The sequence below is a fragment of the Pseudomonas sp. PDM04 genome, assembly GCF_014851765.1.
Classification (GTDB): domain Bacteria; phylum Pseudomonadota; class Gammaproteobacteria; order Pseudomonadales; family Pseudomonadaceae; genus Aquipseudomonas.
On the sequence record NZ_JACVAI010000002.1, the window covers coordinates 796,396 to 909,259 of the forward strand.

Annotated in this window: 114 protein-coding genes and 2 pseudogenes (2 of these 116 running past the window's edge); 69 read left to right on the forward strand and 47 right to left on the reverse strand. The window is 62.2% G+C overall.

Annotated elements, in window-relative coordinates; all coding sequences use genetic code 11:
* Positions 1-413, reverse strand: partial view of a chorismate synthase gene (gene aroC / locus IB249_RS10545; protein ID WP_192304280.1) — the start only. It extends 679 nt beyond the left edge of the window; the window shows 413 of its 1,092 coding nt (coding positions 1-413); it begins with the start codon at positions 411-413; the stop codon falls past the left edge of the window.
* Between the two features lie 130 nt (positions 414-543).
* Here aroC and IB249_RS10550 point away from each other — a divergent pair, with 130 nt between their 5' ends.
* Together IB249_RS10550 and IB249_RS10555 are read left to right on the forward strand one after the other, a co-directional pair.
* Positions 544-1,497, forward strand: a complete 954-nt coding sequence (locus IB249_RS10550; protein WP_192304282.1) for an alpha/beta hydrolase — start codon at positions 544-546, stop codon at positions 1,495-1,497.
* 100 nt (positions 1,498-1,597) lie between these two features.
* Positions 1,598-2,389, forward strand: coding sequence for a hypothetical protein (locus IB249_RS10555; protein WP_192304284.1), 792 nt, complete (start codon positions 1,598-1,600; stop codon positions 2,387-2,389).
* Between the two features lie 98 nt (positions 2,390-2,487).
* Here IB249_RS10555 and prmB read toward each other — a convergent pair whose 3' ends face one another.
* Entirely contained in the window at positions 2,488-3,396 is a 909-nt protein-coding gene (gene prmB / locus IB249_RS10560) for a 50S ribosomal protein L3 N(5)-glutamine methyltransferase (RefSeq protein ID WP_192304286.1), read from the reverse strand.
* A gap of 239 nt (positions 3,397-3,635) precedes the next feature.
* Here prmB and IB249_RS10565 point away from each other — a divergent pair, with 239 nt between their 5' ends.
* The 5 genes from IB249_RS10565 to IB249_RS10585 all read left to right on the forward strand — a co-directional run bounded on the left by IB249_RS10565 (position 3,636) and on the right by IB249_RS10585 (position 6,412).
* Positions 3,636-4,226, forward strand: a complete 591-nt coding sequence (locus tag IB249_RS10565) for a cysteine hydrolase family protein (RefSeq protein ID WP_192304288.1) — start codon at positions 3,636-3,638, stop codon at positions 4,224-4,226.
* Positions 4,227-4,357: 131 nt separating this feature from the next.
* On the forward strand, positions 4,358-4,678 hold the full coding sequence (locus tag IB249_RS10570; RefSeq protein ID WP_192304290.1) for a hypothetical protein: 321 nt from the start codon (positions 4,358-4,360) through the stop codon (positions 4,676-4,678).
* Between the two features lie 78 nt (positions 4,679-4,756).
* The gene (locus tag IB249_RS10575) at positions 4,757-5,314 is read left to right on the forward strand and encodes a Smr/MutS family protein (RefSeq protein ID WP_192304292.1); all 558 of its coding nucleotides are present in this window, start codon (positions 4,757-4,759) and stop codon (positions 5,312-5,314) included.
* Between the two features lie 77 nt (positions 5,315-5,391).
* Positions 5,392-5,937: a GTP cyclohydrolase I FolE gene (gene folE, locus IB249_RS10580; RefSeq protein WP_192304294.1), complete on the forward strand. Its 546-nt coding sequence runs from the start codon at positions 5,392-5,394 to the stop codon at positions 5,935-5,937.
* Positions 5,938-6,040: 103 nt separating this feature from the next.
* Positions 6,041-6,412 (forward strand): glutathione S-transferase N-terminal domain-containing protein, encoded by a 372-nt coding sequence (locus tag IB249_RS10585; RefSeq protein WP_192304296.1) that lies wholly within the window; start codon positions 6,041-6,043, stop codon positions 6,410-6,412.
* A gap of 158 nt (positions 6,413-6,570) precedes the next feature.
* Here IB249_RS10585 and IB249_RS10590 read toward each other — a convergent pair whose 3' ends face one another.
* Positions 6,571-7,737 carry a PLP-dependent aminotransferase family protein gene (locus IB249_RS10590; protein ID WP_192304298.1) on the reverse strand — a complete coding sequence of 389 codons (1,167 nt, stop codon included), beginning with the start codon at positions 7,735-7,737 and terminating at the stop codon, positions 6,571-6,573.
* 82 nt (positions 7,738-7,819) lie between these two features.
* On the opposite strand from IB249_RS10590, the gene IB249_RS10595 reads away from it, so the two are divergent.
* The 6 genes from IB249_RS10595 (at position 7,820) to IB249_RS10620 (ending at position 17,237) form a co-directional block, all read left to right on the forward strand.
* Entirely contained in the window at positions 7,820-8,266 is a 447-nt protein-coding gene (locus IB249_RS10595) for a MarR family winged helix-turn-helix transcriptional regulator (RefSeq protein WP_192304300.1), read from the forward strand.
* A gap of 226 nt (positions 8,267-8,492) precedes the next feature.
* Positions 8,493-9,842 (forward strand): NCS2 family permease, encoded by a 1,350-nt coding sequence (locus tag IB249_RS10600; protein WP_192304302.1) that lies wholly within the window; start codon positions 8,493-8,495, stop codon positions 9,840-9,842.
* A gap of 65 nt (positions 9,843-9,907) precedes the next feature.
* Positions 9,908-10,537: a LysE family translocator gene (locus tag IB249_RS10605; protein ID WP_192304304.1), complete on the forward strand. Its 630-nt coding sequence runs from the start codon at positions 9,908-9,910 to the stop codon at positions 10,535-10,537.
* A 159-nt stretch (positions 10,538-10,696) separates the two neighbouring features.
* Positions 10,697-13,942 carry a calcium-binding protein gene (locus tag IB249_RS10610; RefSeq protein ID WP_192304306.1) on the forward strand — a complete coding sequence of 1,082 codons (3,246 nt, stop codon included), beginning with the start codon at positions 10,697-10,699 and terminating at the stop codon, positions 13,940-13,942.
* A 172-nt stretch (positions 13,943-14,114) separates the two neighbouring features.
* Positions 14,115-15,656 carry a hypothetical protein gene (locus tag IB249_RS10615; RefSeq protein ID WP_192304308.1) on the forward strand — a complete coding sequence of 514 codons (1,542 nt, stop codon included), beginning with the start codon at positions 14,115-14,117 and terminating at the stop codon, positions 15,654-15,656.
* 117 nt (positions 15,657-15,773) lie between these two features.
* Positions 15,774-17,237: a hypothetical protein gene (locus IB249_RS10620; RefSeq protein WP_192304310.1), complete on the forward strand. Its 1,464-nt coding sequence runs from the start codon at positions 15,774-15,776 to the stop codon at positions 17,235-17,237.
* A 213-nt stretch (positions 17,238-17,450) separates the two neighbouring features.
* On the opposite strand, the gene uraH is transcribed toward IB249_RS10620, so the two are convergent.
* Positions 17,451-17,804, reverse strand: a complete 354-nt coding sequence (gene uraH / locus IB249_RS10625) for a hydroxyisourate hydrolase (RefSeq protein ID WP_192304312.1) — start codon at positions 17,802-17,804, stop codon at positions 17,451-17,453.
* A 105-nt stretch (positions 17,805-17,909) separates the two neighbouring features.
* Between uraH and IB249_RS10630 the strand changes: the two genes are divergently transcribed.
* The 8 genes from IB249_RS10630 to IB249_RS10665 all read left to right on the forward strand — a co-directional run bounded on the left by IB249_RS10630 (position 17,910) and on the right by IB249_RS10665 (position 25,302).
* Positions 17,910-18,167, forward strand: coding sequence for a hypothetical protein (locus tag IB249_RS10630; RefSeq protein WP_192304314.1), 258 nt, complete (start codon positions 17,910-17,912; stop codon positions 18,165-18,167).
* Between the two features lie 51 nt (positions 18,168-18,218).
* Positions 18,219-19,145 carry an allantoinase PuuE gene (gene puuE, locus IB249_RS10635; protein ID WP_192304316.1) on the forward strand — a complete coding sequence of 309 codons (927 nt, stop codon included), beginning with the start codon at positions 18,219-18,221 and terminating at the stop codon, positions 19,143-19,145.
* Positions 19,142-19,657, forward strand: coding sequence for a 2-oxo-4-hydroxy-4-carboxy-5-ureidoimidazoline decarboxylase (gene uraD / locus IB249_RS10640; RefSeq protein WP_192304318.1), 516 nt, complete (start codon positions 19,142-19,144; stop codon positions 19,655-19,657). The genes puuE and uraD overlap by 4 nt, the downstream gene beginning before the upstream one ends.
* An 89-nt stretch (positions 19,658-19,746) precedes the next feature.
* Positions 19,747-20,742 carry an allantoicase gene (gene alc / locus IB249_RS10645; protein ID WP_192304320.1) on the forward strand — a complete coding sequence of 332 codons (996 nt, stop codon included), beginning with the start codon at positions 19,747-19,749 and terminating at the stop codon, positions 20,740-20,742.
* Between the two features lie 120 nt (positions 20,743-20,862).
* Entirely contained in the window at positions 20,863-21,366 is a 504-nt protein-coding gene (locus tag IB249_RS10650; RefSeq protein ID WP_077044671.1) for an ureidoglycolate lyase, read from the forward strand.
* A 51-nt stretch (positions 21,367-21,417) separates the two neighbouring features.
* Positions 21,418-22,719: a urate hydroxylase PuuD gene (locus tag IB249_RS10655; RefSeq protein WP_192304322.1), complete on the forward strand. Its 1,302-nt coding sequence runs from the start codon at positions 21,418-21,420 to the stop codon at positions 22,717-22,719.
* 136 nt (positions 22,720-22,855) lie between these two features.
* Complete coding sequence (locus IB249_RS10660; protein WP_192304324.1) at positions 22,856-24,208, forward strand: nucleobase:cation symporter-2 family protein; 1,353 nt, start codon at positions 22,856-22,858, stop codon at positions 24,206-24,208.
* 308 nt (positions 24,209-24,516) lie between these two features.
* Positions 24,517-25,302, forward strand: a complete 786-nt coding sequence (locus IB249_RS10665; protein ID WP_192304326.1) for an outer membrane protein OmpK — start codon at positions 24,517-24,519, stop codon at positions 25,300-25,302.
* A 57-nt stretch (positions 25,303-25,359) separates the two neighbouring features.
* Here IB249_RS10665 and IB249_RS10670 read toward each other — a convergent pair whose 3' ends face one another.
* Both IB249_RS10670 and IB249_RS10675 read right to left on the reverse strand, forming a co-directional pair.
* Positions 25,360-26,532 carry a patatin-like phospholipase family protein gene (locus tag IB249_RS10670; protein ID WP_192304328.1) on the reverse strand — a complete coding sequence of 391 codons (1,173 nt, stop codon included), beginning with the start codon at positions 26,530-26,532 and terminating at the stop codon, positions 25,360-25,362.
* A gap of 101 nt (positions 26,533-26,633) precedes the next feature.
* Entirely contained in the window at positions 26,634-27,566 is a 933-nt protein-coding gene (locus tag IB249_RS10675) for a lipid A biosynthesis lauroyl acyltransferase (RefSeq protein ID WP_192304330.1), read from the reverse strand.
* A 118-nt stretch (positions 27,567-27,684) separates the two neighbouring features.
* Here IB249_RS10675 and minC point away from each other — a divergent pair, with 118 nt between their 5' ends.
* From minC to IB249_RS10710, 7 genes are all read left to right on the forward strand, one after another.
* On the forward strand, positions 27,685-28,422 hold the full coding sequence (gene minC, locus IB249_RS10680) for a septum site-determining protein MinC (protein ID WP_192304332.1): 738 nt from the start codon (positions 27,685-27,687) through the stop codon (positions 28,420-28,422).
* A gap of 203 nt (positions 28,423-28,625) precedes the next feature.
* Positions 28,626-29,438 carry a septum site-determining protein MinD gene (minD, locus tag IB249_RS10685; protein ID WP_192304334.1) on the forward strand — a complete coding sequence of 271 codons (813 nt, stop codon included), beginning with the start codon at positions 28,626-28,628 and terminating at the stop codon, positions 29,436-29,438.
* Positions 29,438-29,692: a cell division topological specificity factor MinE gene (minE, locus tag IB249_RS10690; RefSeq protein WP_007944431.1), complete on the forward strand. Its 255-nt coding sequence runs from the start codon at positions 29,438-29,440 to the stop codon at positions 29,690-29,692. Before minD ends, minE begins: the two co-directional genes overlap by 1 nt.
* A gap of 96 nt (positions 29,693-29,788) precedes the next feature.
* Complete coding sequence (locus tag IB249_RS10695; protein ID WP_192304336.1) at positions 29,789-30,424, forward strand: RluA family pseudouridine synthase; 636 nt, start codon at positions 29,789-29,791, stop codon at positions 30,422-30,424.
* A gap of 194 nt (positions 30,425-30,618) precedes the next feature.
* The gene (locus tag IB249_RS10700) at positions 30,619-31,908 is read left to right on the forward strand and encodes a M18 family aminopeptidase (RefSeq protein WP_192304338.1); all 1,290 of its coding nucleotides are present in this window, start codon (positions 30,619-30,621) and stop codon (positions 31,906-31,908) included.
* A gap of 262 nt (positions 31,909-32,170) precedes the next feature.
* Positions 32,171-32,338 carry a hypothetical protein gene (locus IB249_RS10705; RefSeq protein WP_192304894.1) on the forward strand — a complete coding sequence of 56 codons (168 nt, stop codon included), beginning with the start codon at positions 32,171-32,173 and terminating at the stop codon, positions 32,336-32,338.
* Positions 32,339-32,417: 79 nt separating this feature from the next.
* Positions 32,418-34,574, forward strand: a complete 2,157-nt coding sequence (locus IB249_RS10710) for a mechanosensitive ion channel family protein (protein WP_192304340.1) — start codon at positions 32,418-32,420, stop codon at positions 34,572-34,574.
* 137 nt (positions 34,575-34,711) lie between these two features.
* On the opposite strand, the pseudogene IB249_RS10715 reads toward IB249_RS10710, so the two are convergent.
* Positions 34,712-36,419: pseudogene (locus IB249_RS10715) on the reverse strand (DEAD/DEAH box helicase).
* Positions 36,420-36,799: 380 nt separating this feature from the next.
* Here IB249_RS10715 and IB249_RS10720 point away from each other — a divergent pair.
* Positions 36,800-37,591 (forward strand): crotonase/enoyl-CoA hydratase family protein, encoded by a 792-nt coding sequence (locus IB249_RS10720; RefSeq protein WP_192304344.1) that lies wholly within the window; start codon positions 36,800-36,802, stop codon positions 37,589-37,591.
* Between the two features lie 105 nt (positions 37,592-37,696).
* On the opposite strand, the gene IB249_RS10725 is transcribed toward IB249_RS10720, so the two are convergent.
* Positions 37,697-38,452 (reverse strand): spermidine synthase, encoded by a 756-nt coding sequence (locus IB249_RS10725; protein WP_192304346.1) that lies wholly within the window; start codon positions 38,450-38,452, stop codon positions 37,697-37,699.
* Positions 38,453-38,601: 149 nt separating this feature from the next.
* On the opposite strand from IB249_RS10725, the gene IB249_RS10730 reads away from it, so the two are divergent.
* Positions 38,602-39,948 carry a class II 3-deoxy-7-phosphoheptulonate synthase gene (locus IB249_RS10730; RefSeq protein ID WP_192304348.1) on the forward strand — a complete coding sequence of 449 codons (1,347 nt, stop codon included), beginning with the start codon at positions 38,602-38,604 and terminating at the stop codon, positions 39,946-39,948.
* 82 nt (positions 39,949-40,030) lie between these two features.
* On the opposite strand, the gene IB249_RS10735 is transcribed toward IB249_RS10730, so the two are convergent.
* Together IB249_RS10735 and IB249_RS10740 are read right to left on the reverse strand one after the other, a co-directional pair.
* Positions 40,031-41,260: a winged helix-turn-helix domain-containing protein gene (locus IB249_RS10735; protein ID WP_192304350.1), complete on the reverse strand. Its 1,230-nt coding sequence runs from the start codon at positions 41,258-41,260 to the stop codon at positions 40,031-40,033.
* Between the two features lie 64 nt (positions 41,261-41,324).
* Positions 41,325-41,540, reverse strand: a complete 216-nt coding sequence (locus IB249_RS10740; RefSeq protein WP_192304351.1) for a DUF1127 domain-containing protein — start codon at positions 41,538-41,540, stop codon at positions 41,325-41,327.
* Between the two features lie 96 nt (positions 41,541-41,636).
* Between IB249_RS10740 and IB249_RS10745 the strand changes: the two genes are divergently transcribed.
* Positions 41,637-42,491, forward strand: a complete 855-nt coding sequence (locus tag IB249_RS10745) for a LysR substrate-binding domain-containing protein (RefSeq protein WP_192304353.1) — start codon at positions 41,637-41,639, stop codon at positions 42,489-42,491.
* On the opposite strand, the gene IB249_RS10750 is transcribed toward IB249_RS10745, so the two are convergent.
* On the reverse strand, positions 42,481-43,230 hold the full coding sequence (locus IB249_RS10750; protein WP_192304355.1) for a sulfite exporter TauE/SafE family protein: 750 nt from the start codon (positions 43,228-43,230) through the stop codon (positions 42,481-42,483). The genes IB249_RS10745 and IB249_RS10750 overlap by 11 nt on opposite strands.
* A 111-nt stretch (positions 43,231-43,341) precedes the next feature.
* Here IB249_RS10750 and IB249_RS10755 point away from each other — a divergent pair, with 111 nt between their 5' ends.
* The 4 genes from IB249_RS10755 (at position 43,342) to IB249_RS10770 (ending at position 46,643) form a co-directional block, all read left to right on the forward strand.
* Positions 43,342-44,298 (forward strand): LysR family transcriptional regulator, encoded by a 957-nt coding sequence (locus IB249_RS10755; protein ID WP_192304357.1) that lies wholly within the window; start codon positions 43,342-43,344, stop codon positions 44,296-44,298.
* Between the two features lie 68 nt (positions 44,299-44,366).
* Positions 44,367-44,822: a MarR family winged helix-turn-helix transcriptional regulator gene (locus IB249_RS10760; RefSeq protein WP_192304359.1), complete on the forward strand. Its 456-nt coding sequence runs from the start codon at positions 44,367-44,369 to the stop codon at positions 44,820-44,822.
* Between the two features lie 354 nt (positions 44,823-45,176).
* A complete protein-coding gene (locus IB249_RS10765; protein ID WP_192304361.1) occupies positions 45,177-45,596 on the forward strand; it encodes an organic hydroperoxide resistance protein in 420 nt (139 codons plus the stop codon).
* Positions 45,597-45,629: 33 nt separating this feature from the next.
* Positions 45,630-46,643 carry an alpha/beta hydrolase gene (locus tag IB249_RS10770; RefSeq protein WP_192304363.1) on the forward strand — a complete coding sequence of 338 codons (1,014 nt, stop codon included), beginning with the start codon at positions 45,630-45,632 and terminating at the stop codon, positions 46,641-46,643.
* 112 nt (positions 46,644-46,755) lie between these two features.
* Here the strand turns inward: IB249_RS10770 and IB249_RS10775 are convergent, their stop codons facing one another.
* Positions 46,756-47,325, reverse strand: coding sequence for an elongation factor P (locus IB249_RS10775; protein ID WP_003226785.1), 570 nt, complete (start codon positions 47,323-47,325; stop codon positions 46,756-46,758).
* 48 nt (positions 47,326-47,373) lie between these two features.
* The gene (gene earP, locus IB249_RS10780) at positions 47,374-48,516 is read right to left on the reverse strand and encodes an elongation factor P maturation arginine rhamnosyltransferase EarP (RefSeq protein ID WP_192304365.1); all 1,143 of its coding nucleotides are present in this window, start codon (positions 48,514-48,516) and stop codon (positions 47,374-47,376) included.
* Between the two features lie 124 nt (positions 48,517-48,640).
* Here earP and IB249_RS10785 point away from each other — a divergent pair, with 124 nt between their 5' ends.
* Positions 48,641-49,048, forward strand: coding sequence for a hypothetical protein (locus IB249_RS10785; RefSeq protein WP_192304367.1), 408 nt, complete (start codon positions 48,641-48,643; stop codon positions 49,046-49,048).
* 2 nt (positions 49,049-49,050) lie between these two features.
* Positions 49,051-49,533: a transcription elongation factor GreAB gene (locus tag IB249_RS10790; protein WP_192304369.1), complete on the forward strand. Its 483-nt coding sequence runs from the start codon at positions 49,051-49,053 to the stop codon at positions 49,531-49,533.
* A gap of 5 nt (positions 49,534-49,538) precedes the next feature.
* Here the strand turns inward: IB249_RS10790 and cysB are convergent, their stop codons facing one another.
* From cysB to IB249_RS10815, 5 genes are all read right to left on the reverse strand, one after another.
* Positions 49,539-50,513, reverse strand: a complete 975-nt coding sequence (gene cysB, locus IB249_RS10795) for an HTH-type transcriptional regulator CysB (protein ID WP_192304371.1) — start codon at positions 50,511-50,513, stop codon at positions 49,539-49,541.
* A gap of 113 nt (positions 50,514-50,626) precedes the next feature.
* Positions 50,627-51,130: a universal stress protein gene (locus tag IB249_RS10800; protein WP_192304373.1), complete on the reverse strand. Its 504-nt coding sequence runs from the start codon at positions 51,128-51,130 to the stop codon at positions 50,627-50,629.
* A gap of 95 nt (positions 51,131-51,225) precedes the next feature.
* Positions 51,226-52,131, reverse strand: a complete 906-nt coding sequence (locus IB249_RS10805; protein ID WP_192304375.1) for a 5'-nucleotidase — start codon at positions 52,129-52,131, stop codon at positions 51,226-51,228.
* Positions 52,132-52,156: 25 nt separating this feature from the next.
* Positions 52,157-53,113, reverse strand: coding sequence for a putative 2-dehydropantoate 2-reductase (locus IB249_RS10810; protein WP_192304377.1), 957 nt, complete (start codon positions 53,111-53,113; stop codon positions 52,157-52,159).
* Positions 53,110-53,496, reverse strand: a complete 387-nt coding sequence (locus IB249_RS10815) for a thioredoxin family protein (RefSeq protein WP_192304379.1) — start codon at positions 53,494-53,496, stop codon at positions 53,110-53,112. Before IB249_RS10815 ends, IB249_RS10810 begins: the two co-directional genes overlap by 4 nt.
* Here IB249_RS10815 and IB249_RS10820 point away from each other — a divergent pair.
* Entirely contained in the window at positions 53,495-53,938 is a 444-nt protein-coding gene (locus tag IB249_RS10820; RefSeq protein ID WP_192304381.1) for a PilZ domain-containing protein, read from the forward strand. The genes IB249_RS10815 and IB249_RS10820 overlap by 2 nt on opposite strands.
* A 160-nt stretch (positions 53,939-54,098) precedes the next feature.
* Positions 54,099-55,175 carry a 3-deoxy-7-phosphoheptulonate synthase gene (locus tag IB249_RS10825; protein ID WP_192304383.1) on the forward strand — a complete coding sequence of 359 codons (1,077 nt, stop codon included), beginning with the start codon at positions 54,099-54,101 and terminating at the stop codon, positions 55,173-55,175.
* Between the two features lie 60 nt (positions 55,176-55,235).
* On the opposite strand, the gene IB249_RS10830 is transcribed toward IB249_RS10825, so the two are convergent.
* Positions 55,236-55,523 carry a GNAT family N-acetyltransferase gene (locus IB249_RS10830; RefSeq protein WP_008057026.1) on the reverse strand — a complete coding sequence of 96 codons (288 nt, stop codon included), beginning with the start codon at positions 55,521-55,523 and terminating at the stop codon, positions 55,236-55,238.
* A gap of 616 nt (positions 55,524-56,139) precedes the next feature.
* Between IB249_RS10830 and oprI the strand changes: the two genes are divergently transcribed.
* Positions 56,140-56,391: an outer membrane lipoprotei OprI gene (gene oprI / locus IB249_RS10835; protein ID WP_003448337.1), complete on the forward strand. Its 252-nt coding sequence runs from the start codon at positions 56,140-56,142 to the stop codon at positions 56,389-56,391.
* Positions 56,392-56,514: 123 nt separating this feature from the next.
* On the opposite strand, the gene IB249_RS10840 is transcribed toward oprI, so the two are convergent.
* From IB249_RS10840 to IB249_RS10850, 3 genes are all read right to left on the reverse strand, one after another.
* Positions 56,515-57,486, reverse strand: coding sequence for a L,D-transpeptidase family protein (locus IB249_RS10840; RefSeq protein ID WP_192304385.1), 972 nt, complete (start codon positions 57,484-57,486; stop codon positions 56,515-56,517).
* 101 nt (positions 57,487-57,587) lie between these two features.
* Complete coding sequence (locus IB249_RS10845) at positions 57,588-57,881, reverse strand: hypothetical protein (RefSeq protein ID WP_039759936.1); 294 nt, start codon at positions 57,879-57,881, stop codon at positions 57,588-57,590.
* A 56-nt stretch (positions 57,882-57,937) separates the two neighbouring features.
* Complete coding sequence (locus tag IB249_RS10850) at positions 57,938-58,543, reverse strand: arylesterase (RefSeq protein ID WP_192304387.1); 606 nt, start codon at positions 58,541-58,543, stop codon at positions 57,938-57,940.
* 10 nt (positions 58,544-58,553) lie between these two features.
* Between IB249_RS10850 and IB249_RS10855 the strand changes: the two genes are divergently transcribed.
* From IB249_RS10855 to greB, 3 genes are read left to right on the forward strand one after another with little or no spacing between them, the layout of a single operon-like run.
* Positions 58,554-59,237 carry an ABC transporter ATP-binding protein gene (locus tag IB249_RS10855; RefSeq protein WP_192304389.1) on the forward strand — a complete coding sequence of 228 codons (684 nt, stop codon included), beginning with the start codon at positions 58,554-58,556 and terminating at the stop codon, positions 59,235-59,237.
* The gene (locus IB249_RS10860) at positions 59,237-61,741 is read left to right on the forward strand and encodes an ABC transporter permease (protein ID WP_192304391.1); all 2,505 of its coding nucleotides are present in this window, start codon (positions 59,237-59,239) and stop codon (positions 61,739-61,741) included. Before IB249_RS10855 ends, IB249_RS10860 begins: the two co-directional genes overlap by 1 nt.
* A gap of 41 nt (positions 61,742-61,782) precedes the next feature.
* On the forward strand, positions 61,783-62,280 hold the full coding sequence (gene greB, locus IB249_RS10865) for a transcription elongation factor GreB (protein WP_008031876.1): 498 nt from the start codon (positions 61,783-61,785) through the stop codon (positions 62,278-62,280).
* A 3-nt stretch (positions 62,281-62,283) separates the two neighbouring features.
* Here the strand turns inward: greB and IB249_RS10870 are convergent, their stop codons facing one another.
* From IB249_RS10870 to IB249_RS10880, 3 genes are all read right to left on the reverse strand, one after another.
* Positions 62,284-62,592, reverse strand: coding sequence for a class I SAM-dependent methyltransferase (locus IB249_RS10870; protein WP_192304392.1), 309 nt, complete (start codon positions 62,590-62,592; stop codon positions 62,284-62,286).
* 248 nt (positions 62,593-62,840) lie between these two features.
* Complete coding sequence (locus IB249_RS10875; RefSeq protein WP_192304394.1) at positions 62,841-63,275, reverse strand: DoxX family protein; 435 nt, start codon at positions 63,273-63,275, stop codon at positions 62,841-62,843.
* A 101-nt stretch (positions 63,276-63,376) separates the two neighbouring features.
* Positions 63,377-64,798, reverse strand: a complete 1,422-nt coding sequence (locus IB249_RS10880) for a transglycosylase SLT domain-containing protein (RefSeq protein WP_192304397.1) — start codon at positions 64,796-64,798, stop codon at positions 63,377-63,379.
* Positions 64,799-65,032: 234 nt separating this feature from the next.
* Between IB249_RS10880 and IB249_RS10885 the strand changes: the two genes are divergently transcribed.
* Positions 65,033-65,839 (forward strand): TatD family hydrolase, encoded by an 807-nt coding sequence (locus tag IB249_RS10885; protein WP_192304399.1) that lies wholly within the window; start codon positions 65,033-65,035, stop codon positions 65,837-65,839.
* Positions 65,840-65,880: 41 nt separating this feature from the next.
* On the opposite strand, the gene IB249_RS10890 is transcribed toward IB249_RS10885, so the two are convergent.
* On the reverse strand, positions 65,881-67,110 hold the full coding sequence (locus IB249_RS10890; RefSeq protein WP_192304401.1) for an acyl-CoA dehydrogenase: 1,230 nt from the start codon (positions 67,108-67,110) through the stop codon (positions 65,881-65,883).
* A 178-nt stretch (positions 67,111-67,288) separates the two neighbouring features.
* On the opposite strand from IB249_RS10890, the gene IB249_RS10895 reads away from it, so the two are divergent.
* From IB249_RS10895 to IB249_RS10905, 3 genes are all read left to right on the forward strand, one after another.
* Entirely contained in the window at positions 67,289-68,218 is a 930-nt protein-coding gene (locus IB249_RS10895) for a LysR family transcriptional regulator (protein WP_192304402.1), read from the forward strand.
* A 105-nt stretch (positions 68,219-68,323) separates the two neighbouring features.
* A complete protein-coding gene (locus IB249_RS10900) occupies positions 68,324-68,725 on the forward strand; it encodes a MerR family transcriptional regulator (protein WP_102700654.1) in 402 nt (133 codons plus the stop codon).
* Positions 68,726-68,864: 139 nt separating this feature from the next.
* Positions 68,865-69,764, forward strand: coding sequence for a hydroxymethylglutaryl-CoA lyase (locus IB249_RS10905; protein ID WP_192304404.1), 900 nt, complete (start codon positions 68,865-68,867; stop codon positions 69,762-69,764).
* Positions 69,765-70,422: 658 nt separating this feature from the next.
* Here IB249_RS10905 and IB249_RS10910 read toward each other — a convergent pair.
* A complete protein-coding gene (locus tag IB249_RS10910) occupies positions 70,423-72,120 on the reverse strand; it encodes an AMP-binding protein (protein WP_192304407.1) in 1,698 nt (565 codons plus the stop codon).
* Positions 72,121-72,299: 179 nt separating this feature from the next.
* On the opposite strand from IB249_RS10910, the gene IB249_RS10915 reads away from it, so the two are divergent.
* From IB249_RS10915 to IB249_RS10930, 4 genes are all read left to right on the forward strand, one after another.
* Positions 72,300-73,463 carry an isovaleryl-CoA dehydrogenase gene (locus IB249_RS10915; protein ID WP_192304409.1) on the forward strand — a complete coding sequence of 388 codons (1,164 nt, stop codon included), beginning with the start codon at positions 72,300-72,302 and terminating at the stop codon, positions 73,461-73,463.
* Between the two features lie 13 nt (positions 73,464-73,476).
* Positions 73,477-75,084, forward strand: a complete 1,608-nt coding sequence (locus tag IB249_RS10920; RefSeq protein WP_192304411.1) for a carboxyl transferase domain-containing protein — start codon at positions 73,477-73,479, stop codon at positions 75,082-75,084.
* Positions 75,085-75,201: 117 nt separating this feature from the next.
* Positions 75,202-76,017, forward strand: coding sequence for a gamma-carboxygeranoyl-CoA hydratase (locus IB249_RS10925; RefSeq protein WP_192304413.1), 816 nt, complete (start codon positions 75,202-75,204; stop codon positions 76,015-76,017).
* On the forward strand, positions 76,017-77,966 hold the full coding sequence (locus tag IB249_RS10930; RefSeq protein WP_192304415.1) for an acetyl/propionyl/methylcrotonyl-CoA carboxylase subunit alpha: 1,950 nt from the start codon (positions 76,017-76,019) through the stop codon (positions 77,964-77,966). The genes IB249_RS10925 and IB249_RS10930 overlap by 1 nt, the downstream gene beginning before the upstream one ends.
* A gap of 33 nt (positions 77,967-77,999) precedes the next feature.
* On the opposite strand, the gene IB249_RS10935 is transcribed toward IB249_RS10930, so the two are convergent.
* The gene (locus IB249_RS10935) at positions 78,000-78,647 is read right to left on the reverse strand and encodes a LexA family protein (RefSeq protein WP_192304417.1); all 648 of its coding nucleotides are present in this window, start codon (positions 78,645-78,647) and stop codon (positions 78,000-78,002) included.
* A gap of 129 nt (positions 78,648-78,776) precedes the next feature.
* Between IB249_RS10935 and IB249_RS10940 the strand changes: the two genes are divergently transcribed.
* On the forward strand, positions 78,777-79,118 hold the full coding sequence (locus IB249_RS10940) for a DUF6124 family protein (protein WP_192304419.1): 342 nt from the start codon (positions 78,777-78,779) through the stop codon (positions 79,116-79,118).
* Between the two features lie 214 nt (positions 79,119-79,332).
* Here the strand turns inward: IB249_RS10940 and IB249_RS10945 are convergent, their stop codons facing one another.
* Positions 79,333-79,506, reverse strand: a complete 174-nt coding sequence (locus IB249_RS10945) for a hypothetical protein (RefSeq protein ID WP_225606897.1) — start codon at positions 79,504-79,506, stop codon at positions 79,333-79,335.
* 96 nt (positions 79,507-79,602) lie between these two features.
* Here IB249_RS10945 and IB249_RS10950 point away from each other — a divergent pair, with 96 nt between their 5' ends.
* Positions 79,603-80,754, forward strand: coding sequence for a M14-type cytosolic carboxypeptidase (locus IB249_RS10950; protein ID WP_192304421.1), 1,152 nt, complete (start codon positions 79,603-79,605; stop codon positions 80,752-80,754).
* A 63-nt stretch (positions 80,755-80,817) separates the two neighbouring features.
* On the opposite strand, the gene IB249_RS10955 is transcribed toward IB249_RS10950, so the two are convergent.
* A complete protein-coding gene (locus IB249_RS10955; RefSeq protein ID WP_192304423.1) occupies positions 80,818-81,363 on the reverse strand; it encodes a cytochrome b in 546 nt (181 codons plus the stop codon).
* The gene (locus IB249_RS10960; RefSeq protein WP_192304425.1) at positions 81,360-82,445 is read right to left on the reverse strand and encodes a catalase family peroxidase; all 1,086 of its coding nucleotides are present in this window, start codon (positions 82,443-82,445) and stop codon (positions 81,360-81,362) included. Before IB249_RS10960 ends, IB249_RS10955 begins: the two co-directional genes overlap by 4 nt.
* 158 nt (positions 82,446-82,603) lie before the next feature.
* Between IB249_RS10960 and IB249_RS10965 the strand changes: the two genes are divergently transcribed.
* Both IB249_RS10965 and IB249_RS10970 read left to right on the forward strand, forming a co-directional pair.
* Positions 82,604-83,110: an RNA polymerase sigma factor gene (locus tag IB249_RS10965; RefSeq protein WP_192304427.1), complete on the forward strand. Its 507-nt coding sequence runs from the start codon at positions 82,604-82,606 to the stop codon at positions 83,108-83,110.
* Complete coding sequence (locus IB249_RS10970) at positions 83,107-83,859, forward strand: anti-sigma factor family protein (protein ID WP_192304429.1); 753 nt, start codon at positions 83,107-83,109, stop codon at positions 83,857-83,859. The genes IB249_RS10965 and IB249_RS10970 overlap by 4 nt, the downstream gene beginning before the upstream one ends.
* A 46-nt stretch (positions 83,860-83,905) precedes the next feature.
* Here IB249_RS10970 and IB249_RS10975 read toward each other — a convergent pair whose 3' ends face one another.
* Positions 83,906-84,742 carry an IclR family transcriptional regulator gene (locus IB249_RS10975; protein WP_192304431.1) on the reverse strand — a complete coding sequence of 279 codons (837 nt, stop codon included), beginning with the start codon at positions 84,740-84,742 and terminating at the stop codon, positions 83,906-83,908.
* A gap of 243 nt (positions 84,743-84,985) precedes the next feature.
* On the opposite strand from IB249_RS10975, the gene IB249_RS10980 reads away from it, so the two are divergent.
* The 7 genes from IB249_RS10980 (at position 84,986) to IB249_RS11010 (ending at position 91,564) form a co-directional block, all read left to right on the forward strand.
* Positions 84,986-86,005 carry an ABC transporter ATP-binding protein gene (locus IB249_RS10980; RefSeq protein WP_192304434.1) on the forward strand — a complete coding sequence of 340 codons (1,020 nt, stop codon included), beginning with the start codon at positions 84,986-84,988 and terminating at the stop codon, positions 86,003-86,005.
* Complete coding sequence (locus IB249_RS10985) at positions 86,002-86,871, forward strand: ABC transporter permease (RefSeq protein ID WP_192304435.1); 870 nt, start codon at positions 86,002-86,004, stop codon at positions 86,869-86,871. The genes IB249_RS10980 and IB249_RS10985 overlap by 4 nt, the downstream gene beginning before the upstream one ends.
* 6 nt (positions 86,872-86,877) lie before the next feature.
* Positions 86,878-87,672, forward strand: a complete 795-nt coding sequence (locus IB249_RS10990; protein WP_192304437.1) for an ABC transporter permease — start codon at positions 86,878-86,880, stop codon at positions 87,670-87,672.
* Positions 87,673-87,679: 7 nt separating this feature from the next.
* Positions 87,680-87,970, forward strand: a complete 291-nt coding sequence (locus IB249_RS10995; RefSeq protein ID WP_192304439.1) for a (2Fe-2S)-binding protein — start codon at positions 87,680-87,682, stop codon at positions 87,968-87,970.
* A gap of 61 nt (positions 87,971-88,031) precedes the next feature.
* Positions 88,032-89,387 (forward strand): NAD(P)/FAD-dependent oxidoreductase, encoded by a 1,356-nt coding sequence (locus IB249_RS11000; RefSeq protein WP_192304441.1) that lies wholly within the window; start codon positions 88,032-88,034, stop codon positions 89,385-89,387.
* Complete coding sequence (locus IB249_RS11005) at positions 89,384-90,499, forward strand: NAD(P)/FAD-dependent oxidoreductase (protein WP_192304443.1); 1,116 nt, start codon at positions 89,384-89,386, stop codon at positions 90,497-90,499. Before IB249_RS11000 ends, IB249_RS11005 begins: the two co-directional genes overlap by 4 nt.
* An 18-nt stretch (positions 90,500-90,517) precedes the next feature.
* Complete coding sequence (locus IB249_RS11010) at positions 90,518-91,564, forward strand: ABC transporter substrate-binding protein (RefSeq protein ID WP_192304445.1); 1,047 nt, start codon at positions 90,518-90,520, stop codon at positions 91,562-91,564.
* 15 nt (positions 91,565-91,579) lie between these two features.
* Here the strand turns inward: IB249_RS11010 and IB249_RS11015 are convergent, their stop codons facing one another.
* From IB249_RS11015 to IB249_RS11045, 7 genes are all read right to left on the reverse strand, one after another.
* On the reverse strand, positions 91,580-92,551 hold the full coding sequence (locus tag IB249_RS11015) for a spore coat protein U domain-containing protein (protein WP_192304448.1): 972 nt from the start codon (positions 92,549-92,551) through the stop codon (positions 91,580-91,582).
* Entirely contained in the window at positions 92,548-94,905 is a 2,358-nt protein-coding gene (locus IB249_RS11020) for a fimbria/pilus outer membrane usher protein (protein ID WP_192304450.1), read from the reverse strand. Before IB249_RS11020 ends, IB249_RS11015 begins: the two co-directional genes overlap by 4 nt.
* Before the next feature lie 54 nt (positions 94,906-94,959).
* On the reverse strand, positions 94,960-95,748 hold the full coding sequence (locus IB249_RS11025) for a molecular chaperone (RefSeq protein ID WP_192304452.1): 789 nt from the start codon (positions 95,746-95,748) through the stop codon (positions 94,960-94,962).
* A 41-nt stretch (positions 95,749-95,789) separates the two neighbouring features.
* A complete protein-coding gene (locus IB249_RS11030) occupies positions 95,790-96,290 on the reverse strand; it encodes a spore coat U domain-containing protein (protein WP_192304454.1) in 501 nt (166 codons plus the stop codon).
* A 4-nt stretch (positions 96,291-96,294) separates the two neighbouring features.
* Positions 96,295-96,831 carry a spore coat U domain-containing protein gene (locus tag IB249_RS11035; protein ID WP_192304456.1) on the reverse strand — a complete coding sequence of 179 codons (537 nt, stop codon included), beginning with the start codon at positions 96,829-96,831 and terminating at the stop codon, positions 96,295-96,297.
* A gap of 20 nt (positions 96,832-96,851) precedes the next feature.
* A complete protein-coding gene (locus tag IB249_RS11040) occupies positions 96,852-97,382 on the reverse strand; it encodes a spore coat U domain-containing protein (protein ID WP_192304877.1) in 531 nt (176 codons plus the stop codon).
* A 94-nt stretch (positions 97,383-97,476) separates the two neighbouring features.
* The gene (locus tag IB249_RS11045; protein WP_192304458.1) at positions 97,477-98,001 is read right to left on the reverse strand and encodes a spore coat U domain-containing protein; all 525 of its coding nucleotides are present in this window, start codon (positions 97,999-98,001) and stop codon (positions 97,477-97,479) included.
* A 258-nt stretch (positions 98,002-98,259) separates the two neighbouring features.
* Here IB249_RS11045 and zapE point away from each other — a divergent pair, with 258 nt between their 5' ends.
* On the forward strand, positions 98,260-99,390 hold the full coding sequence (gene zapE / locus IB249_RS11050) for a cell division protein ZapE (protein ID WP_192304460.1): 1,131 nt from the start codon (positions 98,260-98,262) through the stop codon (positions 99,388-99,390).
* A gap of 92 nt (positions 99,391-99,482) precedes the next feature.
* Positions 99,483-100,784, forward strand: coding sequence for a leucine-rich repeat-containing protein kinase family protein (locus tag IB249_RS11055; protein ID WP_192304462.1), 1,302 nt, complete (start codon positions 99,483-99,485; stop codon positions 100,782-100,784).
* A 115-nt stretch (positions 100,785-100,899) separates the two neighbouring features.
* Here the strand turns inward: IB249_RS11055 and IB249_RS11060 are convergent, their stop codons facing one another.
* Positions 100,900-101,604: a YebC/PmpR family DNA-binding transcriptional regulator gene (locus IB249_RS11060; protein WP_192304463.1), complete on the reverse strand. Its 705-nt coding sequence runs from the start codon at positions 101,602-101,604 to the stop codon at positions 100,900-100,902.
* A 218-nt stretch (positions 101,605-101,822) separates the two neighbouring features.
* On the opposite strand from IB249_RS11060, the gene IB249_RS11065 reads away from it, so the two are divergent.
* Positions 101,823-103,151: a type VI secretion system Vgr family protein gene (locus IB249_RS11065; RefSeq protein WP_192304465.1), complete on the forward strand. Its 1,329-nt coding sequence runs from the start codon at positions 101,823-101,825 to the stop codon at positions 103,149-103,151.
* 149 nt (positions 103,152-103,300) lie between these two features.
* Here the strand turns inward: IB249_RS11065 and IB249_RS11070 are convergent, their stop codons facing one another.
* From IB249_RS11070 to IB249_RS11080, 4 genes and pseudogenes are all read right to left on the reverse strand, one after another.
* Positions 103,301-103,600 (reverse strand): hypothetical protein, encoded by a 300-nt coding sequence (locus tag IB249_RS11070; protein ID WP_192304467.1) that lies wholly within the window; start codon positions 103,598-103,600, stop codon positions 103,301-103,303.
* A gap of 378 nt (positions 103,601-103,978) precedes the next feature.
* Positions 103,979-104,098: pseudogene (locus IB249_RS29750) on the reverse strand (LysR family transcriptional regulator); the annotation flags it as partial.
* Positions 104,099-104,106: 8 nt separating this feature from the next.
* Complete coding sequence (locus tag IB249_RS11075; protein ID WP_192304469.1) at positions 104,107-105,498, reverse strand: FAD-dependent oxidoreductase; 1,392 nt, start codon at positions 105,496-105,498, stop codon at positions 104,107-104,109.
* Between the two features lie 10 nt (positions 105,499-105,508).
* Entirely contained in the window at positions 105,509-106,834 is a 1,326-nt protein-coding gene (locus IB249_RS11080; protein WP_192304471.1) for an MFS transporter, read from the reverse strand.
* A gap of 267 nt (positions 106,835-107,101) precedes the next feature.
* Between IB249_RS11080 and IB249_RS11085 the strand changes: the two genes are divergently transcribed.
* On the forward strand, positions 107,102-107,974 hold the full coding sequence (locus IB249_RS11085) for a LysR family transcriptional regulator (RefSeq protein WP_192304473.1): 873 nt from the start codon (positions 107,102-107,104) through the stop codon (positions 107,972-107,974).
* A 69-nt stretch (positions 107,975-108,043) separates the two neighbouring features.
* Here the strand turns inward: IB249_RS11085 and IB249_RS11090 are convergent, their stop codons facing one another.
* Positions 108,044-108,907: a LysR substrate-binding domain-containing protein gene (locus IB249_RS11090; protein WP_192304475.1), complete on the reverse strand. Its 864-nt coding sequence runs from the start codon at positions 108,905-108,907 to the stop codon at positions 108,044-108,046.
* A 109-nt stretch (positions 108,908-109,016) separates the two neighbouring features.
* Here IB249_RS11090 and IB249_RS11095 point away from each other — a divergent pair, with 109 nt between their 5' ends.
* The 3 genes from IB249_RS11095 (at position 109,017) to IB249_RS11105 (ending at position 111,771) form a co-directional block, all read left to right on the forward strand.
* On the forward strand, positions 109,017-110,126 hold the full coding sequence (locus IB249_RS11095; protein ID WP_192304477.1) for a 2-aminoethylphosphonate--pyruvate transaminase: 1,110 nt from the start codon (positions 109,017-109,019) through the stop codon (positions 110,124-110,126).
* A gap of 60 nt (positions 110,127-110,186) precedes the next feature.
* Positions 110,187-111,014, forward strand: a complete 828-nt coding sequence (gene phnX / locus IB249_RS11100; RefSeq protein ID WP_192304479.1) for a phosphonoacetaldehyde hydrolase — start codon at positions 110,187-110,189, stop codon at positions 111,012-111,014.
* 208 nt (positions 111,015-111,222) lie between these two features.
* Positions 111,223-111,771, forward strand: a complete 549-nt coding sequence (locus IB249_RS11105) for a cytochrome b (RefSeq protein ID WP_192304481.1) — start codon at positions 111,223-111,225, stop codon at positions 111,769-111,771.
* A gap of 7 nt (positions 111,772-111,778) precedes the next feature.
* Here the strand turns inward: IB249_RS11105 and IB249_RS11110 are convergent, their stop codons facing one another.
* Together IB249_RS11110 and IB249_RS11115 are read right to left on the reverse strand one after the other, a co-directional pair.
* Positions 111,779-112,696 (reverse strand): 1-aminocyclopropane-1-carboxylate deaminase/D-cysteine desulfhydrase, encoded by a 918-nt coding sequence (locus IB249_RS11110; RefSeq protein WP_192304483.1) that lies wholly within the window; start codon positions 112,694-112,696, stop codon positions 111,779-111,781.
* 73 nt (positions 112,697-112,769) lie between these two features.
* Positions 112,770-112,864: the end of an NADPH-dependent 2,4-dienoyl-CoA reductase gene (locus IB249_RS11115; RefSeq protein WP_192304485.1), read on the reverse strand. It continues 1,945 nt past the right edge of the window; only the last 95 of its 2,040 coding nucleotides appear in the window; its start codon lies off the right edge, out of view; the stop codon is at positions 112,770-112,772.

A 112,864-nucleotide genomic window follows, 5' to 3' on the forward strand; every position in this document is an offset into this window, starting at 1 on the left:
CCCGCCGCCACGCGCATCGCGGTTTCCCGCGCCGAACTGCGACCGCCGCCGCGGTAATCGCGCTCGCCGTACTTGTGGTGGTAGGTGTAGTCGGCGTGGGCCGGGCGGAACAGATCCTTGATCGCCGAGTAGTCCTTGGACTTCTGGTCGGTATTGCGGATCAACAGGCCGATGGCGCAACCGGTGGTGCGACCCTCGAACACGCCCGACAGGATCTCGACTTCGTCGGCTTCCTGGCGCTGGGTGGTGTGACGGCTGGTGCCGGGTTTGCGGCGGTCCAGGTCGCGCTGCAGATCCTCGAGGGAAATCTCCAGCCCCGGCGGGCAGCCGTCGACAATGGCGACCAACGCCGGACCATGGCTCTCGCCTGCGGTGGTGACAGTGAACAGCTTGCCGTAGGTATTGCCGGACATGCAGGACGCTCCGTGAAATCGAACCCAAATACGTAATGCGCGCCAGTATACGCAGGCTCCCCAAGTAGTTCATCCTCGAACCTTATGGAGGCCTGTGAGTCCAACCGGCACCCTTGTGAATGATGGCGTGATGATGCTGCGAGTTCTAGCCTTGAGTCTGACCCTGTTTACCGGCTTTGTGCAGGCCACCGTCCTGCAACGGCCGATCTCGCTGGATACCGGCACCGGAGAGCTGTTCGGCTCCCTGCTGCTGCCCAAATCCGACCAGCCGGTGCCGGTGGTCCTGATCATTTCCGGCTCAGGGCCCACGGATCGCGACGGCAACAACCCCGACGGCGGGCGCAACGACAGCCTCAAGCGCCTGGCCTGGGTGCTGGCCAAACACAACGTCGCCAGCGTGCGCTATGACAAGCGCGGCGTGGCGGCGAGCCTGGCGGCTACCCCGGATGAACGCAACCTGTCGGTGGAGGCCTATGTGGCCGATGCCCAGGCCTGGGGCCGCAAACTCAAGAGCGATCCGCGCTTCGGCCCGTTGATCCTGCTGGGGCACAGCGAAGGCGCGCTGATCGCCAGCCTCGCCGCGCCGAGCGTCGATGCCGCAGCGGTGATTTCCATGTCCGGCAGCGCCCGCCCCATCGACCAGGTGTTGCGCGAGCAACTGGCCCGCAGCCTGCCACCGCCGCTGATGTTGCGCAGCAATGAACTGATCGACAGCCTCAAGGCCGGAAAAACCGACGACAACGTGCCGCCACCACTCCAGGTGATTTTCCGCCCGAGCGTGCAGCCCTACCTGATCTCGTTGTTCCGCCAGGACCCGGCGGCGGCGTTTGCCCGGCTGAAAATGCCGGCGCTGATCATTCAGGGCAGCCACGACATTCAAGTCGGGGTCGATGATGCGCGGCAACTGAAGGCAGCCAAGCCGGACGCCGAGCTGGCGCTGATCGACGGCATGAACCACGTCTTGCGCATCGTGCCCAACGACGTCAAGCGGCAACTGGCGTCCTACAAGGACCCGCAATTGCCCCTGGCTGCCGAACTGGGCACGCGCATTCTCGGGTTTATTGACGGACTTCGCACCCGTTAAACGCCTATTGACCCTCCAGTCCTGGAAAAAACGGCCGATAAGCCTTTGTCGTCAGCGCACGTGCTGGCGACAAGCTGAGCTTGGACAGGATCTCGCCGTTATGACCGATACCCAGACTTCACCCGACACCACCGCTGAAAAAGACGCACCGCCAGCGGTCGAGCTGCCATGGGCGGACGTCCACGTCGAGCACCACAAGATGCTCCGCCTGGCGCCGCTGACCACCGACCGCAACACCGGCGGGCGCCCCCTGCGCTTTGTCGAGTTCGGCTATGCCGAGCGCAATGACAAGAAACACAGCCTGTTGCGCATGACCATCTCCCTGCCCGGCCAACGCGTGCGCAAGGAACAGAATCACCTCGACGTGTGGGTCGACCACACCGAAAAACGGGTGCGTTTCGCACCGGACAGCGGATTGCAGATCGAGCCGATGAATCGCGGCATCGGGCGCTACCTGGCGGCCCAGGGCATCAGTTGGGCGAAAAAGCGCTGGCCCGCCTACACCGTCGACGGCACCGACCTGAACAACAAGGACGCGCTGAACGAAGACACGCGCCTGCGCCGCGATCATTTCCTGCGCGTCCACGGTTTCGACGTAATCTATGCCGACGCCCAGCACCTCAAGGGCAGCGTCAAGGAAGTGCGGGTCGGCGACCTGCTGTCCGACTGGAACACGGAAAAGCTGCAACAGGTGGAAATTCTCGAGGCGGCGCAAATGCTCCAGCAGGCCGAACAGAACCTGGCCGAGCAGGAAGTGAAGCTCAAGAAGCATGAGGAAAAGGTCAGCAAGTACAAGCGTGAAGACGCGGGGCTGCGTTTCACCATTACCTGCCTGGTGGCCTTTGCGGTGTTCCAGGCCGGCTTGCTGATCTGGATCGCCACGCACCGTTGAGGGCTTGAGAGCGTGTCGCGGTCTTCGCTGGCAAGCCAGCTCCCACAAGGCTCAGTGCAGCCTGTGGGAGCGAGCCTGCTGGCGAAGGCGTCCTGAAGTCAGACGCGAGACGCGAACAACGCCTGATGTTCCCGGCACTGCTGCGCCGTCAACATGAACACACCGTGCCCGCCGCGCTCGAAGTCGAGCCAGGCGAAGTCGACTTCAGGGTACAACGCCTCGACGTGCACCTGGCTGTTGCCCACCTCGACGATCAACAACCCCTTCTCGGTCAGGTGCTCGCCCGCTTCGGCGAGCATGCGCCGCACCAGGTTCAAGCCATCGTCACCGCAGGCCAGGCCCAACTCGGGTTCGTGGTGATACTCCTGGGGCATGTCGGCGAAATCTTCCGCATCGACGTAGGGCGGGTTCGACACGATCAGGTCGAAACGCTGCCCCGGCAAACCGTCGAACCCATCACCCTGAACCGTGTACACGCGCTCATCGACGCCGTGACGCTCGATGTTCCGGTTAGCCACTTCCAGCGCTTCGAACGACAGGTCGGCCAGCACCACCTCGGCATTGCGAAACTCGTAGGCACAGGCGATACCGATGCAACCGGAGCCGGTGCACAGGTCGAGAATCCGTGCCGGTTCGGCACCAAGCCAAGGGCTGAACTGCTTTTCGATCAACTCGCCAATCGGTGAACGCGGAATCAGCACGCGCTCGTCGACAATGAACGGCAGGCCGCAGAACCAGGCCTCACCCAGCAGGTAGGCGGTGGGGATGCGCTCTTCGATGCGACGCTTGAGCAGGCGTTGCAGGCGCACCAGCTCATCGTCTTCCAGGTTGCAGTCGAGGTAGCTGTCGGCGATTTCCCACGGCAGGTGCAAGGCACCCAACACCAATTGACGGGCTTCGTCCCAGGCATTGTCGGTCCCATGGCCGAAAAACAGATCCTCCCCATGGAAGCGGCTGACGGCCCAACGGATATGGTCACGCAGGGTACGAAGGCGGGAAGTGATCACAGCGGCAAACTCCAGAAAAAACGACAGGCGATTCTAACAGCCAAAACGCGGGACGACGATGCAGGAAAAACTTGGGTGCCGACGTAGGACTCCTCCATTTTTTGCGTTGGCTATTGAACAAAATGAGGATCTTGACAACGCTGTAAGCCAGCAACGACGGCCCCTGCGTTGGTAGCGATTCACAGAAGCGCTCAGCCAGAGGACAATGTCGCAAAAGCCCCACCCGAAGGAGCCCCAGAATGTCCGTTCCAAAAACGATGTTTCAACTCAGCGGCCGCGGTTATGCAGCAGCCAATCTGAGTCATGCAACGCTTGTGATCATCGATGCCCAGAAAGAATACCTCAGCGGTCCCCTGGCCCTGAGCGGCATGGATGCTGCCGTTGCGAACATCAAGCAACTGGTGGCCGCTGCCCGTGCCGCCGGCCGCCCCGTCGTGCATGTACGCCACCTTGGCACCGTCGGCGGGTTGTTCGACCCGCAAGCCGAGCGCGGGGAATTCATCCCGGGCCTGGAGCCGCTGAGCGACGAAACCATCATCGGCAAGTTGCTGCCGAGTGCGTTCCACGGCACCGAACTGCTCGAGCGCCTGCAGAATCTCGGTTCACTGGACCTGATCGTGTGTGGGTTCATGAGCCACTCCAGCGTCAGCACCACGGTACGCGCCGCGAAAAACCTGGGCTTTCGCTGCACCCTCGTGGAAGACGCCTGTGCCACCCGCGATTTGCCCTACAAGGACGGGGTGTTGAGCGCCGAGCACGTTCAACAGACCGAAATGGCGATCATGGCGGATAACTTCGCCACCCTCGCCCTGACCCGCGATCTGATCTGATCGACGCAAGATGAGCGGTTTTTGCCGCCGCTCATCCGCAAAAGCCGCTCGTTTGCCGTATTTGTCATAGCCTCAGGAACATCCCGGTCAACTTCCGGTCGAAGGGCCGATACCCATTGAGGAAGGTCGGAATGAAGTTATCCGATGGTTTTGACGCACGCCGCTTGCGGCCCAAGGGCCAACGCAACTGGCGATTCAGATTTGGCGCAGCATTCGCCGCCCTGCTGGCCACCTGCGGCGTTTTGCTGGCAATGGCCGGCGCCGCCAGCCTGTTCGGCCGCCCGCCGGCACTCGGCGAACTGAACGCCAGCCCGTTGGGCTCGGCGATTATCCTGGCGGTTGGTTTGTTCCTGCTCTACCTGGGCGTGTGGTTCTGGCGCCGTTGCCGTCGCCGTGCGCGCCAGTCGCGTGAGCTGAACATGTCCCCGCACCTGATGAAAAAACACGACTGAATTGAAGGTCGGAACGCCGCAATTGTTATCGAACATGTCTCGACTTGGGTAAACTGGCCGACCTTCGCGGAGGCTGACATGCAAGACGACGATTTTTCCCTGTTCAAAAGCGCCATCCAAGGCGTCAAGCCGATCAAGCACGACCGCGCCGAAACCGGTAAACCCAAGGCTGATCGAGCCCAGATCGCCAAGCTGCGCCAGGCCGCCACCGTGCGCACCAATGCCACCACCGTCGATGGCCTGTCCGATCAGTTCGTGATCGATGTCGGCCCGGAAGACGAATTGATGTGGGCGCGCGATGGCGTACAGGAAAGCCAGATGCGCAAGCTCAAGGTCGGGCAGATTCCGTTCGAGGGCAGCCTCGACCTGCACGGCATGAGCGTGGAGAAAGCCCGGGAAACCCTCTGGGCGTTCCTGGCCGAAGCGACCCAGCTGGAGGTGCGCTGCGTGCGCGTCACCCACGGCAAGGCCGTGCGCCTGGACGGCAAACGGCCGATGATCAAAAGTCACGTCAACACCTGGCTGCGCCAACACCCCAAGGTGCTGGGCTTCACTTCCTGCCAGGCCAGACACGGCGGCGCCGGAGCGGTTTACGTGATGCTCAAACGCACCATGATGGAAGGTCGGGACGAATAAAGCCGTTGCGACAAGCTTGCAGCGCCGTGCTTGCCACCGTACCCTTGCCCTTTGCGTAAAATCCCACAGGTAGTTTCATGTCCCTGGAACAGAATTACACCGAGATCCTCGGCCAATTGGGCGAAGACGTCTCCCGCGAAGGCCTGCTCGACACGCCCAAACGTGCCGCCAAAGCCATGAAGTACCTCTGCCGCGGTTACGAGCAGACCCTCGAAGAAGTCACCAACGGTGCCTTGTTCAGCTCCGACAACAGCGAAATGGTGCTGGTCAAGGACATCGAGCTCTACTCATTGTGCGAACACCACCTGCTGCCCTTCATCGGCAAGGCCCACGTCGCCTATATCCCGAGCGGCAAGGTGTTGGGCCTGTCGAAAGTCGCGCGGATCGTCGATATGTACGCCCGTCGCCTGCAGATCCAGGAGAACCTCAGCCGCCAGATCGCCGACGCGGTCCAGCAGGTCACCGGCGCCCTGGGCGTCGCCGTGGTGATCGAGGCCAAGCACATGTGCATGATGATGCGCGGTGTCGAGAAGCAGAATTCGTCGATGATCACCTCGGTGATGCTCGGTGAGTTCCGCGAAAACGCGGCCACGCGCAGCGAATTCCTCAGCCTGATCAAGTAATTCGCGCTCGAAGAAAATCGGCGTTTATCGCCGGTTTTTTTTCGCCCGTGAAAAATCAGGTAAGCTGCGCGCCTTTCTTCATTCGCCCCGTGAGGCTTGTAGCGTGTTCGTCAAAGCACTTCGTGTCGGCCTCGGCCAACTGATCATCTTCATCGACTTCATCACCCGACCTGGCAAAAAGCAGCGCCCCGCCGCCGCCCAGGCCCAGGTTGAAGCCGCCGCCAGGGACCTGACCCTGTACCAGTTCCACGCCTGCCCGTTCTGCGTGAAAACCCGCCGCACCCTGCGCCGCCTGAATGTGCCGGTGGCGTTGCGTGACGCGAAGAACAACGAACAGGATCGCCAGACGCTGCTGGAACAGGGCGGAAAGATCAAGGTGCCGTGCCTGCGCATCGAAGAGAATGGGCAGACGACGTGGATGTATGAGTCCAAGGTGATCATTGATTATCTGGACAAGCGGTTTGCGGCTGTTTGAGGTTTTCGTGGTGGGCTGACTGACGCCTTCGCGAGCAGGCTGGCTCCCACCTCGGAGTGCGATCAATGGTGGGAGCGCCTGCTCATGAAGGGGCCGGCCCGAACAACGCCAACACCAGAAATAAACCGGCCCAGTGGCCGGTTTTTTCATTTCAGCCCTCAGGCCGCCTCCACCGCCTGTGCCTGACGCACCACCGCCGCCAGGCGCTTGAGCCCCTCCCCCAATCGCGCCGGGTCGATGTGGCTGAAGTTCAGCCGCAGATGCCCGTGGTGCTGGTCCGGTTCGGGGAAAAACGGCTCGCCCGGCATGAACGCGACGTCTGCCGCCAGTGCGTCCTTGAGCAAGGTTCGCGTATCCAGCGGTTGCTTGAGCGTGAGCCAGAAAAACAGCCCGCCCTGGGGCACGTTCCAGTCAGCCAGGTCGGAGAAATGCGTTTGCAGCGCTGCCTGGAACGCATCCCGACGCGCCCGGTAAAAGTCGCGCAAGTCCCCCAGGTGCTGCTGATACTTCTCTGAGCCGATCCACTGCAAGGCCTGCCACTGGCCGATGCGGTTGGTGTGCAGGTCGGCCGACTGCTTGAGCTTGAGCAAGTGCGGGAACAGATCCGGGCTGGCGATCAGGTAACCCACGCGCAGCCCCGGCAGCAGGGTTTTCGAGACCGTGCCGGTGTAGATCCAGCTGGCCTTGTTCAAGCGGCTGACAATCGGCGTGGCGCTGCCGCCATCGAATGTCAGCTCGCGATAGGGTTCGTCTTCGATCAGGGTGACAGCGAATTCGTCCAGCAACGCGGCGACCGCATCACGCTTGGCCTCGCTGTAGCGCACCGCCGAAGGGTTCTGGAACGTCGGAATCAGATAGATGAACGCCGGCTTGTGCTGTTCCAGGCGGCTGCGCAGCGCCACCAGGTCCGGACCATCCGCCTCCTGCGGCACGGTGATGCAGTCGGCACCGAACAACTGGAAGATCTGCAACGCAGCCAGGTAAGTCGGCGCCTCGAGCAGAATCTCGGTGCCTTTGTCGATGTACAGCTTGGCCGCCAGGTCCAGCGTCTGCTGCGAACCGCTGACCACCAACACCTGACTCGCCTCGCACGCTACGCCCAGAGACCTGGCCTGCGCCGCCAGGGCTTCGCGCAAGGCAGGCTCGCCCTCGCTCATGCCGTACTGGCCGAGACTCAAAGGCATTTCATCCCATTCGACGTTCGGCAGCATCACCTCGGCCGGCAGGCCGCCAGCGAACGACATGACTTCCGGGCGCTGGGCCGCCGCGAGGATTTCACGGATGAGAGAGCTTTTGAGGCGTGAAACACGTTCGGAAAATGCCATGGGAGTCACCGGTAGCGAGGCCTGAGGTAAATGAGTCAAACTGGTTGACCGAAATTACGACAACCCGAACGGATACGTCAACATGCTTGACCTTAAAAATCCTGCCTCCCAGCAACAGGCCATGGAAGCGTTTTTCTTCGGCTACCAGGCGTTCACCGCCAAGGCCGACGAAATGCTCGAGCGCCGCGGCTTGAGCCGGGTGCATCAGCGCATCGTGTTCTTCATCGCCCGCTACCCGAACCTGAGCGTCAAGGAGCTGCTGACCCTGCTGGGTGTGAGCAAGCAAGCGCTGAACATTCCGCTGCGCCAGTTGCTGGAGATGCACCTGGTGAACAGCGTTGCGTCCGAGACCGACAAGCGAAAGCGCCTGCTGGAGCTGACCGTGGACGGGGCGCGCTTCGAGCAATCGCTGCGGCGTGAGCAGGTGAAGTTGCTGGAGCGAGTGTTTGCCGAGGCCGGGGAGTCGGCGGTGAATGGGTGGTTGGCGGTGAACCTGGCACTCGGCAAGAGCCAGGTGCCGGTCGATTAGGCATTTCGACGAGCAGGCTCCTTGCAGGCGATATATCCCGATTGCCAGACATTTCGTCTACAAAATCAAAAACATTATTTGCTTTATTTGTATACAAAAGCATAATCCACTGCGTGCGAGTTCCTGACCAAGCAGTCAACAAATTCGCGAATGCCTCAAAGGGCCGCTGCCACCCTCATCGGTCCGGCCCTGGAAATAACAATAAAACCCTTGAGGAGTACTCGCTGTGGAAAGCCGCAAATCCGAAGCCCCGACACTGGAACTCTCGCCGCCGTTACGCAATGGCTGGCTGGAGCGCATCTTCAAACTCACCTTGCACGGCACCACGGTGAAGACCGAGCTGATCGCCGGCCTGACCACCTTCATCACCATGGCCTACATCATCTTCGTCAACCCCAACATCATGGCTGACGCCGGGATCGATCATGGCGCGGCCTTCGTCGCCACCTGCATCGCCGCCGCACTCGGCTGCCTGTTGATGGGCCTGTACGCCAACTGGCCGGTGGGCCTGGCCCCGGGCATGGGCCTGAACGCCTTCTTCACCTACACCGTGGTCGGCACCATGGGCTACAACTGGGAAACCGCCCTCGGCGCGGTGTTCGTTTCCGGTGTGTTGTTCATGATCCTGACGTTTTCGAAGATTCGCGAGTGGCTGCTCAACAGCATCCCTGTGAGCCTGCGTTTCGCCATGGGCGCGGGCGTGGGCCTGTTTCTGGGGTTGATCGGCCTGAAAACCGCCGGCATCGTCGTCGATAGCCCGGCGACCCTGATCAAGCTGGGCTCCCTGCGCGAACCCGGCCCGCTGCTGGCTGCCCTCTGCTTCCTGATGATTGCCGTGCTCAGCTATCACAAAGTGTTCGGCGCCATCCTCATCAGCATCATCACCGTGACGCTGGCCGGCTGGGGCCTGGGCGTGGTGCATTACGAAGGGATCATGTCGGCCCCGCCCAGCCTGGCCCCGACCTGGATGGCGATGAACGTCGCCGGCGTGTTCAACGTCAGCATGATCAGCGTGGTGCTGGCCTTCCTCTTCGTGCACATGTTCGACACGGCGGGTACCCTGATGGGGGTCGCCCAGCGCGCCAACCTGGTCAACCCGGACGGACGCATCGAAAACCTGTCCCGGGCGATGAAGGCCGACAGCGCCTCCAGCGTGTTCGGCGCCGTGGTCGGTGTTCCGCCCGTCACCAGCTACGTGGAAAGCGCCGCAGGTGTGGCGGCCGGTGGCCGCACCGGGCTGACGGCGGTGACCGTGGGCGTGCTGTTCATTGCCGCCATGTTTTTCGCGCCGCTGGCCGGCATGATCCCCGCCTATGCCACCGCCGGTGCATTGATTTATGTGGCGATGCTGATGATGGGCGGCATGGCGCACATCGAATGGGATGAAGCGACCGATAGCATTCCGGCGATCGTCACGGCGATCATGATGCCGCTGACCTTTTCGGTCGCCGACGGCATCGCGCTGGGCTTCATCACCTACGTGGCGCTGAAGGCCGGCACTGGCAAATACAAGGAGATTTCCGTCAGCCTGTGGGTGCTCTGCGCGATCTTCATCGCCAAGTTCATCTTCCTGTAAGCCGTACACGATTCAAAACAGCCTCACCCCGTCGGGTGAGGCTTTTGTGCATGAGGAGCAACGTAATGAGTCTGGAAACCTGGCTGCTGTTCAGCGGTGCTGCGCTGATCGTGATCCTGATCCCGGGGCCGCTGTCCCTGCTGATGATCAGCAACAGCCTGAACTACGGCTTGCGCCGTTCCTGGCCGGCCTTTCTCGGTGGCGTCAGTGCTTCGATCTGCCTGCTCAGTGCTTCGGCCCTGGGTCTGGGGGCGTTGCTGCTGGCGTCGGAACAGCTGTTCAGCGCCTTGAAAATCATCGGCGCGCTCTACCTGTTCTACCTGGCCTGGCAGAGCTGGCAGCAATCGCGCCAGCCTTCCCACGGCGCCGAAGTGCCCCAGGCGGTTGCGGTACCGCGCTTTCGCGCGCTGTTCGGGCGAGCCTTCATGCTCGGCGCCAGCAATCCCAAGGACATCCTGTTTTTCGCCGCCTTCCTGCCGCAGTTCCTCAGCGCCGAACAGCCGTTCCTGCCGCAACTGCTGGTGATGATCGCCACGTGGACGCTGCTGGACCTGCTGTGCAAGCTGGCCTATGGGCTCGGCGCCCACGGCGCGGCGCGGTACTTACGCTCGGGCAAGGGCCAGAGCTGGTTCAATCGCATCAGCGCCGGTCTGTTCGGCGGCGCCGGCGCCGCCTCCCTGCTGAGCGGACACTGAGACACGCCCCACCCCGGCCGCTGCGGCGCGCCGTGGTGGGTGCCTGCCCATACCGTCATCCGCCGAAACAGAAGCACTACATAGTTATCGCTTGACCCTCTCCACGCTTCCCTACAGTTCGGGCCGCATGTTGCACCCAAACCCAACAAGGAAGCCCCTATGGCCCAAGCTTTTCCCTCTCCCGACGCGCCCGACGACACCGTGAAGATCTCGGACGTCGAGCCGCCGAACCTGACGACGCTCGACAAGGAAATCGCCGACTTCATCCGCAGCAATGGCGCCAGCGCGGCGCAAGATCCGCCCCCTCGATCGGCGAAAAAACGCGAGCGGGTACTGCGGGCTCTGGATCACTACTACGGCCCCCTCGCGCTGGGCCACTTCACGATCAGCCGCCTGGAACTGCACCTGTTGAATGCCACGGTCCACGGCGCGCCGCTGGACATCGGCAACAGCAATTTCCGCCACACCGCCCAGGATTTCATCGACGGCCTGCAGCTCAATCCGCTCGATGTCGAACAGCGGATGTGGGCCACCGGCCAGGCGGGCGACTCCACCATCCCCACGCTGCTGTTCGAGATTGCCACGCACCGTTCGGTCAGCGCCCCGCCGCTGCTCAGCGAAGCAATGAGCCCCCATGGGGTCAAGCTCGACCGCTTCGTACGAGCGGCGCAGAAGCTGGAAATCCATGACATCCGCCTGCCCGAAAATGTCCCTGGCTGGGTCGACAGGCAGAAGAGCAAGGTGGTGAACAGCATGGGCGTCGGGCTCCAGGCGTTCGGCATCTACAGCGGCTTGATGGGGATCAACGATGCCATCAAGCGCGGCGACAGCACCGAGGCGGCGATCAATGCCGGCGCAATCGTGACGGAAGTCGGCTCGCTGATCATCGAGCGCGGCCTGGTTAAAACCGCGCAGTCGCTGATTGAACAGAGCGCGCATATCTACCAGGGCTTCGCCAGGACCCAGTATGGCCTGTATCTGTCGCGCTCAGCCGGCTTGATCGCAGGCGCGCTGACCTTGCCCTTCGATGTCTACTTCGCGGTCAAAGCACTGAACGACGCTTCCCGCACCACCGGCAAGCAGGCGCTGGATCATTACGTCGCCGCCGGCATGAACCTGACCAGCGCCGCGTTGACCCTGATTCTCGGCACTGCCGCCCTGGCCGGTTTCGCCCACGCCGGTCCGGTGGGCATTGCCGCGGCGGCGATTCTGATCGTCGGCTCGCAGATCTACAGCGCCGTTCGCCAGGTGGACGACATCGACGACTACATCGAGCTGAGCCTGGATGAACGCCTGGTCACCGGCTTTCTCGCGTTCATCAACCAAAAACCCCCACAGCGCATCAATGACCGCTACACCCTCGCCGTCACCACCGACCAGCACTCGAAGGCGCTGACCAGCAGGGCCCGCAAGTGGCTCAAGGGTGACTTGAAAGACAGCATCGAGGCCATCGTCAACGGCAAATTCGAGGTGGGCCTGAAAGCCACGCAGGTGTTCTGGTTCGAGCACGATGCCCAGGGTCGCGAGTCGACACCGTCCAAGGACATCCCATTACCGGCGGTGGTGGACGCGAACGATACGATTGATGCCCGTGCAGGTGTGCCGCCGGATCTTGCCGGAGTGGTGAAAGGCACCGGGGGCGATTCGAAGGCCACGTTGTGGCTGCTGGGGGGCGGCAAGGACACCATCATCGGCGTCGAAAAGAAACCCAACCATTTCAATTTCGGCAGCGGCTCCAAACACCTGACCGGCGGGGAAAAGGACGACCGGTTCCTGTTTGAAGGCGCTGCGCAGGCCCTCAAGGAGGCTGCGCCCATGCCCGTTCAGAACTTTCTGGTGGGCGAACAGGGCAACGACACCCTGGTGCTCCAGGGCTCGCTGGACAGCCGTGAAACCACGAGCCACACGGGCTTCGAGATCGACCTGGAGAACGGCCGGATCGACTTGCTGGACCAGAATGGCGCGCCCTCCTCCACCCCCCACACCACCCTGGAAAGCATCGAAAACGTCGAAACGCTGGCCGGGGCGAAGAGCGTGGTCAAAGGCTCGACCAGCGCCAACCGCATCGTCGCCAGGGGCCATGACCGCATCGAGGCCAAAGCCGGCGATGACACGATCTACCTGATGGGCGGTTATGGCCAAGCCGCCGGCGGTGCCGGCAAGGATCAGTATTACATTGCCCACAAAAGCGGCACCGTCATCATCAAGGAAGACCCGCAGGAAGACAGCGTGATCATCATGGACTGGGCGTTCGAGAACATTCAGCAGTGGTCGATCAACGACACCTCGCTGGTGGTCTCGTCACTCTGCGGCAAGGATGGCGAGTGGCCCGAGCAGACGCTGATCATCAAGGACGTCTACAAGACCGTTGCGGACAAGCGCCTGTTCCAGGAACAGAAACTGCGCTTGGTGACCGTGGACGGCTTTCAACTGACACCGGACTTTCCCGCTGAACTCAGCGGCAGCGACAACCCGAGCGTAAACGTATTGATTCTGGCAAAAGGCACACGCCCGTCGCCGACCATCGTTACCGCCGCTGAACAGACCATCGGGTCAGGGAACGCGTCGCACTACTTCATTGATCGCGACATCAGCCGGACCGTCTTAAACCTGACGAATACCGATAACAAGGCACTCAGTACCTTGCATATCGATTGTGATCACGCAGAGATGACCCGCGCCCAGGGTACTTACACCGTGACCGTCGAGTCCCGCAACGGTTACCACTATTTAAACTACAGCGACTTCCAACTGACCCTGCACTTCCCTGATAAAACCGTCGAACTGATCAACCTTGTGAGCACGGTATCCCGCGCTTATACGAACGTGCGCGACACGGCGTACCAGGTCAGGGGCCTGGCCTTGAATCAAGCCATCAACCTGACGTTGCGAGACGGGGTGTCCTGTCGGATCAAACTGCCGCCGCCCAGCTATGGCAATGATCTCCAGAGCCCTGGCGTCAAACACTTCGACGGTCAACTGATGCTGGAAAAGCGCACCGGCCACTACCTGCTGCTCACGCCAGAAGACAGCCGGGCCATCGTGCTGCAAGCACGTCGCCAGCGGGTGGAGCTTCCTGTCCAGGCGCAAAACACCGTGACCTCGCTCGAAGGAAAGGGATCGTTCTACGAGGTCCATCTGCACGCCGACGCCATTCTGCGGATTGCCACGCCGGACGCACTGAAAAAGACTTCCGACGCGTCCACCTGGCGCTTCCATGGCAACACCCGGGACCCGGCCGAGATCAGGTTGAAAGGGAACAAACTGCTGATTGGCCGCACGATTGTCCATCTCCCGGACTATGAGAGCGACGATATACCGGTTGAACAGATATACGTCATCACACCCTCAGGCACGACCTATGCCGTGGACCTTGTTTTCGAACAGGTCTATCGATACGACTAGTTGCAAGGCCTGGCTTCGTAACATTTACCGGCAATGAAAAAGACCGCGCGATACATAGTTACCGCGCGGCGCATTTGAACCCAAGGGATATTGAAAAACGTTCTGGCCGAGTGTTCTGCACGGGCCAGGCGCCCCCGTTTGCGTGTTCGCTACTTATGAATGGAATCACTACATGAAGTTGCCCAAGAAAATCATCAAGAACCCAACCCCGGATGACGGCACAACGCCCCGTCGCGACCTGCCGGATACCAGCCTGCCCGGGCGTTTTCCCGACAGCCCCGCCACGGACGGCACGCCAGGGATCCGGCGTCCCGAAGGCGAGTCCGACCACACACCACGACAACCGCACGTCGAGGTGGCGGATGTTTCTGCGGCCGACAACGCCGTCAGCAGCTCGACGGGCTCATCGTCCGACATCAGTTTCCTGCCGCCCTTCCTGGTCAACGGCTTATCCGCCCCCCTGGCCGATGGACTACGCCACGGCAACCGGCGCACGGTCTATGCAGAGATCAAGGATGAAGGCATTACCCTGGTCCGGCTGGGTGCGGACGGTGAATACCGGGCGGCCTCGATCAATGAATTGAACGCTTCCGGCCCTCGGCTCGAACGGGTGGCTGGAACCGCCTTCTGGCGCAGGAAAGCCGCTCCTGAACACGCGGGCCCGAGCCGCCGCAAGCGACCACGCCTGGACAGCGATTCGTCCGACGCCGACGCGCTGGCCGCCGATCTGCGGGTGGGCAACCCTTTCCCCCTGGACCTGTCGCCAGCACTGTGGCGCAACTGGGGAAGTTCGACGAAACCCTTGACCGGGGAATCCGTGGAAATCGATGGGCTTCACTATCCGATCGTGCCCCATGGCGCGCCGGAGCGCACCCACATCGCTTATCTGAAGCACCCCCGGTTTTCGCCGGCACGCTATGACGAATTCGAACAGATGCTGCGTGAAAACCCTGCGCAGCAACCGCTTTGGGCAATCAAGCGGGACGGTCGCTGGGAAGTGCTGGAAAGCCACCTGCCCTTCGAGAAAAGCCTCAAGGCGTACGTCGCCGATTCATTCTGGGACTTGTCGGATGCCTCGTTGACCGCCGTCGCCAGGGCGGTCTTCAACCGCGCCAATCATTCCGAGGTGATCGACGCCAGGGGGCTGTCGACGATGAAACAGACCTATCGCCACTGGGCCAACGCCACCCATGCGCTGCTGCCTCGAATGGAGCTCGCCGACCCGCTGCTGATGCTGCCCACCATCCCCCGAGGATTCAACAACGGCTGGACTACCCTGTTGCCCGCCGAATCCGGCGGAGCGTTGCGACGGCTGGATTTCGATCCCGTCCACTTCCCGGAACTCTGGAGCACGTTCGTCAACGACCCTTCCAACTTGAACCTCAAGCAATTGGTCAGGGCAGTGTTGATACGCAATGGCTATGAGGTGTTCCCACTGACCGACGAACACCAGGGGCCGACGCTGGTGTTTACCCGCCCCAACCACGACTCGGTCTTTTTCCTCAAGCTGGGGCGCGTCAATGGCGAGGCCATCCGTCAGGTCACCCCGTCCGGCGCCGAGCTTTCCGACCCGCATCTGGCCCGTCGCGTCGGCGACGCTGCCCAGGCCAGGCTGCACTCAGCCTACGACCAGAACAAATTGGTCTGGCTGCTGGGCGGTACCCAGATCACGGCGGCCGGTTTCGAATCGGTCTTCCTGATCAGGGAAAGCTGATTTCGCTTCGCCCTCTCGCCGGCGCTTTGCCGGCGAAAACCGCCTGGGCGCCGCAACGCCCAGGCACTGCAGTCGATCCGCTCGACTTTCACAGGATTGCAAAGAGCACGGATGTCCATGAGACCCAAAAACCCCATTCGCCCCAAAATCCCCGGTCCTTCGATCGAAGGCGGCCCCACCACCCGAGACCTGGTCCCGGATTACCTGCCCACGCGCCCCGGCCACCTGCCCGGCCAGGGGACCGAGCCGATACCGGGGACCCGATTGCCCGCCCCTGAATTTCCGGGGCAGCAGGACGCAGCGATTGCAATCAGCAATCTTCCCGCCGAAACCCAGGTCACCCGAATCACCCTCGAACCCCCCATCAGCAACTACTACCTGCCACCCAGGCTAATCGAACGGCTGCCTGCGCCGAACCCGCAGACCGGGCTCAGGTCGATCCTGTCCGGCCGCCAGTACGTCGATCTCGCCGACGGCGGGACGGTGCTGCTGGGCACGGATGCGCAGGGTCATCCGCGCGCCGGGCTACCCTCGGAACGCATGCCATCGGGGCCACGGCTCGAGCGCGTGCCAGGTACGCACGTATGGCGCCAGCTGTCGGCCACCTCCGTTCCCTGGAAACACTGGGGGATCTCCCTGCAACAGGCGTCTCCCCAGGACATCGTCATCGACGGCACGTGCTACAGGACGCTGCCGCGCGGCAACGTGCCTGACCACCCCATTGCCTACATCAGAAACCCTGATCATCGGGTCTACGATTTCGACCGGTTGCACAACGTCCTTCGGCACTTCCCGGACCAGCAACCCCGCGGCGCCATCCAGATTCCGCCGACGCGGCAATGGGAGATCGACCCGACACTGCCTTTCGACCGCACGCTGACCGACTATGTCGAACACTACTTTCCGGGGCTCGCAGACGCGTCCATCGAAAACATCGCCAGAACCCAGTTCATCCTTGCCAACGGTTCGGACACCGCGACCGAGGCCGGGATGACTGCGCTGCGGCAGGTGTTCAACGAATGGAAGACCCAGGCCCGAACGCCCCGTCCGGAGCTGGCGGATCCGCTGCTGATGCTGCCGATCACGCCAACGAGCCCGGGCAATGGTTCATCGCGCATTGTGGAGCTGTCACACCCTGGCGAGCTGGGGCCCCTGCGCCGGTTGGCGTTTGATCCGGACAAATTCCGCGAGGAATGGCGCTACTTCACCACCACCCAGTACGCCGGTGATCTCAAGCGTTTCATGAGGAACCTGTTGATTCGCCATGGCTACACGGTATTCGAACTGACCCCCGCGCAAACCTATGCCACCCTGGTGTTCAAGCGGGCCGGGCATGATTTTCTGTACCACATGACCGTACACCGCGTGCATGGTCGCAGGCTGCACATTCACGACAACGCCAGCGACGGTTTGAACCCTGCGCGCCTGCCGGACCTGATCGGCGAGCCGGCCACGCAAGCCCTGCGGGCTGCGGAGGCAGCCGAAAAGGTGATCTGGCTCAAGGGAGGCAGTCACGTTTCAACGGACTACGGAAACTCGGTCTTTATCGTGCGCACCGATGATCCAAGACGCTTGAACTGACATCCCTCTTCGCCTCCCTGCAGGCGCGAGCACACTCGCGATGGTCGTGAACGATAACGCGGCAAACCTGACAGTCCGCTGCGCACTCGAGGTCATCGCGAGCGCGCTCGCGCCTGCGAAACAAGGTAAAAAAAAGCCCGCAGTGTGAGCGGGCCAAAAACCAAAGAAGCTCTATGCGCAGTCGCTTCAAGGTAGAGGAAGCAGCTTGGGGGATCAGCTTCCTCGATAGGTGGAATAGCTGTAGGGCGAAATCAGCAACGGCACATGGTAATGATCCTGTTGCGCGCTGATACCGAAACGCAGCACCACCACATCCAGGAACGCTGGTTCCGGCAGTTGCACGCCACGGGCGCGGTAGTAGTCGCCCGCATGGAACTGCACCTGGTAAACCCCGGTGCGGTAGTCGTCGCCTTGCAGCAGCGGCGCATCGACACGGCCATCGCTGTTGGTGATCGCGCTGGCGACCAGCTCGAGCTGCGAACCCTCAACGCGGTACAGCTCGACCTTGATCGAGCTGCCGGGGCAACCGTGTGCAGCGTCCAAAACATGTGTGGTCAAACGTCCCATTGATTCTGCGCACCTGTCTGCCCGGAGCAGTCAGGCCTCGCGCCTCCCGAAGTCAGTTGAAAGAAGCCCGCACCGTTTCGGAGCACGAAAAGCTGCGGCGAGTGATTGATTAAGACATTTTTCAAAAAAATTGTACACAATAAAAACGACATTTTTCCAACCAGCGCCGCCATCCCGGTATTGACCCCGAATACGCCACCGAACCTTATGAACGGCGGACCCTTTATCCCTAAACTGACCTATCGGGCAGATTTCTTGCAGGAGCCCTGGAGACGACCACCGGATGAAAAAGGCGAAAATGTGGGCTTACAAATTGAATATAAAGTTGTATACAATCAGCCCATCGCAGTGACGCCAGCCTGACCTCTCCTCACAGGCGCGCCACGCCAACCCCGAACAAGAAGGAAGACTGCAGTGAGCGCTGACTACCCTCGCGACCTGATCGGTTACGGCAGTAACCCTCCGCACCCACACTGGCCCGGCAATGCCCGCATCGCCCTGTCGTTCGTGCTCAACTACGAGGAAGGCGGCGAGCGCAACATCCTGCACGGCGACAAGGAATCCGAAGCCTTCCTCTCGGAAATGGTCGCGGCGCAACCCTTGCAGGGCGCACGCAACATGAGCATGGAATCGCTTTACGAGTATGGCAGCCGCACGGGAGTCTGGCGGATTCTGAAACTGTTCAGGCAGTTCGACATTCCGCTGACCGTCTTTGCCGTCGCCATGGCCGCCCAGCGCCACCCGGACGTGATCCGCGCGATGGTCGAGGCCGGCCACGAGATTTGCAGCCACGGTTATCGCTGGATCGACTACCAGTACATGGACGAGGCGCAGGAACGCGAGCACATGCTCGAAGCCATCCGCATCCTTACCGAGATCACCGGCGAGCGTCCGCTGGGCTGGTACACCGGTCGCACCGGGCCGAACACCCGCCGGCTGGTGATGGAAGAAGGCGGTTTCCTCTACGACAGCGACACCTACGACGACGACCTGCCCTACTGGGAACCGAACACCCCGACCGGCAAGCCGCACCTGGTGATCCCGTACACCCTGGACACCAACGACATGCGCTTCACCCAGGTCCAGGGTTTCAACAAGGGCGACGATTTCTTCGAATACCTCAAGGATGCCTTCGACGTGCTGTACGCCGAAGGTGCCGAAGCACCGAAGATGCTGTCGATCGGCCTGCACTGCCGCCTGATCGGCCGTCCGGCGCGCCTGGCTTCGCTCAAGCGCTTTATCGAATACGCTAAAAGTCATGAACAGGTGTGGTTCAGCCGTCGTGTCGATATCGCACGCCACTGGCAACAAACCCACCCGTACCAAGGGCCTGCCCAATGAGCACCTTTCAAACCCTGAAACCCTCGACCCTGAGCCGCGACGCCTTTGTCGCCGCTTTCGCCGACATCTACGAACATTCGCCATGGGTGGCCGAAAAGGCCTTCGACCTGGGCCAGGACAGCTCGATCGACCAGATCGAAACCTTGCACCAGCGCATGAGCGATATCCTGTTGAGCGCCGATCACGCCCGCCAGCTGGCGCTGATCAACGCTCACCCGGACCTGGCCGGCAAAGCCGCCGTCCAGGGCCAGCTGACCGCGGCAAGTACTGAAGAACAGTCTGGCGCGGGGATTCACCAATGCACGGCCGAAGAGTTCCAGCGCTTCACCGAGCTGAACGACGCCTACAAGGCCAAGTTCAAGTTTCCCTTCATCATGGCGGTAAAAGGCAGCAACCGGCATCAGATCCTCGCGGCGTTCGAAACGCGCATCCACAACCCGGTCGACACCGAGTTCACGTGCGCGCTGGCGGAGATCAACAAGATTGCCCTGTTCCGATTACTGACTCTTTAGCAATCCTGGCCCGAGCGTCAATGAACGCGCAAAAGCGCCCAGGGCCTTGAGAGCATCCCAAGCCAACTTATTAAAGGCAGACTAGAAGAATGAAAGCTTACGCCGTACCTTTCGAGAAGTTCGTCAACCTGGCCGACGCCCGCCTGGGCACCCGGATCATCTCGGTCACCGATGACTGGTTCGCCGACGCCAACCGGCTGTTCCAGCCGACCCCGGCCGTGTGGAAGGAGGGCGTGTTCGATGACAACGGCAAGTGGATGGACGGCTGGGAGTCGCGCCGCAAGCGCTTCGAAGGCTACGACAGTGCGGTGATCCGCCTGGGTGTACCGGGCTCGATCAAAGGCGTGGACATCGACACTTCATTCTTCACCGGCAACTACCCGCCCTCGGCGTCCCTGGAAGCCTGCTTCCTGGCCGAGGGCGAGCCGGACGAGAACACCCAGTGGACCGAAGTGCTGTCGGCCGTCGAGCTGCAAGGCAACAGCCATCACTACCACGAGATCAACAACGAGCAGGCCTTCAGCCACTTGCGCTTCAACATCTACCCGGATGGCGGCGTCGCTCGCCTGCGCGTGTACGGGGTGCCGTTCCGCGACTGGTCGGCGGTGGGTGACAACGAACAGGTCGACCTGGCGGCGGCCCTGAACGGTGGCCGCGCCCTCGCCTGCTCCGACGAACACTTTGGCCGCATGAGCAACATCCTCAACCCGGGCCGTGGCATCAACATGGGCGACGGCTGGGAAACCGCGCGTCGTCGCACGCCGGGCAATGACTGGGTGATCGTCGCCCTGGGCCATGCCGGTGAAGTCGAGAAAGTCATCGTCGACACGCTGCACTTCAAGGGTAACTACCCGGACAGCTGCTCGATCCAGGGCGCCTTCGTCAAGGGTGGCACCGACAGCCAGATCGAAACCCAATCGCTGTTCTGGCGCGAACTGCTGCCGAGCCAGAAGCTGGAAATGCACGCCGAACATACCTTCGCCGAGCAGATCAAGGCGCTGGGCCCGATCACCCATATCCGCCTGAACGTGTTCCCGGATGGTGGCGTGAGCCGCCTGCGCGTTCTCGGCAAGGTCGCCAAGTAAGAGGTGAGGCCATTCGCGAGCAAGCCCGCTCCCACAATTGAAATGCATTCCCCTGTGGGAGCGGGCTTGCTCGCGAAGGCGTCAGAACCAACAACACAGAATTCGGAAAAGAAGAACAGCATGCGCACATTGACGATTGAACCGCTGACCAAAGAAGCCTTCGCCCCTTTCGGTGACGTGATCGAAACCGACGGCAGCGATCACTTCATGATCAACAACGGTTCGACCATGCGCTTCCACAAACTGGCGACGGTGCAAACCGCCACGCCAGAGGACAACGCGATCATCAGCATCTTCCGCGCCGACGCGCAGGACATGCCGCTGACCGTCAGCATGCTGGAGCGTCATCCGCTGGGCAGCCAGGCGTTCATTCCGCTGCTCGGCAACCCCTTTCTGATCGTGGTCGCGCCACTTGGCGATGTACCTGTATCAGGCTTGGTCCGCGCCTTCGTCACCAACGGCAGGCAGGGCATCAATTACCATCGCGGCGTCTGGCACCACCCGGTGCTGACGATCGAAAAGCGGGATGACTTCCTGGTGGTTGATCGCAGTGGCACAGGCAATAACTGCGATGAGCATTTCTTCAAAGAGGATGAGCGTTTGATCCTCGCCCCCCACCAATAAGAGAAGGTCTGATCACCCGACAACAAGGGTGACAGGCGAGAGGTAAAGACTGTGGAAGCACATCTGTTGGAATGGCTGAACCTGAGCATTCGCTGGGTTCATATGATTACCGGTGTGGCCTGGATCGGCGCGTCGTTCTATTTCGTCTGGCTGGAAAACAACCTCAACCGGGTCAACCCCAAGAGCGGGCTGGCCGGCGATTTGTGGGCGATCCACGGCGGCGGCATCTACCACCTGGAAAAATACAAACTGGCCCCGCCAACCATGCCGGACAACCTGCACTGGTTCAAATGGGAAGCCTACTTCACCTGGATGTCGGGGATCGCGCTGCTGTGCGTGGTGTTCTACTCCAACCCGACGCTGTACCTGCTGGCACCGGGCAGTACCCTGAGCGGCCCCGAAGGCGTGGCCATCGGTATCGGCTCGCTGTTCGTCGGCTGGTTCATCTACTCCTTCCTCTGCGATTCGGCCCTGGGCAAACGTCCCGCCCTGCTCGGCTTCATCCTGTTCGTGCTGATCATCGGCGCCGCCTACGGTTTCAGCAAAGTGTTCAGCGGGCGCGGCGCGTACCTGCACGTTGGCGCGATCATCGGCACCATCATGGTCGGCAACGTGTTCCGCATCATCATGCCGGCGCAACGCGCACTGGTGGCGGCCATTGCCGAGAACCGCACGCCGGACCCGGCGCTGCCGGCCAAGGGCCTGCTGCGCTCGCGTCACAACAACTACTTCACCCTGCCCGTGCTGTTCATCATGATCAGCAACCACTTTCCGAGCACCTACGGCAGCCAGTACAACTGGCTGATCCTGGCCGGGATCGCGGTACTGGCGGTGTTGGTGCGTCACTACTTCAACACCCGTCACGACAGTCACAAATTCGCCTGGACCCTGCCCGTGGCAGCGGTGGGCATGATCTGCCTGGCCTACGTTTCCGGTCCGAAGCCGATGTCCAGCGCGCCGGAAGTGGCCAAGGCGCCGGCGGCCATCGAGTACCAGCCGCTGCCGGAAACGGCGTTGGGCGGCGGCTTGAAGCCGGCCGAAGCCAAGCCCGCAGAAGCGCCCGCCGCCCCGGCGCAAGCGTCCAACGCGGGTCCCGGTTTCGACAAGGTGCACAGTGTGATCCAGGAACGTTGCACCGTCTGTCACTCTGCCAAGCCGACCAGCCCGCTGTTCAGTGCGGCCCCGGCCGGCGTGATGTTCGACACCCCCGAACAGATCCGCCAGAACGCGGCACGGATCCAGGCCCAGGCCGTCGCCAGCCAGATCATGCCGCTGGGCAACATCACCCAGATGACCCAGCAGGAGCGTGAGCTGATCGGTGCCTGGATTGTGCAGGGTGCACAGACCAACTAGATAAAAACCATCGCGAGCAGGCTCGCTCCTACACAGACGACGCATCACCTGTGGGAGCGAGCCTGCTCGCGATTGGCCGCGCGCGGCCGCCCTTGCTGCACACAATCACAAGAATAAAAAAGATCCGAGGTGTTGCATGTCCGAGCTCTCCAAAGCACGCATCCCCGACGCACCCGCCATTCAGCGCTTGCCCCTTTTGCAACTCATCCTCGTGGGTCTGCAACATGTCTTGCTGATGTACGGCGGCGCCATTGCGGTGCCGCTGATCATCGGACAGGCCGCTGGCCTGAGCCGTGAGGAAATCGCCTTCCTGATCAATGCCGACCTGCTGGTGGCCGGCATCGCCACTGTCGTGCAATCCCTCGGTATCGGCCCCATGGGCATTCGCATGCCGGTGATGATGGGCGCCAGTTTTGCCGCGGTCGGCAGCATGGTCGCCATGGCGGGCATGCCCGGTATCGGCCTGCAAGGGATCTTCGGCGCCACCATCGCCGCCGGTTTCTTCGGCCTCCTCATCGCGCCGTTCATGTCGAAAGTCGTACGTTTCTTCCCGCCGCTGGTGACCGGCACGGTGATCACTTCGATCGGCTTGTCGCTGTTCCCTGTCGCGGTCAACTGGGCCGGTGGCGGTGCAGGCGCGGTGCAATTCGGTTCCCCGATCTACCTCGCCATCGCCGGGCTGGTGCTGGCGACCATCCTGCTGGTTCATCGCTTCATGCGCGGTTTCTGGGTCAATATTTCCGTGCTGATCGGCATGTGCCTGGGCTACGTCGTTTGTGGGCTCATCGGCCTGGTCGACCTTGGCGGGATGGACCAGGCGCCCTGGTTGCAGGTCGTCACTCCACTGCATTTCGGCCTGCCCACGTTCGAACTCGCGCCCATTCTCTCGATGTGCCTGGTGGTGGTGATCATCTTCGTCGAGTCCACCGGGATGTTCCTGGCGCTGGGCAAGATCACCGGCCAGGAAGTCTGCCCGCGCATGTTGCGGCGCGGTTTGCTGTGCGATGCCGGCGCCTCGTTCTTCGCCGGTTTCTTCAACACCTTCACCCACTCCTCGTTCGCCCAGAACATTGGCCTGGTGCAGATGACCGGCGTGCGTTGCCGGTCGGTGACCATCGTCGCCGGTGGCCTGCTGATCATCCTCAGCCTGCTGCCCAAGGCCGCCTTCCTGGTGGCCTCGATTCCGCCGGCAGTGCTGGGCGGCGCGGCGATCGCGATGTTCGGCATGGTCGCCGCCACGGGGATCAGGATTCTCCAGGAGGCCGATATCGCCGACCGCCGCAATCAGTTGCTGGTCGCCGTCAGCATCGGCATGGGCCTGATCCCGGTGGTGCGTCCGGAGTTTTTCGCCCATCTGCCGCTGTGGATGAACCCGATCACTCACAGCGGCATCGCGATGGCCACGATCAGCGCCCTGGTGCTGAACCTGCTGTTCAACATCCTCGGCGGTCGCGAACGGGCCCGTGTCAACGACTGCCACGCCCACTGACTGAACGGTCCTGGCGACCTCACCTGTGGCAGAGGTTCGCCCCTGCCGGAGGAGGATGCCTGCGCCCTGCAAAAACACAACGACAGGAAGCAACCGATGATCCAGGCACGAAAAACCCGTTGTCAGTCTGCGACCGCAAGGCACTTGAGGCCTGGTCGAGGAGCCAGTATTCTCCGCGCCCTCCCGAATACCAGCCGCACAGAAGCTGACCGGATCGATGAGTTTTTACCTCGACGAAAAAAAGGCGCCGCACCAGAGCGCCAACGTGAACAACAACGTGAAACACCTACTTTTTTGGGAGCAACCGAATGAAACGTACGTGCACTAGCCTGATGCTGGCGGGATCCATGCTGGCCGGGGGCCAGGCGGTGGCTGGCGACTTGTTTCAATGGCAAAACAACAGCCTGACCTACCTGTATGGCAAGGACTTCCAGGTCAACCCGCGTATCCAGCAGACCGTGACGTTCGAGCACGCCGACGCCTGGAAATATGGGGACAACTTCTTCTTCATCGACAAGATCTTCTACAACGGCAAGGAGGATGATTTCGCGGGCAAGAACACCCACTACGGCGAGTTCAGCCCGCGCCTGTCGTTCGGCAAGATCTTCGATCAGAAGCTGGCGTTCGGCCCGGTCAAGGATGTGCTGCTGGCCATGACCTACGAGTTCGGCGAAAACGACACCGAGGCCTACCTGATCGGTCCGGGCTTCGACCTGGACATCCCGGGCTTCGATTACTTCCAGCTCAACTTCTACAACCGCAACACCGAAGGCAGCCGCCCGGGTGACGATATCTGGCAGATCACCCCGGCCTGGGCCTACACCATCCCGGTCGGCGACTCGAACATCCTGATCGACGGCTTCATCGACTGGGTGGTCGACAACGACGTCAACCGCCGAGGCGAATACCACGCCAACCTGCACATCGTGCCGCAGATCAAATACGACCTGGGCAAGGCGCTGAACCTGGGCGAGAAGCAGTTGTACGTGGGTGTCGAGTACGACTACTGGAAGAACAAGTACGGGATCGAAGACAGCTCGGGCTTCAAGACCGATCAGAGCACCACCAGCTTCCTGGTCAAGGTTCACTTCTGATTTGAACGGCTTCGCGGGCAAGCCCCTCGCTTGCCCGCGAAGGCCACTCCACCGCTATCAGGCCGTGACCACCAACTCAGGCAACCCCAGAAACCGACTCAACTCCTCGCGTTTGGCCAGCGCATCGCGCCGCCCCAGGTCAATCAACTCGCTGCAATACCCCGCCTCGAACAGCAGGTAACTCAACACCCCCGCCCCACTCGTCCGGGTCGCCCCCGGGCCGCGCAGGAACAGGCGCAGTGCCGCCGGCATTTCCTGGCGATGCCGCGCGGCAATCTCGTCGATCGGCTGGCTTGGCGAAATCACCAGCACCTCCACCGGCGCCACGCCCAGCGTACGCACCGGCGTGCCATCGGGCATGAGGTGGCTGAACTGATTCAAACGCTGCAACAGCTCGATATCGCTTTCCAGGCTGTCAATGAAGGTGCTGTTGAGCATGTGCCCGCCGATTTGCGCCAGCGTCGGCTGCTGCCCGGTGTAGGCGCGTTGCAGCGGCTGTTCGGGGTCGACGCCACGCGGGTTGCCGCTCACCCCCACCACCAGCACGCGACTGGCCCCCAGGTGCAGGGCCGGGCTGATCGGTGCCGACTGGCGCACCGCGCCATCGCCGAAATACTCTTCGTCGATTTTCACCGGGGCAAACAGCAAAGGGATCGCCGAACTGGCGAGCAGGTGTTCCACCGACAATTGCGCAGGCACGCCAATCCGCCGATGGCGCAACCAGGCATCGATGGTGCCGCCACCCTGGTAAAAGGTCACGGCCTGGCCGGACTCGTAGCCGAACGCGGTGACCGCCACGGCCTTCAACTGCTGTTGCGCGATGGCGTCGGCGATGCCGCTCATGTGCAGCTTGTCGTTGAGCAGATCCCGCAGCGGTGAGCTGTCGAGCAACGCCACCGGGACCTGGCTGCCCAGGCCGAGCAGGCTGTGGCCGACGAAGCGACTGGCCTGGCGGATCACCCCGGGCCAATCGCTGCGCAGCACCAGATGGCTGCGAAAGCCCTGCCAGAAAGCGGTCAGGCGCTCGATGGCGCTGCGAAAATCAGTCGCGCCGCTGGCCAGGCTGACCGCATTGATCGCCCCGGCCGACGTGCCGACGATCACCGGAAACGGATTGTCCGCGCCCAACGGCAGGAGTTCGGCTATCGCTGCCAACACCCCGACCTGATAGGCCGCCCGAGACCCACCGCCGGAAAGAATCAATCCTGTAACCGGTTCAGCAGGATTCATCGCAACGCTCCATGGTGCCGGGTCGGATATCATCGCTCCCACCCTGTCTGATACTGCACCTGTGGGAGCGGGCCTGCTCGCCCCTGCAGGCTATCGGTGATTCAACCGCGTTTGGCATACAACCGGGGCTCGCCCGGCGGGCGGCTCTTGAAGCGACGATGGGCCCAGAGGTATTGCTCCGGGCACTCGCGCAACACACCCTCGATCCACTGGTTGATTCGCAGGCAGTCTTCTTCCTCGGTTTCACCGGGAAACCCTTCGAGCGGCGCATGGATCACCAGCCGATAGCCGCTGCCGTCTGCCAGGCGCTCCTGGGTGAACGGCACCACCAGCGCCTTGCCCAGCCGCGCAAACTTGCTGGTGGCGGTAACGGTTGCCGCCTGAATGCCGAACAGCGGCACGAAGATGCTTTGCTTGGCGCCGTAATCCTGATCCGGTGCGTACCAGATCGCCCGACCGGCACGCAGCAGCTTGAGCATGCCGCGCACGTCCTCGCGCTCCACGGCCAGCGAGTCGAGGTTGTGGCGTTCGCGACCGTTGCGCTGGATGTAGTCGAACAGCGGGTTCTTGTGCTCGCGGTACATGCCGTCGATGGTGTGCTGTTGCCCCAACAGCGCCGCGCCGATTTCCAGCGTGGTGAAATGCACGGCCATGAGGATCACGCCCTTGCCTTCGCGCTGGGCTTTCTGCAGGTGCTCCAGGCCTTCGACATGGGCCAGTTTCGCCAGGCGTTCGCGCGACCACCACCAGCTCATGGCCATTTCAAAGAAGGCGATGCCCGTGGACGCGAAGTTTTCCTTGAGCAGGCGCTTACGCTCGGCGGCGGACTTTTCCGGGAAACACAGCTCGAGATTGCGCCGGGCGATGCTGCGCCGGTCGCCCGCCAGACGGTACATCAGGGCCCCGAGGGCGCGACCGATGAACAGCAACGCCGGGTACGGCAATTGAACGATCAGCCACAACAGCCCCAGCCCACACCACAACGGCCAGAAACGCGGCATCAGAAATGTTTTATTGAAACTCGGGCGATCCATTGAATGTTCCGCAAAGACAGTGGCCGCGCATTCTACATCGTTCGACCCGGCTTGCGGCTGGCGAGCGTTCTCGTTATAAGTCTGGGCACTTTTAGTGACAAGCCGTTGTATGCCGACCATGAGCCAAACCGAATCGCAAGACCAGGATCCCGTGTTCCAGTTGAAGGGCAGCATGCTCGCCATCACCGTGCTGGAGCTGGCCCGCAACGACCTCGACAGCCTCGATCGGCAACTGGCCGCCAAAGTCGCCCAGGCGCCTGGTTTCTTCAGCAACGCGCCGCTGGTCCTGGCGCTGGACAAGCTCCCGGCCAGCGAAGGGACCGTCGACCTGCCAGGCCTGATGCGCATCTGCCGCCAGCACGGCCTGCGCACCCTGGCCATCCGTGCCAGCCGCATCGAGGACATTGCCGCGGCGATCGCGGTCGACTTGCCGGTGCTGCCACCCTCCGGTGCCCGTGAGCGTGCGCTGGAGCCGCTGGAAGTTGCCGTCGCGAAGAAACCGGAAAAACCGCCGGAACCGACGATCAAGCCGACCCGGATCATCACTTCGCCCGTACGCGGCGGCCAACAGGTGTACGCCCAGGGCAGCGACCTGGTGGTGATCTCCTCGGTCAGCCCGGGGGCGGAACTTCTCGCCGATGGCAACATCCATGTATACGGCGCGATGCGTGGACGCGTACTGGCCGGCGTCAAGGGCGATACGAAAGCCAGGATTTTCTGTCAGCAGATGACCGCTGAACTGGTGTCTATCGCCGGCCACTACAAGGTGTCAGAAGACTTGCGCCGCGACCCGTTATGGGGTGCCGGCGTTCAGGTCAGCCTGTCGGGCGACGTGTTGAACATCATTCGGCTTTAACGGATACTGCCGCATTTTCCAAGCATCTCTAAAACGTAGCGAAAACGGCTCAAACGAAGTAGGAAAATGGTCAAAAGCGGTGTTTACCAGAGGTAGGCGCGGTTCAGGACCGGATTCCAGCCAAGGCTGTCCGACTGTAGTCGTTTTTTTCAAGAGATGTTTTTCAGGGACCAGAAGTCCTTTTTCCTTAGGGGTGAAACACCTTGGCCAAGATTCTAGTGGTTACATCCGGCAAGGGTGGTGTGGGTAAGACCACCACCAGTGCTGCTATCGGTACCGGCCTCGCTCTGCGCGGGCACAAGACAGTGATCGTCGACTTCGACGTGGGTTTGCGTAACCTCGACCTGATCATGGGTTGCGAGCGTCGCGTGGTGTATGACTTCGTCAACGTGGTCAACGGCGAAGCCAACCTGCAACAAGCCCTGATCAAAGACAAGCGCCTGGAAAACCTCTACGTACTGGCCGCCAGTCAGACCCGCGACAAAGACGCGCTGACCCTCGAAGGCGTGGAAAAAGTCCTGATGGAGCTCAAGGAACAATTTGACTTCGTGGTCTGCGACTCCCCGGCCGGCATCGAGAAAGGTGCGCACCTGGCCATGTACTTCGCCGATGAAGCGATTGTCGTGACCAACCCGGAAGTCTCCTCCGTACGTGACTCGGACCGCATGCTCGGCCTGCTGGCCAGCAAATCGCGTCGCGCTGAAAAAGGCGAAGACCCGATCAAGGAGCACCTGCTGCTGACCCGCTACAACCCGCAACGCGTCCATGACGGCGAGATGCTGGGTGTCGAAGACGTCAAGGAAATCCTTGCCGTGACCCTGCTGGGCGTGATTCCCGAGTCCCAGGCGGTGCTCAAGGCATCCAACTCCGGCGTTCCGGTGATCCTCGACGATCAGAGCGACGCCGGTCAGGCGTACAGCGATGCGGTCGAACGCCTGCTGGGCAAAACCGTGGAGCATCGGTTTCTCGATGTGACGAAGAAAGGATTCTTTGAGCGTCTGTTTGGAGGCCGGTAATGAATATTTTTGACTTCTTTCGTGCTAACAAGAAGCCCAGTACCGCCTCGGTAGCGAAAGAGCGTCTACAGATCATCGTGGCGCACGAACGCGGCCAACGCAGTACACCGGACTACCTGCCCGCCTTGCAGAAGGAATTGGTCGAGGTGATCCGCAAGTACGTCAATATCGGGTCCGATGACGTGCACGTCGCCCTGGAAAACCAGGGTAGCTGCTCGATTCTGGAACTCAATATCACCCTGCCAGATCGCTGAGTCGATCCGGCTGGAGCCACGGCGGCTCAGGTTTTTCGCCCCTGCACGGGGTGAAAGGCCTGAGCCGCCGTTGGCGTTTGTTACGAGACTGTTTCAATGCCGCTGTCCAACATCCGCATCATCCATCAGGACGCCGCCGTATTGGTGGTGGACAAACCGACCCTGTTGCTTTCCGTACCCGGCCGGGCTGATGACAACAAGGACTGCCTGATCACCCGCCTGCAGGAAAACGGCTACCCCGAAGCCCGTATCGTCCATCGCCTGGATTGGGAAACCTCCGGCATCATTCTGCTCGCCCGTGACCCTGACACCCATCGCGAACTGTCACGCCAGTTTCACGATCGCGAAACCGAGAAAGCCTACACTGCGCTCTGCTGGGGCCAGCCGGCACTGGACAGCGGCAGCATCGACCTGCCCTTGCGCTACGACCCACCGACCAAGCCGCGCCACGTGGTGGACCACGAGTTCGGCAAAAACGCCCTGACGTTCTGGCGCGTACTCGAACGCTGCGGTGACTGGTGCCGGGTGGAGCTGACGCCCATCACCGGCCGCTCCCACCAATTGCGCGTGCACATGCTCTCCATCGGCCACCCGCTGCTGGGCGACGGTCTGTACGCCCATGCGCAGGCGCTGGCAGCCTGGCCACGGCTGTGCCTGCATGCGAGCATGCTCAGCTTCACCCATCCACAGACCGGCGAGCGCCTGCGTTTCGAGTGTCCGGCACCGTTTTAGGCACAACCTCGATGGGCCATTGTTCGCTTGAGTGGATGGCAGCGGCGACGAACACAGCCTCGAACGAACACTCGGACATTGCGGCTTGCCTGAAAAATCGGATCTCAACCGGAGCCTGAGGCTTTGGGCGAACGTCGCGCCCAAAGCCTCAGGCCAATACGTTAAACTGGCGCCATTGCTGTCTGGAGCTATTTATGCGCGAAGAGTTGAACCAAGGCCTGATCGATTTCCTCAAGGCCTCCCCCACCCCGTTCCATGCCACTGCCAGCCTTGTTCAACGTTTGGAAGCGGCGGGCTATCAACGCCTCGATGAACGCGAGCCCTGGAACACCGAAGCCAACGGCCGCTACTACGTCACCCGCAATGACTCTTCGATCGTCGCCATCAAGATGGGCCGTCATTCGGCGCTGCACGGCGGCATTCGCATGGTCGGTGCCCATACCGACAGCCCCTGCCTGCGGGTCAAGCCCCAACCGGAACTGCAACGCCAGGGGTTCTGGCAACTGGGCGTCGAAGTCTACGGCGGCGCGCTGCTCGCGCCCTGGTTCGACCGCGACCTGTCCCTGGCCGGCCGCGTGACCTTCCGCCGCGATGGCAAGGTCGAAAGCCAACTGATCGACTTCAAGGCGCCGATCGCGATCATTCCGAACCTGGCCATTCACCTCAACCGTGAAGCCAACATGGGCTGGGCCATCAACGCCCAGACCGAGCTACCGCCGGTCCTTGCGCAATTTGCCGGTGACGAGCGCGTGGACTTCCGTGCCGTCCTCACCAACCAGCTGGCACTGGAACACGGCCTGAACGCCGACGTGGTACTCGACTACGAGCTGAGCTTCTACGACACCCAAAGCGCTGCGGTCATCGGCCTGCATGGCGACTTCATCGCCGGCGCGCGCCTGGACAACCTGCTGTCGTGCTACGCCGGCCTGCAGGCCCTGCTGACGGCCGACACCGATGAAACCTGTGTGCTGGTGTGCAACGACCACGAGGAGGTCGGCTCGTGCTCCGCCTGCGGCGCTGACGGCCCGATGCTCGAGCAGACCCTGCGCCGGCTGCTGCCCGATGGTGACGAGTTCGTACGCACCATTCAGAAGTCGCTGCTGGTTTCGGCCGACAACGCCCACGGCGTCCACCCCAACTACGCCGACAAGCACGACGCCAACCACGGCCCGAAACTCAACGCCGGCCCAGTGATCAAGGTCAACAGCAACCAGCGCTACGCCACCAACAGCGAAACCGCCGGTTTCTTCCGCCACCTGTGCATGGCCGAAGAAGTGCCGGTGCAAAGCTTCGTGGTCCGCAGCGACATGGGCTGCGGCTCGACCATCGGCCCGATCACCGCCAGCCACCTGGGTGTGCGCACCGTGGACATCGGCCTGCCGACGTTCGCCATGCACTCGATCCGCGAACTGTGCGGCAGCCACGACCTGGCGCACCTGGTCAAGGTACTGAGCGCGTTCTACGCCAGCCGGGAATTGCCGTAACCCTGAACAGCATGCCCACTCCCACAGTGAACACCCCAAAAGCCTGTGGGAGCGGGCTCGCCCGCCAAGGCGGCACGCAAGGGCGGCAGGCCAAGGCGGCACGCAAGGGTGGCACGCCAAGGCGGCACGCCAAGGCGGCAGACAGGACAACACAAATTTTATCTGCTCACCGATTCATTTCTGATACACATCACTTCCTGCCACGCAAAAGCCACCTAAACTTCAGATACCCCTTTCGACAAGGCCGTCGCACATGATCTCGATGTCTTCATTCCACGCCATGCTGATCCCGATTCTCGCCGGGATGATCCTGCTGGCGATTGGCTTCAACTTCCGCGACAAGAATGCCGGCGTACTGGCGATGTGGATCGGGATGCTGACCATCCTCGCCACCGTGGTCTTCAAGATCCTGGCCAAACTCAACGAATAAAATCCTCGCCCCCGACTCGCATTGACTTTGGCGGGCTCGTACACTCGGTCAATCTGCTTCTTTCAAGGTTGACCGCCTAGTGTTCGCTCGTTTATCTGCCCTGCCCTGCCTATTCTTCATCTGCCTCCTGGCGTTGCTGCCGATCCAGCCTGCCCAGGCCGTCGGCCTGCCCAGCCTGCTCGGCAGCTCGTCCAGCCCCCAGCCCGAGGCGCAGGAACCGCTTGGCCAATCCCTGGACGAAGTCATCAAATCGCTGGAAAACGATCAGCAGCGCAGCAAGCTGCTGGCCGACCTGAAGAAACTGCGCGACGCCACCAAAAAAGCCCAGCCCGCCGCCGAAGAAGGCGTACTCAGCCTGATCGGCGGCACGCTGAATCGTTTCGAACAACAGTTCTCCGGTACCGACAGTCCGGTCACTCGCTGGACCCGGGAGTTCTCCCTGGCCCAGGACGAACTGGAGGCCCTGATCCTGCCGGCCAATGAATGGCTGCCGATCATCTTCGGCTTCGCTGTCGTCCTGGCGCTCTGGAGCCTGCTGGCCGCGGCGCTGATCTGGCTCAGCCATCGGGTGCGGATGCGCTTCGGCCTGACCGAGGAACTGCCGCAACATCCCAGGGCCCTCGACATGCTGCGCTTTGCCTTGCGCAAACTCGGGCCCTGGCTGATTGCCCTGGTGATCACCGTGTACATGAGTTACGCCCTGCCCTCTTCACTGGGTAAAAGCCTGGCCATGGTCCTGGCCTACGCACTGGTGGTCGGCACCTGCTTCTCGGCGATCTGCGTCATTGCCTTCTCCCTGCTGGACGGCCCCCATCGCCACCGCGCCCTGTACATCCTGCGGCACCAGGCTTTTCGCCCGCTGTGGCTGATCGGCAGCTTCGCCGCGTTCGGCGAAGCCCTGAACGATCCGCAACTGGTCAGCAGTCTCGGCAGCCATCTGGCGCACACCGCCGCCACGTTCGCCAACGTAATGGCCGCGCTGTCCACCGGATTGTTCATCCTGCGTTTTCGCCGCCCCATCGCCCACCTGATCCGCAACCAGCCTCTGTCCCGACGCCTGACCCGGCGCGCACTCAGTGACACCATCGATATCCTCGGGACTTTCTGGTACGTACCGGCCCTGGTGCTGGTGGCGATCTCGCTATTCGCCACTTTCCTCTCGGCCGGCGATACCAGCACGGCGCTGCGCCAGTCACTGATCTGCACCGTGCTGCTGGTGTTGTGCATGGTCATCAACGGGCTGGTGCGCCGCCACGCACAGAAACCGCAACGCGGACTCAAGCGCCATGCGCTGTATTCCGAACGCCTGAAAAGCTTCTTCTACACCCTTGCCCATCTGCTGGTGTGGCTGGCGTTCATCGAACTCGGCCTGCGAGTCTGGGGCATGTCGCTGATTGCGTTTACCGAAGGCGACGGCCATGAAGTCAGCGCCAAACTGTTCGGCCTCGGTGGCACGCTGCTGTTTGCCTGGCTGATCTGGATTCTCAGCGACACGGCGGTGCACCACGCGCTCACCCGTTCGCGCAAAGGCCTGGCCAATGCGCGCGCGCAGACGATGATGCCGCTGATTCGTAACGTGCTGTTCGTGGCGATTTTCATCGTGGCGCTGATTGTCGCCCTGGCGAACATGGGCATGAACGTCACGCCGCTGCTGGCAGGCGCCGGCGTGATCGGCCTGGCCATCGGCTTCGGTGCGCAGTCGCTGGTGGCCGACCTGATCACCGGACTGTTCATCATCATCGAAGACTCCCTGGCCATCGACGACTACGTGGATGTCGGTGGTCATCTCGGCACCGTCGAAGGCCTGACCATCCGCACCGTACGCCTGCGGGACATCGACGGCATCGTCCACACGATTCCGTTCAGCGAAATCAAGAGCATCAAGAACTACTCGCGGGAGTTCGGCTACGCGATCTTCCGCGTGGCGATCCCCGCCAACATGGACATCGACAACGCAATCAAACTGATGCGCGACGTCGGCCAGAAGATGCGCACCGATCCGCTGCAGCGGCGCAACATCTGGTCGCCCCTGGAGATTCAGGGGGTCGAGAGTTTCGAGTCCGGCAACGCGATCCTGCGGGCCCGCTTCAAGACCGCGCCCATCAAGCAGTGGGAGGTTTCCCGGGCCTTCAACCTGTCGCTGAAGCGGCATCTGGACGAAGCCGGGCTCGACCTGGCGATGCCGCGCATGACCGTGCAGGTGGTCACCGCCGGAGGCGGCCAGGCCACGGAGTAAACCTGACACACTGCGGCGCAGTCGGACTCATCGCGAGCAGGCTGCTCCCACAGGATTGGCAGCCACCCCAAAACCCAGGCAAAAAAAATCCCCGAACCAGTCGGGGATTTTTTTCGATCAATCAGCCAACAGGCCGATCAATCTTCGCGATAGCGACGCAGCTTCAACTGCTTGCCAGCCACACGAGTGTCCTTCAGTTTGGTCAGCAACTTCTCCAGACCATCTTCCGGCAGCTCGACGAGGCTGAAGCTGTCACGCACCTGGATGCGACCGATGGCTTCACGGGCCAGACCACCTTCGTTGAGGATGGCGCCCAGCAGGTTCTTGGCAGCGATGCCATCACGCGCACCCAGCGCGGTACGGCAGCGAGCACGGCCTTCACCCAGCGGCATCGGAGCACGACGCTCGCGGTCACTACGCTCCGGACGATCGCCGGAACGCTCCGGACGATCGCCACGCGGAGCGCTGTTCGGCACCAGCGGACGTTCTTTCTCGATAGCGGCCAGGTTCAGCGCTTGACCGTTGGTAGCCTTGCGCAGCAGGGCTGCGGCCAGGGCACGTGGGCTGCAACCGATGTCGGCGGTCAGGCGATCGAGCAGATCACCGTGGGTCGATTCGGCTTCAGCCACCAGCGGCGACAGGCTGTTGGTCAGTTTCTTGATGCGCGCATCCAGAACGGCTTGAGCGTCCGGCAGGCGAACTTCCGCAACCTTCTGACCGGTTACACGCTCGATCACTTGCAGCATGCGACGCTCACGCGGAGTGACCAGCAGCAGCGCACGGCCTTCGCGACCGGCACGGCCGGTACGGCCGATACGGTGAACGTAGGATTCCGGGTCGTACGGCATGTCAACGTTGAACACGTGAGTGATGCGCGGAACGTCCAGGCCACGAGCCGCAACGTCGGTCGCCACAACGATGTCCAGACGGCCATCCTTGAGGGAGTCGATCACACGCTCACGCTGGTTCTGGGCAATGTCACCGTTCAGCGCAGCGGCTTTGTAGCCTTTGGCTTCCAGGGCGCTGGCCAGGTCCAGGGTCGCTTGCTTGGTCCGCACGAACATGATCAGCGCGTCGAAATCTTCCACTTCCAGCAAGCTGAGAACGGCAGACGTCTTCTGGTCAGCGTGAACCAACAGGTGAGCCTGTTCGATCGCGGTAACGGTCTGGGTCTTGCTCTGGATCTTCACGTGCTTTGGATCGCGCAGGTGACGCTCGGCGATGGCACGGATCGACTGCGGCAGGGTGGCCGAGAACAATACGGTCTGACGGGTTTCCGGCATGGCCTTGAAGATGACTTCCAGGTCGTCCATGAAGCCCAGTTTGAGCATTTCGTCTGCTTCGTCGAGAACCAGGTGGTTCACGGTCTGCAGCACTTTTTCGTCGCGACGCAGGTGGTCGCACAGACGGCCCGGTGTGGCGACAACGATCTGTGCGCCATTACGGATTGCTTTCAGTTGTGGGCCCATCGGCGCGCCGCCGTAGACAGCCACAACAGTGACGCCCGGCATTTGCTTGGCGTAGGTTTCGAAAGCGGTTGCAACTTGTAGCGCCAACTCACGGGTTGGGGCCAGGATCAGAGCTTGCGGCTCGCGCTTGGACGGATCGATGCGGTGCAGGATAGGCAGGGCAAAGGCGGCGGTTTTACCGGTACCGGTTTGCGCCTGGCCAATCATATCGTGACCGGCGAGGATGATCGGGATCGACTGCTGCTGAATGGCCGAAGGCTCTTCATAGCCGGTAGCGACTACTGCAGCGACAATATTGGGATGAAGTTCAAGAGCGGCGAAGCCGCCGATTTCCTGGGTCATGGGTCTGCCTCTAAGTGCATCCGCAAAGACCCATGCTCCAAAGCTGCGCATGCCGTGTTGAGACTCAAGAGTCGCCCTGGCAGCTTTGTCGGCGGGGATTTGCGAAAACGAATGAATGAAAAGATTCGTCAAGGAAGAGTCCGGTGTGCGGACGTGCAGCTGAAGGTGACTTCGAATTGCGCTACCTAAACGCGGCCCGGTTAAAGGCCGGCGCGCACTATACCGGAATTCGCTCGGAATGGGAGCTTTATTTGTCGGAAAACTGACGGATATACCGTTGCGCCGCCGACCTTTGCGGATAATCGGGCAAGCGTCTACTTTTCAAAGGCCCGGCCCTGCTGGCGCTGATGCTAAAACGTTTCACTTCGACAATGCCGTCCCGTGTCCCGAGATCCCCCCAGCGAGGAAAGCGCCATGAATCAGCCCGCCCGCAGTCGCGTCACCCGGGAGCGACAAGGTCATGTGCTGTTGATCGGCCTCGATCGGGTGGCCAAGCGCAACGCATTCGACCTCGATCTGCTGAACGAACTGAGCCTGGCCTATGGCGAATTCGAGGCCGACAGCGAGGCGCGGGTCGTGGTGGTGTTTGGCCATGGCGAGCATTTCACCGCCGGGCTCGACCTGCTCAGCGCCAGCGCGGAGTTGGCCAAAGGCTGGCAAGCACCACCCGGAGGCTGCGATCCGTGGGGGGTGTTCGCCGGACCCAGGGTCAGCAAACCGGTGATCGTCGCCGCGCAAGGTTACTGCCTGACCATCGGCATCGAGCTGATGCTGGCCGCTGACATCAACCTTTGCGCGAGCAACACCCGCTTCGCCCAGAAAGAAGTGCAACGCGGGATCTTCCCGTTCGGTGGCGCGACGCTGCGCCTGCACCAGGTGGCCGGCTGGGGCAATGCCATGCGCTGGCTGCTGACCGGCGACGAGTTCGATGCCCACGACGCGCTGCACCTGGGCCTGGTTCAGGAGGTCATGGCCAGCGAGGACCTGTTGCCACGCGCCATAGAGTTGGCGCAGCGGATCGCCCGCCAGGCGCCCCTGGGGGTGCAGGCGACACTGATGTCGGCGCGCCAGGCGCGTTACGAAGGTGAGACGGTCGCGGCGCAGGGATTGCCCGCGCTGGCGAAGAAGCTGTTGGCGAGCGAGGACGCCAGGGAGGGGGTGCGGTCGATGGTCGAAAGACGGCCCGGTGTGTTCAAGGGGCTTTAGTTCTCGGTTGTCTGTGGAGCCTGTCGCGAGCAGGCTCGCTCCCACACGATTGTGCTGGACTTGTGGGAGCGAGCCCGCTCGCGACAGGCCCTCACGGACAATGACTCAGGTCGCCGGGCGAATCGCCTTGATCAATGGCTGCAACGAATACCCCAGACGCGGCGCCAGCGCTTCGGCCCGGGCGACCAGGCCGTCCATGTCCAGTTCCTGGTCCAGCTCCGAAGGCACGATCAGAATCACATTGCCCTCCTTCACCGGCAATTCCCAGTAATGCCGGTGATAAAGCCCGCGCAACAACGCCGCGCCCAAAGGCTTGCCATCATCGGTGGCCCACTGGTTGATCACCAGCCAGCCTCCCGGGGTCAGGCGCTTCTGGCAGTTTTCCAGGAAACGCCAGGCCAGATGCCCGACACCCGGCCCGACGTCGGTATACAGGTCGACGAAAATCAGGTCGGCCGGCTCGGCAGTTTCCAGCAACTCCAGGGCATCGCCGACCCGGATGTAAAGACGCGGGTCATCATCCAGCCCAAGGTACTCGATGGCCAGGCGCGGCACGTCCGGGCGCAGCTCGATGGCTTCGACATCTTCCAGTGGCAGGAACTTCAGGCAGGCCTGGGTCAGGGTGCCAGCCCCCAGACCGAGAAACAGTGCACTCTCCGGCTGTTCATGGCACAGCGCGCCGATCAGCATCGCCCGGGTGTAATCGTATTCGAGCCAGCTCGGGTCGGCAGTGAACACGCAACTCTGCTCGATGGCATCACCAAACTCGAGGAAGCGGTAATCGGCCACTTCCAGCACGCGAATCACGCCAAACTCGTCCCGTACCTCGGCGAGCAGATGCTCGACGCGCTCCTCAGTCATTTCGTCTCCTGATCGTCACCCGCTGCGGCAACACGATAAACCGCACGATGACGCGGCAAAGGCGCAATTGTCCGCGAAGCGACGGGAACAGGTCACGCACTAATTTGCTGATAACATGAGCGCCCGAGCGTAAAACAACCGAGACCGTGATGAGCCAACCCTGGAGCCCTGACAGCTGGCGCGCCCTGCCGATCCAGCAACAACCCCTCTACCCCGACGCAGCGCATTTGCGCCAGGTCGAGCAAACCCTGGCCAGCTACCCGCCGCTGGTGTTTGCCGGGGAAGCCCGGGAATTGCGCCGTCAGTTCGCCGAAGTCACCCAGGGCCGCGCGTTTCTGTTGCAGGGCGGCGACTGCGCCGAAAGCTTCGCCGAGTTCTCCGCCGCAAAAATCCGCGACACCTTCAAGGTGCTGTTGCAAATGGCGATCGTCATGACCTTCGCCGCCGGCTGCCCGGTGGTCAAGGTCGGGCGCATGGCCGGCCAGTTCGCCAAGCCGCGCTCGGCCAACGACGAAACCATCGACGGTGTGACCCTGCCGGCCTACCGTGGCGACATCGTCAACGGGATCGGCTTCGACGAGAAAAGCCGCGTGCCGGACCCGGAGCGCCTGCTGCAGTCCTATCACCAGTCCACCGCGACCCTGAACCTGCTGCGCGCCTTTGCCCAGGGTGGCTTTGCCGACCTGCACCAGGTGCACAAGTGGAACCTGGACTTCATTGCCAACTCCGCACTGGCCGAGAAGTACAGCCACCTTGCCGACCGCATCGATGAAACCCTGGCCTTCATGCGTGCCTGCGGCATGGACAGCTCGCCGCAACTGCGCGAGACCAGCTTCTTCACCGCCCACGAGGCGCTGCTGCTGAACTATGAAGAAGCCTTCGTGCGCCGCGACAGCCTGACCAACGATTATTACGATTGCTCGGCGCACATGCTGTGGATCGGTGACCGCACCCGCCAACTCGACGGTGCCCACGTCGAATTCCTGCGCGGGGTGAACAACCCGATCGGGGTCAAGGTCGGCCCGAGCATGGACCCCGATGACCTGATCCGCCTGATCGACGTGCTCAACCCGGACAACGACCCGGGACGCCTGAACCTGATCGCCCGAATGGGCGCGAACAAGGTCGGCGATCATCTGCCGGCGCTGATCCGAGCGGTGCAGCGTGAAGGCAAGCAGGTGCTCTGGAGCAGCGATCCGATGCACGGCAACACCATCAAGGCCAGCAGTGGCTACAAGACCCGCGACTTCGCGCAAATCCTCGGCGAGGTGAAGCAGTTCTTTCAGGTGCATCAGGCGGAAGGCAGCTATGCCGGCGGTATTCACATCGAGATGACCGGGCAGAACGTCACCGAGTGCATCGGCGGTGCGCGGCCGATCACCGAGGACGGGTTGTCGGATCGCTACCACACCCACTGCGACCCGCGGATGAATGCCGACCAGTCGCTGGAACTGGCGTTTTTGATTGCCGAGACGTTGAAACAGGTTCGGCGGTAAATCGCGTGACGCCCTTCGCGAGCAGGCTCGCTCCCACCCGTGCGGTCACGTGGGAGCGGGCCTGCTCGCGATTACCGCCCATTCAGGCGCCACCCATGCTGATAAATGCCACGCGCAACCTGTCCGCACTCGCCCGCCGGCAATTGAGTTGCACCCGCGCCAGCCCCAGCCAATCGGCCATCTGCCGCAAATTGACCGCCAGCGCCAGCATCCCCTGCTCATCCAGCCCCGGCTCTTCTTCATGCACCGCGTGCACCGCCAATTGCCCGTTGGCCCGCTCCGCGCGCAGATCCACCCGTGCGGCGATCCGCTCGTTGTGCAGGAACGGCAGCACGTAATAGCCATAGACCCGCTTATCCTGCGGTGTGTAGATCTCCAGTCGATAACGGAAATCAAACAACCGCTCGGTGCGGCTACGCTCCCAGACCAACGAATCAAACGGTGACAGCAAGGCACTGGCATCGACCTTGCGTGGCACCTTCGGCTCGGGCAGGCAATAAGCCGCCTGGCGCCACCCCTGAACCTCGCAAGCTTGCAACTCGCCCGCCTCCACCAACTCCGCCAGGCGCGGACGCGCGTCGCCCGGGTTCAGGCGGAAGTAGTCGCGCAAATCCTTCTCCGTCGCCACCCCCAAGGCATGGGCGGCATGCAGTAACAGACCGCGTTGCGCCTCGTCTTCGGTCAGCAACGGTTGTTGCAGAATCGCCGTGGGAATCACCCGTTCCGGCAAATCGTAGAGTCGCTCGAAACCGCGTCGCCCGGCCACGGTCACCTCGCCGGCCGCGAACAACCATTCCAGTGCATGCTTTTCCGCACTCCAGTCCCACCACGGTCCCGCCCGTTCCTGGCGCGTCGACAGGCTGCCGGCCCCCAGCGCGCCGAGTTCTTCGACCGAGGCCAGGACCCGGCGAATGGTGGCCTGCTGCTCACGCCCGAAACGCGCCAGTTGCTGATAGATGTCTTCGCCGCGGCGCGCGCGCGCCATGCGCCAGCGCATCAGCGGGTACATCGACAGTGGCAGCAGCGAAGCTTCGTGCCCCCAGTACTCGAACAGCGTGCGACGCCGGCCCGAACTCCAGGCTGCCTGGTCGAGCACATCGGATGAATACTGGCCAAGACGGGAAAACAACGGGAGGTAGTGCGAACGCACCAGCGCATTGACCGAATCGATCTGCAGGAGACCCAGGCGTTCGATCAGGCGATTGAGCTGAACTGCCTTGATCACCGCCGGCGACTGGCGCCCGTTGAATCCCTGGGCGGCCAACGCCAGGCGGCGAGCCTGTTTGATGGAAAAGGACAGCGTTGCGGGCATGGGCATCTCCTTGTCTGCTCGCAACCTACCTCACCGGGAGAGGGTTTGTGTAGTTGTGGGTGGCTCATTTGTGCATCGGGTCATCCCAGAACGGGCGGATGGCTTCATGCTCGACATCCGCGCGACTGATGCCGATGTCCTTCAGCGCCTCATCGCTCATGCTTGCCAGCAACTCGCGCTCACGGTGCAATTCGTACCAGCGGCTGATCTTGTGCAGCAGGTCCGACACCACATGGATGGAGTGTTTTTCAACGTCTGCGTAACCTTTTTGACCTTTCATCTTGTTGCCCTCCGTTTGGGATGGCTCAAGTGTCGCGCCAGGGCTAAGATCAATCCAACGAATGTTTCTTATGCAACACATCTCGGAGATTGATGAATGTCCGCCTACCCGAGTATCGACACGGAAGTGCTGCGCACCTTTGTCGCCATCGCCGATCAGGGCGGTTTCACCCGCGCCGGGGAACTTGTCAACCGCACACAGTCCGCTGTGAGCATGCAGATGAAGCGGCTGGAAGAGGATGTGCTACAGCGTCAACTGTTCCAGCGCGATGGCCGCCAGGTGCGGCTGACCGCCGAAGGCCAGGTGCTGCTGGGGTATGCCCGGCGTATCCTCAAGCTGCACAGCGAGGTGTTCAATACGTTGCGCGAGCCACACATGGTCGGCACGGTGCGCATCGGCACGCCGGACGATTACGTGATGCGTTTTCTGCCGGGGATTCTGCGGCGCTTTGCCCAGTCATACCCGTTGATCCAGATCGAAGTGCATTGCGAATCATCAAAACAATTGCTGCTGCGCCAGGACCTCGACCTGTCCATCGTCACTCGCGAACCGGGCAACGAGATCGGCCAGTTGTTGCGCAAGGAGCGTTTCGTCTGGGCCGAGGCGCAGTGTTTCAGCGTGCACGAGCAGACGCCGTTGCCGCTGGCGATGTTCAACAGCGATTGTTTCTGCCGCCTGTGGGCCTGCAATGCCTTGGACGCCATGGGACGCGATTATCGGGTGGCCTACAACAGCTCCAGCCTGTCGGCGATCATGGCAGTGGTCAGCGCCGGCCTGGCCGTCACCGCGCAACTGGAAAGCCTGATCACGCCCGACCTGCGCATTCTCGGTGAGGCCGAAGACCTGCCCGAATTGCCGGAAGCGAGCATCATGCTCCTGCGCAACCTGCACAATCCATCGCCGATCACCGAGTGCCTGGCCGAACACATCGTCGAAGGCTTCAAGCTTTAAGGGCGAGCAACACTGCGCACAGCACCAGGAAACCACAGAACAAACCGCGCAGCAGCCGCTCCGGCAAGGCGTGGGCGACCTTCACGCCCCAGCTGATGCTCAGCAGGCCACCAATGGCCAATGGCACGCCGATCATCCAGTCCACTTCATGGTGCACCGCATACGTCACCAGCGTGACCCCGGTGCTCGGCAGTGCCAGGGCCAGCGACAAGCCTTGGGCCACCACTTGCGTGGTGCCGAACAGGCTGGTCAATACCGGCGTCGCCACCACCGCCCCGCCGACACCGAACAGCCCCCCCATGGTGCCCGAAGCCGCGCCGAGCACACCCAGCCATGGCCAGGCGTGATTCATCTGTGATTGGGCCGGTGCGCTGGCGTGGAACATGCGCATCAGGTTGTAGGCCGACAGCGCGACCAGGAACGCGACGAACCCGAGGCGCATGGTCTGCGCATCCAGCCCCACTGCCCAGATCGAACCGATCCAGGCAAAACAGAAGCCCATGGAGGCCAGGGGCAGCGCGTGACGCAACTCGATGCGATTGCGCTGGTGATAACGCCACAGCGCCAGCAAAACATTCGGGACGACCATGACCAGAGCGGTGCCCTGGGCCATCTGTTGATCCAGGCCGCACCACACCCCCAGCAACGGAATGGCGATCAACCCGCCGCCTATGCCGAACAAGCCACCCAGGGTGCCCATGGCTGCACCAAACACGACATACAGCAAAAACTCGATCACGATCCGTTTCCCGTTGTTTCAAGCCTGTCATCCTACGCAGTCCGCGCTGGCGCGGAAACGCACAGCAACGCACAATGGCTGTGCCAACTTCGCATAAGCGCAGATCCACTCATGAACCCCAATCAGCTGACCGGGCAACTGGGCCTGTTTCTCGATGTCCTGGAAACCGGCAGTTTTTCCGCCGCGTCCCGCCGCCATCCGTTGACCCCTTCAGCCGTGGCGCGGCGCATCGACAACCTGGAGCTCGCCGTCGGCAGCCAGCTGTTCATTCGCAGCACCCACGCCGTACGGGCGACGCCGGCCGGCCTGGCATTTGCCGAACGGGCGCGGCGCATCGTCGCCGAACTGCAACTGGCCCGCGCCGAGGCCGTGTCCCTGAGCAGCGCGCCTGAGGGCCTGATCCGCATCGATGCCCCCGCCGCATTTGGCCGTCGCCACCTGGCACCGGTGATTGCGGACTTCCTGATGCTCTACCCCGGCCTCGACGTGCAACTGCACCTGATCGACAGCTTTGTCGACATGCAGGGGCTGAACCTGGGCAAGGTCGATCTGGTGCTGCGAGCCGGACAACTGGCCGACACCCGGCTGGTTGCCACGCCATTGGCGAGCATGGTGCGCATTGCCTGCGCCAGCCCTGACTACCTCAAGCGCCGGGGCGTGCCGAGCGACCCGGCGCAGTTGGTCGAGCATGACGGACTCGACTGGGACGGCCTGGCTCCGCCGTTCGCCTGGCGATTCGAGCGGGACGGGCAACTGCATTTGTACCGCCCGACGCGCATCCGCATGAGCGCCAACAATGCCGAGGCGCTGGTGTGCGGCGCACTGGCCGGGCTGGGCATCGCCCACCTGCCCACCTGGCTGGCCAGTGAATACCTGTTGCGCGGAGAGTTGCGGCCACTGTTTTGCGAAAACGGCTTGCCTGCGGCAGAAACCACCGGGATTTATGCGTTGCGCCTGGAACAGCAATCCAATACACGCAGCCGACTGTTGCTGGAATATCTGAAGAGTCGCTTCAGCCCTGTTCCGCCCTGGGATCTGGCATTGCAGCGCAACCTCGACCGACATTAGGTCGGAATTATCTGGCGCATTAAACATTTGCCCGCTAGATTCATAAGACCACCGACCAAGGCCTCGACATGACCACCGAACGCGACACCTCCTGCGACGACTTGCTGCTGGACAACCAGGCCTGCTTCGCCCTGCATTCCACCTCGCTGCTGATGACCAAGGTCTACAAGCCGCTGCTCAAGGCACTGGACCTGACCTATCCGCAGTACCTGGCCATGATGGTGTTGTGGGAACAGGACGGTCTGACCGTCGGCGAAATCAGCACGCGATTGCTGACTGACCCCGGCTCGCTGACGCCGCTGCTCAAGCGCCTGGAAGCCGAAGGCCTGCTCAGCCGCACCCGCAGCCGCGAAGATGAGCGCGTGGTGATTGTCGAACTGACCGAACAGGGACGCGCCCTTCGGGACAAGGCACGCAACATTCCCCAATGCATCCTCGGCGCCAGCGGCATGACACTCGAACGACTGCAGAGCCTGCAAAGGGAACTGCAATTTCTGCGCAGCCATTTGCAGGACAGTCTCTGACCCACAGGCCCCTCATGTGGGAGCGAGCCTGCTCGCGATGGCCGGGTGATAGTCCGCCTTGACGGTGATCGCCACACCCTTTCGCAAGCAGGCTCGCTCCCACAGGCTCCTTGTAGCCCCCAAGCATTCAACCCGCCCTACTTCCCTGCAAAATTTCCCACCTTCCAAAAACCCGCTTGAACAGCTCTATCTCGCGGCTTAAAACAAATCACAAAGCCTCATCGCTGCCCGTTTTCCAACTTTTTTGAAAATTTATCTTGCGCGCTAACTATTTGCGCGCTACATTCACCTCGCACTTACTTAACGCGCAAACATTTAGCGCAACGAATTCAAAATCCGAACGAGGCTCACATCATGCAAACTCTCTACACCGCAATCGCAACCTCCACTGGCGGCCGTGACGGTCGTGCGGTTTCCAGCGACAACATCCTCGACGTCAAACTCGCCACTCCAAAAGAACTCGGCGGTGCTGGTGGTGCGGCCACCAACCCTGAGCAACTGTTCGCAGCGGGTTACTCGGCCTGCTTCATCGGCGCCCTGAAATTCGTCGCCAGCCAGACCAAACGCAGCATCCCTGCCGACGCCTCGATCACCGCTCATGTCGGTATCGGTCAGATCCCTGGCGGTTTCGGTCTGGACATCGACCTGCACATCAGCCTGCCGGGCCTGGAACAAGCCGATGCGCAATCGCTGGTCGACGCCGCTCACCAGGTCTGCCCGTACTCCAACGCCACCCGTGGCAACGTTGATGTACGTCTGCACGTGACTGTCTAACTCCGACCACCCAGGCCCGAACAGGAAACGAACATGAACACTTTCAGCAAAGTCTTGACCGGTACCCTTCTCGCTCTGTCCGTCCACAGCGCATTCGCCGGCGACGTTGAACACAACACCCAGGCATTTCTCGATGTGTTGAACGCCGGCACCGGCAAACCGATGGAACAGATGACGCCCCAGGAAGCCCGCGCCGTACTGGTGGGTGCGCAGTCGGGGGTGAAGCTGACGCTGCCAAAAGCCGATGTCAGCCAGAAAACCATTCAGGTCGACGGCCAACCGATCAGCCTGACCATCGTCCGGCCGGCCGGGGTCAAAGGCGAGCTGCCCGTGTTCATGTTCTTCCACGGCGGCGGCTGGGTGCTGGGGGATTTCCCGACTCACGAACGACTGGTTCGTGACCTGGTCGCGGGCTCGGGTGCGGCGGCGGTGTTCGTCAACTACACCCCGTCACCGGAAGCGCATTACCCGGTCGCCATCAACCAGGCTTACGCTGCAACCCGATGGGTGGCCGAGCACGGCAAGGAAATTAACGTCGACGGCAAGCGCCTGGCCGTGGCCGGCAACAGCGTCGGCGGCAACATGGCGGCCGTGGTTGCCCTGATGGCCAAAGACAAGGGCACGCCAGCGATCAAGTTCCAGGTGCTGCTGTGGCCGGTGACCGACGCCAGTTTCGAAACCGCGTCCTACAACCAGTTTGCCGAGGGGCACTTCCTCACCAAAAACATGATGAAGTGGTTCTGGGACAACTACACCACCGACGCCAAGCAACGTAACGAGATCTACGCCTCACCGCTGCGGGCCACTGCCGCACAGCTCAAGGGCCTGCCACCTGCCCTGGTGCAGACAGCCGGTGCCGATGTGTTGCGCGACGAAGGTGAGGCCTATGCCCGCAAACTCGACGAAGCCGGCGTGCCGGTGACTTCGGTTCGCTACAACGGCCTGATCCACGACTACGGTTTGCTCAACGTGGTCAGCCAGGTACCGGCAGTGCGTTCGGCGATGTTGCAAGCTTCCGAAGAGCTGAAACAACACCTGAAGAAGTAAAGCGGTTTCATTGTGGGAACGAGCCTGCTCGCTCCCACAGGGCTCAGACCGAAACAGCAGACACAAAAAAGCCCGACTCGATGGTCGGGCTTTTTCGTTCCTGGAGCAGTGCTTATTTGGCACGGCCCTTGTAGGAACCACCTTCGCGGGTGTCGATCTCGATCATGTCGCCGATTTCGATGAAGTCAGCAACCGACAGCTCGGTACCGTTCTTCAGTTTGGCAGGCTTCATCACCTTGCCGGAGGTGTCGCCACGGGCGGAACCTTCGGTGTAGTCAACCTGACGCACGATAGTGGTTGGCAGCTCTACGGAAACCAGGCGCTCTTCGAAGAACACGGCTTCGCAAACGTCGGTCATGCCTTCTTCCACGAATGGCAGAACGCTTTCGATGTCTTCAGCGTTCAGCTCGTACATGGTGTAGTCGGTGGTGTCCATGAACGTGTAGGTGTCGCCGCTGATGAAGGACAGGGTCGCTTCCTTGCGGTCGAGGATCACGTCGTCCAGTTTGTCGTCCGCGCCGTATACGGTTTCGGTCTTGTAACCGGTCAGCAGGTTTTTCAGCTTGGTCTTCATGATCGCGCTGTTACGGCCCGACTTGGTGAATTCAGCTTTCTGAACCAGCCAAGGGTCGTTGTCGATACGGATCACGGTACCGGGTTTGAGTTCTTTACCAGTTTTCATTGCGAATATCCGAATTTGGATGGGAGTTACTAAAATCTAGGCCGCGTATCATAGCCAATTTCGGTAAAACTGTACCAGCGCCGTGGCAAGATCCGCCCGCGAGGCCTGTTCCAGACACCACGCTTCGGCATGTTTTTGCAGTTCGGACCAGTGTTTACGGGTCGCCAGCCATTGATCGGCGACCGGATCCGCGCCATTCCAGGCCCGCCAAAGTCCGCTGATCGCCTCGCGAGCCGGCGCCGAAAGACCTTCGGTGTACAACGTCAGGAAGGCTTCGAGCTTGTCCAGATGAATGTCTTCGTCCTGCCGATAGATGTGCCACAGCAGCGGCCGCCCCGCCCATTGCGCGCGCACGAACGAATCTTCACCACGCACGGCGTTGAACTCGCAACTCCACAGCAGCCGGTCATATTGGTCCTGGCGGACGAACGGCAACACCTGCACGGTCAGGGCATCGCGTACGTGTACAGCACCCGCTGCCAGCCCCTCGACGCCCAGCCAGCGCTCGACGTCGCCAAGAATCCGCCCTTCGGGCACCAGCAGATGCGTGGGCCTCGAATCCCCTGCCATCACCTCCAGCCAACTGGCCAGGCCGGTATTTTCATAGGCAAACAGTGAGATCAACAGCGCCCCGGGCGCAGGATCAACACCTAGGCTCTGCAGGAATTCTCGCTGAGCCTCGGCGCTTTGCTGAAATTGCCGACGCCGCTCAAGCAGTCCGCCTTCACGCAGCAAGCCGCCGGTGCCCTCCTGGAACCCCGGAAAAAAAAAGTATTTCTGCACGCTCTGGTATTTCACCGACGGCAGGCCGTGGCAGCCGATGACCCAGTCTTCGGCACTCAGGTAGTCGAGGTTCATCCACAATGGCCGCGGGTCCCGCGCGGCCATGGCATCCATGTAGGCGCTCGGCAGCTGGCAGGCAAAGGCGGCAATCACGACATCTGCGGCGTCGGTGGGCAGCCAGGCCGCCGGCCAATGGCGCACGTCGACACCTTCCTGCCATTGCTGCGCGGCATCAACGTCGATATCCGGACACAGGCGTTCGAACGCGCGCAGGTCGTCGACCCACAGTCGCACCGCCAGCGAATGCTCGGCCACCAGCTGACGGGCCAGGCGCCAGGTCACACCGATGTCGCCAAAGTTGTCGACCACGGTGCAAAAAATATCCCAGCGGGTTTTCATTTCAGGCATCCCAGGTTCCCGTTGGCAAAGGCGCCGATTGTCCGCATAAATTACCCCGTGCAGAAGAGCCGACGGCGATTAATCTTCATGCGACAATCGCCACTCGCCCGCGACCACCCGCCAGGAGGCAGTCATGCCCTATCGCCCCACCCCGCGCCGGACCTTGCCGATTCAGCTCAACGCCCTGCAACTGACCGGCAGCATCGCCCTCGGCGTGTGGCTGGGATTCGTTGCAATCGCACTGACCTGCTGGCTCGCCTCGCGCTTGCTGTTCAGCGAGCAACTGGCCCCGGTGGCCCAGGCCGTGCAGCAATTGGCCAACCCGCCGGTGGTGCAGCAAGTGCCCGACTTGCCGCCGCCGAGCCCGCAATTCGAACAATACGAGGAAAACCTGCGCAAGAACGAACAGGCGCAACGACTCGATCAGGCGCGCAGCAGCAACCGCAATCTGTCGAATCCGAAATGCCAGTTCTGGCTGCAACAGGACCGGACGGCGCCCAGCGAAAAAAGCCGCGCCAACGTGCTGCAATTCTGCGACTGATCATGAACAAGAAGACCGTCCACCAACTGATTATCGACAAACTGCGAATCGACCTCGACGTCGCCGAGCGTGCTGCGCAGACCGCCTACGAAACCGCCACCCACGAAGAAAACATCGCCGAAAACAAATACGACACCCTGGGGCTGGAGGCTTCTTACCTGGCGACCGGACAAGCCCGGCGCATGGAGGAAATCAGGCAGTCACTGACCCTGTGCCAGAACCTGGTGCTACGCCCCTACGACGATCAACGAGGCATCGAGATCGGTGCCCTGCTTGGCCTGGAAGACGAAAACGGTCGTGAACAATGGCTGTTCCTGGCCCCCGACGCGGCGGGCCTGAAGGTCGACCTGGTGGGGCAGTCGATCACCGTCATCACCCCTCGCTCGCCGCTGGGCATAAGCCTGCTGGGCAAGTTCGAAGGGGACGACGTGGAGATTGTGGTAGCGGGCACTCGGCAACAGTTCTCTGTCACCGAGGTCTTGTAGAGGGATTAGTGGACCGGCAGTTCGACGCCGTCGAACAGCTCTTCCAGCTCCTGTTTGTTGTGGCACTGAATGGCCTTGGCCATCACTTCCCGGGTCAGGTGCGGGGCGAACTTCTCGATGAAGTCGCACATGAAACCACGCAGGAAAGTGCCGCGACGGAAACCGATCTTGGTAATGCTGGACTCGAACAACTCGCTGGCGTCGAGCACGACCAGATCGTTATCGAGCTTGGTATCGACGGCCATTTTCGCCACGATGCCGACCCCCAGGCCCAGGCGCACGTAAGTCTTGATCACGTCGGCGTCGGCGGCGGTAAACACCACTTTCGGCGTCAGGCCACGATGGCTGAACGCTTCGTCGAGTTTTGAACGGCCAGTGAAACCGAACACGTAGGTCACGATCGGGTATTCGGCGAGGGCTTCCAGGGTCAGCTTCGGCAACTTGGTCAACGGGTGGCCCTGGGGCACGACCACGCAACGGTTCCAGCGGTAGCACGGCATCATCACCAGGTCACCGAACAGCTCAAGAGCTTCGGTGGCGATGGCGAAATCGACAGTGCCGTCAGCGGCCATTTCGGCAATCTGCATCGGCGACCCCTGGTGCATGTGCAGGGCAACTTCCGGGTACTGCTTGATGAAATTGCTGATCACCGGCGGCAACGCATAACGAGCCTGGGTATGCGTGGTGGCGATCGACAGGGTGCCCTTCTTCTCGTTGGAGAATTCCTGGGCGATCTGCTTGATGCTTTCGACCTTGCGCAGGATTTCGCCGGCCGTGGTGATGATGCGTTCGCCAGCGGGTGTGACGCGCGTCAGGTGCTTGCCGCTGCGAGCGAAAACCTCGACGCCCAATTCGTCTTCCAGCAGGCGGATCTGTTTGCTGATACCCGGTTGCGAGGTGTAGAGGCTTTGGGCTGTAGCAGAAACGTTGAGGTCGTGGTGCGCCACTTCCCAGATGTAGCGCAGTTGTTGAAGCTTCATATGAATCCCTCAAAGCAGGTAGACGCCACGGGCATCAGCGACGGTATATAACTATATTAATGGTTTGAAGAATAAATCTAGAACTTTTTTATCGAATCGACGTTATTCGTGTTCTAGCGATCCCCTTGGCGCCGACGCTCCACCAGCGGCACCAGATAGACCGGGACCCGAGCCAACTGCAATACCCGCGCTGCGGTCCTGCCCAAGGGCGTTTCCGCGCCAGCACCATGGCTATGACTGCCTACGATCAACAAATCCACGGAGAGTTTCTGTGCCTGATCGAGAATGACCTGCGACGGATCGCCCTGGAGCACCCGTACCGCCTGAATTCTCTCCAGATCCTGCTCCCCTTCACCTCCCAGCTCCTCGCGAAAACTGTCGAGCACGCGTTGCTCGATATTGGCGATCACCGTGTTCAATCCCTGACTGTGAAACTCGTTCAATGCCCGCTCGTCGAGATAACTCTGCAGCACCGACTCGGCGAACAGCCCCATGGGCTCAACGGCGTGTACCACATACAAGTCCGCATTGAAGGTTCGAGCCAGTGCCAGGGCGTGCTGCATCACCAAAGGTGCATACAGGCCGAGGTCAGTGGCATACAGCATCGAACGAATCATAGGATCTCCTCGCAATGCCAATATGGCGGAGATTGATTCAGCTTAGCAGCGCCTTGGCGAGTACGACGCCCTGCGTAACGTGTTGAACCACAGGCTTAAACTTTTTGCTCGTTGCTTATGCCATGCGGCACATGACCGGTGGCGACGACCTCGCGGGCCAATTCGCAATGGCCGGCCTGGTCGTCGAAAAAAACATCGGCGGCGAAGGCTTCGAGGAACGCCGACTTGGTCAGGCCACCCAGGAACAGCGACTCGTCGAGGCGAATGTCCCATTCGCGCAAGGTGCGGATCACCCGTTCATGGGCCGGCGCGGATCGCGCCGTCACCAGCGCGGTGCGAATCGGACAGGCATCGTCGGCGAACTCGCGCTGCAACAGGTTGAGCGCGGCGAGAAAGCCCTTGAACGGCCCACCGCGCAACGGTTCGCGGGCGCTTTCGCGCTCACTGGCCTGAAACGCTTCCAGGCCGCCCGCCTGATAGATGCGCTCCGATTCGTCGGAAAACAGCACGGCATCACCATCGAACGCGATCCGCAGCTCATCGCTGGCGGCACGACTGGCACCACCCGACAGAATGGTCGCCGCCGCGAACCCCGCATCCAGCGCGCTGCGCACATCTTCGGCATGGGTCGACAGGAACAGGTCGCAACCAAAGGCTTTGAGATAAGGGTAGGGACTGCGCCCACCGACGAACGCCGCGCGGGAGATCGCCAGCCCGTAATGATGGATCGAGTTGAACACCCGCAGCCCGGTGTCGGCACTGTTGCGCGACACCAGGACCACCTCGACCCGGGCGCGGCCGAGGCTGGTATTGAGATTGAGCAGTTTCTGCACCAACGGGAAGGCATCCCCGGGCTCGAGCATTTCATCCTCGTGCTCGATCTGATATTGCCGGTAGGCCTCGACGCCACTCGACAGATAAACCTTGTGGCTCTCGCTCAGGTCGAACAGCGCACGCGAGGAAATCGCCAGCACCAGCTTGTCGTCAATAGTCTTGGCCATGCCCTTCCCCCCTCAGGTAATCGACTCAAGCGTTGCGTCGATCGATAAAACTCAAGCTGCGGTACAGCGCTTCGATCCTCGGCATTTGGCACCCTGCCGCCTTGGCCGCCGCCAGGGGCCGGGCGTAGATCGCCGCCAGTTCCAGCGGTCGCTTGCCCAGAAAATCGTGGTACATGCTCGGCCAGTAGTCCGGCATTTTCTCGGTCATCGCGAACAGCGATTCGGCATAACCGGGTGGAACCTGGTGACCGCAGGCAATTGCGCCCTCAACCACTTCGGCCATCAATGCCTTGATCAGTTCACGGCTGTCGGTATCGGCCATCAACGGCGCGGTGCTCGCCCCGAGCAGCACCGACAGGCCGTTGTAGGGAATGTTCCAGACCAGTTTTTGCCAGCGGGCTTCCTGCACGTCGGGCATGCTGTTGGCATCGATCCCGGCAGCCTGGAACAGGCGCGTGCCCTCATCGGCAATCGAGACACGGGCTTGCTCCCCAACTGCCGGGCCACTGTGATAGCCCACCTGCACCTTGCCCAGCGCCTGGTGGGTGATCACCCCAGGTCCCGCGCGGTGGACACAGATGTAGCAGAGCCCGCCCAGGATATGCAGTGAATCGGGCAACAGCTCGCGCAGACTGTCCTCGACGTTCAGGCCATTCTGCAACAGCAGCACCCTGGCGCCTGGTGCGGCGGCTTGAACAATGGCCGGCACCAGGTCGGCGTTGCTGGTGGTTTTTGCGCCGACCAGCAACCAGTCGCAGGGCGGCATGTCTTTGGCAGCCGAATAAGCCTGCACCGGATTCAATGTCATTGCACCGTGCACGGCACTGTCCAGCTGCAATCCGCGTTCGGCCACTGCGCGAAACTCGCTGCGCAACAGGAAATGCACATCGAACCCGGCCCGTGCCAGCATCATTCCGTAGAAACCACCGATTGCGCCGGTGCCGATAATACCGATGATCGGTTTTGCGACTGTTCCTGTCATGGCAACTCCTCTGCTGTTTTGCGCAACGCCTGAGCCACGGCCCTGTTCAGCTCGCCAGCGGTCAGGCGCGACTTCAATGCCCCGAAAAATTCGCCGTCACGCACTACGAACAGTGCCGGCAAATGAAAGACCTGATAACGCTCGACGAGCCCGCCATTGTTTCCCGCATCGATCCAGCACAGGCGATCGACCTGCAGGTCGAGCCTGGGCAATTGCTCTCGGGCAAACCGGCAGCTGGCGCAGCCAACGCTGGTAAAGATCACCAGCGACACCCCGCTCATTGCCAGCAACCGCTGGTCGGCGTCGAAATCGGTCAAGTCTAATTCGGCCACTATACTGGGGAAAATAATGTCAGATGGCCGACACATGGAGTCCGTGCTCATGGGACGCTTTATTCCTCATCCTGACGATGTACCCGTGGAATTGACGCTGCTCAAACCCGAATGTATTTCGCGGCAGCAATTGCACACTATCAGCCTCGGCGGCATGGCTTGCAATTATCACCGCGCCTGGCGCCACGGCACGGCGCTGGAAGTGCGCATGCCAACCTTGAACCCGGACCTGCGCTACCTGGGCTATGTCGCTTGGTGCCTGCGCCGCAAGCGCGGTTACCTGGTGGGTATCGCCTTTGTCGACGAGCAGATGATGTTCACCGCCCGAATGGGTGAGCAGGTGTGTCAGATCGAACGCTACTGTCGCCTGCACGATGCCCATGATGACCTGCAGGAAACCCAGGCGCTGGCCCTGGAATGGGTGCAGCAGCACGCCGACGAGTTCTCCCACGACACGGTCAACCGGGCATTTGCGCAGGCAGTACTCGATTGAGGGGTCATCAATTGGTTGAGAATGCCCGTTAAACCGGCGTCTGCCCATTGTCTAGCCACGGTGTAACGCGCTAAGGTTCCGCTCCCCGACGCGCTTAATTTGCTGTGCTCCGCCGCGCGGGTTCGCTGGCGGCCGGCACCCGTGACCTGACGAGTAAACGATGGCTGATTTACCGATCAACGACCTTAACGTCTCCTCCAACGAGACGCTGATCACACCTGATCAGCTCAAGCGTGACATCCCTCTGAGCGACGCCGCCCTGCGCACCGTCACCAAGGGCCGCGAAGTCATTCGCAACATTCTGGATGGCACCGACCACCGCCTGTTCGTGGTCATCGGGCCTTGCTCGATCCATGACATCAAGGCTGCCCACGAATACGCCGAGCGCCTGAAGGTACTGGCGGCGGAAGTCTCCGATACCCTGTATCTGGTCATGCGCGTGTATTTCGAGAAGCCACGCACCACCGTCGGCTGGAAAGGCTTGATCAACGACCCGTACCTGGACGACTCCTTCAAGATTCAGGACGGCCTGCACATCGGTCGCCAGTTGCTGCTGGACCTGGCCGAAATGGGCCTGCCGACCGCCACCGAAGCCCTCGATCCGATCTCCCCGCAGTATCTGCAGGACCTGATCAGCTGGTCGGCCATCGGTGCGCGCACCACCGAATCCCAGACTCACCGTGAAATGGCGTCCGGCCTGTCCTCGGCCGTCGGTTTCAAGAACGGCACCGACGGCGGCCTGACCGTGGCGATCAACGCCCTGCAGTCAGTGTCCAGCCCCCACCGGTTCCTGGGTATCAACCAGGAAGGCGGCGTGTCGATCGTCACGACCAAGGGTAACGCCTATGGTCACGTGGTACTGCGCGGCGGCAACGGCAAGCCCAACTACGACTCGGTCAGCGTCGCCCTGTGCGAACAGGCGCTGAACAAGGCGAAGATCAAGCCGAACATCATGGTCGACTGCAGCCACGCCAACTCCAACAAGGACCCGGCACTGCAACCGCTGGTGATGGAAAACGTCGCCAACCAGATCCTCGAAGGCAACCAGTCGATCATCGGCCTGATGGTCGAAAGTCACCTGAACTGGGGCTGCCAGGCCATTCCGAAAGACCTCGCCGACCTGCAGTACGGCGTGTCGATCACCGATGCCTGCATTGACTGGTCAGCGACCGAAAACACCTTGCGCAGCATGCACGCCAAGCTCAAGGATGTACTGCCGAAACGCGAGCGCACCTGATTACTTTTGCTGCGCACACAAAAACGCCGGGCTGAACCCGGCGTTTTTTTTGCATTCGTTTTACTGGCTCAGCTTGGCCGCATGGCGCTGATGGCGCTCCATGTAGCGCTCCACGTAGGAGCACGAAGGAATGACGGTGTAGCCCATTTCCTCGGCGTACTCCAGGGCCTTTTCGGTCAAGGCCGCCGCAATCCCCCGACCGCGCAACGCGTTGGGCACGAAAGTGCGATAGATATCCAGAGTCTGTTTCCCCAGGTCCATATAGGTCAGGTAGGCACGATGACCGTCCACATTGGTCTCGAACTGATGACCAGCCTGGTCATGGTGGATGGACAACGCCTCACTCATCACTACTCCTCGTGGGTCTTTGATTCTGACCCCTACCTTACCGATGTTTTTCCGGCGAAGGAACATCTACGCCACCCTGTGCCTGGTTGGACACCGAGAAAAGCCGCACCGAGCACGTATCAAATAGTAGGCACCAATGGCAGAAATGCTCAAGGTACGCTCGTCTTCACGCCGGGTTTGACCACAGGTTACGCAGGGGCGGCGACTGAAAATTTCTCGAGGTCGATCGCCTGAACATTGCCGGATGTTGAGACTTAAGACGAACGTCTCTCTATTAAGTCACCTCAACTAGGAGAAAGATATGAGAGGTGTCGCGCAAACCCCCAACGAAAGTGTAGACGAATCTATGTAGCAAGACTTTACCCAACGCACAGTAAAGAGTCGGGCACGCCGGGAACTTTTTCGTGCCAACTCGCTCTGCGCGGGCCTTGCGGCTGGATATTTTTTAAGCAATTGCAAGTAAAAGTTGCTCGAAAAAGAATCAACGCCTACAATTTTTTTGGCTTCTTGCTTTACGTCAGTTTACTTACGACAAGTAATGGGTAGTATGTACGCCGGCTCTTTCCTCACCGTGAGGAGACAGCTACTTAATGGAAAGTCCTTGAAGGGGAACACGATGAACAACGTTCTGAAATTCTCTGCTCTGGCTCTGGCCGCAGTTCTGGCTACCGGTTGCAGCAGCGTATCGAAAGAAACCGAAGCACGTCTGACTGCAACTGAAGACGCAGCAGCTCGCGCCCAAGCTCGTGCAGACGAAGCGTACCGTAAAGCTGATGAAGCTCTGGCTGCTGCTCAAAAAGCACAACAGACTGCTGACGAAGCTAACGAGCGTGCTCTGCGCATGCTGGAAAAAGCTAGCCGCAAGTAATAATCCTTCGGGATTGTTATCAAGCCGACCCATTTTTGGGTCGGCTTTTTTATGGCCCGCAGTTTTGTGCAGGCCATAAAAAACCCGCCGACGCAGCCTGCCTCGGCGGGTTCTAGTCAAGCCTTACTGCAGCGGGTCGAGCGGTGCACTCGAGACCATCGGCGCCGACGTATTGGGCACGGCAATTTCCACCGGCAGGCCATCTTCGGCCGCCACGACATCACGCACCACATCCCAGTTCATGCGCAGGTTGTTGGTGATGTCTTCACGCTTGAGCATCGCGTTGATCACGGCCGTGTGCTTGTCGACCACCGACGGGTTGCCCTTGTCGTCCAGCGGCGTGTGCGCCTCCAGGTAGACCTTGCCACCACTGACGCCGAACTTGTACGAATCATTGATGATGCGCACCGAGGTACCCACCGGCACCATGCTGGCCATTTCCAGCACGTTGTTGTTGAACATGCGGAAGCAACCGTGGCTGGTGCGCATGCCGATGCCGAACTTCTTGTTGGAGCCGTGGATCAGGTAGCCCGGCGTGCCCAGGGTGAACTTGAAGGGGCCCAGCGGGTTGTCCGGACCCGCCGGCACCACGTTCGGCAACGGATCTCCATCAGCGGCGTGTTCGGCCTTGATCGACGCCGGAGGGGTCCAGGTCGGGTTCGGGGTCTTGGCGATGATGCTGGTGTGGGCAATCGGTGAGCCCCAGCCTTCACGACCGATACCCAGCGGGAAGGTGTACACCACGTTCCGCCCCTTCGGGTAATAGTAGAGGCGGTATTCAGCCAGGTTGATGACGATGCCTTCACGCGGGCCCGGTGGCAGGATGAAACGCGTCGGCAGCACGATCTCGGTGCCAGCGCCCGGCAACCACGGGTCGACGCCAGGGTTGGCCGCGACCATTTCCAGGTAACCCAGGTCGTAGGTCGTGCCGAGGTCGGCGAAGGTGTCTTCGTACTTGGCCTTGATCACCTGAACCTGGCCGATGATGTCTTCGCCAGGCGGTGGCAGGGGCAACTCCAATGCCGCTACGGGACCTGCGGCACACAGGGCGGCAAGTGTCAGGCAGCGGGTGACGGCAGGAAAGCGCGGCAACATCCGGAAAATCCTTCGCATGATCGACAAGGGTAAAAAACGCGATTGTACACCGACGCCCGTAAATTCGGGGAGTTGGCCGATAGCACGCTGTCCTGGGTGCTTCAGAGCTCGAAGCGCAGCTCAGGCCAGATCGGCGAGGTGCCGCGTTTCTGCGATTCCAGGATCGCCCGGCACAGCGAGCACAGGCGCTGGTCCTGGAACACCCGACGGTCGACGTTCGACCAGCGCGGCTGCGCCGGCAGCAGGCTGCCGCACAAGGTTCGATCGGCCGAGCCGCCCAGCTCCAGTTGACGGGTCACCAGATGCACCCGCACTTCCTGGCAGGCGAACAGATCCAGCTGTTCGTCAGGCTCGATCAGTTGATAGGCAAAAAGTGACCAGGCGGGACGCGGCATCGGGGGCTCCAGATCGGGGGCGCCACATTAGCCGAAACGTCGCCGCTAGAAAAGCGTCAAAGCAGCGGTTTCAGTGTCGGCCAGACATTTTCCAGCAACTTGTCCTGAGCCCCCGCCGCCGGGTGCAGGCCATCGGCTTGCATCATGTCCGGATGCCCGCCGACACCGTCGAGAAAAAACGGCACCAGGGGGATTTTCTTCTCGTCGGCGACGTTGCTGTACACCTCCGCGAATGCCTTGGTGTAGCGCGCACCGTAGTTGGGTGGCAATTGCATGCCGAGCAACAACACCTTGGCCCCACTGGCACGTGAGCTGTCGATCATCGCTGCAAGGTTTTGTTGCAATTGCGTTGGCAGCATTCCGCGCAGGCCGTCATTGCCGCCCAACTCGAGGATCACCAGCTCCGGCTTATGCTCTGCAAGCAGCGCCGGCAGGCGCGCCTGGCCCCCGGCACTGGTGTCACCGCTGATGGACGCGTTGACCACCTTATCGTCGAAACCTTCGCGCTTGAGCCGTTGCTCAAGCAGCGACACCCACCCAACGCGGGTATCCAGCCCGAAACCGGCGCTGATACTATCGCCAACGATCAGGACTGTACCCGCCGCTGCGTTCTGGGCCATGCACATCAAGGCCAGGCCAGCACTCAAAAACCAAACACGCATCGGATTCTCCATGGGCGCAAGCATTCTCACCGCGAAGAACCTCAGCAAAGTGGTTCCCAGCGCGGAAGGTGAACTGACTATCCTGCACGAACTCAGCCTGGAACTGAACAAGGGCGACAGCCTGGCCATCGTCGGCGCCTCCGGTTCAGGCAAATCCACCCTTCTGGGCCTGCTCGCCGGCCTCGACCTGCCGAGCAGCGGTGAAGTCACCCTCGCCGGCCAGGGCCTGAGCACTCTGGACGAAGACCAACGGGCACGCATCCGGGCCGAACACGTCGGTTTCGTGTTCCAGTCCTTCCAGTTGCTCGACAGCCTCAACGCCCTGGAAAACGTTATGCTGCCGCTGGAACTCGACGGCCGCAAAGACGCCCGTGAACGCGCCACCGAGCTACTGCAGCGGGTTGGACTTGGCCAGCGCCTGACTCACTCGCCACGCCAACTTTCCGGTGGCGAACAACAGCGCGTGGCGATTGCCCGCGCGTTTGCCGCCGAGCCGGATGTGCTGTTTGCCGACGAGCCCACCGGCAACCTCGACAGCCACACCGGCGAGCGCATCAGCGACCTGTTGTTCGAATTGAACAAGGAAAGCGGCACGACGCTGGTGTTGGTGACGCACGACGAACGCCTGGCACATCGCTGCCGGCGCCTGATCCGTCTTGAAGCGGGCCTGTTGGTCGCCCCTCTGGAGCCTTGATGGCACGCCTGCCGCTGTTGCGCCTGTTCAGTCTCGCCATCCGCCAACTGCTGCGCGACGCCCGCGCCGGCGAACTGCGGGTGTTGTTCTTCGCTTTATTGGTGGCGGTAGCCGCCAGTACCGCCATCGGTTATTTCGGCGCTCGCCTGAACGGCGCCATGATGCTGCGCGCGACCGAGTTTCTCGGCGCCGACCTGCTGCTCGAAGGCAGTTCGCCGGCGCGCGCGGAGCAGATCCGCAGCGGCACGGAGCTGGGGCTTGAACACGCGCAGGTGGTGGAGTTCTCCAGTGTCATCGCCACTGACAATGGCATTCAACTGTCCAGTATCAAGGCCGCCGACGACGTCTATCCGCTGCGCGGCGAACTGAAAAGCGCGGCGGCCCCCTTTGCACCGGAGGAGCCCGGCGGCGGGCCCAAGCCCGGTGAGGCGTGGGTAGAAGCGCGGCTGCTGACGGCGCTGGACCTGAAAATCGGTGACAGCATCGATGTCGGCATGCGTACCCTGAAACTCGCAAGGGTGCTGACCTACGAACCGGACCGCGCCGGCAATTTCTACAGCCTGACGCCCCGAGTGTTGATCAACCTCAGCGACCTCGCGGCCACCGGAGTGGTGCAACCCGGCAGCCGCGTCAGCTATCGCGAACTCTGGCGGGGCAAGGCCGAGGCGCTGGAAACCTATCGTCAATTGATCAAACCCGGCCTCGCTGCCAACCAACGCATCCAGGATGCCCGCGACGGCAACCAGCAGATCGGTGGCGCCCTGGGCAAGGCCGAACGCTACCTGAACATGGCCAGCCTGGTCGCCGTATTGCTGGCCGGTGTCGCGGTGGCGCTTTCGGCAACACGCTTCGCCACCCGCCGCTTCGACGCCAGCGCATTGTTGCGCTGCCTGGGGCTGTCGCGCCGTGAAACGCTGGTGCTGTTCAGCCTGCAACTGACGGTGCTTGGATTGTTGGCCAGCATCGGTGGCGCCTTGATCGGCTGGCTGGCGCAACTGGGGCTGTTCGCGCTGTTGCATGACCTGCTGCCCAGCGACGTGCCCCCCGGCGGCCTGTTTCCGGCCATCGCCGGGATCGGCACCGGGCTGGTGGCGCTGGCCGGTTTTGCCCTGCCACCCTTGGCGGCGCTGGGTCGCGTGCCGCCATTGCGCGTACTGCGCCGCGACATGTTGCCGATTCCGTCCAGCACCTGGATGGTCTATGGCGCGGCCTTGGGCGCGCTCGGCTTGATCATGTGGCGCCTGAGTCTGGACCTGCTGCTGACATTCGCCCTGCTCGGCGGTGGCGTGATTGCCGCACTGGTACTGGGCGGCCTGCTGTTGCTGCTGCTCAAAAGCCTGCGCCGGATGCTCGCGCGCGCCTCGTTACCGTGGCGACTCGGCCTCGGTCAACTGCTGCGCCATCCACTGGCTGCAGCGGGGCAGTCGCTGGCGTTCGGCTTGATCCTGCTGTCCATGGCCCTGATCGCCCTGTTGCGTGGCGAGTTGCTGGACACCTGGCAAAATCAGCTGCCGAAAAATGCACCGAATTATTTTGCGCTGAACATCCTGCCGGCTGAAAAACAGGCCTTCACCGATCGCCTGATCGAACTGTCGGCACAGGCGGCACCGCTGTACCCGGTGGTCCCGGGTCGGTTGATCAGCATCAATGGCGAACCGGTACAGCAAATTGTCAGCAAGGATTCCGCCGGGGATCGGGCGATCCAGCGCGACCTGAGTCTGACCTGGGCGGCGGACCTGCCGGCCGGCAATCGACTCACCGCCGGCAACTGGTGGAGCGAACAGGCGCCGGAGGACATTCCCGGCGTATCGGTGGAAGGCAAGGTCGCCGAGAGCCTGAAGCTGAAACTGGGCGATCACATGGTGTTCAGTGTCGGCGGCGTCAATCGCGAAGCGAAGGTCACCAGCCTGCGGGAGATCAACTGGGACAACTTCCAGCCGAACTTCTTCATGATCTTCCAGCCGGGGACGCTCAAGGATCTGCCGGCGACCTACCTGACCAGCTTCTACCTGGCCGCCGGTCACGACCAGCAGATCGTCGATCTGTCCCGGGCCTTTCCGGCGGTGACCATCCTGCAAGTCGAAGCGCTGCTGGAACAACTGCGCAGCATCCTCGCCCAGGTGACCCTGGCGGTGGAGTACGTGCTGTTGTTTGTGTTGGCGGCGGGAATGGCGGTGCTGTTTTCCGGGCTGCAGGCGACACTGGATGAACGTATCCGCCAGGGCGCGCTGCTGCGAGCACTCGGGGCCGAACGACGGTTGCTGGTCAAGGCCCGGCGTATCGAGTTCGGTTTGCTCGGCGCGGTCAGCGGTTTGCTCGCTGCCCTCGGCTCGGAAGTGGTGAGCCTGGTGCTGTACCGTTACGCGTTCGACCTGCCGTGGCACCCGCACCCCTGGCTGCTGGTGCTGCCCCTGATCGGCGCTGCACTGATCGGCGGGGCCGGCGTGTTCGGCACCCGTCGGGCCCTGAACGCCAGCCCACTGACAGTCCTGCGCGAGGGTTGATAGACTCACGCACTCGACTGAATTCACCACAAGAAGTTGCCATGAGCCGTTACCGCCCTCCCCGCACCGCTGGCACCGCGCTGATCACCCCTGAAGGTGAAGCGCGGATGCGCGCCGAGTTCCATGAACTCTGGCATGTGCGTCGCCCGCAAGTGACTCAATCGGTCAGCGAAGCGGCGGCCCAGGGCGATCGCTCCGAAAACGCGGAGTACACATACGGGAAAAAGATGTTGCGCGAAATCGACAGTCGCGTGCGCTTTCTGACCAAGCGGCTGGAAGCACTCAAAGTCGTCAGTGAAAAGCCCAGCGACCCGAATAAAGTCTACTTCGGCGCCTGGGTCACGATCGAAGACGAGGATGGCAAGGAATCACGCTATCGCATCGTCGGCCCGGACGAACTGGACTTGAAACTCGGCCTGATCAGTATCGACTCCCCGCTGGCTCGCGCCCTGATCGGCAAAGCGCTGGACGCCGAAGTGCGGGTACAGACGCCGACCGGCGAGCAGTGCGTGTACATCGTGGCGATCGACTACCCCTGACACTCAGCGACGGGTGATCAACCCTTGCCGGGCGACGCGGGTCAATTGCCTGATCACTTCGGGTGCGTCTTGCGCGCTGGGCGATTGGATCACCGCCAGGTCGAAACTGTCGCTGGCAAAGCGAACCAGCGACTCGCCGTCTTCGACAAACTGGATCAGGAAGGCGGCAGGCCCACCGGTACGACGAGGCCAGCCATCGAGGTAACGCAGGAGCGTCGGCTGATGCTTGCCGCCAAGCAGGATTTTTGGATTGCGCTGGGTGAGATGTGCCGTGATCGGCGCGGGGCGTACAACGGGGTTTAGTGCATTCATCGTGTCGTGTCTCTGCCTCAAAAGTCTGCATGGCAGGTGAGAGGCAACACCGAACCAGCGCTTTAGCGGTATTTCGAAGCCTGTCTCAAGCTTCTATCGGCAACTGGATCAGTCACCTGGCGCCCCGCAAGTAGCTGTTTAAATCGGCGCATGGGCAGCATCGTAGAGAAGCCGGCACAACAGTGTCAAGAATATCGAGCAACAAAAAAGGCCCGCGCAATGCGGGCCTTTTTCTTGAGCCAGAGCGGTTAGCCGGCGATGGCGCGGTCCACCGAGAGCTTGCCGGCACCTTCGATCAGTACCGCGATGCTGCCACCGAGCAGGGCCAATGCGAACTCATAACCGTTGTTGGCCATGAACAGACCGTTGCTGATGTGCACACTGAAGATCGCGACCAGCGAAAGGAACGTCAGACCCAGCGCTGCCGGACGCACCAGCAGGCCGATGATCAGGGCCAGGCCGGCGAAAAACTCGGTACCGCCTGCCAGGGTCGCCATCACATAGCCGGGTGTCAGGCCAATGCTCTCCATGTACTGGGCGGTGCCTGCCAGGCCGTAGCCACCGAAGGCGCCGAAGAGCTTTTGCGAACCGTGGGCCGCGAAGATGATGCCGACGAAGATTCGCAGGACAGTCAGGCCGTAGCCAGCGCGGGTAAACAGTACCTTGTTGATCAGTGTGCTCATGTTGTCTCATCCATTTTGGAGTAGTGGGTTGGTCGCCATATTAATCGGTAAATTAAATGTTAAAAGCGCAAATTTTTCGCAATAACAATCAGTTTTTTCGATCACTTGCGTGAGACAACTTTTTGCTCCCGGGGCTCCAATGACACCCGCTCCCGATCGAACGCCAGGTAATACTTGTTCACGCTATTAACATAGCTGACAGGGCCCATTCCCACCTGCTCCATGGCAATGCGCTCGACCTGGAAGAACCACTGATTAGGGTTCAAGCCCCGGCGCCGCGCTTCGGCGCGCATGCCCTGCACCCTTTCCGGCCCGATGTTGTAGGCCGCCAGCGTGAACGCCATGCGCTCGCGCTCGTTGAGTTTGGGGCTGGCGAAAAACTTGCGACGGATCATGGCCAGGTACTTGGCGCCAGCCTGAACATTACCGTCGACCTCCTGGATATTGCTGACGCCCACACGCTGGGCCGCCGACGGGGTGATCTGCATCAGGCCGGTTGGCGCACCACCACTGCGCGCCCGGGGTTGCAGGCCGGACTCCTTGAACGCCAGCGCCGCCAGGTTCAGCCAGTCCATGCCTTGCGCGTCGGCGTGTTTTTGCAACACGGGGCGAAGCTTCTCCAGACGCTGGCGATCCGCCTTGGCCAACGGGTAATGCACCTGGTACAGGCGACGATAGATGCGCAGGAACGCCGCATCCTGATCCGAAGGTTTTTTGTACCCGCTGAGGAAGCGGTCGATGCTCGCCCGCAGCATCGTGGCATCGCGACGCACGAACCAGAACTCCTCTCCCGGCTCACTGATGAGCACCTGCCGATCAAAACGCAACTTGGGCAGGATCTTGCCCCAGCGTTCGGCAATCGGTTGCTCGACGATCGTCAGGTGAAAGATTCCACCCTGCACCATCTCCAGCACATCCTCGACCGCCAGGCTCGGGTCGACCCACTCGACCTTCACCGGTGGCAGTTTGTGCAGGGCCAGTTTCTGGTTGATCTGGCTGATCGCGTCTCCGGCAGCACTGCCGGTCGGCAATGCCAGGGTCTTGCCCGACAGCTGTTCAAGGTGGGTGTAGCGTTTTTCGCCTTTGATGCCGACCAGCAACAGCGGGATATTGCTGGCAATCGGCTCGCTGGTGCTGACGGCATAACCGGGTTGCAGGTCCAGCAATTCACCCGGAGCGACCAGATCGCCCTCCCCGCGCTGCAAGGCGCCGAGCAACTGATCCTTGGCTTTGGGAATGATCTTGAGCGTCACTTCCTGACCATCACGGGCATGGCCATTGAGGTATTGCTCGAAGGCACGCAATCGATGGTATTCGACACCGATCGGCTGGCCCTGGACTTCGCCGGAGCTGTTGCGGCTCTGATTGACCAGCACCCGGAGTACCCGGCTGCTGCGAATTTCCTGCAAGTCGCGCACCTTCGCAGCGGGCACCGCCTGCAACGGACCGGCCAAGCGCGCGACCGCCGGCATCGGCAGCAGCAACGAAGCACACAGCAGTAGCAAAATCGAGGGACGGGTCATCCACTCTCCGGGAGATAAAGGGGCCGACGTCGATGAATTCATGAATTCGGACGACAGAAACAGAGCGCGCCGAGCGCTGGCAAAGTGCGAAAGACTGGCACAGTGATGGCACGGTGACCACCCCCAGCGCTTTCAACGGCTTCAAATGACAGCTTTAACTCGTTGTAGTTCTTGGCTTTTCTTATAAATCTACAGCTCTGATATGCTTTCGAGCCTTTGGTCCGAGGTAGCACCATGCAACTCATCGATATCGGCGTCAACCTGACCAACCCCAGTTTCGCCGACAAACACCAGGCAGTACTCGAGCGCGCCCATGCCGCGGGCGTCTGTCAACTGGTGTTGACCGGCACCAGTGTCGAGGGCAGCGAGCAGGCGCTGGCATTGTGTCGACAGCTGGATGACAGCACTCAACGGCTGTTCGCCACGGCCGGTATTCACCCGCATTCGGCCAGTGATTGGAACGCCGACAGCGCCCAGCGCCTGCGCAGTTTGCTCAGGGAGCCGAACGTGGTGGCGGTGGGCGAATGCGGTCTGGACTTCAATCGCGACTTCTCGCCGCGCGCCCAGCAGGAAAAAGTCCTCGAAGAGCACCTGGCGCTGGCGGTCGAACTGCAACGCCCGGTGTTTCTCCACGAGCGTGACGCCAGTCAGCGTTTGCTGGAAATACTGCGCGACTACCGCGATCAGTTGCCGGCCGCCGTAGTCCATTGCTTCACCGGCGAAAAGCCAGCGTTGTTCAGCTACCTCGACCTTGACCTGCACATCGGCATCACGGGGTGGATCTGCGATGAGCGTCGTGGCACGCATTTGCATGCGCTGGTGAAAGAGGTCCCTCGCGGACGCCTGATGCTGGAGAGCGACGCACCCTATCTGCTGCCGCGCAGCCTGCGGCCCAAACCGAAAAATGGTCGCAACGAACCGGCCTACCTGACGGAAGTCTTGCGTGAAGTGGCCTTGCATAGAGGGGAAAGCGAGCAGGCCCTGGCAGCCCACAGCACCGCGTGTGCGCGGGCATTTTTCGGGTTGCCAGTGATCGACTGATTGTGGGAGCGAGTCTGCTCGCTCCCACAGGCGGGACACATTCAGTGACTATTGCGCAGCATGTCTTTCGGTACGTACTTGCCGATCTCGAACTTGCCGATCGCCGCGCGGTGCACCTCGTCCGGGCCATCGGCCAGGCGCAGGGTGCGTTGCATCGCGTACATGTAGGCCAGCGGGAAATCGTTGGAAACCCCTGCCCCGCCATGCATCTGGATGGCCCGGTCGATGACCCGCAGCGCCACGTTCGGCGCGACCACCTTGATCTGCGCGATTTCGCTCTTCGCCACTTTGTTGCCGACGGTATCCATCATGTAGGCCGCTTTCAGGGTCAGCAGACGGGCCATGTCGATGTCCATCCGTGAGTCGGCAATCTTGTCGATGTTGCCACCCAGGCGCGCCAGCGGCTTGCCGAACGCCGTGCGGTTTACCGAGCGCTTGCACATCAGTTCCAGTGCACGCTCGGCCATGCCGATCGAACGCATGCAGTGGTGAATACGACCCGGGCCGAGACGCCCCTGAGCGATTTCGAAGCCGCGACCTTCACCCAACAGTACGTTTTCATACGGCACCCGGACGTCTTCGAACAACACCTCGGCGTGGCCGTGTGGTGCGTCGTCGTAGCCGAACACCGGCAGCGGGCGGACGATCTTCACCCCGGGCGTATCCACCGGCACCAGAATCATTGAATGCTGCGCGTGACGCGGCGCATCCGGGTTACTCAAGCCCATGAAGACAAGGATCTTGCAGCGCGGATCGCAGGCACCCGAGGTCCACCACTTCTTGCCGTTGATCACCCACTCGTCCCCGTCACGCACGGCACGGGCTGCCATGTTGGTGGCGTCGGAGGACGCCACGTCGGGTTCGGTCATGGCGAACGCCGAACGGATCTCGCCACGCAGCAACGGTTCAAGCCAGCGCTGCTTCTGTTCTTCGTTGGCGTAGCGCACCAGTACTTCCATGTTGCCCGTGTCGGGCGCCGAGCAGTTGAACGGCTCGGGACCCAGCAGCGAACGCCCCATGATTTCCGCCAATGGCGCATATTCGAGGTTGGTCAGGCCGGCACCGAGTTCGGACTCAGGCAGAAACAAATTCCACAGGCCTTCAGCCTTGGCCTTGAGTTTGAGTTCTTCCATTATCGCCGTCGGCTGCCAGCGGTCGCCCTCGGCAACCTGGCGCTCGAACACGGCTTCGGCGGGATAAACGTAGGCATCCATGAACGCGGTCACGCGCTCACGCAGTTCCTGAACCTTGGGCGAATAAGCGAAATCCATGGGGCGGCTACCTTCTTGGGGGAGGTTGTTTAGGTCATGCAATCGATGCTAGAACAGCTACGAAAATTTACCTAGCCTATTCTCGGCGTGTATTAACATTCATCACCGATATATGATCGGCTGATTGCCAAGGCCCCTGGCCTGATGAAAACCGCCCCTACAATAAGAGTGCAGCGCAATGAATCTGAGCAAGGTCGACCTCAACCTTTTCATCGTCTTCGACGCGATCTACACCGAAGCCAACCTGACCCGTGCCGGGCAGATTGTCGGCATTACCCAACCGGCGGTGTCCAATGCGCTGGCGCGGCTGCGCGAGACCTTCAACGATCCCCTGTTCGTGCGCACGGCCCAGGGCATGGTGCCGACACCGATGGCCCAGAACATCATCGGCCCGGTGCGCAACGCGCTCTCCCTGCTGCGCGTGTCGGTGCAGGAAAGCCGTATCTTCAACCCGCTGCAGGCGGTCAAGACGTATCGCATCAGCATGACCGACCTCACCGAAACGGTGATCCTGCCGCCGCTGTTCCAGCGCCTGCGTCGCCTGGCGCCGACGGTGATCATCGAAAGTTTCCTGGCCAAACGCCGCGAGACCACCAAGGAACTGGCTGCGGGGCGCCTGGACTTTGCCGTGGATGCGCCACTCAACACCGACCCGCAGGTGCGCCACGTCAAGTTGATGGAGGACCGCTACGTCTGTGCGATGCGCAAGGGCCATCCACTGGCGGGCAAGGACAAACTCACCCTCGACGATTACCTGGGCATGACCCATGTCCATATTTCCAGCCGCCGCAGCGGCCTGGGTCATGTCGACCTGGCCTTGGGCAAGATGGGGATCCAGCGCAAGATTGCCCTGCGGTCCCAGCATTACCAGATGGCCTCACAGGTGTTGCAACAGACCGACATGGTCATGACCGTGCCGGAACGCTTCGCCCGTCGCAACGACCTGCTCGCCTTCAGCGTACCGGTCAACGACGTGCCGCCCGTGGAAACCCATCTCTACTGGCACGAAAGCACCGACCAGGACCCGGCCAACCGCTGGATGCGCGAGCAGATGATCGAGTTGTGCCAGCAGGTTACCGCGCAAGAGAAGAGGCTGGACAAGGTGTAAGGCCTGCACGGGGTGCCGCGATCGTCAGCCCCCCACGACTGCGCCCCTTGACGTAAACGTCAACCTGCCTTTAGTTTAGCGCCATGACCTTTTTCGAGCGCTTCCATGAGCAGCCAGACCTATAGCATCTCCGACCTCGCTCGCGAGCTCGACATCACCACGCGGGCCATTCGCTTTTACGAAGAGCAAGGCCTGCTCAGCCCGGAGCGACGTGGCCAGGAACGCATCTACTCGCCCCGCGACAAGGTCAGCCTGAAGTTGATCCTGCGGGGCAAGCGCATCGGCTTTTCGCTGGCCGAATGCCGCGAGTTGATCGAACTCTATGACCCGTCGAGCGGTAACACCAAGCAACTGCACAGCATGCTGGCAAAAATCAGCGAGCGTCGCGAACAGCTGGAACAACAGCTACTGGACATCGAACAGATGAAGCTGGAGCTTGATACAGCCGAAGAACGCTGTGTGCAGGCGCTCGAGCAAACCCTCAAGAGCCAGCAGGCTGTTCAATAATCAACGCCCCCGCGTGTGGGAGCGAGCCTGCTCGCGAAACGTCCGGACGGCGCAGGCCTTCAGACAGCCCGTGCCATCGTTCACGATCATCGCGAGCAAGCGGGCTCCCGCAGGCGGCCTCAACTACAGGTCCAATCCCATGTCCCTACCCTCCCATGTGCGCCTGGTCGAAGTCGGCCCCCGCGACGGTCTGCAAAACGAAGCCCAACCGATCAGCGTCGCCGACAAGGTGCAACTGGTCGATGCGCTGACGGCCGCCGGCCTGGGCTATATAGAGGTCGGCAGTTTCGTTTCGCCCAAATGGGTACCGCAGATGGCGGGCTCGGCCGACGTCTTCGCGCAGATCCAACGCAAGCCTGGCGTGACCTACGGCGCGCTCGCCCCCAACCTGCGCGGTTTTGAAGACGCCCTCGCCAGCGGGGTCAAGGAAGTCGCGGTATTTGCCGCTGCGTCCGAAGCGTTTTCCCAGCGCAACATCAATTGCTCGATCAGCGAAAGCCTGGAGCGTTTCGTGCCGATCATGGAAGCTGCCAGGCAGCACGGCGTTACCGTTCGCGGTTACGTGTCCTGTGTGCTGGGCTGCCCCTATGAAGGCCATGTCGCCCCGGAACAAGTGGCCCACGTCGCCCGCGAACTCTACGCCATGGGCTGCTATGAGGTTTCCCTGGGCGACACCATCGGCACCGGCACCGCAGGGGCTACGCGCAAGATGTTCGACGTGGTCTCGGCCGATGTACCGCGCGACAAACTGGCCGGGCATTTCCACGACACCTACGGCCAGGCCATGGCCAACATCTACGCCAGCCTGCTGGAAGGCATCTCGGTGTTCGACAGCTCGATTGCCGGCCTCGGCGGCTGCCCGTATGCCAAGGGCGCCAGCGGTAACGTTGCGACCGAGGACGTGGTCTACCTGCTCAACGGCCTTGGTATCGAATCCGGTATCGATCTGGACGCCCTGATCCGCGCGGGCCAGCAAATCAGCACAGTCCTGGGGCGTGCGAGCGGTTCGCGCGTGGCCAAGGCCCGAAGCGCGCAGTGAGTGCGCGAAGGTGTTACCGCCCAGTGGGGAAAAGCGAGTAACACGGAAACAAATTGTCAGGGTTTGCCTGAGAGAAAAACCCCACAAAATATTAAGCTATTGATTTTAAAGGATTTTAAAAAGTTGGCATGGCTTCTGCTATCTCTATGGCATAACAAGAATAAAAAGCAGCAAACCAATAAAAATAAGACGAAACGACTCTGACATAACAAGAACAACACGGCAGAGACGCAGCTAACAGATTTTTTTGGAGAAGGTGTGCTTTTCAGGGTGCTTCTCGGAGTCACCCGCAACCGGGCAGAGAACAATAAAACTACCTTCAGGTAGCTCCCGAACTGGTTGGATCGCTCAGCGAAAAAGCAGATCAGCGCTCAAAAAAATACGTTTGCTCTTGATCCCGGATGGGGATCGCCAAAAACAGCGGTAAAGGGTAACGGTTACCAAAAACAAGAACAGACCGCCCCTCAATAATAAAAAAAGAGCACGCGCAACGAAAATTAAAGGGGAGCCTCGGCTCCCCTTTGTGCTGCCTGCGATCCAGCTTTTTCTCGATCAGTCAGTGGGAGCGAGCCTGCTCGCGAAAGCGATAGACCGGTCAACTTTCATTGCCAACCGATACACCGTCTTCGCGGGCAGGCTCGCTCCCACCGGAGGATTGTCAGGCCTGGTTGATGCGCAGCTCCTCGATGCTGATCTCGCGCATCCGGAACTTCTGGATCTTGCCGGTCACGGTCATCGGGAATTCCTCGACGAACTTGAAGTAGCGTGGCGTCTTGAAGTGCGCAATGCGCTCCTTGCACCAGGCCTGCAGCTCCTGCTCGGTGGCGCTGTGACCGGGGTGGAACTTGATCCAGGCGACGATTTCCTCGCCGTAGCGCGAGCACGGGATGCCGATCACTTGCACGTCGGCCACCGCCGGGTGGGTGAAGAAGAACTCCTCCAGCTCCCGTGGGTAAATGTTTTCACCGCCACGGATGATCATGTCCTTGTTGCGTCCGGCAATGCACACATACCCTTCGTCGTTCATGCTCGCCAGGTCACCGGTGTGCATCCAGCCCGCCTGGTCGATCGCCTGCGCGGTGCCTTCGGGATTGTTCCAGTAGCCAAGCATCACGCTGTAGCCACGCGTGCAGAGCTCGCCAATGGTGCCACGGGGCACCAGGTTGCCCGCCTCGTCGATGATCTTGCTCTCCAGTTGCGGCTGAGTGCGGCCGACCGTGGTCACCCGTAACTCCAGATCGTCTGATGGACCGGTCTGCATCGACACCGGACTGGTTTCGGTCATGCCATAGGCGATCTGCACTTCGCTCATGTGCATTTCACCGATGACCCGGCGCATGACTTCGATCGGGCAGGTGGCGCCGGCCATGATCCCGGTGCGCAGGGTGGAGAGGTCGAACTCGGCGCGCCGGGGCTGATCAAGCATCGCGATGAACATGGTCGGCACGCCGTACAGCGCCGTGGCGTTTTCTTCGGCAACGGTGGTCAGGGTCAACAACGGGTCGAAGGCATCGTTGGGGTAAATCATGGTGCTGCCGTGGGTAATGCAGCCGAGGTTCCCCATGACCATGCCGAAACAGTGATACAGCGGCACCGGGATCACCAACCGATCTTGAGCGGTCAGGCCCAGGCTCTCACCGACCATGTAGCCATTGTTGAGAATGTTGTAATGACTGAGGGTCGCACCCTTGGGAAAGCCGGTGGTGCCGGAGGTGTACTGGATGTTCACGGGCTGATCGAAATGCAGGCTGTCCTGACGCTCGCGCAGTTGTTCGGCGGAGACACCGGCGGCCAGATCAGTCAGCTGCGACCAGGGCAGGAAACCCGATGGCGCCTGCGAATCGAGGCTGATCACGCCGCGCAGGTCCGGCAGTCGTTCGCTCTGCAACTGGCCGATGGATTGCTCCGCCAGCTCCGGCACCAGCCCCTGGAGCATGCCGTGATAGTTGGACGTCTTGAAGGCGCCTGCGCAGACCAGCCATTGGGAGCCTGACTGCTTCAACACGTATTCGAGTTCCGAGCTGCGATAAGCCGGGTTGATGTTGACAAGAATCACGCCGATCTTCGCACTGGCGAACTGAATGATGCACCACTGTGCACAGTTGGGCGCCCAGATACCCAGGCGGTCACCGGCCTGCAGGCCCAACGCCAGCAGTGCCCGGGCATGCAGGTCCACCGTGTCGGACAGTTGCCGCCAGGAATATCGCAGCTGTTGATGGCGCACCACCAGCGCCTCCCCGTCCGGGTACCGCGCCACGGTGTTGTCGAACGCCTGCCCGATGGTCATCGCCAGCAAGGCTTTATCCTGGGAACCACGGGTGTAACTGCGCTGCGGACCTGCACTGGGTTGATCCATGACGACCCCTATTGTCTTTATTGGTGGGTTGTTATCTATCTTGAACTGGCCCTACTGTCGCTCAAGTTGACGTTAACGTAAAGGGTGATTGACAGCCATTCGTCACAGGCTTACGTTAACGTAAAGGTGAGAGCCCTGTCAGTGCCTCCCCAACCTACAAAAAAGCCAAAAGGTGACCCATGCGCTATCCATCCCTGAACTTTGCCCTCGGCGAAACCATCGACATGCTGCGCGACCAGGTTCAAGCCTTTGTCGGGGACGAGATCGCCCCACGCGCTGCTCAGATCGACATCGATAACCTGTTCCCCGCCGATCTGTGGCGCAAATTCGGCGACATGGGCCTGCTGGGCATCACCGTTGCGGAAGAGTACGGCGGTGCTGGTCTGGGTTACCTGGCGCACGTGGTGGCCATGGAAGAAATCAGCCGCGGCTCGGCCTCGGTCGCCCTGTCCTACGGCGCCCACTCCAACCTCTGCGTCAACCAGATCAACCGCAACGGCAATCACGAACAGAAGAGCAAATACCTGCCGAAGCTGATCAGCGGCGAGCACATCGGCGCCCTGGCCATGAGCGAACCCAACGCCGGTTCCGACGTGGTGTCGATGAAATTGCGCGCCGACAAGCGCGGCGATCACTATGTCCTCAACGGCAGCAAGACCTGGATCACCAACGGCCCCGACGCCAACACCTACGTGATCTACGCCAAGACTGACCTGGAAAAGGGCCCTCACGGCATCACCGCCTTCATCGTCGAGCGCGACTGGAAAGGCTTCAGCCGCAGCAACAAGTTCGACAAGCTCGGCATGCGCGGTTCGAACACTTGCGAACTGTTTTTCGATGACGTCGAAGTCCCGGAAGAAAACATCCTCGGCGTGCTCAATGGCGGCGTGAAAGTGTTGATGAGCGGCCTCGACTATGAGCGTGTGGTGCTCTCTGGCGGCCCGACCGGGATCATGCAGGCTTGCATGGACCTGATCGTGCCGTACATCCACGACCGCAAGCAGTTCGGCCAGAGCATCGGCGAATTCCAGCTGATCCAGGGCAAGGTCGCCGACATGTACACCCAGCTCAATGCCAGCCGTGCCTATCTGTACGCCGTCGCGCAAGCCTGCGAGCGCGGCGAAACCACGCGCAAGGACGCTGCCGGGGTGATTCTCTACAGCGCCGAACGCGCCACGCAAATGGCCCTCGACGCGATCCAGATTCTCGGTGGCAACGGCTACATCAACGAATTCCCGGCCGGACGTCTGTTGCGTGACGCCAAGCTGTATGAAATCGGTGCGGGCACCAGCGAGATCCGCCGCATGTTGATCGGTCGCGAACTGTTCAACGAAACCCGCTGAGACGGAGCTGCCCATGGCTATCCTGCACACCCAGCTCAACCCTCGCTCGGCGGAGTTCGCCACCAACAGCGCGGCCATGCTCAAACAGGTCGACGCCCTGCATACCCTGCTCGCACAGGTGCAGCAAGGTGGCGGCCCGAAGGCGCAAGAACGCCACACCTCCCGGGGCAAACTGCTGCCCCGCGAGCGCATCAATCGGCTCCTGGACCCGGGTTCTCCATTTCTCGAGATCAGCCAGCTGGCAGCCTACGAAGTGTATGGCGAAGACGTACCGGCCGCCGGCGTGATTGCCGGGATCGGCCGCGTGGAAGGCGTCGAATGCATGATCGTCGCCAACGATGCCACGGTGAAAGGCGGCTCGTATTACCCGCTGACCGTGAAAAAGCACCTGCGCGCCCAGACCATCGCCCAGCAGAATCGTCTGCCGTGCATCTACCTGGTGGATTCGGGCGGCGCCAACCTGCCGCGTCAGGATGAAGTGTTTCCGGACCGTGAGCATTTCGGGCGAATCTTCTTCAACCAGGCCAACATGAGCGCCCTGGGCATTCCGCAAATCGCGGTGGTGATGGGCTCGTGCACCGCCGGCGGCGCCTATGTCCCCGCGATGGCCGACGAAGCGATCATGGTCCGCGAGCAGGCGACCATTTTCCTCGCCGGCCCGCCGCTGGTGAAAGCCGCGACCGGTGAAGTGGTCAGCGCCGAGGACCTGGGTGGCGCCGATGTGCATTGCAAGATTTCCGGGGTCGCCGACCATTACGCCGAGAGCGACGAACACGCACTGGCCATCGCCCGACGCAGCATCGCCAATCTCAACTGGCGCAAGCTCGGTGAAGTGCAGCAACGCACGCCGATCGCCCCGCTCTACAGCAGCGACGAACTGTACGGTGTGGTATCGGCCGACGCCAAGCAACCGTTCGACGTGCGCGAAGTGATCGCGCGGCTGGTGGACGGCTCGGTGTTCGACGAGTTCAAGGCCCTGTTCGGGACCACCCTGGTCTGCGGCTTTGCCCACCTGCACGGTTATCCGATCGCGATCCTCGCCAACAACGGCATCCTCTTCGCCGAGGCCGCGCAGAAAGGTGCGCACTTCATCGAACTGGCCTGTCAGCGCGGCATCCCGCTGCTGTTCCTGCAAAACATCACCGGTTTCATGGTCGGCCAGAAGTACGAGGCCGGCGGCATCGCCAAACACGGCGCCAAACTGGTGACAGCCGTGGCGTGCGCCAAGGTGCCGAAATTCACCGTGATCATCGGTGGCAGTTTCGGTGCGGGCAACTACGGCATGTGCGGGCGGGCTTACGACCCGCGTTTCCTGTGGATGTGGCCGAATGCCCGTATCGGCGTGATGGGTGCCGAACAGGCCGCCGGCGTACTGGTGCAGGTCAAGCGCGAGCAGGCCGAACGCAGTGGCCAGGGCTTCAGCGCCGAGCAGGAAGCCGAGATCAAGCAACCGATCCTCGACCAGTACGAAGAGCAGGGTCACCCCTACTACTCCAGCGCTCGCTTGTGGGACGACGGTGTCATAGACCCGGCGCAGACCCGCGATGTGCTGGCCCTGGCCCTGTCCGCATCACTGAACGCGCCAATCGAACCGAGCCGCTTCGGCGTGTTCCGGATGTGATCCTTTTTGTGGCAGCGGGCTTGCTCGCGAAGAACGGTAAAGCGGTGTATCGGAAAAACCGCAGTGAAGCCTTCGCGAGCGAACCGCTCCCACGAAGACCGTGGAGAACGGAAGAATATGAGCGACTTCAACACCCTTGAGCTGCAGACCGATCCGCGTGGTTTTGCCACGCTGTGGCTCAGCCGCGAAGACAAGAACAATGCGTTCAACGCCGAGATGATCCGTGAACTGATCCTGGCGCTGGACAAGGTGTCGGCCGATCCCAACCTGCGCTTCCTGCTGGTGCGCGGACGCGGCAGGCATTTCAGCGCCGGTGCGGACCTGGCCTGGATGCAGCAATCTGCCGAACTCGACTACCACACCAACCTCGACGACGCCCGGGAACTGGCGGAGTTGATGTACAACCTGGCCAAACTGAAAATCCCGACCCTGGCCGTGGTGCAAGGCGCGGCGTTCGGCGGCGCGCTGGGCCTGATCAGTTGCTGCGACATGGCCATCGGCGCCGACGACGCGCAGTTCTGCCTGTCGGAAGTGCGCATCGGCCTGGCACCGGCGGTGATCAGCCCGTTCGTGGTGCAAGCCATCGGCGAGCGCGCTGCACGGCGTTACGCCTTGACCGCCGAGCGCTTCGGCGGGCAGCGAGCGCGGGAAATCGGCCTGTTGTCCGAGAGCTATCCCATCGTGGAGCTGGAACAGAACGTCGAACAGTGGATCGACAACCTGCTGCTCAACAGCCCGGCCGCCATGCGCGCCAGCAAGGACTTGCTGCGTGAAGTCGGCAACGGTGCACTGACCCCGGCGCTGCGCCGCTACACCGAAAATGCCATCGCCCGCATCCGCGTCAGCCCAGAAGGCCAGGAAGGCTTGCGCGCCTTTCTGCAAAAACGTCCGCCGAACTGGCAGGCCGAAACCACTCCCAAGGAGCCGCGTTGATGAGCGCACCTGTCATTACCTCTCTGCTGGTGGCCAACCGTGGCGAAATTGCCTGCCGGGTGATGCGCACCGCCAAGGCCCTGGGCCTGACGACCGTAGCCGTGCACAGCGCCACCGACCGTGACGCCCGGCACAGCCGCGAAGCGGATATCCGGGTCGATCTGGGCGGCAGCAAGGCCGCCGACAGCTATCTGCAAATCGATAAACTGATCGCCGCCGCCAAGGTCAGCGGCGCCCAGGCCATCCACCCCGGCTATGGCTTTCTGTCCGAGAACGCCGGCTTCGCCCGTGCGATCGAGGCCGCCGGCCTGATCTTCCTCGGCCCGCCCGCCTCGGCCATCGATGCGATGGGCAGCAAGTCGGCAGCCAAGGCCCTGATGGAAACCGCCGGCGTGCCGTTGGTGCCCGGGTATCACGGCGAAGCCCAGGACCTCGACACCTTTCGCGAGGCGTGCGAACGCATCGGCTACCCGGTGCTGCTCAAGGCCACGGCAGGCGGCGGTGGCAAAGGCATGAAAGTGGTCGAGGACGTCAGCCAACTGGCCGAAGCCCTGGCCTCGGCCCAGCGTGAAGCGCAATCCTCGTTTGGCGATTCGCGGATGCTGGTCGAGAAGTACCTGCTCAAACCGCGCCACGTGGAAATCCAGATCTTCGCCGACCAGCACGGCCACTGCCTGTACCTGAATGAACGCGACTGCTCGATTCAGCGCCGACACCAGAAAGTCGTCGAAGAGGCCCCCGCCCCGGGTCTCAACCCGCAGCTGCGGCGAGCCATGGGCGAAGCGGCCGTGCGTTCGGCGCAGGCCATCGGCTATGTCGGTGCCGGCACCGTGGAGTTTCTGCTGGATGCGCGCGGCGAGTTTTTCTTCATGGAGATGAACACGCGCCTGCAAGTCGAACACCCGGTCACCGAAGCCATCACCGGCCTCGACCTGGTGGCCTGGCAGATCCGGGTCGCCCGTGGCGAAGCGCTGCCGATCACCCAGGATCAGGTGCCGTTGAACGGGCACGCCATCGAGGTGCGCCTGTACGCCGAAGATCCGGGCAATGATTTCCTGCCGGCCACCGGGCGCCTGGCCTTGTATCGCGAATCCGCCGAGGGTCCGGGGCGACGCGTCGACAGTGGTGTCGAAGAAGGTGACGAGGTTTCGCCGTTCTACGACCCCATGCTCGGCAAGCTGATCGCCTGGGGCGAAGATCGCGAACAGGCGCGGTTGCGCCTGCTGAGCATGCTCGACGAGTTCGCGATTGGCGGGCTCAAGACCAACATCAACTTCCTGCGCCGCATCATCGGCCATCCTGCGTTTGCGGCGGCCGAGCTGGACACCGGGTTTATACCGCGTTACCAGGAACAACTGCTGCCTGCCCCATCGAGTCTCAGCGACGCATTCTGGCGAACGGCGGCGCAGGCCTTTGCACAAAGTCAGCCTGGCACCACCCGCGCAGATGACCTGAACTCCCCGTGGAGCATCGGTAACGGTTTGCGCTCCGGCCTGCCGGCCGAGATCACCCTGCACCTGAGTTGCGAAGGCCAGGACCGGGCCCTGACATTGTCCGATGGCGGCTCGATGCAGCTCGAGGGCGAACAACTGTCGATCGAGCAAAACGGCGTCCGCCGCCAGCACCGGGCGATCCGCCGGGACGGTGTGGTGTATTTGCAGTGGGAAGGCGAGCTGCGTCGCATCGAGGCCTACGACCCGATCAGCGCGGTCGAAGCCAGTCACAGCCATCAGGGCGGGCTGACGGCACCGATGAACGGCAGCATCGTGCGGGTGCTGGTGGAGGCCGGGCAAACGGTCGAAGCCGGCGCACAACTGGTGGTGCTGGAAGCGATGAAGATGGAGCACAGCATTCGTGCGCCACACGCCGGGGTCATCAAGGCGCTGTATTGCCAGGAAGGCGAGATGGTCGGCGAAGGCAGCGCACTGGTTGAACTTGAACAAGCCTGAGATGAAGCACGGTCCTGCGCCCTGCGCGGACCGTCAGAATTTGGCCGTGGCCTGAACCACCACACCGATGATGTGGCACGCATCGGTGTACAGGGCTTTGGGATACGTCGGATTGAGCGGGACCAGGTAACGCTGCCCGCCCTCTTCGATCAACTTGCGAAAGGTCGCCTCGGTGCTGTCCGACCATTGCGCGATCACCAGTTTACCGGGTTCCGGGACAATGGCCGGGTCCACCAGGATCATCATGCCCTCGGCGACACTGACGCCAGAGGGTGCGGTCATCGCATCACCCACCACCTGCAACCAGAACGCCGCGCCCTGCGCGTGATAGTCGGTGAGTTCGAATCGCCCCTTGTCATAAGCCGTCGGCGCGCTTTCGCGAACCTCGCAGGTTTTGCGCCAGTCGCTGACCGGGTAACGGAAATACGGGTTGTATTTTCGCACCAGGTCGTGGCTTTCCAGCGTCGACGCGTCGGGCTCGCGAATGACCAGCGCCACCTCAAGAAAATCCATGCCGAGTGCCTTCAACACGCGGTTCATGTCATCGATCCCGGGCTGGCGACGTTTGTTCAGCCAATGACCGATGCCGCCCTGGGACATCCCGAGGCGCTCGGCGAGTATCTCTTGAGTGACGTTGAGTTCACTCATCTTGGCCTTGACCAACTCAATCCATTTATCCATGTGCGGCAAGATACGTCGGGGCCTGAATCCGTCAAAACACAAGTTGTAGTATTTAAATTCTAGTGACAAATACAGATTGTACTAACATCAGATGACGGATTTGAGTCAATCACGGAGCTTGCCAACACCATGAACATCCCCAATAAAGAACGGCCCGATCTGCCCATCGACACTTCCCTCACCTCTCCCCAAGGTTCGGCCGCCGCACAGCGGGCACTGGACTACTACTTGAAACCAACTGTGTCCGGAGAAGTGCTTGAAGAGCGTTTCTTTGATGTGAACCGCAATGTCAGCAGCGAGGAAGCCCTGGTACGGGCGTCGGACCTGCTGCGCTGCGCCGCCGCCACCGCGAACGAGTCGGCAAGTCATTTGCTGGGGTCTCATCGGGATCTGGCGTTTTCCACGGTGCACATGATCGACATGGCCAAGGCGCTGCTGGATCGATCACTGGACGGGATTGAGCAGGGATAAGGCAGGAGGGCGTCCTGGAAGGCGCGGAAAAGAAATTTCCGATCGCGCAGATAAAATCGTTTGACTTGCAAACGAGAATGATTATTATTGCATTCAGCTGGTCGCGAGATCAGTCGATTGTCCAAGTGACCTTAGGTCGGTCTCCTGGACTATCTCCTCATCAGGCTAATCACGGTTTTTGACCCGGCTTTTTGCCGGGTCTTTTTTTTGCCAGTTATTCTGGCTTGACCTTCAGGCTAATGAAGTCTTTGGGTGCTGCAAATTCGATGGCGCGGATAATATCAAAAGAATATCTGTTGGCAAGAGAAGCCCGGCAGCATTGGGCAAAACTAACCGCAAATAGCACTTGAGAATCAATCTCATAATCTCTAAGCTGCTTGCGCGTCAAGGAAGACGCCCCCCGCTCCTCCCCTGCAATTTCCCCCGGTGTTTCCCTCCCCAGCGTGTAAAGTATCAGCCATAAAAATCATATTCAGGAACCGATATGACCGTGGCCAAATCCTCTTTCACTATCACTTCGAACTTCGACAGCGGCAACATTGAAGTACTGGACATCAGCAATCCGCTACAAGCACTGCTGGCCATCAAGCCAGACACCCGCAGCCCGCACTTCCAGTGGTTTCACTTCAAGGCCAGTGGCCTGCACGTCGGCCAGGAGCACTGGTTCCGCCTGAGCAACGCCAGCAAATCGTCCTACAACAAGGCCTGGACCGGGTATCAGGCGGTGGCCTCCTACGATCACGTCAACTGGTTCCGGGTACCGACCATTTTCGAAGGCGACGCCCTGCGCTTCAGCCTCGAGGCCACAGCCACGCATGCCTGGTTTGCTTACTTCGAACCCTACAGCCGTGGCCGCCATGACTGGCTGATCGAGCAGGCGCTGACCAAGGCCGGCACCGAACTGCTGGCCACCGGCAAGAGTGTCGAAGGGCGCGACATTCAGCTTCTGCGCAAAGGCACGGGTGCCGAAGGTCGGCGCAAGGTGTGGATCATTGCCCAGCAACACCCCGGCGAACACATGGCCGAGTGGTTCATGGAAGGTGTGATCGAACGCCTGGAACAGCATGACGATCCAGTATTGAACACACTGCTGGCCAGCGCTGACCTTTACCTGGTGCCGAACATGAACCCGGACGGCGCCTTCCACGGTCACCTGCGTACCAACGCCATGGGCCAGGACCTCAACCGTGCCTGGCAGAATGCGAGCCAGGAGATCAGCCCGGAAGTGTTCTTCGTCCAGCAGCAGATGGAAAAGTACGGCGTCGACCTGTTTATCGACGTTCACGGTGACGAGGAAATCCCCCACGTGTTCACCGCCGCTTGCGAAGGCAATCCGGGTTACACGCCGCGCATCGAAAAACTCGAGGAGCATTTCCGCAACCACCTGAAGCACACCACCAAGGACTTTCAGACCAAGTACGGCTACGTGCGCGACGAACCGGGCAAAGCCAACATGACCCTGGCCTGTAACGCCGTTGGCCAGAAATACGACTGCCTGTCCCTGACCCTGGAAATGCCCTTCAAGGATCACGACGACCACCCGAACCCGGTAACGGGTTGGTCGGGCAAGCGTTCGAAGCAGTTGGGCAAGGATGTGTTGACCACGGTGGCGGATATGGTCGATAGCCTGCGCTGATCGTTTCCTGATACAGCAGATCGCCGCCTCCGTCCGAAGGCGGCGATCTTTTTTCAAGCACCACTACCCGCGATCTCTCCCCCGCAACATGCTGTCCAGCACGTCATCACGTCGCACCCAACCATGAAACAACGCCGCCGCCAGGTGCAGCAGCACCGTCAGAAACAGCAGGTACGCCAGGTACCCGTGCGCCTTGCGCAGGAACGCGAACACCCGGGCATCGGCCGGTACGATCGAGGGTAACTGCAACGCGCTGCCAAGCATCACCGGCTCGCCCGATGCCGAAATCATTGCCCAACCCAGCAACGGCAACACCAGCATCAAGGCGTACAGCAAGACATGTGAAGCCTTGGCCGCCAATGCCTGCCAAACGGGCAAGTCCGCCGGCAGTGGCGGTTGCCGGGTGGAAAAACGCACCCCCAGACGCACGATCGCCAGCAGCAGGATGGCGACCCCCAGCGGCTTGTGCAGGTGGATCAGCCACTCGTGGCGCTGCGATACCGAGGCAACCATGCCGGCGCCGATGAACAGCATGGCGATGATCATCAGCGCCATCAGCCAGTGCAGCAACCGCGCCAGCGGGGCGAAGTGGTTCGGTTGGGTGCTCATTGTTGAGCCTCCTGTTTAGCGGCAGGTAATTGGCTGACTTCACTGGTGCGGCGCAGGTAGGAATTGGCGTAACCGGCTGATCGAGCGGCCAACAACGGGTCGTCGGAACCTTCGATGCCGGCAGGCAGCACCAATGGGTCATAGTTGATGTCCCGGCATTCGCCATCGAGTTGCGGTTGGGTACTTTCCAGTATCAGGGTGCCGGCATTCACCACCTTGCGCCCTTCGGGCCAGGGTTTGCTGGCATCGTTGACCGGATCGCCGGGGTCGGCCAGGGTGATCATCAACTGCCAGCGCAAGGGGCCTGCGGTGATGCGCTGAACCAGGTCCTTCTCGAGGAAATCGCTGCCCTCGGGCGCCGTCGCTCCCGGCGCGTCCTTGGCCTGCGGCACCATGTTCCAGCGCACGGCCTGCTTTTGCCCGGTCGCATTGACCAGGTAAAACGCGTTGACGCTGTTATAGGTTTCCGTCACGTAACTGGCCGAAGGTTTCGCGGTCTTGACCCAGGCCAGAAACGGAGCGGCCTCGGGGTGCGATCCGAAGAACGCGGGCACGGCGCCAGGATCAGGCTTGCCCGTGGCGGGCAGTGGCGACAGGGCCTGCTGAAATTGATAGAACGCCTCGGGCGTGCCCACCGGGAACACCGGCATGCTGTTCATCCCCGTTCGCCATTGCTGGCCGTTGGCCTGGGTAAAACGCAACGCCAGGCTGCGGATCGGCACCGCGCCGTCCGGCGCATAAGGGCTGCCGGCCGGCAAGGCGAAACGCCCGACCACCGGGGTACGCGCCTCGTTGAAGACCTGCGCGGTGGAATAACTGCGCGCTTCGCCGCTGCTCTCGAAATGCCCGATCACACACACGCCCTTGGCGTGATTGCGGCGAAACCCGGGATGCACGCCATTGTTGGTTTCCAGCACGTTGATCAGTTTCTTCGGCGTCAGGCGCTGTGGGTCGAAGGTGCCGTTGACGTAGGCAAACGCCCCGGCCACAGCGCCGACGACCACGGCGATAGCCGCCAGGCGCAGCGTCAGGCTGGCGGCACTCAAGGGCGGCCGGGTGGGCGGTGATGAGCGATCTACCATGAAAGACTCCAGGGCCAGCGGCCATGAGTGGAAAGAAACAGCCAGACGCACCGCACAGCGATTTATTCCATCGCCCGGTGTTTATTTCTTCGGGCGTGGAATAACCTCGACTGCCGGGCGTCTCCCTAGTCCACAGCGTAGTGACTAGCCAGAACTTGATGAACGATATCGACGAACAACTGCGAGAAATCATTCCCAGATTGCGAAGGTTTGCCCTGTCGTTGACGCGCAATGCCAGCAGCGCCGACGACCTGGTGCAGTCGTGCCTGGAGCGCGCCTTGTCGAGTTGGGGCGACAAACGTGCCGAAGGCGATTTGCGCGCCTGGCTGTTTGCGATCCTGTATCGGCAGTTTCTCGATGCGCACCGGCGCTCGCGGCGTTATGCGCGGATGCTCGAGTTCTTTACCGGGCGCGACGACAGCCAACCGTCGGCGGAGCGCACGGTGCTCGCCCAATCGACCCTGCAGGCGTTCGACCAGCTCAGTGCCGAACAGCGCGCCCTGCTGCTCTGGGTGTCGGTGGAGGGCATGAGCTACAAGGAGGTCGCCGCGATCCTCGACGTTCCCACCGGCACCGTCATGTCGCGCCTGTCCCGTGCCCGCCAGGCGCTGCGCCAGCTCAGCGACGGCGAAATCACCCGCCCTTCCCTGCGGAGACTCAAATGATCAGCATGCCCCCTAGCGAGCGCGACCTGCACGCGTATGTCGACCACCAACTCGATGCAGACGACCGTCGCCGGGTGGAGACTTTTCTGGCCGGCAACCCGTCGCTGTCGGCCCAGGTGCGCGCCTGGCAACAGGACGCCCAACAACTGCGTGCCGGCCTGGGCGGCGCCTTGCAGCAAGCGGCCAACCCGGCACTCGACCCGGCGCTGATTCGCCAGCGCCTCAAGCGCCAGTCGCGCCGTCACCTGGCCAGCGCGGCCGTGCTGCTGATCGCCGTGGGCATGGGCGGTTTCAGCGGCTGGAAAGCCCGGGAAATGACCCTGCTCAGCGCGGCGCAGCCGATGGCCGATGCGATGCAGGCGTATCGACTGTTTGCCCAGCAAGGCATGTTGCCGGCCGACTACAAGGTCAGCGACAACGGCGATATGCAGGGCTGGCTCGACCGCTACTTCACCCAGGCCAATCGCCTGCCCGACCTGTCCCGAGCAGGCTTCACGCCAGTCAGCGGACGCCTGCTCAGCACCGAACAGGGGCCGGCGGCGATGGTGGTTTACGAAGATGGCAGCGCGAATAAAATCAGTTTCTACGTGCGCCCGCCGGGACCGAGGAACTTCCTGCTGCCTCGGGGCAGCCGCAGTGATGGCGAGTTGCAGGCCGAGTACTGGTCCGGAGGTGGCTACAACTACGCAATGGTCAGCCCGAACGATACCCCGGCGGCGCAGATGCTCAGGCAGACGGTGAAGTTCTGAACCCACCCCGCTCCCCCAGGGTTCGTGGAACATTTGGAAGAGGTCATCATCCCTGCCCGAACACTTGGGAGGGCCGGCGCAGCAGCGGATCGAACGGGTTGATCCGTGGCCCGATCAGCGCCGCCTCGCGCTTGAGCATGTCGACCACTGTCGGCAAACGATCCGGGCCCAGCCGGTCACTGATCGTGGCGACACTCAGCGCCGCCACCGCCCGACCTTCGCGATCCAGGATCGGCACGGCCAACCCGGCCATGCCCTGCAGCACACCGGTGTTGCGTCCGGCATAGCCCAGGGCTCGTACGTTCTCGACTTCCGAACGCAGGAACACTTCGTCGTACAGGTGAAAGTCCTTGAGCCGTGGCAGGTTGTAGCGGATCACCGTGTCCCGCTCCTCCTCCGGCAGGAACGCCAGGATCGCCAGGCTGCCCTGGCCCACCCCCAATGCCACTCGCCCGCCGATGTCGCCGGTAAACGTTCGAATCGGAAACGGCCCCTCGCTGCGGTCCAGGCAGATCGCATCGAAACCACTGCGCGCCAGCAGGAACAACGAATCCCCCAGCGAAGCGGAAAGCCGCAGCAGCGATGGACGCACCAGTTCGCGCAGGTTGCCGGTATTGCCCGCCCGGGCCGCCAACGCAAAGAACTCCAGGCTCAGGCGATAACGCTTGCTGCGCGCGTCCTGCTCGACCATGCCCTCGTCCAGCAGGCTGCGCAGCAAGCGATGCGTGGTCGGTTGCGACAAACCGATGCGCTGGGCCAGTTGCGTTACCCGCTCCCCACCCTCGACGGTGTCGCCGAGGGTGCGCAACACCGCGAACAGCCTTGAGACAGCACCGACACCGACTTCATTTTTGTTTTCATTCCGATCAGCGGAATCAGTCATGTCATTTCTCGATTATTAATTTATTCATTGAATGAAACTGAAAATAGTCATCACTTCAGTGAAATTGGCCATTGAGCCCATCCTATTCTTCGTCCTACTCTGCGTCCATACAGGGGCGATTCGAACAACAGCGGCAGCCGACTCAAGTCGAGCGCCAACGCACCCCGCAAGACCTTTCGTATCTGCCCATACAAAAAAGCGCGTCCCCCGGCCGCGCATAACAATCTCAGGTGGAGCGCAGTTATGGCTTTCGTGCAACTTGAAGGACTTGGCAAACGCTACGGCGAGATCGACGCCGTGGTCGCCACCGATCTCTCGGTCGAAAAAGGCGAATTCGTCTCCCTGCTCGGCCCCTCCGGCTGCGGCAAGACCACCACCCTGCAAATGATCGCCGGCTTCGTCGAAGTCACCAGCGGGCGCATTCTGCTCGACGGACGCGACATCACCCACGCCAAACCCGCCAGCCGTGGCCTGGGCGTGGTGTTCCAGAGTTACGCGCTGTTCCCGCACATGACCGTCAAGGACAACGTCGCCTTCGGCCTGCGCATGCGCAAGGTGGCCAATGGCGAATTGCAGCAGCGCGTGGAACGGGTGCTCAAGCTGGTGCGCCTGGATCGCCATGCCGAACGCTACCCACGGGAATTGTCCGGCGGGCAACGCCAGCGCGTGGCACTGGCTCGGGCGCTGGTCATCGAACCGCCGGTGCTGCTGCTCGACGAACCGCTGTCCAACCTCGATGCCAACCTGCGCGAAGAGATGCAATTCGAAATCCGCCGCATCCAGCGCGAAGTCGGGATCACCACCCTGATGGTCACTCACGACCAGTCCGAGGCGCTGTCCATCAGCGACCGCGTGGTGGTGATGCAGGCGGGGCGCATCACCCAGATCGATGCGCCTTACACCCTCTACGAACACCCGCGCACCGAGTTCATTTCCGGCTTCGTCGGCAAGGCCAACCTGCTGCCCGGCGAGCGTGACAGCGCGGGCGTGGTGCAGGTGCGCGCGGGCGGCGAACTGACCCTCAGCCTGCGCCCGGAAAAGATCGACCTGCGCGAAGCAGGGCTTGGCCGTGTCCAGGGTCGCCTCGTCAGTCGCTTCTTCCTTGGCAGCCAATGGCTATACGGTGTCTCCACCGACCTGGGCGAACTCTGCGTGGTGCGCCGCAACGACGGCTCGGCGCCGATGAGCGAAGGCACGGCGGTCGGCCTGGACTGGGACAGCGCGCTGTTGCGGGTGCTGAGCGTCGACGAGGTGTCGGCATGAGCACCCTCGCCGCGCTACGCCAGGGCCGCCAGGGCTACCTGTTGTCGGCACCGGCGCTGACGTTGTACGTCTGTCTGCTGGTCATCCCGCTGCTGTTGACCCTGGTGCTGTCGTTCAATGTGTTCGACTACGGTACGGGGATCAACAGCGACGCCTACACCCTCGACCATTACAGCAGCCTGCTGGGCGATCCGTATTTCTACGAGATCTTCCTGCGCACATTCTGGATCAGTGCCCTGACCACCCTGCTGTGCGTGCTGATCGGCGTGCCCGAGGCGTACATCCTCAGCCGCATGGGTGCGCCCTGGCGCTCCATTTTCCTGGTGTTGATCCTCACCCCGTTGCTGATTTCGGTGGTGGTGCGCGCCTTCGGCTGGAGCCTGCTGCTCGGCGCCGACGGCCTGGTCAACCAGACCCTGCAAGCCCTCGGCGGCTCGCCGGTGAAACTGCTCTACACCCCATTCGCGGTGGTGATCGCGCTGGTTCACGTGATGCTGCCGTTCATGATCATTCCGGTCTGGACGTCCCTGCAAAAGCTCGACCCCGCCGCCGAACAGGCCGCGCTGTCGCTGGGGGCCAGCCACTTCACGGTGATTCGCAAAGTGGTGCTGCCGCAGATCATGCCCGGCGTGCTCTCCGGCACCCTGATCGTCTTCGGCCTGGCCGCCAGCTCGTTCGCGATCCCCGGTTTGCTCGGCGGGCGCCGGATCAAGATGGTCGCCACGCTGATCTACGACCAGTACCTGTCGGAGCTCAACTGGCCGATGGGCGCGGCGATCGCCGTCGCGCTGCTGCTGCTCAACCTGCTGATCATGCTGTCGTGGAACCGGATGATCGAAGGCCGCTACAAGAAGTCATTGGGATAACTCGTCATGTCCAAGAACGGTCCTTTCGCCCTGCTGTTCCATGCCCTGGTGGTGCTGTTCATGCTCGCGCCACTGGTGGTGGTGTGCCTGGTGGCCTTCACCCCGGAAAACACCCTGAGCCTGCCGACCACGGAATTTTCCCTGCGCTGGTTCCGCGCCGTGTTCGAGCGCGCCGACTTCATCGACGCGTTCTACAACAGCCTGATCCTGGCGTTCAGCGCCGCCAGCCTGGCGACGGTGGTCGCGGTGCCGGCAGCCCTGGCGATCACCCGTTTCGAATTTCCCGGCCGGGACTTTTTCAACGGATTGTTCCTCTCGCCGATCATCATTCCGCACCTGGTGCTGGGGGTTGCCCTGCTCCGTCTGTTCGCACTGATGGGCGTCAACGGCAGCTTCGCCTGGCTGATCTTTGCCCATGTGCTGGTGATCACTCCCTATGTGTTGCGCCTGGTATTGGCCTCGGCCATCGGCCTGGACCGCAGCGCCGAGCACGCCGCGCAATCGCTGGGGGCCGGACGCTTCACGCTGTTCCGCCAGATCACCCTGCCGATGATTCTGCCGGGGGTTGCCGGTGGCTGGCTGTTGGCGTTCATCAACAGCTTCGACGAGGTCACGCTGTCGATCTTCGTCACCTCCCCGGCCACTCAAACCCTGCCGGTGCGGATGTACGTGTACGCCACCGAATCCATCGATCCGATGATGGCGGCGGTGTCGGCCCTGGTGATCGCGCTGACCGCGCTGACCATGATTCTGCTTGATCGGGTCTATGGCCTGGATCGGGTTCTGGTGGGTAAACAATGAGGGCGCCATGGCTCTGCTGAAACGACTGGCCGAGGGCGACCGCCCGGCCGTGAACTTTACCCTCGACGGCCAACCGGCCAGCGGCCTGCTCGGCGACACCGTGCTGACGGCGGTGCTGACCTGCAGCGAACACCTGCGCGGCAGCGACTTCAGCGCCGAACCCCGCGCCGGGTTCTGCCTGATGGGCGCGTGCCAGGACTGCTGGGTCCGCCTGGGCGACGGCCGCCGCGTGCGCGCCTGCTCGACCTTGCTGGAAGCGGACGAACACATCAGCCGCGAACCGGGGCGTGCCCTATGAACACCTCAATCGACCGCCCCGACGTCATCGCGAACAGGCTCGCCGCCATAGGGAGATGGGTATGAGTCCTGTCGTGATCGTTGGTGCCGGCCCTGCCGGCATTCGTGCCGCGCAGACGCTGGTGGCCCATGGTGTGCGCCCGGTGTTGCTCGATGAAGCGGCGCGCGGCGGCGGGCAGATCTATCGGCGTCAGCCGGCCAACTTCAAGCGTTCGGCCGTCAAGCTCTACGGCTTTGAAGCACGCAAGGCCACTGCGCTGCACCAGACCCTCGATGCCTTGCGCGAACAGCTCGACTATCGCCCCGACACCCTGGTGTGGAACGCCGAGGACAGCGCGCTCGATACCCTGCACGAGGGCCGTGCCGCACGCCTGGCGTTCTCCCGGGTGATCGTCGCCACCGGTGCCACCGACCGGGTATTGCCGGTGCCGGGCTGGACCCTGCCGGGCGTGTACAGCCTCGGCGCTGCGCAAATCGCCCTGAAATTCCAGGGTTGCGCCATCGGTGAACGCGTGGCGTTCGCCGGCAGCGGCCCCTTGCTGTACCTGGTGGCCTATCAATACGCCAAGGCCGGGGCGAAGGTCGTCGCGGTACTCGACAGCGCCCCGTTCAGCGCCCAGGCCCGTGCCCTGCCCGGCCTGCTGGCGCAACCGGCCACCCTGGCCAAAGGCATTTATTACCGCAGTTGGTTGACGGCACATGGCATCCCGGTCCACCAGGGTGCGACCCTGAAACAGATCGAAGGCGAACACCGGGTGCAGTCGCTGAACTGGTCCGATGCCCGCAGCGAACATCACCTGGAGTGCGACGCCGTGGCGTTTGCCCACGGCCTGCGCAGCGAAACCCAGCTCGCCGATCTGCTCGGTTGCGCCTTCGCCTGGAACCCGCTCAACCGTGCCTGGCTGCCGCAACGCGACAGTGCCGGACGCAGCAGTGTCAACGAGGTTTACCTGGCCGGTGACGGCGCCGGCATCATGGGCGCCGATGCGGCGGAAATGGCGGGGGAACGGGCAGCTCTGGCCCTGCTCGAAGACAGCGGTTTTCTCATCCAGCCGCAGCGCGGCGTGCAACTGGAACAGGCCCTGGGTCGCATCGACCGCTTCCGCCACGGTCTGGAACGCGCCTTCGTGTTCCCCGAGGACTGGGCAGCCGAGACCGCCGACAATGTGATGATCTGCCGTTGCGAAGAAGTGCGCGCCGGTGACATCCGCGAGGTCGTGCGCGAAGGGCACTGGGAAATCAATCGGGTCAAGGCCCATTGCCGAGTCGGCATGGGACGCTGCCAAGGGCGCATGTGCGGTGCCGCTGCGGCGGAAATCATCGCCTGCGAAAGCCAGCGCACGGTGTCCGGGATCGGCCGGCTGCGGGCGCAGGCGCCGATCAAACCGTTGCCGTTCGGCCTGGAGCTCGAGCCATGATCGAAGTCGACGCAGTGATCATTGGCGGCGGCATTGTCGGTTCATCCGCCGCGCTGTTCCTGAGCCAGACGGGACGGCGCGTGGCCTTGCTGGAGCGGGATTTCTGCGGCTCGCATTCCAGCGGCGTGAACTATGGCGGCGTGCGTCGTCAGGGCCGGCCACTGTCGCAGTTGCCCCTGTCGCAGCGGGCGCACGAGATCTGGGGCCGCTTGCCGCAGCTGCTCGGCATCGAAGGCGAGTACCAGCGCAGCGGGCATCTGAAACTGGCGCGCAGCTTCGAGGATCTGCGCGCCTTGCACGACTACGCCGCCAGCAGCCAGGGCTTTGGCCTCGATTTGCAATTGCTCGATCGGGCGCAGTTGCGAGCGCGTTTTCCATGGGTCGGCGAGGTCGCGGTCGGTGCCTCGTTTTGCCCGGATGACGGGCACGCCAACCCGCGCCTGGTCTCCCCCGCCTTTGCCCGGGCAGCACGCCAGCACGGCGCGCAGGTCCATGAACAATGCGCGGTGAGCGCGGTGGAGCACGACGGCCAGCGCTTTCGCGTGAGCACGCAAAGCGGCCTCGAACTGCGCGCGCCCTGGCTGCTGAACTGCGCCGGCGCCTGGGCGGGAGCCCTGGCCGAACAATTCGGTGAAGCAGTGCCCATGCACGCCGGGCACCCGGCGATGCTGGTCACCGAACCCTTGCCGCTGGTGATGGACGCCAGCACCGGCGTCGAGGGCGGCGGGATCTATGCGCGCCAGGTGGCGCGTGGCAATTGCGTATTGGGCGGCGGCCAGGGCTTTGCCCTTGACGCTGCCCGCGCCCGCCCCGGTCAACACGCGGTGATCGAGATCCTGCGCCAGGCCGTCGAGCTGTATCCGTTTCTGCAAGGCGCCCAGGCCATTCGCACCTGGAGCGGCACCGAAGGTTACCTGCCCGATCGCCAACCCGTGATCGGCCACAGTGGCACCCAATCCGGCCTGTTGCATGCGTTCGGCTTTGCCGGCGCCGGCTTCCAGATCGGTCCTGCGGTGGGCCAGGCGCTCACCGAGATCATCTGCAGCGGCGCTTCAACCACGTCGCTGGATGCGTTTTCCATCACCCGGTTTCACTCCATCTCCGCAGCTTGATAGAGGAAGGTCGCGCTTATGAATAACGTCAAACGCACTGCACTGCTCGGACTTTCGTGCCTGAGCGCCCTGCTCACCGTCGCCCAGGCCCAGGCCGAACCGACGCTGTACCTGGGCATGAACGGCGGCACCATGGAACGGCTCTACGCCGACAAGGTGCTGCCGGCGTTCGAAAAAGCCAACAACGTCAAGGTGGTGATCGTACCGGGCACCTCCGCCGATATCCTGGCCAAGGTCCAGGCGAGCAAAGGCAACCCGCAGATGCACGTGATGTTCCTCGACGACGGCATCATGTACCGGGCCATCGCCATGGGCCTGTGCGACAAGCTGGAGGACAACCCGACCCTGGCGCAGATTCCGGCCAAGGGTCGCATCAAGGACCAGGCGGTGGCGGTCAGCCTCGGCGTCACCGGGTTGGCGTACAACACGCGGTTGTTCAAGGAGAAAGGCTGGGCGCCACCCACCTCGTGGATGGACATGGCCGACCCGCGCTTCAAGGACAAACTGGTGTTCCAGTCGATGGCCTCGTCGACCTTCGGCCTGCATGGATTCCTCATGTTCAACCGGATCCAGGGCGGCAGCGAAACCAACGTCGACCCGGGGTTCAAGGCCTGGCCGAACACCGTCGGGCGTAACGTGCTGGAATACATTCCCAGCTCGGCGAAGATTTCCGAGATGCTCCAGACCGACGAAGCGGCCCTGTTCCCGCTGACGCCCACCCAGGTGACGGCACTGAAACTCAAGGGCATGCAGGTCGAATACGCCCAACCGAAAGAAGGCTCGGTGGTGCTCAACGTCGCCGAGTGCGCCATTGCCAACAACACCCAGCCGGAACTGGCGCAAAAACTCGCCGCGTTCCTGCTGACCCCCGAGGCGCAAGCCGTCGCCCTGGAAGACGGCGATCAGATCCCGTCCAACCCGAACACCCCGACCACCGACAAGACTCGCGGCCAGGTGGAGGCGATGAAGCAGTACCTGGAAACAGCGATCGCGATCGACTGGGACCAGGTCAACGAACAGCGCCCGGCGTGGAACGCACGGTGGAACCGCAGTATCGAGCGCTAGTCATCGCTCCTCCATTCAGAACCCCACGTCCAGCACCACATTGTCCAGATAGGTCCCCGCGGGCGGTGTGGTCTGGTCGGTGTAGATCTTCGCGTTGTAGTTGAAGATCTGAGCGCCGACGGCCTGCCCGGTGGTGGGGTTCACCTCGGCATCCGAACTGGCTCGGCGCGCGGCCCCCACGCTGCCCCAACGGGTGGTGCCCGCCCCCTTGAAAATGTCATAGGCCAGAACGTTGCTGCCGGAGGTCATCCGCCGCCGCCCGCCCACGCTGATCGCGTTCTGTCCGTCACCCAACCCCACGGTATACGTACTGCCCTTGGTGCAGGTCAGGCTAATGGTCTGGCCGGTGACCGGAGCAAACCCACTGACCACCGGAGCACTGCCGAACGCGATGTTGGGTGTGGTGATGGTGCAGTCGTTGGAGACCGTCAGGTTGACGGTCAAGGTGGTGGTGCCGCTGTTGATGTCACGCCCCAGGCAAACGGCACCGATACCGATCCCGGAGCAGTAGTTCCAGTTCCAGAAAATGCTCAGCGTCTCGGTGTAGACCCCGGCCGCGACGTTACTGCCGATGGTGGTGCCCAGGTACAAGGGCACGGTTCTGGGTACCGTGCCGCCCAGCAGCCCCAGGGCATCGATGATGCCGTTGCGCGCGAAATCGTAGGGGGTGCCGCGGGTCAGCGGGTAACTGGTGCTGTTGTTGGCGTAGAGGGTGTAACCGATGACGTCACCCTTGGGGCCGACCAGACCGCCCTGCGTCGAAGTGACGGTGGCCCAGAAGTTATCACTGTTGGTCAACAGGCTCAGCAACGAGCCCGTGCAGCTCAAGCCGCCATTGAGCGTGGAACTGGGTTGCGAGGTGGTGCGCACGGCAATCGAACTCACCGTACCGAAGGAAGCTGGCGTCGTGCTGACCACCGAGCACAGGGCGTGGGCCGCCCCCGGCAACCACAAGGCCAGGCAGAAGACCCCACGCACGCCGATCATCGGCACACCAATGGCCCGATCAGCGGAATCTGATCCTGCTGCACATCGACAGCGAACTGCACCTGGCAGGTGCTCCCGTCCGCCAGGCTCACCCTCAGGCTGTTCTGCGCCTGGAGGTCTTCCAGGTACACCAGCCCGTCCCACCCGACCACCGTCTGCGTGCCACTCTGCTCATGCACCACGCCACTGCCCAGGGGCAGTTCCTGCTGCTGCCCATCCACCAGCACGATGCTCGCGGCGACCACCCGGTTCAATGGAAACTCCAGCAGGTAGCCGCTGCCACGGCGCACGGCGATCCGCTGCTCGACATTCGGGCTGCGCACGTTGGCCGGCAGGTTCAGCGGGTCGATTTCATACTTGCCCCGGTAATAGGCGCTGCTCCACGGCACGAGCAGGTGACCGTTGCGATCGGTCTGGCCAACCTGCTGGTTTTCGTAGCGCACCGGAATGTCGGCGTAGCCATCGGTGCTGACCACCACAAAGGCATCGTCGATGCGGTTGGCGGCGAACACCTGGCTGTCCATCCAGACCAGCGAACCGCTGGCATCGGCCCAACGGGTTTCGGCCTCGCTGGTGCCGTAGACACCGGCTTGCAACTGCACCGATTGCAGGCGCCAGGTCAGGTCGGCCTGACGATAGGCCGGCCCGTCGCCCCGGGCATAACCGAGGCTGAAACCGACCCCGCCTTCGGTGGGCACGGCGCGGCTGTAGTTGACCCGCTGCCGGGTCAGCCCGGTATTGCTGCGCTCGCTGCTGATCGCCAGGCTGCCGTTCAAGTCGAACGGAACCACCAGCTGCGCCTGCACCGCCCAGTTGCTGTCGCCGATCTCGCGGTTGGCCGACAGGTAGAAACTGCTGTTGTGCCACAGCGCTTTGCTCCACGTCAGGTTGAGCAGGCGGGTGCGCGAATCGTCGGTGGCGCGCACGTCGAAATAACCGGCACCGAGGCTGCCCCAGCGGTCGAGGTTCACGCTCAGGGTCGCCTGCTCGCTGCGCTGGCTGAGGGTGGTGAACGGACTGTCGACCACTGTCAGGTCGGCATACCGGTCGCGGCGTTGCAGGCGCTGGTAGGAAAAACTGTAGCGCTGGTTGCTGTATTGATAACCGACGCTGATTTGCTGGCCACTGTCGCCGTCGAACCGGCTCTGGCTGAGCGCGGTGTTCAACACGCCGAAGTTGCCCAGGCGCAGGTTGCCGCCCATCCCGCCGAGGGTGAGAGTGTCCGACGCTTCGGCGTGGCTTTCCAGGGTGAAATTGTCACTCAGGCCGTATCGCAAACTGCCCGAAGTCGCGCCCGGCCCATAGGAAAAATCTCGCAGGCCGTAGTCACGACGCAAGGTGCCGGCGGCCACGGAGAAGTCACTCAGGCCCTTCTGCAGCAGGCTGCTGGTGACGTAGAACGGCACGGTGGTCGAGACCTGCCGGCCCAGCGCATCGGTGGTGACCACCACCGCTTCGCCGGCGCCGTTGATGAAAGGCACATTGGTCAGCGTGTAGGGGCCGGGCTGCAGGTCGGCACTGCTGGACTTGTAGCCGTTGATGAACAGGTCGACCGACGAGGGCACCGCCGCTTCTCCGGCAAACTGCGGCAAGGGATACGTCACCAGGTCAGGGCGCACGCCGAAGTCCCGGGATACCTGGACCCCGCCCAGGCGCACCGAGCTGCTCCAGGGCAAGGCGCCACTGACCAGGTCACCGCCCTCGAAGGTCAGCAGGCGCTCATCATCGGAGTAGCGCCAGGTGGTGTCATAGCGCAGGTAGCCATTGCTCAGCGCGCTGGCCGACTGCCCCGAGAGCGTGCGCCGGTATTGCCCGGTGCTGGACAGCGTGCCCCAGCTGTCGAATAGCCGCACTTCGTTCCAGGCCGCGAGATAGGTGCCGGCATCATCGGTGTCATTGAGGTACAGGTCGTAGTTGAACAAGGCGCCGAAACTGCTCAGGGCCTGGGTGCGCGGATAGGCGTCACGGTGGCCGATGAACTGCTCCGGCAGCCAGTTGGGCGGCACGTCGAGCAGCAGCCGCTGACCCGCGCTGTCGTATTGGCTATGCAGGCCCGGCAAACGGTCGAGATCGACTTCGGCGCCGAGTGTGTCCGGCAGTTTCATGCCGGTTTCACGCAAGGCGCTGGCCGGCAGGAAGAACCGACCGTTACGTTGCTCCACCGCGACGACACGCCCGGTATTCATCTGATTGACCACCAACTCCAGGAACAACTGTGCATCGGCCACGGCCTCCATGCCGCTGGGTGGAGGCGGCAAATCACCGGCTGCGGATGAATGAGCGAACATCAGGCAACCCCAACAACCGATAGCCCGCAACGGACGCTGTAAACTGCGAGCCAGGCGCTGGCTCATTACCGTGGTACGTCCGTCAATGGACCTTGTCCTCCCTGCCCGTCACCCAACGACTCAGCGTGCCGGCGGAATGCTCTGAACCTGTGGCGCGCCGTTGACCCGGACCTGCAAGGCGGGATCGCCGGCCATCGGAGCGGGCGCCGGCCAGCGCATGATCGCGCCCGGCAGCACGTAGCCGAGCAGGCCTTCCACCAGCGGTCTGGCCTGGCCACCCTGCTTGAGCGCGACATCCGTCAACCGCGCATGCACCGCCCCCCGATTGCGCACTTCCAAATAGGGCCGGCCATCCACGGCCACCGTGCGCCAGCTCAAATCCGGCAGGCCCGCGCCTTTCGGGTCACGTTGGCGACTGGCGTCCTCCTTGCTCCACAGGCCCGCGCCGTAGGCAAACAGCGGCACCGAGTAACGCATCTGAAAACGAATTGCCGCCGCGGTCTTGCCGTCTTCGGCAGCGGACGGTTTCGCCGAGGGGATTTCGTCAATGATGATGCGATAGGCCAGCTCCTGCCCCGGCGGGATCTCGCGGGTGCGGGTCAGACGGACCAGTTGTTTCTGGCCCGGCTCGATCTTCGCCACGGGCGGGCTGCCGATCACGTCGCGCTGGTTCTGGTACTGGTCGCTGAAACCGCTCTGGCTCCAGGCAAACACGCGGATCTGCAGGTTGGCCGTCTCGTCGCCACGGTTTTCCAGCCATAGCGCGCTGGCCTGCTGATCGGCTTCCAGCACCGGATCGATGGGCCAGATCAGCACCGAACTGGCCGCCTGGGCCCTGACAGTCGCCAACAGCAACAGCGCCAACAGGGCATGACGCGCGACCCGATGCCGCCGTGAAGGTAAACCCATGTGTCCACTCCTTGTGCCCAGGTTCATTCAAAAACGCCGCCTTACCACGAGAGCTGCACTTGCAGCACATCGTTGTAGGTCCCCCCAGGCTGATTGCCCGGCAATTGCACCTGGCCGTAGATCGGCAGGCGGATGTTGTTGGCGTCGGCATAGGCCACCGCCACGGTTTGGCCGATGCCCAGGCTCTGGCTGTACCCCGCATCGCGAAACAGCTGGTACGCCACGCGGTTGCTGCCCGTGCTGAGCTGCATGTGCCGCCCACTGTTGTTGTACTGGCCGCCATCGACGGTCATGTTCAGGGTCACGCCGGGGGTGCATTGCAACTGCACGCCCGCCGTCAGCGCCACCCGCACGGTATTGCTGGCCAGCGCCGACTGGCTGCCGAAGTTCAGGCTGCCATAGCTGGAGACCCCGCCGACCACCAGGCAACCTGGCACCACCGTGGCGCTGACCTGGAAGCTCTGGCTGGTCGCCGCAGGCAACGGCACCGGCAGGCTGCCCGTCCATATCAATAACAGTGCGGCCCATCCCTGGCGGTTCATCGTTCTAGAACGTCAGTTCGACGGAAATCGTGTCGGTGTAAGTGCCCGCCGGCAGCCCGGGCTTACCCACGGCCTGACCATAGATATTCACGGTCTGCGCCACGCCCGTGCTGGCGGCCAGGTTGATCACACCGTTGATGCCGATGATCTGTGAGTGCCCGGCGTCGGTGTACAAATCGTAGGGCACGTAGTTGGCGACACCGTCATACAACGCCCGTGTGCCACCCGACGACTGGCCATCGTGGGCGCCGCCACGCACCGTGAGCGTGGGCGTGGTGCCGCTGGAACACAGGATCGACAGCGCCCCGCCGCCGCCCCCCAGGACTTGCCCGGTAGCGGTGGTGAACAGGCTGTCGGCGGTGCCGAAGCTCAGGGCACCGAAATTCAGCCCGCTGGAACCACCCGCCCCGTTGACCTGACAGCTGCTGATCAGGGTCAGGCTGGACGTGATCTGGCCGGTGACAGTGGTGGCCGCCTGGGCACTGGACACCAGCGTCAGGCCCAGCAGCGATAAACCAATCCTTGTAGCGAATGTGCGCATGGAGTCCGTCCTCTACGGGGTTACCAATCGAGCGTTACGGTCAAGGTGTCGGTATAGACACCGGCCGGTATCGCGCGGGCGTTCGCCACCACCGAGCCAAACACCGGAATCGGTATCTGGGTGCCGCTGGTGACGGCGAAATTGTGTTGCTGGCCGATGCTGTAGCTCTGCTGTCCAGAGGCATCGAGGAACAGTTGATAAGGAAGGGTCTGGCGCCCGTTGCTCAGGCGTCGGGTGGTGCCGTCGCCGTGGGCACCGCCATCGATGGTGACGGTGAAACCGTTGACCGAGGGATCGCAGGCGACATTCAATCTGCCGCTGCCGTCTTCCCCCAGGCTGGCGCTGATCGGGCTGTTCCAGGTCGGGCCCTGCTGGCCGAAATCCAGCGTGCCGAAACCGTTGGCAGGGCCGCCGGCGCCACCATTGGAGACTTCGCAACCGGCGATGATGGTCAGCCGCGCGTGAATCTGCCCGCTGACGGCCGCTTGCGTGCCTGCGCCCGGCCATGTCACTGCCACGATGCCGATCAAGAACCACTGCCTGACTGTCATCACGCCTGTCCCGACTCCTTCCGACTCCGAGCGTTCACGCAACGCTCGCTTCCTTGCGCCACCTGACTCGGCGGTGGCCCTGACCCGATTGGCGCTACCAGGTGACGGTGACCTTCACCAGGTCCGTGTAGCGACCGACAGGTACAACCTGCGCCAGCCGTTCTATGCGCGCATACAGCGGCAGGTCCACACTGCCGGTGTCCGGCACACGCCCACTGACCGGCACATCCACCGCCAGCGGGATCAACCGCGCGGGGTCCTGATAGAGTCGATAAGGGATGGGTTTGCTGCCGGCGGCACCCGCCATGTAGCGCACGTCACCGACGCCGCCGTGCTGGCCGCCATCGATGCGCAGTTGATAAGGGGTATCGGGGTTGCACTCCAGGCGCGGCAGGCGCTGGTTCGTCAGCGCCGCCGCCAAAGGCCCGGCGGGATCGTCCAAGCGCGCGGTCTGGCCGAAGTCGAGCACACCCAGTTGTTCGATGCCGGCGCTGCGTTGTTGGCCGACCAGCTGACAGCCGCGCTGCACGTCCACCCGCACTTGCACCTGAAGTTCGGCGGCCAGCACCTGTGCACTGAGCATCACGCTGGCGACTGCCACGACGACGATTCCATTCACGACCCGATCCTTGAGGGGTGGCTCCTGAACATCAGGTTAGCAACGGGACGGGAAATTTCCAGCCACAGGGGAAAATTGGATCCAGCGAAAGCGCGGCCATTTTGTACCGGACTGATAAAAAACATCGGTGCATCACCCGATAGAAAACTGTACAGCCCACATTTTTCCGTCTAACTGCGGATTCATCCGTCGACACGACTGGAAGCACTTTTCCCCGATTGGTTACACTGCCTGCCTGACGATTTCGGGGTGACATCAGTGGCCGCTCGACCACACAACCGCTCGCGCTTTACAGCACGCTGGCCCGCGCTGCGCCGTCTCTTCGGCAAGGTATCGAGCACGTCCGCCGGCGAGGGTGCAACCGCACGCGTGGTGCATGACTATTTCCGCCACAAGGCCCACACCCAGGGTTACACCCTCAGCCACAGCCAGCAGCGAGTGATCGACTGCATGGCGCAGTACGCCACGACACTGCTCGGCACGCCGGGGAAAACCCTGCCCGGCCTGTACCTGTACGGCGCCGTGGGGCGCGGCAAAAGCTGGTTGCTCGACGGGTTCTTCCAGGCGTTGCCGATCGAGGAAAAACAGCGCCTGCATTTCCATGAATTTTTCGCCCGGTTGCATCAGGGCATGTTCAGCCATCGCGACCATCACGATCCGCTGGCGACCACGCTCGATGAACTGCTGAACGATTGCCGGGTGCTGTGTTTCGACGAGTTCCACGTGCATGACATCGGCGACGCGATGCTCATCGCGCGCCTGTTCAAGGCCCTGTTCCGCCGGGGCATCCTGCTGCTGGTGACGTCGAACTACCCGCCCGAAGGTCTGCTGCCCAACCCGTTGTACCATGCGCGATTCAAACCGGTGATCGACCTGATCAACGCACGCATGCAGGTCATGGAAGTGGGGGGCCCGCACGACTATCGCAGCCAGGCCAGAACCCACGCCCAGCAGGTATTTACCCAGGGCCGGTATGTCTGGCCGGCCAGCGTGGCACAGCGCCAGGCGCTGAATCTGCCCGAAGCCGACACCCCGGCCATCGCGCTGGCCGTCGGCACCCGTCAGCTTCCGGCTCGCCATTGCGCAGGCCGCACCATCGCTTTCACTTTCGCCGACCTGTGCGACCACCCGACCGCCGTCATGGATTACCTGGAACTGTGCCGGCGCTTCGATCACTGGTTCATTGACCAGTTGCCCAACCTCGCCGACTGTTCGGTTGCCGCACAGCAGCGTTTCATCAACCTGGTGGACGTTCTGTATGACCAGGACAAGCACCTGACCCTGATTGGCCAGCGCTCGCTGTGCGAAAGCCTGGGCGGCGAGGCCATCGACCTGGCGCGCACGCGCAGCCGGTTGGGGCAATTGGTGGTCATTGGAGAATCGGACTGACGGCACACCGACCGTCACCGCACATTTGCCGCTATCATGTCGCCTTTTTTCAGGCCCCGGCCCCTACCCCTCGATCAATAGCGAACCTTTACATGGACACCCTTGCCCAACTGCGCGCCGGTCGGCTGGCCGGCGCGACTCGCCTGGACCTGGCCGCCGACCTGACGCAATTCCCCCGGGAAATCCTCGATCTGGCGGACACGCTGGAGGTGCTCAATCTCAGTGACAATGCCTTGAGCAGCCTGCCGGACGACTTTCACCGTCTGCACCGCCTGCGTGTGTTGTTCTGCGACCGCAACCGGTTTACCGAACTTCCCACGTGCCTGGGACAGTGCGCGGCGCTGACCATGGTCGGTTTCAAGGGCAACCGCATCGAAAGCGTGCCGGGCAAGGCGCTGCCACCCTTGTTGCGCTGGTTGATCCTGACCGACAACCGCATCGCTGAACTGCCGAGCGAACTGGGTGAACGGCCGTACCTGCAAAAACTGATGCTCGCCGGCAATCGCCTGACACAGTTGCCCCCGAGCCTGCGCAACTGCCATCGCCTGGAACTGACCCGCATCGCCGCCAACCAGTTGACCGAGTTACCCGACTGGCTGCTGACGCTGCCAAGCCTGACCTGGCTGGCCTATGCCGGCAATCCGCTGGAAACCGAAGCCGATGCTGCTGCGCTGGAGGCCACGTCGACCATTGCCTGGTCGCAACTGAATCTGGGAAAAAAGCTCGGCGAAGGCGCGTCCGGCGTCATCCACCAGGCCCTGTGGAAGCACAGCCAAGCCGTTGCGGTGAAGCTCTACAAGGGCGAAATGACCAGTGACGGGTCGCCGCTGCATGAAATGAACGCCTGCATCACCGCCGGCCTTCACCCCAACCTGATCCGGGTCGAAGGGCGGGTTGTCGAACATCCGCAGGCACAGGCCGGGTTGGTCATGGCGCTGGTCGGTCCAAGCTATCGCAACCTCGCCGGGCTGCCGAGCCTGGAATCCTGCAGCCGTGACGTCTACGCCGACGATACCCGGTTCAGCGCACCGGTGGCGTTGCGGATTGCCCGCGGCATCGCGTCGGTGGGCGAGCACCTGCATCGCCAGGGCATCACCCACGGCGACCTCTACGGCCACAATATCCTGTGGAACGAACAGGGTGATTGCCTGCTGGGAGACTTTGGCGCGGCGTCGTTCCATGCCACGCAGGACAGCCTCGAAAGCCGTGCGTTGCAACGGATCGAAGTGCGCGCATTCGGCGTGCTGCTCGGGGAATTGCTGGAGCGGATCGACTCAGGGTTGAGCGATTTGGATCGGGCACGGCTTGAAGACTTGCAGCAGCGCTGCTGTCAGCCCCGGGTACTGGAACGGCCGGGGTTCGCTGAAATTGTGCAGGCGCTGGAGGGTTTGTGACCGCCGAGCGGTCAATCGCGAGCAGGCCCGCTGCCACAGGGATCGTACAGAACCTGTGTCAGCGGGCCTGCTCCGGGCGGCATTCGGACGATGACGCCATCACCGAATCAGCCCGTTAACCGGCCAGGCCGACAAACATCTCCTGCACGTCATCGTGGTTATCGAGGCCTTCCAGGAATGCTTCGACTTCCGCCATTTGCTCGTCGCTCAAGCCGCTGACCGGGTTTTTCGGCTTATAGCCCAGCTTCGCCGACAACACCGTGAAACCCTGTTCAGGCAGGGCCTTCTGTACCGAATCCAGGTCGCTGGCTTCGGTGATGAACAGGGTCGCGCCGTCATCGGCCGGTTCGAAATCCTGTGCGCCGGCTTCGATGGCGGCCAGCTCCGGATCGGCGTCCGGGCTGTCCGGGGACGCCTCGATCATGCCCACATGGTCGAAGTCCCAGGCCACGGAGCCGGAAGCCCCCAGTTGGCCCTTGCGGAACGCCACGCGGATTTCGGCGACGGTGCGGTTGATGTTGTCGGTCACGCATTCGACGATCAGCGGCACCTGGTGCGGCGCGAACCCTTCGTAAGTCACGCGATGGTACTGCACGGTTTCGCCGAGCTGGCCGGAGCCTTTCTTGATCGCACGTTCCAGGGTTTCGCGGGGCATCGAAGCTTTCTTGGCCTGTTCAACCACCAGTCGCAGGTGTGCGTTGGTGGCGACATCAGCACCGTTGCGTGCAGCAATGGTGATTTCCTTTACCAGTTTGCCGAAGATCTTGCCCTTGGCATTGGCTGCCGCTTCTTTGTGTTTAACCTTCCACTGTGCGCCCATTACTCACTCTCTTGGTCTGTGGCGCCGAGACATCTATTGGCCGACGCTTTGCGCAAGTTTATACGGCCTAAAGTTGGCAATCGACCAAAAATTCGATCCGGACGAATCGACATTTTCACCGAAAGTTGTAGGGCGATTCGGAAACCTTGATCGTGATGACCCTAAAGTGTCGTGGTTTCGTACCCTCTGCGCCTGTACCCCTGGCCGAGGCGCGCTCGATGCATGACAACAAGGAAAAACCCTTCACTCTCACCCTGCTCAACGGTGACTTGAGCTTGCAGGTATTGCAGTTCAATGGACGTGAAGCCCTCAACCAGCCGTACCGGTTCGAAATCGAAGTGATCGGCCTGGCCCCGGCCATCAATCTGGATCGGCTGCTGCAACAACCGGTGTTCTTCAGCTTCGCCGATGAGCAGGGCGTGCACGGCATCATTCACAGCGCCAGCCGTGAACATCGCGGCACGCAGCGGATCGACTACCGGCTGGTGCTGGTGCCCTGGCTGCAAAACCTTGACCGCCAGCGCTCGCGCCGGGTCTTTCATCAACTCAATGTCCCCGCCATCCTGCGCCAGTTGCTCGAAGAAAACGGCTTGCCTGAAGACAGCTACCGCCTTGAACTGCCGGACGGGCGGTATCCCGCCAGACCGTTCTGCATCCAGTTCGACGAGAGCGACCTGACCTTCCTGCAACGGCTGTGCGAAGAGGAAGGCATCCACTACCACTTCGAACATCGACGTGACGGTCATGTGCTGGTGCTGGCGGACGACAGCCAGAGTTTCCCCGAGGAACCGCTGTTGATGCGCTTCCAGGGCGACACGCCTGCCGGCGAACAGGGCCCGGTGATCAGCGAGCTGTTCCAGCGCCACACCTCGCCGCCCCATTGCGTGCCCCCTGCCCCGCCACCGCTCGACCACGAGCGGCTAAGCCGACGAATCCTCGAGCGCCTGCGCTGCCGGCACGGGCAGTTGCAGGGGCGCAGCAACCAGAGCGCGTTGCGCAGCGGCGCAATCCTCCAGGTGTCGGAACATCCGCTGCCCCATTTCAACGATCAGTGGCTACTGATTGAAATCCGCCACCAGGGCCAGCAGCCTTCGATTCTCGAGCGCCGGGCCACCGACAGGGCCCGGCATTACAGCAACCAGTTCACCGCCCTTGTCTGGTCGACGGTGTTCCGGCCCGCGATCACCCACGCCAGGCCCGCCATCCCGGGTTTCCAGGCGGCGCGGGTGCTGGGCCCGGTCGGCGAACCGGCACCGTTGGACGATCAGGGCCGGGTCAAGGTTCGGCTATGGCCAACCACGCAGAGCGCTGACGATGAAGCCGACGGATTCTGGATACCCATGGTCGTCGCCACGCCCCATAGCCGGGTCGATCCACAGAGCCTGCCGATGGCCGGCAGCGACGTGCTCGTCAGTTTTCTCGACAGTGATCCGGATCGCCCGGTGCTGTATGCCGCCGCCAGCAACCCGCCGCGGCCTCGTCCTGGCCGGCAGCCCAAGGGCGATGATCGCCTGTTGTTCGACTGGCTGCTGAACCGCAAGGCTTGATCCGGCTCGCTCCCACAGGTTCCGCACATGCCTTTGTGGGCGCGAGCCTGCTCGCGATGGACTTGACAGCGCCGCTGGATGTCAGGCCCCCGCGTAATGGTAAACGCCCCTCGTCGGCACGCCGCCCGGAACGAGGTCGCTCGTGCAAATCAGGTGGTGGCGTTGTATTCATACTCGCGCTGCAACGCCCGCGTCTGAACCACATTCAGCACCTCGCAGCCTTCCCTGGTGAGCAGGTGCACGGCGCGGATGACCCGTTCCAGATCACAATCGGAGGTGTTTTTCAGGTTCAGACTGGACAGCGTGTCCATCAGATCGCGCACCACCGTGAAGCGGTGCATGGCGCAGGCGGTGAGCTGGCTGAGTTCTTTGTGGGTGTTGACGAAGAGCACCGGAGATTCGGCGTCGTAGGTGTCGATCGGAAGGTACCGCGGCATGACTTCAAACATTGTGCAACTCCTGTAGTTGGAGCTGCCACCCTTCGCGGCCAAACGAGGTAGGTGGCAGCTGCACGCGGGTTGGCCGACCGGGTACAGGATCCGGCACACCCGAAGGTGTCCCACGCACAGCTGCCATAAAACAACACGTCAGGCACAAAGTGCCTGAGGTGGTGTTGATGCGCTGTAACGTTTCCTGCACCGACCGGCCAAGGTCGTTCGCGGATGATTCCGCGAGCCCAGACTATGGCGCCGATGCCGAAACGCGGCAATAAGATACGTTGTGGGAAAGGTCTTGAAAAGTTGTGTTCTACCCGATCATCCGTTCGGCATGTTGCGTGGGAACTGACCGGCTGAAAGCGATTTTTCTGTCAGCCTTTGCGTTGAATGTCATGGCGCCAGCTCGAAAAACACCTGGATCAAGCGCAAATCCCGTCGCCGTTCAATGCACCCCATCCTGTGCCGGTTCACCAGGCCTTCACCGATCATCGGCACCGCCACCACACGCGGGTGATTGATCAGCCTTTGTCGGCCTTTCCTGCGGCTGCCGCGAACTTCGCCAGGCGCACATCCAGATGCCGTGGCCGGCGTCCATGGTCTTCGGCGCGCTCCTTGCGGCGGATGGCGTTGCGCACCATCAGCGAGCCCAGGTAACGAATCGGCTCCGGCGGAAAAAACCCCAACGGGCCGTTGACCAGCGCGGAGCGGGTCCAGGCATTGTCGAGGCCCCGGACCATCGAGGCGAGAATCTGACCGCCCATGTGACAAGGCCCCACCCCGCTGCCGGAATAGCCAAATCCGTAGAACACGTTGCCGTGGGGACTCATTTGTCCGAAGAAGGGTAATCCGGTGACCGAGCGATCCGAGGGACCGTTCCAGGTCGCGTCCACCCTGACCCCGGCAAACGAAGGGAAAAAGTCCGTCAGGCTGTGTTGCAAATGGTCGGCATACGGCGACGGCTGATCGAACACGGGCAGCATTCGCCCGCCGTAGGCGAACGTATTGCCACCCTTGCCGAGCATGATTCGGCCGTCCGGGGTGTTGTGGTAGTAGTGCACGAAAATCCGCGAATCGAGCACCGTGACACCACTGGTCAAGCCGATCTCGGTGAGCAGGTCCGGTCGTGGATCGGTGATCAGCATGTCACTGGAAACGATCGCCACGCTGCGCTCGAACTGCGGGAACGCACGGGCCATCCAGGCGTTCATCGCCAGCACGACCCGGTCGGCGCGAACCCGACCCTTCGGGGTCTGGATGCCCGCCGATCGACCTTCCTCCAGACCGGTCATTGCCGTGTTTTCATGAATCCTCACCCCAAGCTGCAAGGCCACCCGGCGCAAGCCGCGCACCAGTTTGCCTGGCTGCACGCTGGCCGCGGCCGGCGAAAACCAGCCTTCCAGGTGTTTGCTGGAACCCGCCATCCGTTGCACGTCCGCGACCGGTCGCTGTGTAAACGAATTGATGCCATTGCGCTCCAGTGCGGCGATCACCGCGTCGGTCGAACCGCATTGCGCGCGGTTGGTCGCGGTGTAGAGCGTGCCGTCGAGGCGGTAATCGGCGTCCACGCCGTACTGTTCGCAGAAGGCGCCGATCGCCTGGATGCTGCGCTCGGACTCCTTGACCAGGCGCACCGCCTCTTCGACGCCGAACAACCTTTCCAGGGTGAAATACTTGGCCGACCACGACAGCGCACATCCGCCGTTGCGACCGCTGGCGCCAGCCCCGCAAATGTCGGCCTCGATCAGCACGACATCCAACTCCGGGTCCTGTTCCTTGAGCATGATTGCGGTCCATAACCCGGTGTAGCCACCGCCCACGATGCAGACGTCAGCGCGGGTGTCTGCGGACAAGGGTTCGCACGGCGCGCAGGACTCAGCCTCCAGCGCCTGTTCCAGCCAGAAAGGTCTCATCGGTCATTCCTTATGTTCGCAGGGTTTTGACACTCATCGGCCGGTTCGGCACGAAGGCGGTATCGGCACGCAGGCCAGCCGGACGGCTATTCCAGTGCGGGATCAGCACCAGCGCGGAAAACATCGCGCAGCCGGCAAAGATGATGAACACGGTCACGGAGTCGAAGTAGCCTGGCAGCAGGCCTCCCAGAATCGCCCCGACCGAGCCGCAGCCGTTGACGAACCCGGCCGCCGTCGCACCGGCCTTGGCGGTGCCGAAATCGATGGCGGCCGCACCGCTGATCATCGAATCCGGTCCGTAGAGGGTCAGCCCCATCACGAACAACAGCGCCACCACCAGGATCACACTGCCGGTGTGCAGGGCGCCCATGAACAAGGCGAGCGATACGGTCAGCGCCAGCAGGCTGATCACGCAGGCCGGCATGCGGCGGGCACCGAACAGTTTGTCCGACGCCAGCCCGAGCAGGATCGGCCCGAGCAACCCGGCCAGCTCGAAGGCTGTCGGAATGATCGCTGCACCGACCTTGCCCACCGCCGGCATCTGCTCGAACACAATCACCGGCCCCCACAGCAGAATGGCGTAGCGCGCCGGTTTCAGCAGGAAATACGCGAGGCCGAGAATCAGCACCGTGCGGTTGCGCAGGATTTCCTTCAAGGGTTCCAGCACGCTGAGCCGGCTTTGAACATACGCCTGTTCAGCGGTCAGCTCGGGTTCCGGCTCCACGGCCGGCAAGCCCACGTCCTCCGGCTTGTTGCGTTGAAAAATAAAAAACAGCACGGCGACCAGCCCGACGACCGCCGCACTGGAAACGAACGCCGCATGCCAGGTGCCGACGAGCGTATAGGCCCACCAACCGGCAAACGGCGAAGCCACGAGCCCGCCAAAGGCATAGCAGGAACTCCATAAACCGAGCACCCGACCGCGCTGTTCGGCGGGGAAGAAACTGCCGATGTTCTTGCACAACCCCGACCATCCCGTGGACTGGGCCAGGCCTTGAATCAGCATGCAGGTGGCGAAAATCGGCACCGTTGCGAAGTTGCCCATCACCAGCGCCGCCGCAGCGGAAATCACCAACCCGCCGAGCACCACGACTCGCGGGCCAAAGCGATCGGCAAGGATGCCCCAGGTAAATTGCCCGATGGCGTAGGCACCGAGGTAAATGGCGTCGAGGTTGGCCATGGCCATTTTGTCGAGCGTGAACGTGGGGTCTTCGGCGATCCCCAGTTTGGCCACGGAAAATGCTTTGCGGGTGAAGTAGAAAGCGGCGTAGGCGAGCCAGGTGATCGCGAAGATCTGCACGCGCCAACGCTTGATGGTGCCGATGTGCTTGTTCATTGTGGTTCTGACCTCAGGGTGTGAGTGTGCCGGCAGAAATTGAGAAATAACGCCTGTCTTTTTATTGTTGAGCACTGCGATATCGCTGCTTCCCTTAGGCGATACCGGTCAGATGAGTCCTGCAGTTGCACGCACAGGCTCATGGTCACCGCGCTGTTCGACTGAACAGTCACCGCGACTGAGGCTGATAAAAACAACTACTGATAAATAAGTGAAATCGATTTATCGTATTTCAAATATAAGCCCAGCTTGTTACTGGAGGTTTCGATGTCGGTTTCCCATGCCCAGCTCAAAGCCTTCCACGCCGTGGCCGTTCACGGAAGCTTCACCTGCGCCGCCGAGCGGCTTTTTCTCACCCAGCCCGCCATTTCCGATCAGGTGCGAAAACTCGAAGAGCGCTTCGGCGTGCTGCTGTTCCACCGCAATAAACGTTCGGTGCGCCTGACCGACCTGGGCGAGCGCTTGCTCAGCATCACGCAGCGGCTGTTCGTGATCGAGGCCGAAGCCCAGGAACTGCTCCACGACTCCCGGGCCTTGCAAACCGGCAGCCTGATCCTCGCGGTGGACGCGCCGGTACACGTGCTGCCGCAGATCGCGCGGTTTTGCGAACGCTACCCCGGTATCAGCGTGAAAATCGAAACCGGCAACACCGATGAATCGCTGTATCGGCTGTTCAACTATCAGGCCGATCTGGCGTTGCTGGGGCGCGATGTCAGCGACGAGCGCCTCCTCTCGCTGCCCCTGCGCAATGACCCGATGGTGGCGTTTGTTTCGCGCAATCACGCGTGGGCGAATCGCGAATCGATCTGCCTGAAGGACCTCGACGACACGCCGCTGGTGTTGCGGGAGATCGGCTCGGTCACGCGCCAGACCCTGGAAGACGAAATGGCCCGGGCGGGCTTTCGCATTCGCCCTGCGATCCAGGTTGAAGGTCGGGAAGCGGCGCGCGAGGCGGTGGTTGTCGGGATCGGCGTCGGTGTGGTCTCGGCCGCCGAGTTCGGTGCCGATTCGCGGGTGTGCGCCTTACCGATCATCGATTGCACCCGGCGCCTGACGGAGACGCTGGTGTGCTTGCGCGAGCAGAGTTCACGGCGGGTGGTGGCGACGTTTCTGGAGATGGTGCGCGAGAGTCTGGTGTAGGCAGGTCCGGCCGCTTCGCGAGCAAACCGGCTGCCGCGTTTGACGGTGTTCTACCTGAATGGACTCGCTCTACGGAGTGGGCGCCAGCTCAAAAAACGCCTGGATCAAGCGCAAGTCCCGTCGGCGTTCCATGCACCCCATCATGTGCCGGTTCACCAGGCCCTCACCGATAATCGGTACCGCCACCACCCGCGGGTCATGGCTGACTTCGACCGACGACACCACCCCCACGCCCAACTCTGCGGCGACCGCTTCGGTCACCGCCTCGCGGCTGTCCAGCTCCAGCAACACCCTCGGGTTGACCATCGCCTGTGCGCACGCCTGGTCAAACGTGCGGCGGGTGATCGACCCCGGCTCGCGCAACACCATGATCACCTGGTCCAGCGCCTTGAGCGGCACGCCTTTGGGTTTGTGCGTCCACGGATGCCCCTGGGGCACCAACGCACACATCCGCGATTCGCTCAACGCCTGCAAATGCAACCCCTTGCGCGGTTCGACCTCGGTCAATACCGCGATGTCGGCATGTTCGGACAACAACGCAGCAAGGGTCTCCTGGGCGTTGCCCAGGCGCAGGTTCACGGTGATGCCCGGGTAGCGCGCACGCAAACTGGCCAACATCGGCATGACCATGTGCGGCCCGTCGGCGGCCACCTCCAGGCGTCCGGTGAGCAACTGCCGATTGGCCTCGAGCATCACCTGGGCCTCTTCCGCCAGGCTGAACATTGCCCGGGTGATGGCGGCCAGCTTTGTGCCCTCCTCCGTCAGTTCGACCCGACGCGCCGTGCGCCGCAGCAGGGTGATCTGATAGTGCTCTTCCAGGGCCTTGATGTGCCCCGTGACGGCGGGCTGGCTGATGAACAATCGCTCGGCGGCGCGGGTGAAGCTGCCTTCGCGGGCGACCGCATCGAAGGCACGGAGCTGAAACAGGTTCATGGATAAGTCCCACTGATGACTGGCATAACAACAAACAATTTGATTGATGAGACGGCAAATTGCAATTTAAGCCCCGTAGCTTCATCCCACCGTTTGCGAGGACACGAGAATGAGTATTGCCGAACCCATCCTGCTCACCCCCGGCCCACTGACCACTTCGGCCCGCACCCGTCAGGCGATGATGGTCGACTGGGGTTCATGGGATGATCGCTTCAACCAACTGACCGCCAGCCTTTGCGAACAACTGCTGGCAATCATCAACGGCGCTGACAGCCACCACTGCATCCCGTTGCAGGGCAGCGGCACCTTCGCGGTCGAAGCGGCGATCGGCACGCTGGTGCCCCGTGACGGCAAGATCCTGGTGCTGATCAACGGCGCTTACGGCAAACGCCTGGCAAAGATCTGCGAAGTGCTCGGGCGTCCCTTCAGCACGTTTGAAACAGCCGAAGACGAGCCCACCACCGCCGCCGACGTTGACCGCCTGCTGCACGCCGATGCCGGGATCACCCATGTCGCGCTGATCCACTGCGAAACCAGCACCGGCATTCTCAACCCGCTGCCGGACATCGCCCAGGTCGTAGCACGGCACGGCAAACGCCTGATCATCGACGCCATGAGCTCCTTCGGCGCGTTGCCGGTGGATGCGCAGCAGGTGCCTTTCGACGCCCTGATTGCCGCCTCCGGCAAATGCCTGGAGGGTGTGCCGGGGATGGGCTTCGTTTTCGCTCGCAAGGATTCGCTGGCCCAGTCGGCCGGTCACTCGCATTCGCTGGCGATGGACCTGTTCGACCAGCACAGCTACATGGCCAAGACCGGCCAGTGGCGCTTCACCCCGCCGACCCACGTGGTCGCCGCCCTGCATGAAGCCCTGCTGCAATACAACGAAGAAGGCGGCCTGCCGGCGCGGCATGAGCGTTACGCCGCCAATTGTCAGGCACTGATGGAAGCAATGAGCAATCTGGGGCTGCGCAGCTTCCTGCCGGCGGCGATCCAGGCGCCCATCATCGCCACCTTCCACGCCCCGACGGACCCGCGTTATCAGTTCAAGGAATTCTACGAGCGGGTCAAGGCCAAGGGTTACATCCTCTACCCCGGCAAACTGACCCAGGTCGAGACCTTCCGCGTCGGCTGCATCGGTCATGTCCAGCCGGCCGACATGCGCCTCGCCGTGGCCGCCATCGGCGAGGTGCTGCGGGAGATGGAAGTGCTGGAAATCTGACCCACACCCTTTTTGCTCGCTCCCACGAAGAACCGACCTTTGCCACAGGAAACGATCACCATGAATTACACCCAACCCACCAAACTCCAGGCTGCCATCCTCGACTGGGCCGGCACCGTGGTCGACTTCGGCTCGTTCGCGCCCACGCAGATCTTTGTCGAAGCGTTCGCCGAGTTCGACGTCCAGGTCTCCATTGAAGAAGCCCGCGGCCCGATGGGCATGGGCAAGTGGGATCACATCCGCACCCTGTGCGACCAGCCGGCCGTTGCCGAACGCTATCGCAAGGCCTTCGGCCGCACGCCGACCGACGCTGACGTCACTGCCATTTACAATCGCTTCATGCCGCTGCAGATCGAGAAGATCGCCGAGCACTCGGCGCTGATACCCGGCGCGCTGGACAGCATCGCGCAGTTGCGTGCCCAGGGGATCAAAATCGGTTCCTGTTCCGGCTACCCGAAGCAGGTCATGGACAAGGTGGTCGAGCTGGCTGCCACCAATGGCTACATCGCCGATCATGTGGTCGCCACCGACGAAGTGCCCAATGGCCGCCCATGGCCAGCGCAGGCATTGGCCAACGTCATCGCGCTGGGCATCGACGATGTCGCGGCGTGCGTGAAGATCGACGACACCGTGCCGGGCATTCTCGAAGGCCGCCGCGCCGGCATGTGGACCGTCGCCCTGCTCTGCTCGGGCAATGCGCTGGGTCTGGACTACGACGGTTACCTGGCCCTCGACAGCGAGCGACTGGCCAGCGAACGCAAGCGTATCCAGGCGCTGTTCGAAGGTTCGCGCCCGCACTACATGATCGACAGCATCGTCGATCTGCCGCCCGTGATCGCCGACATCAACCGGCGCCTGGCCCAGGGTGAGATGCCGCAAAGCAACTGATCCAGTGGCCGTAACCCCAGTGGGCGCGAGCCTGCTCGCGAAGGTCGTCAACGAGAACGCCGGGCGCCTGACACCCAGCGGTACTCTGAACGCCATCGCCAGCAGGCTCGCGCCGACAGGGGCGGGCAAAGCCGACCAAACAGGATTACAGTTAACGCACACCGTCGGCCAAGAACGGTGGTTTGAACCGACCTGTGAGGAACGCCGTATGCCCTGGAAGAATTCCGAATCCCGGTACAGCACCGTCTCGATCACGCTGCACTGGTTGATGCTGGTCCTGCTGGCGCTGGTTTACGCCTGCATCGAGTTTCGCGGGATCTTCCCCAAGGGCAGCGGTGGCCGAACGCTGATCACCGAGTCGCACTTCATGCTCGGGCTGACGGTGTTCGTGCTGGTCTGGTTCAGGCTGTTCGCCCGCAGCCTCGGCCCGGCGCCACAGATTTTCCCCGCCTCGCCGAAGTGGCAAACCACGCTTGCGCGCCTGATGCACTGGGCGCTGTACGTTTTCATGATCGCGATGCCGATCCTCGGTTGGCTGGTCACCAGTGCCAAGGGCCATCAGGTGATGTTCTACGGCTTTGACCTGCCGCTGCTGGTCGCGGAAGACAAGGCGTTCGCCAAACGCATCCAGGACTGGCATGAACTGGGTGGCACGATTGGCTACTGGCTGATCGGGCTGCATGCCCTGGCGGGGATCTATCACCACTATGTGGTGCGCGATAACACACTGCTGCGGATGATGCCCAAGCGCGACTGAACCTCGATCATTGAAAACCGCGCCGGCCCTGCAAGCCGCCGGTGTGGATGAAGATCAAACGCGTGCCCCTTTCGAATCGTCCTGCCTCGACGTGCTGCCTGAGCGCCAGCAACGCCTTGCCGGTGTACAGCGGTTCGAGGGGAATGCCAGTGGCGTGTTCGGTCCGGGCGATGAAGTCCAGCAGCACCGGATCGACCTTGCCGAACCCGCCACGGCTGGCGTCGAACAATTCACAGCGCAGCCCGGGCGAGCCCGCCTCCTGTCCAATCGCCTCGACCTGCTGCGCCACGCCATGGTCGCCGGGCACCGCCAACGCACCGTAGACAGGATGTTCGCCCGCTTCGGCCAGCATCAGCCCCGCCAGCGTGGTGCCGGTCCCGCACGCCAGCCACCAACCGTCGTAACCGCTCCATCCCAACCGGCTCAGTTGCGGCCCGACCATCGCCTTCAACGACAGGCAGCCCTTGGCCCCCGGCCATCCACCCCCCCCTTCGGGCACCGGCCACAGCTCCGGGTATTGCGCCTGCCAGGGCGTCCAGAAACCGGCCTCGTGCCGCGTGCGATAACCGCCGTAACCGAGCCAGTGCAATTGCATGCCGAACGCCTGCAGATCGTTGACCGTTGGCGTCTGCTGCGCATGCCCACGCAGCAGCCCCACGGTGCGGAAACCAAAGCGCTGGCCAGCAGCGGCCAGCGCGTGCAAGTGATTGGAATGGGCACCGCCCAGGCTGATGATGCCTGCGGCCCCCGCACGGTCGGCGGCCCTGAGGTGCTCGATGAGCTTGAACCACTTGTTGCCGCTGATGAACGGGTCGATCAGGTCGAGGCGCAGGATCGCGAGTTCGAGGCTGGCGGCGCTGAGCCAGTCGAGGTGGAGGGGTTCGAGCGGGGCCTGGGGCTGCCAGTCGCTGGGAGGGAGAAGCATGGAGGCCGGCTCTGGGTAAAGAGCCGGCATCTTAACAGCCTTGAGGACGCTATCGGCAGGATCAACCGGCGTGTTACAGCTCGGCCGCCAGGCGCGACCCCTGGTTGATCGCCCGCTTGGCATCCAGCTCCGCCGCCACGTCCGCGCCGCCAATCAAGTGCACCGTCT

Coding starts and splice junctions, on each gene's coding strand:
- IB249_RS10555 (WP_192304284.1), top strand. CDS start 1,598: ATGACCGATACCCAGACTTCACCCGACACCACCGCTGAAAAAGACGCA.
- IB249_RS10830 (WP_008057026.1), bottom strand. CDS start 55,523: ATGAGTGAGGCGTTGTCCATCCACCATGACCAGGCTGGTCATCAGTTC.
- IB249_RS10980 (WP_192304434.1), top strand. CDS start 84,986: ATGGCTTTCGTGCAACTTGAAGGACTTGGCAAACGCTACGGCGAGATC.
- IB249_RS10905 (WP_192304404.1), top strand. CDS start 68,865: ATGTCCCTACCCTCCCATGTGCGCCTGGTCGAAGTCGGCCCCCGCGAC.
- IB249_RS11090 (WP_192304475.1), bottom strand. CDS start 108,907: ATGAACCTGTTTCAGCTCCGTGCCTTCGATGCGGTCGCCCGCGAAGGC.
- minC (WP_192304332.1), top strand. CDS start 27,685: ATGAGCCAAACCGAATCGCAAGACCAGGATCCCGTGTTCCAGTTGAAG.
- IB249_RS10850 (WP_192304387.1), bottom strand. CDS start 58,543: ATGCGTGTTTGGTTTTTGAGTGCTGGCCTGGCCTTGATGTGCATGGCC.
- IB249_RS10925 (WP_192304413.1), top strand. CDS start 75,202: ATGAGCGACTTCAACACCCTTGAGCTGCAGACCGATCCGCGTGGTTTT.
- uraH (WP_192304312.1), bottom strand. CDS start 17,804: ATGGGACGTTTGACCACACATGTTTTGGACGCTGCACACGGTTGCCCC.
- cysB (WP_192304371.1), bottom strand. CDS start 50,513: ATGAAGCTTCAACAACTGCGCTACATCTGGGAAGTGGCGCACCACGAC.
- IB249_RS11015 (WP_192304448.1), bottom strand. CDS start 92,551: ATGATCGGCGTGCGTGGGGTCTTCTGCCTGGCCTTGTGGTTGCCGGGG.
- IB249_RS10595 (WP_192304300.1), top strand. CDS start 7,820: ATGCTTGACCTTAAAAATCCTGCCTCCCAGCAACAGGCCATGGAAGCG.
- IB249_RS10940 (WP_192304419.1), top strand. CDS start 78,777: ATGAACATCCCCAATAAAGAACGGCCCGATCTGCCCATCGACACTTCC.
- IB249_RS10825 (WP_192304383.1), top strand. CDS start 54,099: ATGGCTGATTTACCGATCAACGACCTTAACGTCTCCTCCAACGAGACG.
- IB249_RS10990 (WP_192304437.1), top strand. CDS start 86,878: ATGTCCAAGAACGGTCCTTTCGCCCTGCTGTTCCATGCCCTGGTGGTG.
- IB249_RS11055 (WP_192304462.1), top strand. CDS start 99,483: ATGGACACCCTTGCCCAACTGCGCGCCGGTCGGCTGGCCGGCGCGACT.
- IB249_RS10620 (WP_192304310.1), top strand. CDS start 15,774: ATGAGACCCAAAAACCCCATTCGCCCCAAAATCCCCGGTCCTTCGATC.
- IB249_RS10610 (WP_192304306.1), top strand. CDS start 10,697: ATGGCCCAAGCTTTTCCCTCTCCCGACGCGCCCGACGACACCGTGAAG.
- greB (WP_008031876.1), top strand. CDS start 61,783: ATGAGCCGTTACCGCCCTCCCCGCACCGCTGGCACCGCGCTGATCACC.
- phnX (WP_192304479.1), top strand. CDS start 110,187: ATGAATTACACCCAACCCACCAAACTCCAGGCTGCCATCCTCGACTGG.
- IB249_RS10960 (WP_192304425.1), bottom strand. CDS start 82,445: ATGGTAGATCGCTCATCACCGCCCACCCGGCCGCCCTTGAGTGCCGCC.
- IB249_RS10875 (WP_192304394.1), bottom strand. CDS start 63,275: ATGAGCACACTGATCAACAAGGTACTGTTTACCCGCGCTGGCTACGGC.
- IB249_RS10740 (WP_192304351.1), bottom strand. CDS start 41,540: ATGAAAGGTCAAAAAGGTTACGCAGACGTTGAAAAACACTCCATCCAT.
- IB249_RS10790 (WP_192304369.1), top strand. CDS start 49,051: ATGAACAAGAAGACCGTCCACCAACTGATTATCGACAAACTGCGAATC.
- IB249_RS11010 (WP_192304445.1), top strand. CDS start 90,518: ATGAATAACGTCAAACGCACTGCACTGCTCGGACTTTCGTGCCTGAGC.
- IB249_RS11085 (WP_192304473.1), top strand. CDS start 107,102: ATGTCGGTTTCCCATGCCCAGCTCAAAGCCTTCCACGCCGTGGCCGTT.
- IB249_RS10930 (WP_192304415.1), top strand. CDS start 76,017: ATGAGCGCACCTGTCATTACCTCTCTGCTGGTGGCCAACCGTGGCGAA.
- IB249_RS10985 (WP_192304435.1), top strand. CDS start 86,002: ATGAGCACCCTCGCCGCGCTACGCCAGGGCCGCCAGGGCTACCTGTTG.
- IB249_RS10845 (WP_039759936.1), bottom strand. CDS start 57,881: ATGCCGCGTCCCGCCTGGTCACTTTTTGCCTATCAACTGATCGAGCCT.
- IB249_RS10575 (WP_192304292.1), top strand. CDS start 4,757: ATGCAAGACGACGATTTTTCCCTGTTCAAAAGCGCCATCCAAGGCGTC.
- IB249_RS11095 (WP_192304477.1), top strand. CDS start 109,017: ATGAGTATTGCCGAACCCATCCTGCTCACCCCCGGCCCACTGACCACT.
- IB249_RS11030 (WP_192304454.1), bottom strand. CDS start 96,290: ATGAACCGCCAGGGATGGGCCGCACTGTTATTGATATGGACGGGCAGC.
- IB249_RS11020 (WP_192304450.1), bottom strand. CDS start 94,905: ATGAGCCAGCGCCTGGCTCGCAGTTTACAGCGTCCGTTGCGGGCTATC.
- IB249_RS10995 (WP_192304439.1), top strand. CDS start 87,680: ATGGCTCTGCTGAAACGACTGGCCGAGGGCGACCGCCCGGCCGTGAAC.
- IB249_RS10785 (WP_192304367.1), top strand. CDS start 48,641: ATGCCCTATCGCCCCACCCCGCGCCGGACCTTGCCGATTCAGCTCAAC.
- IB249_RS11075 (WP_192304469.1), bottom strand. CDS start 105,498: ATGAGACCTTTCTGGCTGGAACAGGCGCTGGAGGCTGAGTCCTGCGCG.
- IB249_RS10965 (WP_192304427.1), top strand. CDS start 82,604: ATGAACGATATCGACGAACAACTGCGAGAAATCATTCCCAGATTGCGA.
- folE (WP_192304294.1), top strand. CDS start 5,392: ATGTCCCTGGAACAGAATTACACCGAGATCCTCGGCCAATTGGGCGAA.
- IB249_RS10615 (WP_192304308.1), top strand. CDS start 14,115: ATGAAGTTGCCCAAGAAAATCATCAAGAACCCAACCCCGGATGACGGC.
- IB249_RS10770 (WP_192304363.1), top strand. CDS start 45,630: ATGAACACTTTCAGCAAAGTCTTGACCGGTACCCTTCTCGCTCTGTCC.
- IB249_RS10760 (WP_192304359.1), top strand. CDS start 44,367: ATGACCACCGAACGCGACACCTCCTGCGACGACTTGCTGCTGGACAAC.
- IB249_RS11060 (WP_192304463.1), bottom strand. CDS start 101,604: ATGGGCGCACAGTGGAAGGTTAAACACAAAGAAGCGGCAGCCAATGCC.
- IB249_RS10670 (WP_192304328.1), bottom strand. CDS start 26,532: ATGAATCCTGCTGAACCGGTTACAGGATTGATTCTTTCCGGCGGTGGG.
- IB249_RS10660 (WP_192304324.1), top strand. CDS start 22,856: ATGTCCGAGCTCTCCAAAGCACGCATCCCCGACGCACCCGCCATTCAG.
- alc (WP_192304320.1), top strand. CDS start 19,747: ATGAAAGCTTACGCCGTACCTTTCGAGAAGTTCGTCAACCTGGCCGAC.
- earP (WP_192304365.1), bottom strand. CDS start 48,516: ATGCCTGAAATGAAAACCCGCTGGGATATTTTTTGCACCGTGGTCGAC.
- IB249_RS10895 (WP_192304402.1), top strand. CDS start 67,289: ATGAATCTGAGCAAGGTCGACCTCAACCTTTTCATCGTCTTCGACGCG.
- IB249_RS10915 (WP_192304409.1), top strand. CDS start 72,300: ATGCGCTATCCATCCCTGAACTTTGCCCTCGGCGAAACCATCGACATG.
- IB249_RS10720 (WP_192304344.1), top strand. CDS start 36,800: ATGAATCAGCCCGCCCGCAGTCGCGTCACCCGGGAGCGACAAGGTCAT.
- uraD (WP_192304318.1), top strand. CDS start 19,142: ATGAGCACCTTTCAAACCCTGAAACCCTCGACCCTGAGCCGCGACGCC.
- IB249_RS10815 (WP_192304379.1), bottom strand. CDS start 53,496: ATGAGCACGGACTCCATGTGTCGGCCATCTGACATTATTTTCCCCAGT.
- IB249_RS10725 (WP_192304346.1), bottom strand. CDS start 38,452: ATGACTGAGGAGCGCGTCGAGCATCTGCTCGCCGAGGTACGGGACGAG.
- IB249_RS10955 (WP_192304423.1), bottom strand. CDS start 81,363: ATGAGCACCCAACCGAACCACTTCGCCCCGCTGGCGCGGTTGCTGCAC.
- IB249_RS10765 (WP_192304361.1), top strand. CDS start 45,177: ATGCAAACTCTCTACACCGCAATCGCAACCTCCACTGGCGGCCGTGAC.
- IB249_RS11005 (WP_192304443.1), top strand. CDS start 89,384: ATGATCGAAGTCGACGCAGTGATCATTGGCGGCGGCATTGTCGGTTCA.
- IB249_RS10570 (WP_192304290.1), top strand. CDS start 4,358: ATGAAGTTATCCGATGGTTTTGACGCACGCCGCTTGCGGCCCAAGGGC.
- IB249_RS10975 (WP_192304431.1), bottom strand. CDS start 84,742: ATGACTGATTCCGCTGATCGGAATGAAAACAAAAATGAAGTCGGTGTC.
- IB249_RS11065 (WP_192304465.1), top strand. CDS start 101,823: ATGCATGACAACAAGGAAAAACCCTTCACTCTCACCCTGCTCAACGGT.
- IB249_RS10970 (WP_192304429.1), top strand. CDS start 83,107: ATGATCAGCATGCCCCCTAGCGAGCGCGACCTGCACGCGTATGTCGAC.
- IB249_RS10800 (WP_192304373.1), bottom strand. CDS start 51,130: ATGATTCGTTCGATGCTGTATGCCACTGACCTCGGCCTGTATGCACCT.
- IB249_RS10735 (WP_192304350.1), bottom strand. CDS start 41,260: ATGCCCGCAACGCTGTCCTTTTCCATCAAACAGGCTCGCCGCCTGGCG.
- IB249_RS10550 (WP_192304282.1), top strand. CDS start 544: ATGATGCTGCGAGTTCTAGCCTTGAGTCTGACCCTGTTTACCGGCTTT.
- IB249_RS10590 (WP_192304298.1), bottom strand. CDS start 7,737: ATGGCATTTTCCGAACGTGTTTCACGCCTCAAAAGCTCTCTCATCCGT.
- IB249_RS10700 (WP_192304338.1), top strand. CDS start 30,619: ATGCGCGAAGAGTTGAACCAAGGCCTGATCGATTTCCTCAAGGCCTCC.
- IB249_RS10650 (WP_077044671.1), top strand. CDS start 20,863: ATGCGCACATTGACGATTGAACCGCTGACCAAAGAAGCCTTCGCCCCT.
- IB249_RS11000 (WP_192304441.1), top strand. CDS start 88,032: ATGAGTCCTGTCGTGATCGTTGGTGCCGGCCCTGCCGGCATTCGTGCC.
- IB249_RS11035 (WP_192304456.1), bottom strand. CDS start 96,831: ATGCGCACATTCGCTACAAGGATTGGTTTATCGCTGCTGGGCCTGACG.
- IB249_RS10910 (WP_192304407.1), bottom strand. CDS start 72,120: ATGGATCAACCCAGTGCAGGTCCGCAGCGCAGTTACACCCGTGGTTCC.
- IB249_RS10890 (WP_192304401.1), bottom strand. CDS start 67,110: ATGGATTTCGCTTATTCGCCCAAGGTTCAGGAACTGCGTGAGCGCGTG.
- IB249_RS10705 (WP_192304894.1), top strand. CDS start 32,171: ATGTCTTCATTCCACGCCATGCTGATCCCGATTCTCGCCGGGATGATC.
- minE (WP_007944431.1), top strand. CDS start 29,438: ATGAATATTTTTGACTTCTTTCGTGCTAACAAGAAGCCCAGTACCGCC.
- IB249_RS10820 (WP_192304381.1), top strand. CDS start 53,495: ATGGGACGCTTTATTCCTCATCCTGACGATGTACCCGTGGAATTGACG.
- IB249_RS10730 (WP_192304348.1), top strand. CDS start 38,602: ATGAGCCAACCCTGGAGCCCTGACAGCTGGCGCGCCCTGCCGATCCAG.
- IB249_RS11025 (WP_192304452.1), bottom strand. CDS start 95,748: ATGGGTTTACCTTCACGGCGGCATCGGGTCGCGCGTCATGCCCTGTTG.
- IB249_RS10900 (WP_102700654.1), top strand. CDS start 68,324: ATGAGCAGCCAGACCTATAGCATCTCCGACCTCGCTCGCGAGCTCGAC.
- IB249_RS10870 (WP_192304392.1), bottom strand. CDS start 62,592: ATGAATGCACTAAACCCCGTTGTACGCCCCGCGCCGATCACGGCACAT.
- IB249_RS10860 (WP_192304391.1), top strand. CDS start 59,237: ATGGCACGCCTGCCGCTGTTGCGCCTGTTCAGTCTCGCCATCCGCCAA.
- IB249_RS10840 (WP_192304385.1), bottom strand. CDS start 57,486: ATGTTGCCGCGCTTTCCTGCCGTCACCCGCTGCCTGACACTTGCCGCC.
- IB249_RS10605 (WP_192304304.1), top strand. CDS start 9,908: ATGAGTCTGGAAACCTGGCTGCTGTTCAGCGGTGCTGCGCTGATCGTG.
- IB249_RS10855 (WP_192304389.1), top strand. CDS start 58,554: ATGGGCGCAAGCATTCTCACCGCGAAGAACCTCAGCAAAGTGGTTCCC.
- IB249_RS10745 (WP_192304353.1), top strand. CDS start 41,637: ATGTCCGCCTACCCGAGTATCGACACGGAAGTGCTGCGCACCTTTGTC.
- IB249_RS10805 (WP_192304375.1), bottom strand. CDS start 52,131: ATGGCCAAGACTATTGACGACAAGCTGGTGCTGGCGATTTCCTCGCGT.
- IB249_RS10920 (WP_192304411.1), top strand. CDS start 73,477: ATGGCTATCCTGCACACCCAGCTCAACCCTCGCTCGGCGGAGTTCGCC.
- oprI (WP_003448337.1), top strand. CDS start 56,140: ATGAACAACGTTCTGAAATTCTCTGCTCTGGCTCTGGCCGCAGTTCTG.
- IB249_RS11040 (WP_192304877.1), bottom strand. CDS start 97,382: ATGACAGTCAGGCAGTGGTTCTTGATCGGCATCGTGGCAGTGACATGG.
- IB249_RS10665 (WP_192304326.1), top strand. CDS start 24,517: ATGAAACGTACGTGCACTAGCCTGATGCTGGCGGGATCCATGCTGGCC.
- IB249_RS11105 (WP_192304481.1), top strand. CDS start 111,223: ATGCCCTGGAAGAATTCCGAATCCCGGTACAGCACCGTCTCGATCACG.
- IB249_RS10935 (WP_192304417.1), bottom strand. CDS start 78,647: ATGGATAAATGGATTGAGTTGGTCAAGGCCAAGATGAGTGAACTCAAC.
- IB249_RS10880 (WP_192304397.1), bottom strand. CDS start 64,798: ATGACCCGTCCCTCGATTTTGCTACTGCTGTGTGCTTCGTTGCTGCTG.
- IB249_RS11080 (WP_192304471.1), bottom strand. CDS start 106,834: ATGAACAAGCACATCGGCACCATCAAGCGTTGGCGCGTGCAGATCTTC.
- IB249_RS10675 (WP_192304330.1), bottom strand. CDS start 27,566: ATGGATCGCCCGAGTTTCAATAAAACATTTCTGATGCCGCGTTTCTGG.
- IB249_RS10755 (WP_192304357.1), top strand. CDS start 43,342: ATGAACCCCAATCAGCTGACCGGGCAACTGGGCCTGTTTCTCGATGTC.
- IB249_RS11110 (WP_192304483.1), bottom strand. CDS start 112,696: ATGCTTCTCCCTCCCAGCGACTGGCAGCCCCAGGCCCCGCTCGAACCC.
- IB249_RS10775 (WP_003226785.1), bottom strand. CDS start 47,325: ATGAAAACTGGTAAAGAACTCAAACCCGGTACCGTGATCCGTATCGAC.
- IB249_RS10565 (WP_192304288.1), top strand. CDS start 3,636: ATGTCCGTTCCAAAAACGATGTTTCAACTCAGCGGCCGCGGTTATGCA.
- IB249_RS11070 (WP_192304467.1), bottom strand. CDS start 103,600: ATGTTTGAAGTCATGCCGCGGTACCTTCCGATCGACACCTACGACGCC.
- IB249_RS10810 (WP_192304377.1), bottom strand. CDS start 53,113: ATGACAGGAACAGTCGCAAAACCGATCATCGGTATTATCGGCACCGGC.
- IB249_RS10950 (WP_192304421.1), top strand. CDS start 79,603: ATGACCGTGGCCAAATCCTCTTTCACTATCACTTCGAACTTCGACAGC.
- IB249_RS10695 (WP_192304336.1), top strand. CDS start 29,789: ATGCCGCTGTCCAACATCCGCATCATCCATCAGGACGCCGCCGTATTG.
- IB249_RS10885 (WP_192304399.1), top strand. CDS start 65,033: ATGCAACTCATCGATATCGGCGTCAACCTGACCAACCCCAGTTTCGCC.